This window comes from Reyranella sp., from assembly GCF_017305915.1.
Lineage (GTDB): Bacteria > Pseudomonadota > Alphaproteobacteria > Reyranellales > Reyranellaceae > Reyranella.
Genome location: NZ_JAFKJN010000007.1, coordinates 1 through 111,270, shown reverse-complemented (window position 1 = coordinate 111,270; position 111,270 = coordinate 1). Strand labels below are relative to the sequence as shown.

109 protein-coding genes, 1 tRNA gene, 1 other RNA gene, 1 pseudogene and 2 riboswitches (1 of these 114 only partly in view) are annotated in these 111,270 nt (G+C 67.4%); of the genes and pseudogenes, 56 read left to right on the top strand and 56 right to left on the bottom strand.

Annotated elements, in window-relative coordinates; translation table 11 throughout:
- Positions 1-276, top strand: partial view of an alpha/beta fold hydrolase gene (locus J0J01_RS04050; protein ID WP_296378920.1) — the end only. The gene continues 597 nt to the left of window position 1, outside the view; 276 of the gene's 873 nt are visible here — the last part of the coding sequence; the start codon falls outside the window, past its left edge; its stop codon occupies positions 274-276.
- On the opposite strand, the gene J0J01_RS04045 is transcribed toward J0J01_RS04050, so the two are convergent.
- The 4 genes from J0J01_RS04045 to J0J01_RS04030 all read right to left on the bottom strand — a co-directional run bounded on the left by J0J01_RS04045 (position 263) and on the right by J0J01_RS04030 (position 3,912).
- A complete protein-coding gene (locus J0J01_RS04045) occupies positions 263-1,231 on the bottom strand; it encodes a tripartite tricarboxylate transporter substrate binding protein (protein ID WP_296378919.1) in 969 nt (322 codons plus the stop codon). The genes J0J01_RS04050 and J0J01_RS04045 overlap by 14 nt on opposite strands.
- Complete coding sequence (locus tag J0J01_RS04040; protein WP_296378918.1) at positions 1,231-1,653, bottom strand: Zn-ribbon domain-containing OB-fold protein; 423 nt, start codon at positions 1,651-1,653, stop codon at positions 1,231-1,233. Before J0J01_RS04040 ends, J0J01_RS04045 begins: the two co-directional genes overlap by 1 nt.
- Entirely contained in the window at positions 1,650-2,810 is a 1,161-nt protein-coding gene (locus tag J0J01_RS04035; protein WP_296378916.1) for a thiolase family protein, read from the bottom strand. Before J0J01_RS04035 ends, J0J01_RS04040 begins: the two co-directional genes overlap by 4 nt.
- 136 nt (positions 2,811-2,946) lie before the next feature.
- A complete protein-coding gene (locus J0J01_RS04030; protein WP_296378915.1) occupies positions 2,947-3,912 on the bottom strand; it encodes a tripartite tricarboxylate transporter substrate binding protein in 966 nt (321 codons plus the stop codon).
- Between the two features lie 54 nt (positions 3,913-3,966).
- On the opposite strand from J0J01_RS04030, the gene J0J01_RS04025 reads away from it, so the two are divergent.
- From J0J01_RS04025 to J0J01_RS04015, 3 genes are all read left to right on the top strand, one after another.
- Complete coding sequence (locus J0J01_RS04025; RefSeq protein WP_296378914.1) at positions 3,967-5,205, top strand: amidohydrolase family protein; 1,239 nt, start codon at positions 3,967-3,969, stop codon at positions 5,203-5,205.
- 17 nt (positions 5,206-5,222) lie between these two features.
- Positions 5,223-6,746 (top strand): amidase family protein, encoded by a 1,524-nt coding sequence (locus tag J0J01_RS04020; RefSeq protein WP_296378913.1) that lies wholly within the window; start codon positions 5,223-5,225, stop codon positions 6,744-6,746.
- 175 nt (positions 6,747-6,921) lie between these two features.
- The gene (locus tag J0J01_RS04015; RefSeq protein ID WP_296378912.1) at positions 6,922-7,458 is read left to right on the top strand and encodes a hypothetical protein; all 537 of its coding nucleotides are present in this window, start codon (positions 6,922-6,924) and stop codon (positions 7,456-7,458) included.
- 76 nt (positions 7,459-7,534) lie between these two features.
- Here J0J01_RS04015 and J0J01_RS04010 read toward each other — a convergent pair whose 3' ends face one another.
- The 3 genes from J0J01_RS04010 to J0J01_RS04000 are packed head-to-tail and all read right to left on the bottom strand — an operon-like array spanning position 7,535 to position 10,700.
- Positions 7,535-9,163, bottom strand: a complete 1,629-nt coding sequence (locus tag J0J01_RS04010) for a tannase/feruloyl esterase family alpha/beta hydrolase (RefSeq protein ID WP_296378911.1) — start codon at positions 9,161-9,163, stop codon at positions 7,535-7,537.
- Positions 9,124-10,308, bottom strand: a complete 1,185-nt coding sequence (locus tag J0J01_RS04005) for a CoA transferase (RefSeq protein WP_296378910.1) — start codon at positions 10,306-10,308, stop codon at positions 9,124-9,126. The genes J0J01_RS04010 and J0J01_RS04005 overlap by 40 nt, the downstream gene beginning before the upstream one ends.
- Positions 10,305-10,700: a hypothetical protein gene (locus tag J0J01_RS04000; protein WP_296378909.1), complete on the bottom strand. Its 396-nt coding sequence runs from the start codon at positions 10,698-10,700 to the stop codon at positions 10,305-10,307. Before J0J01_RS04000 ends, J0J01_RS04005 begins: the two co-directional genes overlap by 4 nt.
- Before the next feature lie 20 nt (positions 10,701-10,720).
- Here J0J01_RS04000 and prmB point away from each other — a divergent pair, with 20 nt between their 5' ends.
- On the top strand, positions 10,721-11,674 hold the full coding sequence (gene prmB / locus J0J01_RS03995; protein ID WP_296378908.1) for a 50S ribosomal protein L3 N(5)-glutamine methyltransferase: 954 nt from the start codon (positions 10,721-10,723) through the stop codon (positions 11,672-11,674).
- A 67-nt stretch (positions 11,675-11,741) separates the two neighbouring features.
- Here the strand turns inward: prmB and J0J01_RS03990 are convergent, their stop codons facing one another.
- Positions 11,742-12,803 carry an ATP-dependent 6-phosphofructokinase gene (locus J0J01_RS03990; protein ID WP_296378907.1) on the bottom strand — a complete coding sequence of 354 codons (1,062 nt, stop codon included), beginning with the start codon at positions 12,801-12,803 and terminating at the stop codon, positions 11,742-11,744.
- A gap of 27 nt (positions 12,804-12,830) precedes the next feature.
- On the opposite strand from J0J01_RS03990, the gene J0J01_RS03985 reads away from it, so the two are divergent.
- The 6 genes from J0J01_RS03985 (at position 12,831) to J0J01_RS03960 (ending at position 17,327) form a co-directional block, all read left to right on the top strand.
- Positions 12,831-13,385 carry a GNAT family protein gene (locus tag J0J01_RS03985; protein ID WP_296378906.1) on the top strand — a complete coding sequence of 185 codons (555 nt, stop codon included), beginning with the start codon at positions 12,831-12,833 and terminating at the stop codon, positions 13,383-13,385.
- Positions 13,386-13,400: 15 nt separating this feature from the next.
- On the top strand, positions 13,401-14,570 hold the full coding sequence (locus J0J01_RS03980) for an amidohydrolase family protein (RefSeq protein WP_296378905.1): 1,170 nt from the start codon (positions 13,401-13,403) through the stop codon (positions 14,568-14,570).
- 80 nt (positions 14,571-14,650) lie between these two features.
- Positions 14,651-14,809, top strand: a complete 159-nt coding sequence (locus tag J0J01_RS03975) for a hypothetical protein (protein WP_296378904.1) — start codon at positions 14,651-14,653, stop codon at positions 14,807-14,809.
- Positions 14,810-14,844: 35 nt separating this feature from the next.
- The gene (locus tag J0J01_RS03970) at positions 14,845-15,816 is read left to right on the top strand and encodes a TauD/TfdA family dioxygenase (protein WP_296378903.1); all 972 of its coding nucleotides are present in this window, start codon (positions 14,845-14,847) and stop codon (positions 15,814-15,816) included.
- A gap of 4 nt (positions 15,817-15,820) precedes the next feature.
- The gene (locus J0J01_RS03965; protein WP_296378901.1) at positions 15,821-16,768 is read left to right on the top strand and encodes a hypothetical protein; all 948 of its coding nucleotides are present in this window, start codon (positions 15,821-15,823) and stop codon (positions 16,766-16,768) included.
- A 49-nt stretch (positions 16,769-16,817) separates the two neighbouring features.
- Positions 16,818-17,327 carry a DinB family protein gene (locus tag J0J01_RS03960; protein ID WP_296378899.1) on the top strand — a complete coding sequence of 170 codons (510 nt, stop codon included), beginning with the start codon at positions 16,818-16,820 and terminating at the stop codon, positions 17,325-17,327.
- Here the strand turns inward: J0J01_RS03960 and J0J01_RS03955 are convergent.
- Positions 17,297-18,787 carry an NCS1 family nucleobase:cation symporter-1 gene (locus J0J01_RS03955; RefSeq protein WP_296378897.1) on the bottom strand — a complete coding sequence of 497 codons (1,491 nt, stop codon included), beginning with the start codon at positions 18,785-18,787 and terminating at the stop codon, positions 17,297-17,299. The genes J0J01_RS03960 and J0J01_RS03955 overlap by 31 nt on opposite strands.
- Before the next feature lie 104 nt (positions 18,788-18,891).
- Here J0J01_RS03955 and J0J01_RS03950 point away from each other — a divergent pair, with 104 nt between their 5' ends.
- A complete protein-coding gene (locus J0J01_RS03950; RefSeq protein WP_296378895.1) occupies positions 18,892-19,707 on the top strand; it encodes a class I SAM-dependent methyltransferase in 816 nt (271 codons plus the stop codon).
- 302 nt (positions 19,708-20,009) lie between these two features.
- Here the strand turns inward: J0J01_RS03950 and J0J01_RS03945 are convergent, their stop codons facing one another.
- Positions 20,010-21,074 (bottom strand): helix-turn-helix domain-containing protein, encoded by a 1,065-nt coding sequence (locus J0J01_RS03945; RefSeq protein WP_296378893.1) that lies wholly within the window; start codon positions 21,072-21,074, stop codon positions 20,010-20,012.
- 233 nt (positions 21,075-21,307) lie between these two features.
- Here J0J01_RS03945 and J0J01_RS03940 point away from each other — a divergent pair, with 233 nt between their 5' ends.
- On the top strand, positions 21,308-25,540 hold the full coding sequence (locus tag J0J01_RS03940; protein WP_296378892.1) for an autotransporter domain-containing protein: 4,233 nt from the start codon (positions 21,308-21,310) through the stop codon (positions 25,538-25,540).
- Positions 25,541-25,658: 118 nt separating this feature from the next.
- On the opposite strand, the gene J0J01_RS03935 is transcribed toward J0J01_RS03940, so the two are convergent.
- The 8 genes from J0J01_RS03935 to J0J01_RS03900 form a co-directional block, all read right to left on the bottom strand.
- Positions 25,659-25,734: transfer RNA gene (locus J0J01_RS03935), tRNA-Lys, on the bottom strand.
- A 108-nt stretch (positions 25,735-25,842) separates the two neighbouring features.
- Positions 25,843-26,985 carry a rod shape-determining protein RodA gene (gene rodA / locus J0J01_RS03930; protein ID WP_296378890.1) on the bottom strand — a complete coding sequence of 381 codons (1,143 nt, stop codon included), beginning with the start codon at positions 26,983-26,985 and terminating at the stop codon, positions 25,843-25,845.
- Between the two features lie 10 nt (positions 26,986-26,995).
- Positions 26,996-28,906 (bottom strand): penicillin-binding protein 2, encoded by a 1,911-nt coding sequence (mrdA, locus tag J0J01_RS03925; protein ID WP_296378889.1) that lies wholly within the window; start codon positions 28,904-28,906, stop codon positions 26,996-26,998.
- Positions 28,903-29,475 carry a hypothetical protein gene (locus tag J0J01_RS03920; protein WP_296378888.1) on the bottom strand — a complete coding sequence of 191 codons (573 nt, stop codon included), beginning with the start codon at positions 29,473-29,475 and terminating at the stop codon, positions 28,903-28,905. Before J0J01_RS03920 ends, mrdA begins: the two co-directional genes overlap by 4 nt.
- 1 nt (position 29,476) lies before the next feature.
- Positions 29,477-30,364: a rod shape-determining protein MreC gene (mreC, locus tag J0J01_RS03915; protein WP_296378887.1), complete on the bottom strand. Its 888-nt coding sequence runs from the start codon at positions 30,362-30,364 to the stop codon at positions 29,477-29,479.
- 43 nt (positions 30,365-30,407) lie between these two features.
- Complete coding sequence (locus J0J01_RS03910) at positions 30,408-31,448, bottom strand: rod shape-determining protein (protein WP_296378886.1); 1,041 nt, start codon at positions 31,446-31,448, stop codon at positions 30,408-30,410.
- A gap of 133 nt (positions 31,449-31,581) precedes the next feature.
- Entirely contained in the window at positions 31,582-32,925 is a 1,344-nt protein-coding gene (locus J0J01_RS03905; protein ID WP_296378885.1) for an MATE family efflux transporter, read from the bottom strand.
- 96 nt (positions 32,926-33,021) lie between these two features.
- Positions 33,022-34,122: a Zn-dependent alcohol dehydrogenase gene (locus J0J01_RS03900; protein WP_296378884.1), complete on the bottom strand. Its 1,101-nt coding sequence runs from the start codon at positions 34,120-34,122 to the stop codon at positions 33,022-33,024.
- 72 nt (positions 34,123-34,194) lie between these two features.
- Between J0J01_RS03900 and J0J01_RS03895 the strand changes: the two genes are divergently transcribed.
- Complete coding sequence (locus J0J01_RS03895) at positions 34,195-34,950, top strand: SDR family oxidoreductase (protein WP_296378883.1); 756 nt, start codon at positions 34,195-34,197, stop codon at positions 34,948-34,950.
- Here the strand turns inward: J0J01_RS03895 and J0J01_RS03890 are convergent.
- The 6 genes from J0J01_RS03890 to miaA all read right to left on the bottom strand — a co-directional run bounded on the left by J0J01_RS03890 (position 34,947) and on the right by miaA (position 40,834).
- Complete coding sequence (locus tag J0J01_RS03890; RefSeq protein WP_296378882.1) at positions 34,947-35,720, bottom strand: dienelactone hydrolase family protein; 774 nt, start codon at positions 35,718-35,720, stop codon at positions 34,947-34,949. The genes J0J01_RS03895 and J0J01_RS03890 overlap by 4 nt on opposite strands.
- A gap of 153 nt (positions 35,721-35,873) precedes the next feature.
- Complete coding sequence (ilvC, locus tag J0J01_RS03885; protein WP_296378881.1) at positions 35,874-36,893, bottom strand: ketol-acid reductoisomerase; 1,020 nt, start codon at positions 36,891-36,893, stop codon at positions 35,874-35,876.
- Between the two features lie 29 nt (positions 36,894-36,922).
- Positions 36,923-37,540 (bottom strand): LysE family transporter, encoded by a 618-nt coding sequence (locus J0J01_RS03880; RefSeq protein WP_296378880.1) that lies wholly within the window; start codon positions 37,538-37,540, stop codon positions 36,923-36,925.
- Positions 37,540-38,052, bottom strand: coding sequence for an acetolactate synthase small subunit (ilvN, locus tag J0J01_RS03875; RefSeq protein ID WP_296378878.1), 513 nt, complete (start codon positions 38,050-38,052; stop codon positions 37,540-37,542). Before ilvN ends, J0J01_RS03880 begins: the two co-directional genes overlap by 1 nt.
- A complete protein-coding gene (locus tag J0J01_RS03870; RefSeq protein WP_296378877.1) occupies positions 38,049-39,818 on the bottom strand; it encodes an acetolactate synthase 3 large subunit in 1,770 nt (589 codons plus the stop codon). The genes ilvN and J0J01_RS03870 overlap by 4 nt, the downstream gene beginning before the upstream one ends.
- Positions 39,819-39,943: 125 nt before the next feature.
- Entirely contained in the window at positions 39,944-40,834 is an 891-nt protein-coding gene (gene miaA, locus J0J01_RS03865) for a tRNA (adenosine(37)-N6)-dimethylallyltransferase MiaA (protein WP_296378876.1), read from the bottom strand.
- 28 nt (positions 40,835-40,862) lie between these two features.
- On the opposite strand from miaA, the gene serB reads away from it, so the two are divergent.
- Positions 40,863-41,732: a phosphoserine phosphatase SerB gene (gene serB, locus J0J01_RS03860; RefSeq protein ID WP_296378874.1), complete on the top strand. Its 870-nt coding sequence runs from the start codon at positions 40,863-40,865 to the stop codon at positions 41,730-41,732.
- A complete protein-coding gene (locus tag J0J01_RS03855) occupies positions 41,729-42,730 on the top strand; it encodes an NADP-dependent oxidoreductase (protein ID WP_296378873.1) in 1,002 nt (333 codons plus the stop codon). The genes serB and J0J01_RS03855 overlap by 4 nt, the downstream gene beginning before the upstream one ends.
- A 13-nt stretch (positions 42,731-42,743) precedes the next feature.
- Here J0J01_RS03855 and J0J01_RS03850 read toward each other — a convergent pair whose 3' ends face one another.
- The 3 genes from J0J01_RS03850 to hflK all read right to left on the bottom strand — a co-directional run bounded on the left by J0J01_RS03850 (position 42,744) and on the right by hflK (position 46,499).
- On the bottom strand, positions 42,744-44,141 hold the full coding sequence (locus J0J01_RS03850) for a DegQ family serine endoprotease (RefSeq protein WP_296378871.1): 1,398 nt from the start codon (positions 44,139-44,141) through the stop codon (positions 42,744-42,746).
- Between the two features lie 283 nt (positions 44,142-44,424).
- Positions 44,425-45,315: a protease modulator HflC gene (hflC, locus tag J0J01_RS03845; protein WP_296378870.1), complete on the bottom strand. Its 891-nt coding sequence runs from the start codon at positions 45,313-45,315 to the stop codon at positions 44,425-44,427.
- Positions 45,312-46,499 carry an FtsH protease activity modulator HflK gene (gene hflK / locus J0J01_RS03840; RefSeq protein ID WP_296378869.1) on the bottom strand — a complete coding sequence of 396 codons (1,188 nt, stop codon included), beginning with the start codon at positions 46,497-46,499 and terminating at the stop codon, positions 45,312-45,314. The genes hflC and hflK overlap by 4 nt, the downstream gene beginning before the upstream one ends.
- 96 nt (positions 46,500-46,595) lie before the next feature.
- Here hflK and apbC point away from each other — a divergent pair, with 96 nt between their 5' ends.
- Positions 46,596-47,726: an iron-sulfur cluster carrier protein ApbC gene (gene apbC, locus J0J01_RS03835; RefSeq protein WP_296378868.1), complete on the top strand. Its 1,131-nt coding sequence runs from the start codon at positions 46,596-46,598 to the stop codon at positions 47,724-47,726.
- A 192-nt stretch (positions 47,727-47,918) separates the two neighbouring features.
- Here apbC and J0J01_RS03830 read toward each other — a convergent pair whose 3' ends face one another.
- Positions 47,919-48,446 carry an N-acetyltransferase gene (locus J0J01_RS03830; RefSeq protein WP_296378867.1) on the bottom strand — a complete coding sequence of 176 codons (528 nt, stop codon included), beginning with the start codon at positions 48,444-48,446 and terminating at the stop codon, positions 47,919-47,921.
- Between the two features lie 82 nt (positions 48,447-48,528).
- Between J0J01_RS03830 and J0J01_RS03825 the strand changes: the two genes are divergently transcribed.
- The 5 genes from J0J01_RS03825 to J0J01_RS03805 all read left to right on the top strand — a co-directional run bounded on the left by J0J01_RS03825 (position 48,529) and on the right by J0J01_RS03805 (position 51,636).
- Positions 48,529-48,900, top strand: coding sequence for a nuclear transport factor 2 family protein (locus tag J0J01_RS03825; protein ID WP_296378866.1), 372 nt, complete (start codon positions 48,529-48,531; stop codon positions 48,898-48,900).
- An 18-nt stretch (positions 48,901-48,918) separates the two neighbouring features.
- Entirely contained in the window at positions 48,919-49,293 is a 375-nt protein-coding gene (locus tag J0J01_RS03820; protein ID WP_296378864.1) for a nuclear transport factor 2 family protein, read from the top strand.
- A gap of 19 nt (positions 49,294-49,312) precedes the next feature.
- Positions 49,313-49,684 (top strand): nuclear transport factor 2 family protein, encoded by a 372-nt coding sequence (locus J0J01_RS03815; RefSeq protein WP_296378863.1) that lies wholly within the window; start codon positions 49,313-49,315, stop codon positions 49,682-49,684.
- A gap of 222 nt (positions 49,685-49,906) precedes the next feature.
- Positions 49,907-50,842, top strand: coding sequence for an IS1595 family transposase (locus tag J0J01_RS03810; protein WP_296378862.1), 936 nt, complete (start codon positions 49,907-49,909; stop codon positions 50,840-50,842).
- A gap of 122 nt (positions 50,843-50,964) precedes the next feature.
- Complete coding sequence (locus J0J01_RS03805) at positions 50,965-51,636, top strand: hypothetical protein (RefSeq protein ID WP_296378861.1); 672 nt, start codon at positions 50,965-50,967, stop codon at positions 51,634-51,636.
- A gap of 152 nt (positions 51,637-51,788) precedes the next feature.
- On the opposite strand, the gene thyX is transcribed toward J0J01_RS03805, so the two are convergent.
- Both thyX and J0J01_RS03795 read right to left on the bottom strand, forming a co-directional pair.
- Complete coding sequence (thyX, locus tag J0J01_RS03800; RefSeq protein ID WP_296378860.1) at positions 51,789-52,724, bottom strand: FAD-dependent thymidylate synthase; 936 nt, start codon at positions 52,722-52,724, stop codon at positions 51,789-51,791.
- 77 nt (positions 52,725-52,801) lie between these two features.
- Positions 52,802-54,406 carry a tyrosinase family protein gene (locus J0J01_RS03795; protein ID WP_296378859.1) on the bottom strand — a complete coding sequence of 535 codons (1,605 nt, stop codon included), beginning with the start codon at positions 54,404-54,406 and terminating at the stop codon, positions 52,802-52,804.
- A gap of 101 nt (positions 54,407-54,507) precedes the next feature.
- Here J0J01_RS03795 and ssrA point away from each other — a divergent pair.
- The 3 genes from ssrA to J0J01_RS03780 all read left to right on the top strand — a co-directional run bounded on the left by ssrA (position 54,508) and on the right by J0J01_RS03780 (position 57,210).
- Positions 54,508-54,834, top strand: a transfer-messenger RNA (tmRNA) gene (gene ssrA, locus J0J01_RS03790).
- A 93-nt stretch (positions 54,835-54,927) separates the two neighbouring features.
- On the top strand, positions 54,928-55,491 hold the full coding sequence (locus J0J01_RS03785) for a ClpXP protease specificity-enhancing factor SspB (RefSeq protein ID WP_296378857.1): 564 nt from the start codon (positions 54,928-54,930) through the stop codon (positions 55,489-55,491).
- Positions 55,492-55,593: 102 nt separating this feature from the next.
- Positions 55,594-57,210, top strand: a complete 1,617-nt coding sequence (locus tag J0J01_RS03780; RefSeq protein WP_296378856.1) for a fumarate hydratase — start codon at positions 55,594-55,596, stop codon at positions 57,208-57,210.
- Positions 57,211-57,373: 163 nt separating this feature from the next.
- Here the strand turns inward: J0J01_RS03780 and J0J01_RS03775 are convergent, their stop codons facing one another.
- Positions 57,374-57,916 carry a hypothetical protein gene (locus J0J01_RS03775; protein ID WP_296378855.1) on the bottom strand — a complete coding sequence of 181 codons (543 nt, stop codon included), beginning with the start codon at positions 57,914-57,916 and terminating at the stop codon, positions 57,374-57,376.
- Between the two features lie 141 nt (positions 57,917-58,057).
- On the opposite strand from J0J01_RS03775, the gene J0J01_RS03770 reads away from it, so the two are divergent.
- Positions 58,058-58,741, top strand: a complete 684-nt coding sequence (locus J0J01_RS03770; protein WP_296378854.1) for a VOC family protein — start codon at positions 58,058-58,060, stop codon at positions 58,739-58,741.
- Positions 58,742-58,807: 66 nt separating this feature from the next.
- On the opposite strand, the gene J0J01_RS03765 is transcribed toward J0J01_RS03770, so the two are convergent.
- Together J0J01_RS03765 and typA are read right to left on the bottom strand one after the other, a co-directional pair.
- Complete coding sequence (locus tag J0J01_RS03765) at positions 58,808-59,212, bottom strand: DUF6481 family protein (protein WP_296378853.1); 405 nt, start codon at positions 59,210-59,212, stop codon at positions 58,808-58,810.
- A 19-nt stretch (positions 59,213-59,231) separates the two neighbouring features.
- Entirely contained in the window at positions 59,232-61,073 is a 1,842-nt protein-coding gene (gene typA, locus J0J01_RS03760) for a translational GTPase TypA (protein ID WP_296378852.1), read from the bottom strand.
- Between the two features lie 116 nt (positions 61,074-61,189).
- Between typA and J0J01_RS03755 the strand changes: the two genes are divergently transcribed.
- Positions 61,190-61,420: a ribbon-helix-helix domain-containing protein gene (locus tag J0J01_RS03755; protein ID WP_296378851.1), complete on the top strand. Its 231-nt coding sequence runs from the start codon at positions 61,190-61,192 to the stop codon at positions 61,418-61,420.
- Here J0J01_RS03755 and J0J01_RS03750 read toward each other — a convergent pair.
- Positions 61,407-62,237 (bottom strand): nitroreductase family protein, encoded by an 831-nt coding sequence (locus J0J01_RS03750; RefSeq protein ID WP_296378850.1) that lies wholly within the window; start codon positions 62,235-62,237, stop codon positions 61,407-61,409. The two genes, J0J01_RS03755 and J0J01_RS03750, sit on opposite strands and share 14 nt — an antisense overlap.
- The gene (locus tag J0J01_RS03745; protein ID WP_296378849.1) at positions 62,237-65,455 is read right to left on the bottom strand and encodes an AsmA family protein; all 3,219 of its coding nucleotides are present in this window, start codon (positions 65,453-65,455) and stop codon (positions 62,237-62,239) included. The genes J0J01_RS03750 and J0J01_RS03745 overlap by 1 nt, the downstream gene beginning before the upstream one ends.
- 68 nt (positions 65,456-65,523) lie before the next feature.
- On the opposite strand from J0J01_RS03745, the gene J0J01_RS03740 reads away from it, so the two are divergent.
- On the top strand, positions 65,524-65,697 hold the full coding sequence (locus J0J01_RS03740) for a DUF4169 family protein (protein ID WP_296378848.1): 174 nt from the start codon (positions 65,524-65,526) through the stop codon (positions 65,695-65,697).
- A gap of 285 nt (positions 65,698-65,982) precedes the next feature.
- Here J0J01_RS03740 and J0J01_RS03735 read toward each other — a convergent pair whose 3' ends face one another.
- The 5 genes from J0J01_RS03735 to J0J01_RS03715 all read right to left on the bottom strand — a co-directional run bounded on the left by J0J01_RS03735 (position 65,983) and on the right by J0J01_RS03715 (position 71,907).
- Entirely contained in the window at positions 65,983-66,492 is a 510-nt protein-coding gene (locus J0J01_RS03735) for a helix-turn-helix domain-containing protein (protein WP_296378847.1), read from the bottom strand.
- A 34-nt stretch (positions 66,493-66,526) separates the two neighbouring features.
- Positions 66,527-67,645, bottom strand: coding sequence for a Na+/H+ antiporter NhaA (gene nhaA / locus J0J01_RS03730; RefSeq protein ID WP_296378846.1), 1,119 nt, complete (start codon positions 67,643-67,645; stop codon positions 66,527-66,529).
- Positions 67,646-67,741: 96 nt separating this feature from the next.
- Positions 67,742-68,506, bottom strand: a complete 765-nt coding sequence (locus J0J01_RS03725; protein WP_296378845.1) for a Bax inhibitor-1/YccA family protein — start codon at positions 68,504-68,506, stop codon at positions 67,742-67,744.
- Positions 68,507-68,638: 132 nt separating this feature from the next.
- Entirely contained in the window at positions 68,639-71,182 is a 2,544-nt protein-coding gene (locus J0J01_RS03720; RefSeq protein ID WP_296378844.1) for an FtsX-like permease family protein, read from the bottom strand.
- Positions 71,179-71,907: an ABC transporter ATP-binding protein gene (locus J0J01_RS03715; protein ID WP_296378843.1), complete on the bottom strand. Its 729-nt coding sequence runs from the start codon at positions 71,905-71,907 to the stop codon at positions 71,179-71,181. Before J0J01_RS03715 ends, J0J01_RS03720 begins: the two co-directional genes overlap by 4 nt.
- Before the next feature lie 100 nt (positions 71,908-72,007).
- Between J0J01_RS03715 and J0J01_RS03710 the strand changes: the two genes are divergently transcribed.
- Positions 72,008-72,583, top strand: coding sequence for an arylesterase (locus J0J01_RS03710; protein ID WP_296378842.1), 576 nt, complete (start codon positions 72,008-72,010; stop codon positions 72,581-72,583).
- A complete protein-coding gene (gene thpR / locus J0J01_RS03705; protein ID WP_296378841.1) occupies positions 72,549-73,082 on the top strand; it encodes an RNA 2',3'-cyclic phosphodiesterase in 534 nt (177 codons plus the stop codon). Before J0J01_RS03710 ends, thpR begins: the two co-directional genes overlap by 35 nt.
- Here the strand turns inward: thpR and J0J01_RS03700 are convergent.
- From J0J01_RS03700 to J0J01_RS03690, 3 genes are all read right to left on the bottom strand, one after another.
- The gene (locus tag J0J01_RS03700; RefSeq protein ID WP_296378840.1) at positions 73,064-73,504 is read right to left on the bottom strand and encodes an SRPBCC family protein; all 441 of its coding nucleotides are present in this window, start codon (positions 73,502-73,504) and stop codon (positions 73,064-73,066) included. The two genes, thpR and J0J01_RS03700, sit on opposite strands and share 19 nt — an antisense overlap.
- 161 nt (positions 73,505-73,665) lie before the next feature.
- Positions 73,666-74,709 carry a hypothetical protein gene (locus J0J01_RS03695; protein ID WP_296378839.1) on the bottom strand — a complete coding sequence of 348 codons (1,044 nt, stop codon included), beginning with the start codon at positions 74,707-74,709 and terminating at the stop codon, positions 73,666-73,668.
- Positions 74,706-75,677 (bottom strand): tripartite tricarboxylate transporter substrate binding protein, encoded by a 972-nt coding sequence (locus J0J01_RS03690; protein ID WP_296378838.1) that lies wholly within the window; start codon positions 75,675-75,677, stop codon positions 74,706-74,708. Before J0J01_RS03690 ends, J0J01_RS03695 begins: the two co-directional genes overlap by 4 nt.
- Before the next feature lie 52 nt (positions 75,678-75,729).
- Here J0J01_RS03690 and J0J01_RS03685 point away from each other — a divergent pair, with 52 nt between their 5' ends.
- Positions 75,730-77,880 carry a N,N-dimethylformamidase beta subunit family domain-containing protein gene (locus tag J0J01_RS03685; protein WP_296378837.1) on the top strand — a complete coding sequence of 717 codons (2,151 nt, stop codon included), beginning with the start codon at positions 75,730-75,732 and terminating at the stop codon, positions 77,878-77,880.
- Here J0J01_RS03685 and J0J01_RS03680 read toward each other — a convergent pair.
- Positions 77,858-78,349 (bottom strand): low molecular weight protein-tyrosine-phosphatase, encoded by a 492-nt coding sequence (locus tag J0J01_RS03680; RefSeq protein WP_296378836.1) that lies wholly within the window; start codon positions 78,347-78,349, stop codon positions 77,858-77,860. The genes J0J01_RS03685 and J0J01_RS03680 overlap by 23 nt on opposite strands.
- A gap of 38 nt (positions 78,350-78,387) precedes the next feature.
- Here J0J01_RS03680 and J0J01_RS03675 point away from each other — a divergent pair, with 38 nt between their 5' ends.
- The 3 genes from J0J01_RS03675 to J0J01_RS03665 are packed head-to-tail and all read left to right on the top strand — an operon-like array spanning position 78,388 to position 81,430.
- The gene (locus J0J01_RS03675) at positions 78,388-79,122 is read left to right on the top strand and encodes an NAD-dependent deacylase (RefSeq protein WP_296378835.1); all 735 of its coding nucleotides are present in this window, start codon (positions 78,388-78,390) and stop codon (positions 79,120-79,122) included.
- Between the two features lie 15 nt (positions 79,123-79,137).
- Entirely contained in the window at positions 79,138-80,931 is a 1,794-nt protein-coding gene (locus tag J0J01_RS03670) for an acyl-CoA dehydrogenase family protein (RefSeq protein WP_296378834.1), read from the top strand.
- A gap of 58 nt (positions 80,932-80,989) precedes the next feature.
- A complete protein-coding gene (locus tag J0J01_RS03665) occupies positions 80,990-81,430 on the top strand; it encodes a hypothetical protein (protein WP_296378832.1) in 441 nt (146 codons plus the stop codon).
- On the opposite strand, the gene J0J01_RS03660 is transcribed toward J0J01_RS03665, so the two are convergent.
- Both J0J01_RS03660 and J0J01_RS03655 read right to left on the bottom strand, forming a co-directional pair.
- Complete coding sequence (locus J0J01_RS03660) at positions 81,376-82,065, bottom strand: alpha/beta fold hydrolase (protein WP_296378831.1); 690 nt, start codon at positions 82,063-82,065, stop codon at positions 81,376-81,378. The genes J0J01_RS03665 and J0J01_RS03660 overlap by 55 nt on opposite strands.
- 4 nt (positions 82,066-82,069) lie before the next feature.
- Complete coding sequence (locus tag J0J01_RS03655; protein ID WP_296378830.1) at positions 82,070-82,945, bottom strand: NAD(P)-dependent oxidoreductase; 876 nt, start codon at positions 82,943-82,945, stop codon at positions 82,070-82,072.
- Between the two features lie 74 nt (positions 82,946-83,019).
- On the opposite strand from J0J01_RS03655, the gene J0J01_RS03650 reads away from it, so the two are divergent.
- Both J0J01_RS03650 and J0J01_RS03645 read left to right on the top strand, forming a co-directional pair.
- Positions 83,020-83,742 carry an SDR family oxidoreductase gene (locus J0J01_RS03650; RefSeq protein ID WP_296378829.1) on the top strand — a complete coding sequence of 241 codons (723 nt, stop codon included), beginning with the start codon at positions 83,020-83,022 and terminating at the stop codon, positions 83,740-83,742.
- 33 nt (positions 83,743-83,775) lie between these two features.
- Positions 83,776-84,336 (top strand): histidine phosphatase family protein, encoded by a 561-nt coding sequence (locus J0J01_RS03645; RefSeq protein ID WP_296378828.1) that lies wholly within the window; start codon positions 83,776-83,778, stop codon positions 84,334-84,336.
- Here the strand turns inward: J0J01_RS03645 and J0J01_RS03640 are convergent.
- From J0J01_RS03640 to J0J01_RS03620, 5 genes are read right to left on the bottom strand one after another with little or no spacing between them, the layout of a single operon-like run.
- A complete protein-coding gene (locus J0J01_RS03640) occupies positions 84,307-85,320 on the bottom strand; it encodes a GTP-binding protein (RefSeq protein ID WP_296378827.1) in 1,014 nt (337 codons plus the stop codon). The two genes, J0J01_RS03645 and J0J01_RS03640, sit on opposite strands and share 30 nt — an antisense overlap.
- Positions 85,317-86,942 (bottom strand): amidohydrolase family protein, encoded by a 1,626-nt coding sequence (locus J0J01_RS03635; protein WP_296378826.1) that lies wholly within the window; start codon positions 86,940-86,942, stop codon positions 85,317-85,319. The genes J0J01_RS03640 and J0J01_RS03635 overlap by 4 nt, the downstream gene beginning before the upstream one ends.
- The gene (locus J0J01_RS03630; protein ID WP_296378825.1) at positions 86,939-88,054 is read right to left on the bottom strand and encodes a CaiB/BaiF CoA-transferase family protein; all 1,116 of its coding nucleotides are present in this window, start codon (positions 88,052-88,054) and stop codon (positions 86,939-86,941) included. The genes J0J01_RS03635 and J0J01_RS03630 overlap by 4 nt, the downstream gene beginning before the upstream one ends.
- Positions 88,051-89,190, bottom strand: coding sequence for a CoA transferase (locus J0J01_RS03625; protein ID WP_296378824.1), 1,140 nt, complete (start codon positions 89,188-89,190; stop codon positions 88,051-88,053). Before J0J01_RS03625 ends, J0J01_RS03630 begins: the two co-directional genes overlap by 4 nt.
- Positions 89,187-90,341, bottom strand: coding sequence for an acyl-CoA dehydrogenase family protein (locus J0J01_RS03620; RefSeq protein WP_296378823.1), 1,155 nt, complete (start codon positions 90,339-90,341; stop codon positions 89,187-89,189). The genes J0J01_RS03625 and J0J01_RS03620 overlap by 4 nt, the downstream gene beginning before the upstream one ends.
- Positions 90,342-90,404: 63 nt before the next feature.
- On the opposite strand from J0J01_RS03620, the gene J0J01_RS03615 reads away from it, so the two are divergent.
- From J0J01_RS03615 to J0J01_RS03575, 9 genes are all read left to right on the top strand, one after another.
- Positions 90,405-91,373, top strand: coding sequence for a tripartite tricarboxylate transporter substrate binding protein (locus tag J0J01_RS03615; protein WP_296378822.1), 969 nt, complete (start codon positions 90,405-90,407; stop codon positions 91,371-91,373).
- 10 nt (positions 91,374-91,383) lie between these two features.
- Positions 91,384-91,893, top strand: a complete 510-nt coding sequence (locus J0J01_RS03610; RefSeq protein ID WP_296378821.1) for a mismatch-specific DNA-glycosylase — start codon at positions 91,384-91,386, stop codon at positions 91,891-91,893.
- Positions 91,890-93,284 carry a DUF1254 domain-containing protein gene (locus J0J01_RS03605; protein ID WP_296378820.1) on the top strand — a complete coding sequence of 465 codons (1,395 nt, stop codon included), beginning with the start codon at positions 91,890-91,892 and terminating at the stop codon, positions 93,282-93,284. The genes J0J01_RS03610 and J0J01_RS03605 overlap by 4 nt, the downstream gene beginning before the upstream one ends.
- A 283-nt stretch (positions 93,285-93,567) precedes the next feature.
- Positions 93,568-93,629: riboswitch (Fluoride riboswitch) on the top strand.
- Between the two features lie 290 nt (positions 93,630-93,919).
- A riboswitch (Fluoride riboswitch) is annotated at positions 93,920-93,980 on the top strand.
- A 23-nt stretch (positions 93,981-94,003) separates the two neighbouring features.
- Positions 94,004-95,218: a cation:proton antiporter gene (locus J0J01_RS03600; RefSeq protein WP_296378819.1), complete on the top strand. Its 1,215-nt coding sequence runs from the start codon at positions 94,004-94,006 to the stop codon at positions 95,216-95,218.
- Positions 95,219-95,254: 36 nt separating this feature from the next.
- Positions 95,255-95,551, top strand: coding sequence for a hypothetical protein (locus J0J01_RS03595; RefSeq protein ID WP_296378818.1), 297 nt, complete (start codon positions 95,255-95,257; stop codon positions 95,549-95,551).
- 1 nt (position 95,552) lies between these two features.
- Positions 95,553-95,969 carry a fluoride efflux transporter CrcB gene (gene crcB, locus J0J01_RS03590; protein WP_296378817.1) on the top strand — a complete coding sequence of 139 codons (417 nt, stop codon included), beginning with the start codon at positions 95,553-95,555 and terminating at the stop codon, positions 95,967-95,969.
- Positions 95,966-96,418 carry a CrcB family protein gene (locus J0J01_RS03585; protein WP_296378816.1) on the top strand — a complete coding sequence of 151 codons (453 nt, stop codon included), beginning with the start codon at positions 95,966-95,968 and terminating at the stop codon, positions 96,416-96,418. Before crcB ends, J0J01_RS03585 begins: the two co-directional genes overlap by 4 nt.
- Before the next feature lie 13 nt (positions 96,419-96,431).
- On the top strand, positions 96,432-96,785 hold the full coding sequence (locus J0J01_RS03580) for a DUF190 domain-containing protein (protein ID WP_296378815.1): 354 nt from the start codon (positions 96,432-96,434) through the stop codon (positions 96,783-96,785).
- Positions 96,782-97,114, top strand: a complete 333-nt coding sequence (locus tag J0J01_RS03575; protein ID WP_296378814.1) for a hypothetical protein — start codon at positions 96,782-96,784, stop codon at positions 97,112-97,114. Before J0J01_RS03580 ends, J0J01_RS03575 begins: the two co-directional genes overlap by 4 nt.
- A gap of 3 nt (positions 97,115-97,117) precedes the next feature.
- Here J0J01_RS03575 and J0J01_RS03570 read toward each other — a convergent pair whose 3' ends face one another.
- Positions 97,118-98,035: a MurR/RpiR family transcriptional regulator gene (locus J0J01_RS03570; RefSeq protein ID WP_296378812.1), complete on the bottom strand. Its 918-nt coding sequence runs from the start codon at positions 98,033-98,035 to the stop codon at positions 97,118-97,120.
- A gap of 94 nt (positions 98,036-98,129) precedes the next feature.
- Here J0J01_RS03570 and J0J01_RS03565 point away from each other — a divergent pair, with 94 nt between their 5' ends.
- The 3 genes and pseudogenes from J0J01_RS03565 to J0J01_RS03555 all read left to right on the top strand — a co-directional run bounded on the left by J0J01_RS03565 (position 98,130) and on the right by J0J01_RS03555 (position 100,007).
- Positions 98,130-98,876, top strand: a complete 747-nt coding sequence (locus J0J01_RS03565) for a TMEM165/GDT1 family protein (RefSeq protein WP_296379099.1) — start codon at positions 98,130-98,132, stop codon at positions 98,874-98,876.
- Entirely contained in the window at positions 98,873-99,076 is a 204-nt protein-coding gene (locus J0J01_RS03560; RefSeq protein ID WP_296378811.1) for a hypothetical protein, read from the top strand. Before J0J01_RS03565 ends, J0J01_RS03560 begins: the two co-directional genes overlap by 4 nt.
- Positions 99,077-99,144: 68 nt before the next feature.
- Positions 99,145-100,007 (top strand): annotated as a pseudogene (locus J0J01_RS03555) (IS5 family transposase).
- Positions 100,008-100,163: 156 nt separating this feature from the next.
- On the opposite strand, the gene J0J01_RS03550 reads toward J0J01_RS03555, so the two are convergent.
- Positions 100,164-100,442 carry a hypothetical protein gene (locus J0J01_RS03550; RefSeq protein ID WP_296378810.1) on the bottom strand — a complete coding sequence of 93 codons (279 nt, stop codon included), beginning with the start codon at positions 100,440-100,442 and terminating at the stop codon, positions 100,164-100,166.
- A 244-nt stretch (positions 100,443-100,686) separates the two neighbouring features.
- Positions 100,687-101,136, bottom strand: a complete 450-nt coding sequence (locus J0J01_RS03545) for a metallopeptidase family protein (RefSeq protein ID WP_296378809.1) — start codon at positions 101,134-101,136, stop codon at positions 100,687-100,689.
- Between the two features lie 123 nt (positions 101,137-101,259).
- Between J0J01_RS03545 and J0J01_RS03540 the strand changes: the two genes are divergently transcribed.
- From J0J01_RS03540 to J0J01_RS03520, 5 genes are read left to right on the top strand one after another with little or no spacing between them, the layout of a single operon-like run.
- On the top strand, positions 101,260-102,177 hold the full coding sequence (locus tag J0J01_RS03540) for an ABC transporter permease (RefSeq protein ID WP_296378808.1): 918 nt from the start codon (positions 101,260-101,262) through the stop codon (positions 102,175-102,177).
- Complete coding sequence (locus J0J01_RS03535; protein WP_296378806.1) at positions 102,174-103,010, top strand: ABC transporter permease; 837 nt, start codon at positions 102,174-102,176, stop codon at positions 103,008-103,010. Before J0J01_RS03540 ends, J0J01_RS03535 begins: the two co-directional genes overlap by 4 nt.
- Positions 103,007-103,957: an ABC transporter ATP-binding protein gene (locus tag J0J01_RS03530; protein ID WP_296378805.1), complete on the top strand. Its 951-nt coding sequence runs from the start codon at positions 103,007-103,009 to the stop codon at positions 103,955-103,957. The genes J0J01_RS03535 and J0J01_RS03530 overlap by 4 nt, the downstream gene beginning before the upstream one ends.
- A gap of 10 nt (positions 103,958-103,967) precedes the next feature.
- Complete coding sequence (locus J0J01_RS03525) at positions 103,968-104,894, top strand: ABC transporter ATP-binding protein (protein WP_296378804.1); 927 nt, start codon at positions 103,968-103,970, stop codon at positions 104,892-104,894.
- Positions 104,891-106,024 (top strand): FAD-dependent monooxygenase, encoded by a 1,134-nt coding sequence (locus J0J01_RS03520; protein WP_296378803.1) that lies wholly within the window; start codon positions 104,891-104,893, stop codon positions 106,022-106,024. The genes J0J01_RS03525 and J0J01_RS03520 overlap by 4 nt, the downstream gene beginning before the upstream one ends.
- A 143-nt stretch (positions 106,025-106,167) precedes the next feature.
- On the opposite strand, the gene J0J01_RS03515 is transcribed toward J0J01_RS03520, so the two are convergent.
- The gene (locus J0J01_RS03515; RefSeq protein ID WP_296378802.1) at positions 106,168-107,694 is read right to left on the bottom strand and encodes an ABC transporter substrate-binding protein; all 1,527 of its coding nucleotides are present in this window, start codon (positions 107,692-107,694) and stop codon (positions 106,168-106,170) included.
- A gap of 80 nt (positions 107,695-107,774) precedes the next feature.
- On the opposite strand from J0J01_RS03515, the gene J0J01_RS03510 reads away from it, so the two are divergent.
- Positions 107,775-108,065 (top strand): 4a-hydroxytetrahydrobiopterin dehydratase, encoded by a 291-nt coding sequence (locus J0J01_RS03510; RefSeq protein WP_296378801.1) that lies wholly within the window; start codon positions 107,775-107,777, stop codon positions 108,063-108,065.
- Between the two features lie 56 nt (positions 108,066-108,121).
- Positions 108,122-108,511, top strand: coding sequence for a hypothetical protein (locus J0J01_RS03505; protein WP_296378800.1), 390 nt, complete (start codon positions 108,122-108,124; stop codon positions 108,509-108,511).
- A 189-nt stretch (positions 108,512-108,700) separates the two neighbouring features.
- Here J0J01_RS03505 and J0J01_RS03500 read toward each other — a convergent pair whose 3' ends face one another.
- Complete coding sequence (locus J0J01_RS03500) at positions 108,701-109,645, bottom strand: TAXI family TRAP transporter solute-binding subunit (protein ID WP_296378799.1); 945 nt, start codon at positions 109,643-109,645, stop codon at positions 108,701-108,703.
- 87 nt (positions 109,646-109,732) lie between these two features.
- On the opposite strand from J0J01_RS03500, the gene J0J01_RS03495 reads away from it, so the two are divergent.
- On the top strand, positions 109,733-111,010 hold the full coding sequence (locus tag J0J01_RS03495; RefSeq protein ID WP_296378798.1) for an SGNH/GDSL hydrolase family protein: 1,278 nt from the start codon (positions 109,733-109,735) through the stop codon (positions 111,008-111,010).
- The last annotated feature ends 260 nt before the right edge of the window (positions 111,011-111,270 follow it).

The window sequence follows — 111,270 nt, the reverse complement described above, 5'->3', positions numbered from 1 at the left end:
GTCGACTTCCTGACCTGCAAGCAGGCGCCGGTACTGAACGCCACCTTCCTCGACGGCTACGGCGAGATGCCGCCGAGCCTGGCGGCGCGCACCGGCCATCCGACGCTGGTGATCGTCGCCGGCAAGGACGAGGTCGTGCCCGACCTGGCCCAGCGCCTGCCCTCGAGCGTCAAGCCTGCCGTGATCGACGGCGCCGACCACTTCTTCCAAGACCTCTATGGCGAGGACGCCGCCGACGTCATCGCCAAGTTCCTGGCGGCGTCTACTCTGCCTTGATGCCCTGTTCCTTGATCAGGGTCGTCCAGACCTTCTCCTCCCTGAGATAGAAGGCCTTGAGCTCGTCCTGGGTCGAGCCCTTGATCTCGACGCCCTGGACCTTGAACTTCTCGATCACCTCGGGATCGGCGGCGACCTTGGCGAGCGCAGCCTGCAGCTTGTCGACGATCGGCCTGGGCGTGCCGGCCGGCACCACCATCGCCTGCCAGAAGATCGCCTGGAAATCCGGCAGGCCCGCCGACTCCGCGACCGTCGGGATGTCGGGGAACGCGGGCGAGCGGGTCAGGCTCGAGATCGCGATCGCGCGCGTCTTCTTGGAATCGAGGAACGGCTTGGCCTCGAGCGAGGCCGAGAACATCATCTGCGCGTTGCCCGACGCCACGTCCTGGCCGGCTTGCGCGCCGCCGCGATACGGCACGATGGTGTATTTGAGCCCGGCCCGCGCCCTGAACAGCTCGGCCGCCATGTGGTTGGTGGCGCCCAGGCCCGAGCTGCCGACGTTGAATTTGCCGGGATTGGCGCGCACCTGGGCGAGCAGCTCCGTCATGTCCTTGGCCGGGAAATCGGCGTTGACCTGCAGGATGAACGGCGTGAAGGACATCAGCGACACGAGCTCGAAGCTCTTGTGCGGATCGTACTGCACGTTGCCCATCAGCGTCGGATTGATGATCAGCGACGTGCCGCCGGCGTAGATCGTGTAGCCGTCGGGGGCAGCCTTGGCGACGGAGTTGGACGCCACCGTGGTCGCCGCGCCGGCGCGGTTGTCGACCACCACGGTCTTGCCGAGGATCGCCGTGAGCTTGTCGGCATAGACGCGCGCCACGGCGTCGTTCACGCCGCCCGGCGGATAGGGCACCACCATGTTGACCGGCTTGTTGGGCCAGTCGGTCTGTGCCGACGCGGCGAAGGAGACGAGAGTCGCGGCGGCCGCCGCGAGGAAGATCGAGCGTTTCATCATGTGAAGTATGGGAGCGTTATGTCCTTGGTGATCGGCTCGAAAGCCAGGGTGACGCGTTGGCCGATCTCGAGATCGCCCTCGGCGATGCCGCGCAGCGGCGCGTTGATGCGCACGCCCGCGTCCATGTCGACCAGCGCCACGATGAAGGGCGACTGGGCCTTGAAGAAGAAATTGAACGGGTGATGGCACACCGTCCAGGTGTGGACCTTGCCGGTGAGCGGTGCGGCCTTGAACTCGCTCTCCATCGAGAAGCAGTGCGGGCAGACCGGCCGCGGATAGTGCCGCACCTTTCCGCACGAGGCGCAGTGCTGCAGCATCAGCTTGCCGTCGCGCAGGCCGTCCCAATAGGCCTGGCTCTCGCGCGTCGGCACCGGCATCGGCCGCTCCGGGAGAGGGGCAGGTTGAGGCGCGGTGCTCATGCGGCCCTCCTCAGGATGGCGAGCGAGCCGTCGCCCATGTCGCCGTAGCCGGTGACGAGGCCGACCTCCGCCTCCTTGACCTGCGCCTTGCCGGCTTCGCAGCGAAGCTGGCGCGTCAGCTCGATCACATGGTTGAGGCCGACGACATGGCCCTGGCTCAGCAGGCCGCCATGGGTGTTGATCGGCAGCTCGCCGCCGATGCCGATGCGGCCGTCCATCACGAACGGCCCGCCTTCGCCGGTCTTGCAGAAACCCAGGATCTCGAGCTGGCGCAGCACGGTGAAGGTGAAACAGTCGTAGATCTCGGCGACGTCGATGTCCTTGGGACCGACACCGGCCATCGCATAACCCCGCGCGGAAGCCTTGGTGAGGCCGAAGTCGAGCAGGTCGGGCCGCTGCGCGATCGAGGCCGGCGATTCGGGATGGCCCTCGGCCACGCCCATGATCGTCACCAGCGGTTTCTTGAGGTCGCGCGCGCGATCGGCGGCGCTGACGATGATCGCGGCACCGCCGTCGCTTTCCAGGCTGCAGTCGAACAGCCGGAACGGATCGCTGATCATGCGCGAGGCGTGATGCTCCTCGACCGTCAGCGGCTTGTTCATCACGACGTTGCCGTTGAGGATCGCGTGCTCGCGGGTCTTCACCGCGACCTCGGCGAAGTGGCGCGCCGTCGTGCCGTAGAGCTCCATGTGCCGCCGCGCACCCTGGGCGTAGAGCTGGGCCGGCGCGAACATGCCGATCGGCGCCTCGAATTCGGCGGCCAGCGCGAACTGCGGGAATTGCTGCAGGCGGGTCGAGACGCGCGCGCCGGAATAGCCGGTGCGGCCGACCGAGATCAGCACGTTCTTGCAAACGCCCGTCGCGACCGCCATCGCGGCGCTCTGGATCGCGGCGACGCAGGTCGCGCCGCCCATCGGAACGAACAGCGACAAGGTGAGATCGGGTAGGCCGAGATTGGCGATGAAGTCCTCGGCGATGCCGCCGCCAGGGAAATACGGCACGACGCCGTCGATGTCGCGCGGCGACAGGCCGGCATCCTCGATCGCCTTCAGGCTGGCTTCGAGCTGCAGCGCCAGGCCGCTCTTGGTCGTTCCTCTCGTGTAAGCCGTATCGCCGACACCGCTGATTGCGGCCTTCTCGCGAAGCGCATGCGCCATGGGTTTCCTCCGGCGCGCATCGTGCCCTGTGACACTCGCGCTGTCATCCTGAGCGAAGCGAAGGATCTCATGACGTTTCGACGAGCATCCCGCTGGCAATCGCCATGAGGTCCTTCGCTGCGCTCAGGACGACAGATCAGTCCGCGCGGATATTTCCGGCGCGAATCACCTCGCGCCAGCGATCGAGCTCGCTACGGATCAGCGCGGTATAGGCCTCCGAGCCCATCGTCCCGGGCCGCACACCGATCCTGGCGAATTTCTCCTTCACCTCGTCGCTCTTGAGCGCGGTCTGGATCTCGCTCTCCCAGCGCTTGGCGATCTCCGGCGGAAGGCCCGCGGTCGCCGAGAAGCCGAACCAGTTGGTGGTCACGACGCCTTCGAATCCCGCTTCGCGGAAAGTCGGCACGTCGGGCAGGGTCGGCGAGCGCTGGTCCTCGCTGACCGCGAGCGGCCGCATGCGGCCCGACGAGAAGTAGCCGATCGCCGTCGGCAGGCTTTCCATCAGCGCCACGATCTGGCCGCCCATCAGGTCGTTCATCGCCGGTGCCGAGCCGCGATATGGAATGTGCGTTAGGGTCACGCCGGTCTTGGCCGCCAGCAACTGGCCGGTGAGATGGTTCATGGTGCCGTTGCCGCCCGAGCCGTAGGTCACCTTGCCGGGCTCGGCGCGCGCCTGGTCGATCAGCTCCTTGGCCGATTTGATCGGCGAGGTGCCGCTCACCGCCAGCACCGTCGGGAAGGTGCCGACGAGCTGGATGTGCGTGAAATCGGCCAGCGCATCGTAGGGCACATCCCTGTAAAGCACCGGCCCGATGCCGTGCGAGGCGGCGCTCGACATCATCACGAGGTGCGTGTCGCCCTTCGCCTTGGCGAGGATGTCGGCACCCAGCAGGCCGCCGGCGCCGGGCTTGTTCTCGACCACGATCGGCTGGCCCAGCCGCGTACCGAACCATTCAGCCAGCGTGCGCGAAAGGATGTCGGCCGCGCCGGCCGGCGGAAAGTTGACGATCCAGCGGATCGGTTTGGTCGGCCACGCGGTCTGCGCGTTGGCGATCGCGGGTGCCGCGGACGCGGCGATCAGGAAATTCCGTCGAGACAGCATGATCCAGTGTGGGGCAACATGCGTGCCGTCCTCAATGGCGGAGTAGCGTTTCCGATGGATTTCGAAACAGTCCTGCGCAACGTGCGGCTGGCCGACGCCAGGCCCGATCAGCCCACGACCGACATCGGCGTGAAGGACGGCCGAATCGCGGCCATCGCGCGCGGCCTCGGCGCGGCGAAGGAAGAGGTGCAGGGCCACGGCCGGCTGGTCTGCTCGGGCTTCGTCGAGACCCATATCCATCTCGACAAATCGTGCATCCTCGGCCGCTGCGAGCACACGACCAAGCGCAACCCGCACCTCGCGATGGAGCGCGTGTCGGCGGTCAAGCACACCTTCACGGTCGAGGACGTGATCGAGCGCGCCTCAGGCACGATCGAGAAGTGCATCAGCCACGGTGCCACCCGCATGCGCACCCATGCCGAGGTCGATCCCAAGATCGGCCTGCGCGGCGTCGAAGGCGTGAAGGCCCTGATCGACAAGTATAGATGGGCGATCGATTTAGAGGTCTGCGTCATGCCGCAGGAGGGCCTGACCAACAATCCCGGCACCGACGAGCTGATGGTCGCCGCCCTCAAGAACGGTGCGACGGTCGTCGGCGCTGCGCCCAACTACGACAGCGACTGGGCGGCGCAGATCCGCCGCGTCTTCGAGATGGCGCGCGAGTTCGACGTCGACATCGACATGCATCTCGACAGCGGCGCCTCGGCCGAGGAACTGCACACGCTGCTGGTCTGTGATCTCACCGAGAAATACAAATGGGGCGGCCGCGTTGCCGTCGGCCATGTCGGCAAGCTCGCGACGATGCCGTTCAAGGACCTCGACAAGGTCGCCAGGCGCATGGCCGATGCCGGCGTCGCCGCCACCGTGCTGACGGCGACCGACCTCTATCTCGGCGGCCGCCACACCGACCACAACGTCCCGCGCAACGTGGTCGACCTGAATTACCTCACCGAGCGCGGCGTCACCTGCTCGGTCGCCTCGAACAACATCCTCAACCCGTTCACGCCGTTCGGCGACGGTCAGTTGCTGCGCCAGGTCAACATGCACGCGATCGTCACCCAGCGCGGCAACGACGACGAGGTGAAGGCGCTGTGGGACATGACCACGAGTTCCGCCGCACGCCTGATGCGCAAGGACGACTACGGCGTCGCCGTCGGCAATCCCGCCGACCTGGTGATGCTCGATGCGCCCGACTCCATCACCGCGCTGCGCACCGTCGCGCCGGTACTCGCCGCCTTCAAGCGCGGCCGTCGCACCGTGACCCGCGAGCCCGTGCGCCTGCACAAGCCCTGATCGACTGAGAGGAAAGAATGGCCAACCAAGACCTGCTGGCGCTGTCGTCGGTGGAAATGCGCCGCCGCATCGGCACCAAGGAAATCTCCCCGGTCGAATTGCTCGAAGCCTGCCTGCAGCAGATCAAGCGGATCAATCCGGCGGTCAACGCCGTGACCGCGATGTGCGTCGACCGCGCCCGCAAGGAAGCCAAGGCCGCCGAGACCGCGGTGCGCCGCGGCGAGGATCTGCCGCTGCTGCACGGCCTGCCGACCGGCATCAAGGATCTCGAGGAGACCCAGGACCTCCTCACCACCTACGGCTCGCCGCTCTATCGCGACTTCGTGCCGGCCCACGACAACGTCATGGTCGGCCGCGTGCGCGCCGCCGGCGCGGTCGTGGTCGGCAAGACCAACGTGCCGGAGTTCGGCGCCGGCTCGAACAGCCGCAACCCGGTGTGGGGCGCCACGGGCAATCCGTTCAATCCGATGCTCAACCCCGGCGGCTCGTCGGGCGGCTCGGCGGTGGCGCTCGCCACCGACATGCTGCCGGTCTGCACCGGCTCGGACACCGGCGGCTCGTTGCGCAACCCGGCGGCGTTCTGCGGCATCGTCGGCTTCCGCCCCTCGCCCGGCATGGTCGCGGTCGAGCGGCGTGCGATGGGCTGGACGCCGATCTCCGTGCTCGGCCCGATGGGCCGCAACGTCGCCGATGTCTGTCTGCTCTACGCCACGCAGATCGGCCAGCACGACAGCGATCCCCTCAGCTTCCCGCTCGAGGCCGACGCCTATGCCGAGCCGTGGCCGGTCGATCTCGGCAGCCTCAAGGTCGCCTACACCGAGGATTTCGGCGGCGCACCGGTCGAGAAGGGCATCCGCCAGACCTTCCGCGAGAAGGTCAAGGCGATGAAGCATCTGTTCCGCCGCTTCGACAAGGTCGACGTCGACTACGGCGGCGCCGACCGCTGCTTCGACGTGATCCGTGCCGTGAGCTTCCTGTCGCGCTACCGGGACGCCTACATCAACAATCGCAAGATGCTCGGGCCGAACATCATCGCCAACTACGAGCTGGGCGCGAAGCTGACCCTGGCCGACTTCGCCTGGGCGCACGGCGAGCAGACGCGAATCTTCCGCGCCTTCCAGGAGATCTACAAGGACTACGACCTGGTGATCGGCCCGACGGTCGGCTTCACACCGTTCCCGTGGAAGCAGCTCTACCTCTCGGAGATGGACGGCAAGAAGCTCGGCACCTACTATCACTGGATGGCGACCAAGTACTTCGTGACGCTGACCTCGAACCCCGCCGTCTCGCTGCCCTGCGGCCTCGACCATAAGAAGATGCCGTTCGGCCTGCAGGTGATCGGCCGCTTCCGCGGCGACGGCGAGGTGCTGGGCGCCGCGCACGCCATGGAGCAGGCGTTCAAGACCATCCCCGGCCTGGCGCGGCCGTTGCCGAACCTCAAGAAGCTCGAGAAGCCGGTGCCGGCGCTGAAGTCGATTGTCACGCATCCGCCGAAGCTGAATGCGAAACGGGCGAAGGGTCCGGCTCCCGGCGCCTTGTAGCCAAGCGCGCCCCTGTCGCCCCGACAGAACCGACGCTCCCCGGGACGCCGTGCTTCACGACGATGTGAGACGCGGCGTTCTTCTTGCCACAATTGCGCCGCCCGGCGCCCTAGTCGGTTGCGTACGTCCTGTAGTGGGAAGGACCCGTCGAAGGGGCGCCCCTCTGGAGGCGAAAATGCGCAACGTCAAAGGGCTCGTCGCCATGGCCGCCATAGCGGTAACGACCGTGGGCTGCGTCGGGTCGATGGACCAGGGCTACGGCTACAGCAACGGCTACTACGGCAACGGCTATTCGAATGGCTATTCGAACGGTTATTCGAACGGCTACTACCCGTCGAGCAGCTACTACAGTTCGCCGGGCTATTACGCGACGCCGAGAGTCAACAATTACTACTACAATCCGTCGCCGACGGTGGTGACCCAGACGCGCTACGTGCCGGTGCCGACGCCGGTGCCCGTGCGGACCCGCGACAATGACCGCTGGAACGACCATCGCTGGGGCGACAATCGCGGCAACGACCATCGCTGGGACGGCGGCCGCGACAACAACCCGCCGCCACAGCATGTCGACCGCCCGCGGCCGACGCCGCCGGCCCCGCAGGCCAACAACAACCCGCGCCCGACGCCGACCCCGAACGTCGGCAACAACAACCGGTCGAACGGCAACTGGCGCGACCGCGACGGTGACGGCAAGCCCGACCGTCGGAGCTGAGCATCGACGCGCTCCCCCTCTCCTCGCCTCTCCCCCTACCGGGGGAGAGGAATATGAGGTGATGAATAAGGGCGATTCAGTCCGGCGCCTTGCAGGCGAAGTTGGCCACGTCGTCGGGGCTGCCGTTGCCGGAGAAGCGCGCGACCTGCGGATAGGGGCAGAGCGGGCGCGTGCGCACCGGCTTGCCGTCGGTCATCTGGGTGGCGGTGATCGTCGCCGGCGTGGTGCCGTTCTCGACCCAGTTGATCAGCGCCGTCAGCCCGTCCAGCCGGTCCGGCCCGACGCCGCCCCGGCAATGGAACATGCCGGGCACCATGAACAGCCGGAAGAACTCGCCAGTCTGCGGGCCGTTCTTCGCGACCGCCTTCTCGTAGTAGTCGATGCCCATCAGCGGCGCGAGCGCGGTGTCGGCCCAGCCGAAATACATCAGGAGCTTGCCGCCGCGCGAGCGGAACGGCGACAGGTCTGTTTCGGTCGCGTTCAGGAGCGCGCGGGCGTCGACGAATCTGGCCATGTCCTTGTCGAAGTCGAACTTGGCCGGATCGATCGCGGGATCGGTCTTGGGCGATGCCCAATAGCGCACGAAGCTGTCGCCGAAGGCGTGCTGGAATGACTTGCCGCCGGGCGGCGGCGTCAGCCAGAGATCCCAGCCGCTGGTCATCTTGCCGCCGGCCGTCGTCGAGAAGCCGGTCGCTTCCGAGCCGATCGGATAGCCGAACAGGTGCGGCTTGCCGTTGACCTGCAGGCCCTCGTGGATCGTCTTCACCGCCGCGCTCTGCGCCGCCGTCAGGCAGTCGTCGCCGTCCTGGCCGGCCGCGCACTGCCTGACGTCGCGGGCGGGATTGAAATCGCACTTGCGCGGATCGTCGATCAGGCCGTCCTTCAGCCCGTCCCTGGCGTCGCAGCGCGCCAGGGTCGCGTCGGCCACCAGCTTCAGCTTGGCGAGCGACACCGGAGTCTCGCTCAGCACCAGCCCGTTCCACAGGCTCTGCGTCACCGTGTCGACGAAGTTCAGGACAGGCGCGCCGGCCAGGATGCCGTCGAAATCCTGCGGGTAGCGCTGGGCGCTGATCAGGCCCTGCCGCCCGCCGGTCGAGCAGCCGTCCCAGTAGGAATAGGACGCGGCGCGGTCGTAGTAGGCCGCGGTGAGGCGCTTGCCCTCGACGGCGGTGAGATGCACCGCGCGGAAGGCGTAGTCGACGCGCTTCTGGTAGTTGAGGGCGAAGCTCGCCAGCGGCTCGCCCTGGGCGTCGTGGCCGGTGTTGGTTTGCACCACGGCGAAGCCCTGCTTCAGCGCATTGGCCCGATACATCGGCCGCGGCCCGAACTCGGGGCTCTCGCCGGCGAAGCCGCCGTTGCCGTGCATGTAGAAGCGGCGATTCCAGTTGGCCGGCAGGTTGAGCTCGAAGCGGATCTCCGGGGCGATCAGGCCGGTGACGCGGCAGTGCTCGGGAACGCCGTCGGCGGCCGGCACGGTGCGTGCCGAGAGGATGGTGGTGTCGGCTGTGGCCAGGCCCGAGACCGCGGCGCAGCTCATCGCCGGCTTCATCGGCGCCACGCCGTAGCGGACGGCGGACTTGTCCGCGTCCGCCACGCCGTAGCGGACGGCGGACTTGTCCGCGTCGATGAAGCTGTAGCCGTTCTGCGCCGCCGCCGCGGCCGGGATCAGCGCGAGCGCTGCAAGGACTCCTGTCGTTCTGGCCATGGTTTCGCTCCCCTCGATTTGCGTTTCTTGAGCTCGCCGTCGTGCTGGCCGAGGGTCGGCGCCGCGCGGCGCACGCCCCCCGGTGTCGCCGACAGCTTGAGCGGCACGCCCAGCGTCTTCTGCCTGCCGGCCTTGGCGTGATCGACCTCGGCGACCATGCCGCGCGCCAGGATCTGCTCGTTGGCGAAGACCTCGTCGTGATGCAGCACCGGGCCGGCCGGGATGCCCGCGGCCTCGAAGGCAGCCAGCCACTCGTCGTTGCTTTTCTTGGCCAGCTCGGCCTGCAGGAGCGCAACGATCTCCGTGTTGTTCTTCACCCGCAGCGCGTTGGTCTTGAACCGCGGATCGTCGACCAGCTCGGGCTTGCCGATCATCTCGCAGACCTTGCGGAAGAAGTTCTGCTGCGCTGCGCCGATCGTGAACCAGCCGTCCTTGCTCTGGAACACCTGGTAGGGCGAGGAGCCGCGATGCCCCTGCCCCAGCTTCTCCGGCCGCACGCCGGTCGCGAAGTAGTTCGCGGCCTCATAGACGCCGAGCGACACCGTGGCCTCGAGCAGCGAGGTCTCGACCCACTGCCCCTCGCCCGTCTTGTGCCGCGCCTGCAGCGCCGACAGCACGCCGATGGTGAGATAGAGGCCGGCGCCGACGTCCGAGATGGCGAGCGGAATGCGGTAGGGCGGCCCGTCCTTCGGGCCGGTGACCGACATCAGCCCCGACATCGCCTGGATCACCAGATCGAAGCCGCCGCGCTTGGCATACGGCCCCGTCTGGCCGAAGCCCGAGATCGAGCCCAGGATCAGCCGCGGATTGCGCTTGTGCAGCGCGCTCCAGCCGATGCCGAGCTTGTCGAGCACGCCGGGGCGGAAGTTCTCCAGCACGACGTCGGCGCCGTCGACCAGGTCCCAGAAGATCTCGAGGTCGTCGGCCGCCTTGAGGTCGAGCACGATGCCGCGCTTGTTGCGGTTCCACAGCATGAAGGGCGCACCCTCGCCCTCGACGAAGGGCGGCGCGCCGCGGATCGAATCGCCCGCCGGGCTTTCGATCTTGATCACGTCGGCGCCCATGTCGGCGAGCTGCATGCCGCAGAACGGCCCCGACAGATGCGTCGTCAGGTCGAGGACCACCAGATCTTCGAGCGCCATCATGATGCTTGCTCTCCCAGGAGCTTCCTGAGCTCCGCCATGGTGTTGAGCCACTTCGTGACGCCCATCTCGTTGGACACGATCCGGCCGTTGTCGACGATCAGGAAGCGCGGCGTGCCCGACTTGCGCGGCACCTGCGCCAGCACCGGCCGCAACGCTTCGGGCCAGTGCCGCTCCTGATAGGCCTCCGCCAGATGCGGCGGCTCGACCTCGGTCCAGACCACCTGCCGGTACTCGGGCGAGGCCAGCCACTTGTCCCTGTAGGTGGCGCTCCAGCGCCGGCAGGGCGGACAATCCTGGCCGCCGACATAGACCACCTGCAGAGGATTTGCCGCACGCGCCGTGCCGGCCGCCGAAGCGGCGAGGCTCGCGAAAAGGAAGGCGCGGCGATTCATGTCGGCTAATCTAGGCCCGCATGCCGGCCGCTTCCAAACCCTCTCTCGTCACGCTCGGTGATTTCTTCCGGTTCGCGGTGCGACGCTTCAAGGCGGCGCGGCTCGCCTACGGCCACGGCACGACCAACGCCGTCGACGAGGCTGCCTTCATGATGCTGGAGGCGCTCAGGCTGCCGATCCACACCATCGATCCCTGGCTCGATCTCGAGCCGACCGAAGCGGAGCGCGCGCGGCTGCTGACCTTGATCGATGCGCGCGTCTCGCTGCGCCTGCCCGCGCCGTATCTGCTGGGTGCCGCCTACATGCGCGGCGTGCGCTTCCACATCGACCGGCGCGCGCTGATCCCGCGCTCCTTCATCGGCGACCTGCTCGCGGACGGCGCGCTGCCGATCGATCCGCACAAGGTGAAGCGCGTGCTCGATCTCTGCACCGGCTCGGGCTGCCTCGCGATCCTGGCGGCGCTCGCCTTCCCACGCGCGAAGATCGACGCCGTCGACCTGTCGGCCGGCGCGCTGGCGCTGGCACGGCGCAACGTGGCCAGCCATCGGCTGGGCGACCGCATCGCGCTCCATCGCGGCGACCTGTTCGAGCCGGTCGCCAAGCAGCGCTACGACCTGATCATCACCAACCCGCCCTATGTCGATGCCGGCGGCATGGCGAAGCTGCCGCCCGAGTACCGTCATGAGCCGCGCCTGGCCTTGGCGGCGGGCGACGACGGCCTCGACATCGTGCACCGCATCCTCGCCGAGAGGCCGCGCCACCTGCGCCCGGGCGGCGGCCTCCTCTGCGAGCTCGGCCGCGGCCGCAAGCCGCTCGAGCGCGCCTATCCCGACGCGGATTTTCTCTGGCTCGATACCGAGCAAAGTTCGGGCGAAGTTTTCTGGCTGTGGCAAAACTACCTGCAGTCGGGTGTCCGGAGCGTCCGCGACCGTCCGGCCCGGGGGGTGGGGCCGGATTCCCGGATTCGCGGCTAAAACCCTTATTTTATCGATATCGGAGGCGTCCGGATGTCCGGCTGGCTTGCGGCCGGACATCCGGACGCTACCCCTTGTCGCCGAGGCAGATGCCGAGCGCCCGGGCGGTGCGGATCAGCGCACCGTCCGGATCGACGGTGCGCGAGCGGCCGACCACCTTCTCCAGCGGCACGTCGATCACCGAGCGGTTCCACCAGCCGACCATGCGGTCGCCCTTGCCGGCCGCCAGCAGGTCGACCGCGCGCACGCCGAACGCCGCGGCCAGCAGCCGGTCCTCGGCGGTCGGCTGGGCGCCGCGCTGGACGTGGCCCAGCACGGTGGCGCGCGCCTCCGCCCCGGTCATCTCCATCAGCCGGTGGGCCAGCCATTCGCCGATGCTGGCATCGCCGCTCCGCTCGCCCTGGTGGCTGTCGAGCGCCGCCTCGGCGACCACGACCAGCGCCGAGCTGCGGCCGGTGCGGCGCAGGGCGTCGATGCGCCTCACCACATGGTCGAGATGCCAGTCGACCTCGGGGATCAGCACGATGTCGGCGCCGCCCGCGATGCCGGCGGCGATGGCGATGTGGCCGGCGTCGCGGCCCATCACCTCCAGCACCATGACGCGCTCGTGGCTGGCGCCGGTCGGCTGCAGGCGGTCGAGCGCCTCGGTGGCGATGGCGACCGCGGTCGAGTAGCCGACCGCGCGCTCGGTCTGGTGGACGTCGTTGTCGATCGTCTTGGGGATGCCGATGAACGGCAGGTTGGTGCCGCTGAGCAGCCGGCGCAGGATCTCGAGGCTGCCGTCGCCGCCGACGCCGATCAGCCCGTCGAGATGCAGCTCGCGCAGGCCCTCGACCATCTCCGGCGAGCGGTCCTTGAGGCTGCCGTCGGGCATCGGGAAGGCGAACGGGTTGCCGCGGTTGGTGGTGCCGAGGAAGGTGCCGCCCTGGCGCGCCAGCACCGCATCGAGCCGCGACGGGTCGAGCGGCTCGGCGGCGACCGGCCGGTGCAGCAGGCCGTGCGTGCCGTGGCTGATGCCGACCGTCTTCCAGCCGTAACCGTGATGCGCGCGCAGCGCGACCGCCCTGATGGTGGCGTTGAGGCCGGCGCAGTCGCCGCCGCTGGTGAGGATGCCGATGCACTTGGTCATGGGGCGCCTCCGTCGTTAGTGTAACGCATGGCCGGCATCCGCAAGACAGCCCCGACGATCGAAACCGAACGGCTCAGGCTGCGCGCCTTCCGGGCGAGCGACCTCAAGGCGCTGCATGCGCTCTACACCGACGGCGACAACCTGCGCTACTGGGGCGTCGACCGCACCGGATCGCTCGACGAGACGCGGCGCATGATGCGCTGGCACGTCGCCTATCATCCCTGGCAGTACGTGCTGTGGGCGGTCGAGGACAAGAAGAGCAAGCGGCTGATCGGCATGATCAACTACCACCGCCGCGACCGGCGCGAGCGCCGGGTCGATGTCGGCTGGATGATCGAGCCCAGCCGGCAGGGCAAGGGCTACATGACCGAGGCCGGGCGGGCGCTGGTGCGCTACCTGATCGACACGCTCGCCGTCCATAAAGTCGAGGCGCTGATCCGGCCGGAGAACAAGCCCTCGGCAGCGCTCGCCAAGCGGCTCGGCTTTCGCCTGGAGGGCGGGCCGATCCGCGATCGCTGGTGGGTCGGCAAGCAATGGCATAGCGTCATGCTCTACGGCCTGATCGCCGGAGAAGAAAAATAAGGGGGAGCGCCGACCATGCGACCCGTATTCGATCCAGCGAACGTCCATCGCCTGAAACACCGCGGCGCCGTCGATGCCGACGGCCATGTGCTGGAAGACGCGAGCCTCTGGGACCACTACATCGAGGCCAAGTACCGCGACCGCGCGCTGCGCCTGAAGCGCGACGAGAACGGGCTGGAATATCTCGAGATCGGCGGCCGGCCGAGCAAGCGCACGCGGCGCGGCTATCCGGCGACGCTGGGGCGCATGGGCCAGAAGGATCTCGAGGCCTTCACCCCGCACCCCGACAAGACCTACGCCGCCAACATGCCCTACGGCGCCTGCGACGCGGCGGAGCGGCTGAAGCTGCTCGACGCCGAAGGGCTCGACGCGGCGGTGCTCTATCCGACGCTCGGCATCCTGTGGGAAGCCGAGCTCGACGACATCGAGCTGAGCCAGGCCTATTGCCGCGCCTACAACCGCTGGATCGCCGACTTCTGCCGCAACACCGGCGGCCGGCTGATCCCGATCGCGCATCTGTCGCTCGGCGATCCCGAAGCCGCCGCCATCGAGCTCGAGCGCGCGGTGAAGGACGGCTGCCGCGGCGCCTTCGTGGTGCCCTTCACCTGGACGCACAAGGCGCACGGCGACCCCCTCCACGATCCGGTCTATGCCAAGGCAGTCGAGCTCGACGTGCCGATCGCCATCCATCCGGCCTTCGAGCCGTTCGACCTGCGCTCGCCGCGGTTCGAGAACGGCCATCGGCTCACGCTGCTCGCCTCGGTGACCGCGGGCGAAGGGGTCCGCCAGGCCTTCACCACCTTCTACGACTTCGCCACCTTCGACCGCTTCCCGACGCTTAAGCTGGTGCTGCTGGAATGCGGCGCCGGCTGGATCGGCTACTGGCTCGACCGGCTCGACGGTGTCGCCACCGCGACCTATCTCGGCGGCCGCGCGCCGCTCGAGCTCAAGCCCAGCGACTACTTCCGCCGCCAGGTCTGGATCTCGGGAGATCCCGACGAGCGCACCCTGCCCGCCATGATGGCGACCTACGGCGCCGACCGCTTCTTCTGGGCCTCCGACTACCCGCATCCCGACCACACCGGCGACTACCTCCAGGCCCTCGAGGAGATGGCGGACGCGGTCCCTGCGCCGGCGCGTCGGGGATTGCTAGGGGACAACGTCAGAAAAGCGTTCAGATTCTGATGCCAGCCGCACGAGTTCAACACCAACCGCAGCGCCAGCGTGGCGCTGAACGTCCTGCCCGTCGCACCTTTCCCTTCCAGATGGCCGGCGCGCAGCCCAACGCCGATTCGCTGGTGGTCGGCGCCGGGCTCGAGCTGGAGCACGGCCGCCTGGTGCGCCTCTACGGCCAGTTCGACGGCGACGTCGCCGACAACGCCCGCGGCGTCTCCGGCACCGGCGGCGTCCGCCTGGTCTGGTAGCGGAATCGGCGTCCTTCCGTGGTAAGGAGGGCGCCATGACCCAGACTTCCGCGCGCGCCGTTCCGCAGGCGTGGACGCGCGATACCATCGCCGCCGCCGACTGGACCGTAACCCTGACCGATGCCGCGACCCGCGAGCTGCTCGCCGTGCGCGACGAGATCCGCCGCGCGCCGGTGCCGACCTTCCTGCTCGACCCGAAGGACTTCGCCCTCGAGGCCTGCCGCGCCGTGATGACCGAAGTACGGCGCGTCACCCAGAGCGGGCCGATGTTCGCCGTGCTCGACCGCCTGCCGATGGCGGAGATTGCCGGCGACGAGGCGATACAGCTCTACTGGCTGCTGTCGAGCCTGTTGGCGCGACCGGTGGCGCAGAAGATCACCGGCCAGATGTTCTACGACGTCATGGACACCGGCGTGACGCTCAAGCCGGGCTCGGGCATCCGGCCGACCGTGACCAACGTCGACCTGCGCTTCCACAACGACAATTCCTACAACGAGACGCCGCCGGACTATGTCTGCCTGCTCTGCCTGCACCCCGCGAAGGAAGGCGGCATCAGCCAGGTGATGAGCGTCGCCACCGTGCACGAGGCGCTGCAACACCGGCATCCCGAGCTGATGGCGCGGCTCTACCGGCCGTTCTGGTACGACCGCCATGCCGAGCATCACCCCGGCGAGCCCACCACCTTCGGCGCGCCGATGTTCGAGCGCGGCGCCGACGGCACGATCAAGGCGCGGCTGGCGCTGAGCGAGATCCATGCCGGCTACGAGCTGCGCGGCGAGCGCATGGACAACGAGACGGCGGCGGCACTCGCCGCCGTGCAGTCGGTGTTCGATCGGCCCGAGCTGCATGTCGAGCTCGGCTTCGCGCCGGGCCAGATCCAGTTCGTCAACAACCGCGCCACCGGCCACGCCCGCACCGAGTTCACCGACTTCCCGGAGCCCGAGCGCAAGCGCCACCTCGTGCGGCTGTGGCTGCGCGACGCTGGCAAGCGCGGCTACTGCGGCTAAGGCGATGCAGGCCTTGCTCTCCCGGCCGGTGCTGCGCCTGGCAGGCCTCGTGGTCGGATTGTCGCTGGTCGTCGCCTGGGCCTCGCTGGCGCTGCGCATCGGCACGCGCGCCGACACCATCCAGAACATGTCGAACATCCTGCACGGCCGGCCGCTGGTCTTCGGCGACGCCCATTCGACCGTGCACCCGTTCTACAACCGCATCCTCTTCCCGGCGCTGCTGCTCGGTGCCTGGCAGGGCATCGGGCTGTTCTCCGAAGGGCAGTGGTACATCCTGCTGCGGATCGCGAGCTGCCTGTTCGGCCTCGGTGTCTTCGCCTGGGTCTGCCGGCAGCCGTTGCAGGCGTCGCTGACGCGGACGCAGTTCGCCACCTCCCTGATGGCGCTGGCGACGATCACCGCCTTCGTCTTCCCGTGGGAGGATCCGACCGACGTCATCGACCTCGGCGCGCAGGCGCTCGCGGTCGCCGCGGCGCTCGGCGGCCGCTTCGGCCTCGCCCTGGCGATCGCGCTGCTGTTCGCGATCAACCGCGAATCGGCCGCCTATGCCGGCATCGCCTGGTTCGTGCTGGCGCCGCCGCGCCCGCTGCCGCGGCGCGGGCTGGAGACCGTCGTCATCTGTGTCGCGAGCTACGCCCTGGCGCTCGGCGTGCGCGCCGTGATCAGCAACACCGGCGCCCAGAACTGGTGGGCGCTGCCGCACAATATCGAGACGCTGTGGCTGTCGATCCGCACCTTCGGCATCGTCGGCTGGCTGGGCGTGCTGGTCGGGGCAACGCTGTTCCTGTCGGCCTGCGTCGACTTCAGCACGCCGCTGGCGATCCGGTTCGTGGCGTTGGCGCTGCTGCTCGCCGTGCCCGGGCTGCTGTTCGGCTGGTTCGAGGACGTGCGCGTCTTCCTGCCGTGCTTCGTCATGGCGTGCTTCGCCGTCGCCGCCGGCAAAGAGGCTTGACCGGTTCAATCAATCTTGCCGCCGCGCGCCGCCGTCGCAGAATGGCGGCATGAAAGCCCACTACGCGGCCTTCGCCCGCTACAACAGCTGGGCCAACCGCCGGCTCTACGACGCCGCAGCCGAGCTCAGCGACAGCGAGTACCGCGCCGACCGCGGCGCCTTCTTCAAGTCGATGCACGGCACGCTCAACCACCTGCTGACCGCCGACCAGGTGTGGATGCACCGCTTCACCGGCCAGGGCCCCTCGCCCGAGCGGCTGGACATGATCCATCACGACGGGCTCGCCGAGCTGCGCCGCGCCCGCGAGGCCGAGGACAAGCGCATCGTCGACTACATCGACGGCCTCAGCGACGCCCAGCTCGCCGGCACGATCCGCTATCGCCGCGTCTCGACCCCGGAGGCGTTCGAGCAGGCGCTGGCGCCGGCGCTCGCGCATTTCTTCAATCACCAGGCCCATCACCGCGGCCAGGCCCATTCGATCCTGTGCAGCTTCGGCAAGCGCGGGCTGGTGCTCGACCTGCTCTACTATCAGCGCGAGGCGGAAGCCGGCAGGGCCTGACCGAGGCGGGCGCGCTCGGCCCGCATCATCGCGACATAGACCGTCATGGCGATGGCGAGGCCGACGAGCAGGGCATAGTCGTAGATGTCGGCGAACAGGCCGACTTCGGGAAAGGCCCTGGGAAACGCCGCGTGCAGGAAGCCCGGGATGTTGGGCAGCACGCCCAGCGTCAGCGCCATCACGGCGGCGGGATTCCAGCCGCCGCGATAGGCATAAGGGCCGCTGAGATCGAACAACGCCGCCACGTCGAGCTGGCGGCGGCGCACCAGCCAGTAGTCGGCCAGCATGATGCCCAGCACCGGCCCGAGCAGGGCGCCGTAGCCGATCAGCCAGGTGAAGATGTAGCCCTCCGACGATTCGATCAGCCGCCACGGCATCATGACGACGCCCAGCACGGCGGTGATATAGCCGCCGCGCGCGAAGTTGACGTGCCGGGGGAAGATCGCGGCGAAGTCGTAGGCCGGGCCGACGACGTTGGCCGCGAGGTTCACGCACAGCGTGTCGATGGTGATGATGGCGAGCCCGATCGCCACGGCGAAACCTTCCATCCGGCTGGCGAGATCGACCGGATCCCAGATCGCCCTGCCGTAGATCACCACCGTCGCCGAGGTGACGACGATGCCGACCAGCGAGAACAGCGCCATCGGCACCGGCAGGCCGATCGCCTGGCCGAGCAGCTGGTCCTTCTGGCTGCGCGCGAAGCGGGTGAAGTCGGGGATGTTGAGGGCGAGCGTCGCCCAGACGCCGATCATCGCGGTGAGCGACGGCGCGAACACCGACCAGAACCGGCCTTCCTGCTTGCCGCCCGGCGCGAAATGCGACGGCGCGTTGATGAAGTCGCCGAAGCCGCCGGCCTTGTCGTAGGCCCAGATCAGCAGCGCCAGCACGATCAGGATCTTGATCGGCGCGGTGAAGGTCTCGACCCAGCGCACCGATTCCGGGCCCTTCCTGATGAAATAGAGGTGCAGCGCCCAGAAGATGAGGAAGGAGCAGAGCTGGGCGACGTTGAGCCCGATGAACGGGATCCTGGGCCCGGTGAGCGCGCCGCCGAGCAGGATGTTGCCGATGACATGGATCGCATTGCCGCCGATCCAGCACTGGATGCCGAACCAGCCGCAGGCGACGATGGCGCGCAACAGCGCCGGCAGCTTGTTGCCGCGGACCCCGAACGAGGAGCGCACCAGCACCGCGAAGGGGATGCCGTACTTCGCCCCGGCATGGCCGACCAGCATGATCGGCACGACGACGATCAGGTTGCCGAGGAAGACGGTGGCGATGGCTTCGGTCGCCGACATGCCCTGCTCGAGCAGGCTGGACGCGGCGATGTAGCTCGGGATGCAGACGACCATGCCGATCCACAGCGTGACGTAGTGCAGCCACGTCCAGGTCCGGGCCTGGGGCTCGGTCGGCGCCAGGTCCTCGTTCCAGATGTCGGACGTCTTGTCGACCTGAATGGTCACAGCATGCCCCCGGAAAAGCCTCGCATTGTGTGCCCAACCTCACATAACGGACCGGCGCGATCGACTAGGAGTGCCTCCTGAGGGAACTCCTCAAAGAGGCTGCGATGAATCCGAACCAGGCGCTTTGGGAAAAGGGCGATTTCACCCGCATTGCCGCGGCGATGCGCGAGAGCGGCGAGGGTCTCGTCCGCTCGCTCGGCGTCGCCAAGGGGATGAAGGTCCTCGATCTCGGCTGCGGCGACGGCACGACGGCGCTGCCGGCCGCGCAGTGCGGCGCCGAGGTGCTGGGCGTCGACATCGCCCGCAACCTGGTCGACGCCGGCAACCGGCGGGCCGCGGAGAAAGGCCTCGGCAACCTCCGCTTCCAGCACGGCGACGGCACCAACCTCGCCGGCCTGCGCGACCGGGCCTACGACCTCGTGGTCTCGATCTTCGGCGTCATGTTCGCGCCCAAGCCGTTCGACGTCGCCCGGGAGATGGTGCGCGTGACGCGGCCCGGCGGCCGCATCGTCATGGGCAACTGGATCCCCAACGATCCGACCCTGGTGGCGCAGATCCTGAAGATCGCCGCCGCCTACACCCCGCCGCCGCCGGAAGGCTTCGTCAGCCCGATGACCTGGGGCGTCGAGGCCAACGTCGTCGAGCGCTTCGCCAGCGCCGGCGTTCCGTCGGACAAGGTGTCGTGCGTGAAGGATACCTACACATTCAACTACGCCGGCACGCCAACCGCCTTCGTCGACGCCTTCCGCAAATACTACGGCCCGACCATGAGCGCCTTCGAGGCGGCGGAGAAGAACGGCCGCGCCGGCGACCTCAAGACGGAGCTCGACACGCTGTTCGAGAGCAAGAACACCAGCGGGAGCGCGGGCCGGACCTCGATCCCCGCGACCTTCCTGCGGGTGACGGTCAACGTCGTCTGAAGCGGAGCCCGCACAGGTCGACGCATTCCAGCGGCACCGTCCCACCCGTCCCAAGGGCGTATGGGACGGCTTCGATGCCGATGACACCGGCATCGAAGGCCTCCGAGTCCCAAATTTTTTTTGACGGAAACCGGCGCTGCAACCCCGCAGAACCTCGGACTCGCGCCGAAGGTTCGGCAAAAAGTTTTTGCGGCCCAGAGCGGGCGTCATCATGCGCACCACACTGCACCAGCCTGCGCCAGACTCCTATTATGGGCAATGGACGCGCGAATTTGCGAACAAAACGCCTCCCTGATGGCGGTTCATCGGCTGCGCAGGCGCCGGACCCACTCTTCATAGCCGCCATCGCCGTCGGCCATCGGGGCGGTCGCGTCAGGTTGAACAAGCCCGGCGAGCGCGCCATGGGCATGCGCCCTCGCATCGCTCGGGCTCATGCCAAACGCGCGCCGGAAAACGCGGCTGAAATGCGCCTCGCTGCTGAAGCCCCAGTCGAAAGCGATATCGTAGATTCGCCGATGGATGCGCGCCGGGTTCGACAATTCGGCGTAGGCGCGGGCAAGCCGCTGTTCCTGGATGTAGATCGCGACGCCACCCAGCCGCTCGAACAGGCGGTATAGCTGCGTGCGCGAAATGCCAAAAGCGCGGCAGAGCGCCTCGGGATGAAGTTCGGGCGAGTCGAGCGAGTCGGCGATATGGCGCTGGATGCGCGCGAGCGTCATCGCCTCGATCGGCGTTTGCGCGCGCGCGAGCGTCTCGGCAGTGGTGTGGAAGCAGGCGGCGATCATTTCCGTCGTGGCGTGCGCAATGAGGGGCGCGGCGGCGGTCGTGATGGCATCAGCTCTGGCGATTAGCGAGCGCATGTAGTCGGTGAGCAATCCACCCGCGCCGCTGTCGCCGCGCAGCACCAGGCCGTGCAGGTCCCCGGCTGTCGGCAGCGCCTGGCGCAACGTGTCGCGCGGCACCACGATGGCGATCGTGCCCGAGGCCTTGGTCTTGGTGGCATTCGGTCGACTGAGATCGAGGATCTGCACGTCGCCCGCGCGCAGCAGGCGCTCGCGATCTTCGGCCGTGCCGACAAGGCCGCCGACGGCATAGAGCTGAACCAGATAGTGATCCAGGCCATCCCTCGCGGCCCGGGCCTTCTCGCGCACGAAACGCTGACCGTCGAAGTCGACCTGGCTGACGACCAGGCCGCCGAGATGCCAGGCGCGGACCGAGGCGTCGAAGCCGCTCTCGCTCCGATGCTCATGCAGCGGCTCGACATCGAAGATCACCGAGATGCTGGCGCGCCAGGCGTCGAATTGGTCGCGCGGCCGCAGGTGCTCCGTCGTGAACAGGCTGAAAGGAAGCTTGGCCGCCTCGCCCATGTCCGGTCCTGCCGTTCCCCTGAAAACTCCGCCGCCGGCGCCTCGATGGTCGGATCGCACGGTCAAGGTCAGTGGGACGCACAGTCAAGGTTTTGGGGACGCACAGTCAAGTACGGGAGTTGAAAGATTGATAGGAAGTTCTGGCGAAGCGCTACTGCTCACCCAGCAATCCACCAGCGTCGATTGTCCGTGTTGCGTCAAGTTTCGACAACAAGCAGGTTTGAAGGACGATCTTGCGCGCTATTGCCCAGCACGGAATTCATTGCGCTGTAATACCGCCAGGGCTGCAACTGCCCGGCGCGCGCTCGTCATCTGGGAAAAAAGTTGCAGCTTTGATGCGCTGTATCGCGCTCGCCGCAGTCGTCGGCTGGTCGTCGGTTGCCCTTGCGCAGGTCCCGCCACCCGAATCCCTCGCGCGGTACCAGGATCAGGGTCCGGCGCCGGCCGCCGGCCCGGCCGCTCTTCTCCAGAGCGGCGATGCCTTGCCGAACGGAACAACGTCGGGGGCGGTTCAAGCCATCCTGCCGGATCCCCGCGACGCCAACAGGCTCTATATCGGCACCCCCAACGGCGGCATATGGTCGACGACAAATGGCGGCCAGACCTGGACGCCGCTCAGCGACAGGCAAAGCTCTCTGTCGATTGCCAGCTTGTCGTTTGATCCCACCGACCGCACCTACCGGACGATCATCGCCGGCGTCGGCCTCACCTCGAACGGCAATCTCGGCCAGACCCTCGACGACCGTGGCGGCCTGCGCACTGGCCTCCTGTACAGCCAGAATGGCGGCACGACCTGGAGCGAGTTTGGAGGTTCGTTGGTGGACAAGAGTGTCGTTGGCGCGACGGCGCGGGGAGACGTATTCCTGGTCGCCACTGCCGAACCGCACGACCCCGCTGCCGTGGCAGGCTATGGCCTCTATCGCAGCGATACTCGTGGCACGGCTTTCCAACTTTGGAGTGGCAGCCATGGACTGCCGGCCGGCGCGGTCTCATCGTTGGCCGGCGATGTCACCGATCCGTCGCTGTTCTACGCCGCCGTAAATTCCTCCGACCCCACCCTTCGGCGCATCTACAGAAGCGTCAACACGGCAGGACAGGATTGGTCTCCGCTGAACGGCCTGACAGTCGGAATCAATCAGATTGCGCGCTTGGCGACCGGCCCCAACGGCTCTGTTGCGGTGGCTCTGTACGACCTCCGGGCCAAAAGCGATGACGTGCCCAACGGACGAACACTCGTCGGCCTCTATCTGTCGCGCGACAGGGGCGATACCTGGACAGCCCTCCGTGTCCCGGCCGTCAATGCCGGCAGCAACCAGGCGCCGATCAACCTTGCTGTCGCCATCGACAGGACCAATCCCAACATCGTCTACGTCGCTGGCGACGGCGTGCCCGACTCCACTCCCGGCCCCTTCAGGGCGCCCGTCTACCGCGTCGTGCTGCGGTCCGATGGCACGTCTTTCCCGGAAGCCCTGACCGATGGCGCGAGCGGTTCATTCGTCCATGCCGATGCCCGCGCGATAGCCTTCGACGCGAACGGGCGGTTGTTGCTGGCCCAAGACGGCGGAGTCTATGCTCGCACGGATCCCCAAGGCAGTTCCGGCGATTGGACCGGGCTGAACAGCAGTTCACTGTCGATTCGCGAGCCGTACGCGGTGGCCTACGATGCCGTCAGCAAGCGCCTGGTGGTAGCGGCCCAGGATACCGGCACCGCCTACCAGAACGCCCCGGCAAGCCGATCGTTCGACGTTCTCGAAGGTGCCGACGGCACCAACGCGACCGTGAAGGATACCGACCGGAACGGAGGGCTTCTGACGCAAGGCACGATCTATCTGAGCTATCAGAACTTGAGTAGTTTGAGGCGCATCGTCGTCGACTCCCAAGGCCGCCAGCAAACCAACAGATTGATCTTCGCCGGCCGCCCTTCTTTCGATCCAGATCATCCAGAAGAGGATCACCGGCTTCTCAACTTCCAGGACGACGATTTTCGGGCGGCCGACAGCAACAATCTGCCATTCGGCAGCCGGATCATGTTCAACCGCAATCCGGGGAACCGGCAGGTCGTTCTCGGCACGAACCATGTCTACTTTACGACTGACGACCTGCTCCAGAACGCGCCGGTCGTGAATGGCGTGCGACAGGCGTTGACCGATCTCGGCGGTGTGAACGGCTCGGTCACTGCCCTGGACTACGGCACGGCAAACAATCCCGACGCCGTGCTGGCGGGTTCTAACGGCAACGATCAATTCAGGCTCTATCTCAGTACGGACAACAATGTCGGCCTGCAACGACTCCGCCAATATAGGGGTGCCGAGCCGAGCTCCGTTGTTTTCGACAGACGTTCTTCACAGCGCTTTTTCGTTGCCGATACGACCGATCTCTGGTCGACGACCAATAGCGGCGGGCAATTCACGTCGCTGACACAGAGACTGACAGACCTCAACATCCAAAGGCCGACCGCTGTCGAATTCATTTCCAGCAATGGCGTGAACAGTCTGCTCGCCGGCGGTTTGGTCAGCGACCGCAACGCCCCGAGCCCAATCGCCGCCGTCGACAGCGACGGCAACGGCAATCTGCTTGACGCAACCTGGCGCGCCTTCGGCCGCGGCCTACCCAACACCATCGTTGGCCAGCTCGCGTACAACCCGACCGCTGACACGTTGGCAGTCGGCCTGTACGGACGCGGCGTGTGGCTGCTCTACGACGTGACCAGTTACTTTTCGACGGCGACGGCCCTTGTCTTCGGCCTGGCCAACAATGACTCGACACCCGATGCCTCGCTTCTGAGCGGCGCGCGGAACCTGCTCAAGGCCGGCACGGGAACGCTGACGATTGGCGGCGATACCAGCTACACCGGCAGCACGACCGTGAGGGGCGGCACCCTGGTCGCGAACGCCTCGCTCGCCTCGTCCGCCGGCGGATTGACGATCGAGGGGGCAGGAACCGTCCGAGGGACCGGCACGCTTCCCAGGACGACGGTCGATGGCACGCTCTGGCCGGGCAATTCCATCGGCACGATCACGGTCAACGGCAATCTCTTCTTCAATGTGGGCAGCCGCTACCAGGTCGAGGTGTCGCCGTCGCTCGGCTCGCGCACCAACGTCATCAATGGCGGCGTCGCCACACTGGGGGGCAATCTGAGCGTGATCGCCTATCCCGGCGGCTACGCGCCCAGCCGGACCTTCGTCGTCCTGAACGCGCCCGGCGGCATCGTCGGCGCCTTCGAGGGCGCAACTTCCAACTACGCCTTCCTGCAGCCAGCGCTCTCCCGCGACACCAATAACATCTTCCTCACCCTCACCCCCGGCGGCTTCGCCCGCGGCGGCCAGACACCCAATCAAACGGCGGTTGGCACGGCGCTCGACCGAAGCGTGGCCAGCGCCAGCGGCGACTGGGCCAACGTGGTGAGCGCGCTCGCGCTCATGACCTCGGGTCAGGCGCCGGCGGTGTTCGAGCAGCTGAGCGGCCAGAACTATTCCGGCTTCTCGACCAGCGCGGTGCAGACGGCCCAGCTCTTCATGACCAACTTCGCCCAGCAGGCAGGGGGCGGCCAGACCGCGGGCGGTGGGCGCATCGCGCTTGCCGAGGCGTGCGACGTCGCCTGCGATGCGACCGCGCCGCCACGCTGGGGCGCCTGGGGCGGCGCGCTGGGCGGCGTCGGCACGGTGGCGGGCGATGCCAGCGGTCACGGTGTCTCGTTCAATATCGGTGGTTTTGCCGCCGGCCTCGACCGCCGCTTCGATCCGAGCTTCCTTGCCGGCGTCACGGTCGGCTATGCGAGCTCGACGCAATACACGCAGGGCATGGACGGCCGGGGTGTCGCCAACACGATGCAGGCGGGTCTCTACGGCACCTACGACCCTGGCTCTCTCTACGTCAGTGGCCTGGCGGGCTATGCGCATAGCGACAACCAGATGATCCGGCCGATTGCCGTTCCCGGCCTGGGGCCGCGCACCGCCATTGGCCAGACCTACGTCGACCAGTTCTTCGGCCAGCTCGAAGGCGGCTACAGGATCGGCCTGGGCGGTCCCGCCGACGCCTTCGTCACGCCTTTCGCGCGGCTGCAGGGCTCGACGGCCACGCAGGCGGGCTTCACCGAGACCGGCGCGAACTCGCTCAACCTCAGCGTCGCGCCTCAAACTACCAACTCACTGCGTAGCGTGTTCGGCGGCCGGCTCGGCGCAGGTTTCGACATGGGCTGGCGCGAGAAGCTTGCGCTGACCTTGCAGCTCGGCTGGAGCCATGAATACGCCGACACGTCGCGGCCGGTGAACGCGTCCTTCGCCGGCGCGCCGGCGTCGCCCTTCACCGTAGCGGGTGCCACCGCGCCGCGCGATGGCGCCGTCGTGGGCCTCGCCGCCAACACCGCTATTGCCGAGGCAACCAGCGTCTATCTGCGATACGACGGCGAAGTGGCCGGCGGCAATACCAGCCACATCTTGTCCGGCGGCGTCCGGATCACCTGGTAAGGCGCTTCGTTCCACGGTGGTTCCAACCACTTTGCAAGCACGGCGCTGCGTAAACAGGAGACATTGGGAAGAGCATAGAAAAAGCCCCGTAAAACGGGGCCTTCCTGCTCTCCGGCGATGGTGGGCGCACCAGGGCTCGAACCTGGGACCCGCTGATTAAGAGTCAGCTGCTCTACCAACTGAGCTATGCGCCCCCGTGACCGGGGTTTGCCGGAAGAGGCGCGGGTTTAGCAAGGCATTTCCGGCTTGTCGATAGGCCAGAATCGGGAAATTCCGGGACGAATTCGCACGCCGGGCCGGCGTCAGCGCGCCAGCGGCAACTGGGCGTCCCGGTAGACGTTGACCCCGATCAGCAGGCCGCACGCAAACATCACTGAGACCATGGCGGTGCCGCCGTTGCTGACCAGCGGCAGCGGCACGCCGACCACCGGCAGCAGCCCCATCACCATCGAGGTGTTGATGAAGACGTAGAGGAACATCATCGAGGTGACGCCGAGCGCCACCAGGCGTCCGAAATGGTGCTGGCTGCGCAGCGCGATCGAGAAGCCCCACAGCAGCACCAGGGTGAACAGCGCCAGCAGCACCAGGGCGCCGACCATGCCCCATTCCTCGACGAAGGTGGTGAAGATGAAGTCGGTCTGCTTCTCGGGCAGGAAGTTCAGCGCCGACTGCGTGCCCTTGAGGAAGCCCTTGCCGAACAGCCCGCCCGAGCCGATGGCGATCTTGGACTGGGTGATGTGGTAGCCGGCGCCCAACGGGTCGCGGTCGGGATCGAGGAAGGTCAGCACGCGCTTCCTCTGGTACTCGTGCATGAACGACCAGGCGAAGGGCAGGCAACCGATCGCCGCCACCACCGCGCCGAGGAACATCCAGAGCCGCACGCCGGCCACGAACAGCAGCGCCGCGCCGCCCAGCAGCACCATCATGGCGGTGCCGAGGTCGGGCTGCACCATGACCAGCCCGACCGGCGCCAGGATGATGACCAGGGGCGGCAGGGTGTAGACGAAGCGCTCGGCCTGCTCGCGGGTCAGCCCGTGATAGTAGCGCGCCAGCACCAGGATCACCGCCACCTTGGCGATCTCCGACGGCTGGATCTGGATCGGCCCCAGCACCAGCCAGCGCTGCGCGCCCATGCCGATCTTGCCGATCACGTCGACGGCGACTAGCAGCAGCATGGAAGCGCCGTAGATCGGCCAGGCCAGCCACCGCCACACCTTGGGATGGATCAGCGCCACGATCAGGCACAGGCCCAGCGCCATGCCGTAGCGCATGGCGTGCCGGCCGGCCCACGGCTCGAGGCGGCCGCCCGCCGCCGAATAGAGCGCCAGCACGCCGACCGCGGCGATCGCCGACAGCACCAGCACCAGGCCCCAGTTGATTCGCCAGATCTTCTCGCCGAAGCCGACCGGCGCCGGCGTCGACAGGCTGAGCGAACCCAAGCTCATGACCGGGGGCTCATAGCGACGCCATCTTCTTGAAGCGGTCGGTGTGGCGCGACGGGTCGCGCTTCATCGTCTCGAGCAGCATGTCGCGCCCGATCGGGCCGGCGGTGGCGCCGCCCGCCTGGCCGTGCTCGACGATCACCGCGCAGGCATAGCGCGGAGTGTCGACCGGCCCGAAGCAGACGAACAGCGCGTGATGGCGCAGATGCCAGGGCAGCGAGGCCTGGGTGATGCCCATCGCGCGCTCGCGCTCGGTGATGCGCTTGACCTGGGCGGTGCCGGTCTTGCCGGCGAAGCGGTACTGCGGCTCGACCAGCTTGCCGTGGGCGTCGATCCGGAGCTGGGCGGCGGTGCCGCCGGCATTGACCACGTCGTTCATGCCCTGGCGCACCAGGTTGATGAACTGCGGGCTGAAGCGCAGCGACGGCGCGGCCGGCGTCTCGCGGGTCGGCGGCGGCGACAGCTCATCGCGCGGCGCCGCCTTGGCGAGCAGCAGGTTGGGCTGCACCGCATAGCCGCCGTTGGCGATGCGGGACGTCATGATGGCGAGCTGCAGCGGCGTCGCCGTCATGTAGCCCTGGCCGATGCCGAGGTTGAAGGTGTCGCCCTGCTGCCAGGGGATGTTGTACTTCTCCTGCTTCCAGCCGCGGGTCGGCAGGTTGCCGCCGGATTCGCCCGGCAGGCCGAGCTCGCTCGAATGGCCGAATCCCAGCTTGGCGGCGGTCTCGGCGATCTTGTCGACGCCCGCGCGGCGCGCCGCCTCGTAGAAGAAGCAGTCGCACGAGTTCGAGATGGCGCCCTGCACGTTCAGGCCGCCATGGCCGCCGGCGAGCCAGCAGTGGAACTTGATGTCGCCCAGCATCAGGAAGCCGGGGCACGGCAGCACGGTCCACGGCTCGATCGCCTTGGATTCCAGCGCCGCCAGCGCCGTCACCATCTTGTAGGTCGAGCCCGGCGGATAGACGCCGGCGATCGACTTGTTGTGGAGCGGCCGTTCAGGCGCCTCCAGCAGATCGCGCCATTCGCCCTGGGTGATGCCGCGGGCGAACATGTTGGGATCGAAGCCCGGCGTCGACATCATGACGATGACGTCGCCGGTGACCACGTCCATCACCACCACCGAGCCCGACTGGTGCTCGGCCAGCCGATCGGCGGCGAAGCGCTGCAGCTCGAGGTCGATGGTCAGCAGCGCATTGTCGCCGGCCTGGCCTTCGTTGCGATCGAGCTCGCGGACCACGCGGCCCACCGCATTGACCTCGACCTGGACCGCGCCGGCGCGGCCGCGCAGGTCGTCCTCGAGCGCGCGCTCCATGCCCTTCTTGCCGAAGCGCATGGTCGGCAGCGACAACAGCGGATCGTCGCGGCCGTTGAGGTCCTCGTCGGAGACGCGGCCGGTATAGCCGATGATGTGACTCATCAGCTGGCCCTCCGGATAGTCGCGGGTCTGGCCGAGATCGATGAACATGCCGGGCAGGTCGGGCGCGTTGAACTCCAGCCGCGCCACCTCCTCCCAGCCGAGATTCTCGCGCACCACCACCGGCTGGGCGTTGCGGCTGCGGCGCAGCTCGCGCAGCAGGCGCTGCTTCTCGGCCTCGCCCAGGTTCAGGATCTGGTCGAGCCGGTCGAGCAGCAGCTCCGCGCCGCGGCCGCGGTCGGACGTGGCGACGGCGCGGAAGTTGTTGCGGTTGACCGCCAGCGGCTGGCCGATGCGGTCGAAGATCAGGCCGCGCGGCGGCGGCAGCAGGCGGAGATTGACGCGGTTCTCCTCGGCCAGCGTGGCGAAGCGCTGGGTCTCCAGCACCTGCAGCTGGTAGAGCCGGCCGACCAGCGCCGACATCAGCGCCACCTGGGCGCCGCCCAGCAGCAGGGCGCGGCGCGTGAACAGGCTCGAGCGCTCGTTGTCGCCCTTGCGGTAGCGCATCATGACGTGGTCTCGCCGGGCGTCGCCGTGCCGCGCGAGGCCTCGGGAACGTTCAGCGGATCGCGCGGCCGCACCCGCGCCAGCAACGGCCCGATCAGCGGATAGGCGACGATCACCACGATGTACTGCGCAAAGGCCGGCGTGACGTCGAGGTCGGTCCAGGTCCAGATCGCGGTGAAGATCCACACCAGGAACACGTAGCCCAGGATCAGCAGGCAGAAGCCCATCCACTGGAACAGGAACGGCACGCCGACGAGATAGCGCCGGTTGGAGACGACGGCGGCGCGGATCAACACGAAGCCCAGCGCGCTCACCCCGACCGGCGCACCCGGCCCGCCGAGCAGCAGGTCGAGCAGCACGCCCATCGCCAGCAGCAACGGCCCCGGCAGGCGCTCGGGCGTCGCCAGGCTGAACTGGAACACCGCCAGCGCCGGCAACAGCGGCAGCACGTCGGCGATGTAGGGCACGCGCAACGGCGCAAAGGTCAGCAGCACGAAGAACAGCAGCACGGTGCCCGGCACCATCAGCCGGCCCCAGCGGTCGAGCGTGCCGAGGACACCGTCGGCGCGCATGTCAGCGGCCCTTCGGAGTGGCGCCGGATGTCGCGGCAGGCGTGCCGCCGCCGACCAGGCCGGTGACGCCGTAATCGACGACGCGCACGAACTCGAGCCGCGAGAAATCGGCGAACGGCCGCACCTTCACGCTGCCGCTTTCGGTCTGCACCACCTCGCCGACCGGAATGCCGACCGGGAAGCTGCCGCCATGGCCCGAGGTGACGATGCGGTCGCCGCGCTGCACGCCCTGCAGCGTCTGCGCCAGCGTGAGCCGCATCAGTTGCGAGTTGTCGCCGGCGAGGATGGCGCGCTCGCGCGTGCGCTCGACCTGGACCGGCAGGCGCGAGTTGACGTCGGTGACGAACAGCACGCGCGCGCTGTGGTCGCCGACCTCGGCGATGCGGCCGGCCAGGCCCTCGCCGGTCACCACCGCCTGGCCCGGCGTGACGCCGGCTTGCCGGCCGACATTGATCAGCGCGCCGCGCACATAGGCGCTGACGCTGTCGCCGACGATGCGCGCGGTGATGAACGACGCCTCGGGCCCTTCGCGGAACTGCGCCAGCTCGCGCAGCCGCGTGTTCTCGTTCTCGAGCCGGCGCGCTGCGGTCTGCCACGCCAGCAGCCGCGCATTCTCCTCGCGCAGGCGCGCATTCTCCTCGCGCAGCGTGGCGAATTCCTTGAGGTCGGCGATGGTGCGGTTGGCGACCGATACGGGACGCGCGATAGCCTCGAGCGCAGGGCTCGCGAGATCGAGCGCCAGCACGCGGGCATTCTCGACCAGCACCGTGTCGGCCTTGCCGATCAGCATGGCGGCGAAAGCGAGGAGCACCAGGATCGTCAGGGCGAATCGCTGCAGGGCCAGACGGACCTGGCCGGCAACCACCTCGAAATCGTCCCGGATCGCCATATCCGGCCCATTCTAGCCCAAAGCGGGCAGCGGAAAGCGGGGATTAGTACATCGAGGACAGAACGCCGCGTAGGCGGTCGATGTTCTCCACGGCATGGCCGGTGCCCAGCGCCACGCAGAGCAGCGGGTCCTCGGCGACCGAGACCGGCAGGCCGGTGGCCTGGCGCAGGACGGTGTCCATGTTGCTCAGCATGGCGCCGCCGCCGGTCAGCACGATGCCCTTGTCGACGATGTCGGCGGCGAGCTCGGGCGCGGTGTTCTCCAGCGCCACCTTGACCGCCTCGACGATGGCCGACACCGGCTCCTGCAGGCTCTCGGCGATCTGGCGCTCGGTGATGACCAGCTCCTTCGGCACGCCGTTCATCAGGTCGCGGCCCTTGATCTCCATGGTCCGGCCCTCGCCGTCGTCGGGCGGGCAGGCCGAGGCGATGGTCTTCTTGATGCGCTCGGCCGAGCTCTCGCCGACCAGCAGGTTATGGTTGCGGCGGATGTAGCCGATGATGGCTTCGTCCATCTTGTCGCCGCCGACGCGGACCGAGCGCGGATAGACGATGCCGCCCAGGGACAGGATCGCCACCTCGGTCGTGCCGCCGCCGATATCGACCACCATCGAGCCGGTCGGCTCGGTCACCGGCAGGCCGGCGCCGATCGCCGCCGCCATCGGCTCCTCGATCAGCCACACCTTGCGGGCGCCGGCGCTCTCGGCCGACTCCTGGATGGCGCGGCGCTCGACCGCCGTCGAGCCCGACGGCACGCAGACGACGATCTGCGGATGGGCGAACGAGCGGCGGTTATGAACCTTGGAGATGAAGTGCTTGATCATCGCCTCGGCGACCTCGAAGTCGGCGATGACGCCGTCGCGCAGTGGGCGGATCGCCTGGATGTTGCCCGGCGTGCGGCCCAGCATCATCTTCGCCTCCTCGCCGACGGCGAGGACCTGGCGCTTGCCGCTCTGGTTGGTCAGCGCGACCACCGACGGCTCGTTGAGCACGATGCCGCGGCCCTTCACGTAGACCAGCGTGTTGGCGGTCCCGAGATCGATTCCCATGTCCGCCGAAAAAAGCCCGATCAAACGCGAGAGCATTGAGCTAAGTCTCTGTTATTATGTGAGGAATTTGCCGGCCGCACGCCCTGCCCGGGTGCCAAGGAGGAAGTGCGGCCGGTTTAGACCGGCATGCCCTGTGTCGCAAGGCGATTCAGGCGCATAGACAGGGCAATTAACGTGACCGGGCGCGCCACGGCGCGACGAGCAGCGTGCCGGCGATCAGGCCGCCATAAACCACCAGGCTGACGGCGATCGCGACGAACACGCCGCCGAGGCCGAGCCCCAGTTTCTCGGCCGCAAACCAGCCACCGCCCGCCGCGACTGCCAGCCGGGCAAAGCTCGCCGCCACCGGCACGATCATGCGGCCGGCGCCCTGGCTCGCGAAGTTCAAGGTCAGGCCCAGGCCGAACAGGCAATAGAACGGCGCGACATGAACGATACAAGAAACGCTCGCGGCGATGACATCGGGGTCCGACGCGAACAGCCGTGACCAGGTCTCGGGCATCAGCGCGATGGTCCCGCCGATCAAGCCCATGGCCGCCGCGGCGACCAGCCCGCCCGTCCAGGCCACCCGCACCGCGCGCGGCCAGTCGCCGGCGCCGGCGGCGATGCCGACCAGGGTGGTGGCGCCGGTGCCGACGCCGAAGGCGAGCGGCGCCATCATGAATTCCAGCCGCATGCCGATCGAGTAGCCGGCCAGCGCCGCCGTGCCGTAGCGCGCGACCAGGCCAGTGACCAGCATCGCGGTCAGCGTCGCGGCGATCGTCGTCACCGAGCCCATGGCGCCGACCCGCAGGATCTCGACGAACAGCCGCGGCTGCAGCCGCACGCCCTTGAAGGTCGGCACGAAGCCCAGGCGGCCGCGCGCGATCGCCCGCGCGTACAGCACGACGCCCACGACGCTGGTGATCATCGGCGCGATCGCGCCGCCCAACAGGCCGAGGCCCGGCCAGCCGCCGATGCCGAGCGTCAGCACGCCGAGCAGCGGGATGTAGGCCAGCGACAGGGCGACGCCGATGCGGCCGGGCGTGGCCGCGTTGCCGCCGCCGCGCAGCAACGCCGACAGGAAGGCGACGATCCATTGCAGGATCGCGCCGCTGAACCAGACATAGGAGAACAGCAGCGCCTGATGCAGCGCCTCGCCCGTGCCGCCCAGCCAGCGCAGCACCGTCGGCAGCGCGGTCCAGGCGAAGACGGTGAAGACCAGCGCGCAGCCCGCGCCCAGCAGCAGCGCGTGTAGCACCAGCGCCCGCGCATCCTCGTGGCGGCCGGCACCCAGCGCGCGGGCGAGCGCCGAGGCGACGCCGCCGCCCATGCCGCCGTTCGCCATGTTCATCATCAGGGTGATGAACGGGATCACCAGCGCGATGCCGGCCAGCGCATCGATGCCGACCTGTGCCACGAACCAGGCCTCGGAAATGGCGACGAAGATCGCGACGACCATGACCGCGGTCGTGGGGCCGGCGAGCCGGAACAGGCTCCGCCCGATGGGCGCGATCAGAAGAGGATGGGACAAGACGAGCTCCGGCAGCGAGAACGCACACAACCTTCCGTCGCATGACGGAAGGCACGTTGATGGTGGTTATCGCTGGCTCATCGCGGCAAACGTCCCTTAGTCGAAGACGACGACCCCGCGTGCGACCTCGCCGGCCATCATGCGCTCGAAGCCCTCGTTGATGTCCTCAAGCTTGTAGGTGCGGCTGATCAGGCCGTCAATGTTGAGCCTGCGGTTCATGTAGTGGTCGACCAGCACGGGAAAATCCACGTTGGGCCGCACCGAGCCGTAGAAGGTGCCGCTCACCGTCTTCTCGGTGAACACCATCATGAACGGCGAGTACTGCGCCTTGATCTTCGCGGCCGAGATGCCGACCGCGACGGCGTGGCCGCCCGGCGCCAGGGCGTCGAAAGCCAGGGCCTGCGTGCTCTCGACCGAGACCGCGTCGAAGGAGTAGTCGACGCCCAGCCCGCTGGTCAGCTCCTTCACCTTCTTGGCCGGATCGTTGTCGGTCGCGGTGTTGATGGTGTGCGTGGCGCCGAAGGTCTTCGCCATCTCGAGCTTGTTGTCGCGGATGTCGGCGGCGATGATCGTGCGCGCGCCCGACAGCATCGCGCCCTGGACAGCGTTCAGCCCGACGCCGCCGCAGCCGATCACCAGCACCGTCGAGCCGGCCTCGATCTTGGCGTGGCGCGTCACCGCGCCGACACCGGTCGCGACGCAGCAGCCGACCAGCGCCGCCTGCGGCCACGGCATGTCCTTGCGGATCGGCACCACCATCTCCTCCGGCACCACGACCTCCTCGGCGAAGGTGCCGATGCGCGCCATCTGGTTGATGCCCTGCCCCTTGTGCTTCAGCCGCAGCGTGCCGTCATAGAGCGTGCCCGGCGGCACCGTGGCGCGGCCGATGCACAGAACGGTGCGGCCGGTGGTGCAGTAGCGGCAGCGGCCGCAATGCGGGCGGAAGGAGAAGATCACGTGGTCGCCCGGCTTCACCGTGGTGACGCCCGGCCCGACCTCGGCGATCTCGCCTGCCGCCTCGTGGCCCGGCACGATCGGCATCGGCGAGGGCCAGTCGCCGTTCATGACGTGCCAGTCGCTCTGGCAGACGCCCGAGGCCTTCATCTTGACCCGCACCTCGCCCGCCTTGGGCGGGTCGAGCTCGCACTCCAGCACCTGCAAGGGCTCGTTGGGCTTGAACAGCACGGCGGCCTTCATGGCGTTTCCTCCCGCTTGAGGCGGCAATTCTGGCACACTTCGGGGACCAGCCGCCAAGGGGGCACGGGAAGGATGACCGGCGTATTACTGATCACCGGCGGCGCCAGCGGCATCGGCGCCGAGACGGCGCGGCGTGCCGCCAAGCGGGGCTACAAGGTGGCGATCAACTACCGCAGCCGCGGCGCCCAGGCGATGGGCGTGGCGGCCGACATCGCCGCCCAGGACGGCGAGGCGATCGCGCTCCCCGGCGACATGGGCAACGAGGCCGACATCGTGCGCCTGTTCGCCGAGACCGAGCGCGCGTTCGGGCCGATCACGCATCTGGTCAACAGCGCCGGCATCGGCGCCGGCATGCGGGTCGACGAGTACGACGCGGCAAGGTTGACCCGGCTATTCGCCGTCAATGTGATCGGGCTGATGGTGTGCTGCCGCGAGGCGGCCAAGCGCATGTCGACCCGGCACGGCGGCAAGGGCGGCGCGATCGTCAACGTCTCGTCGATGGCAGCGACCATTGGCGGACGGCTCGGCGCGTCGGCCTATGCCGGCACCAAGGGTGCGGTCGACGCCTTCACCAAGGGCTTCGCCCGCGAGGTCGCGGCCGAGGGCATCCGGGTGAACTCGATCCGGCCCGGCATGGTGCTGAGCGAGATGACCGAGAACCGGCTCAAGGACGAGGCCTTCAGGAGCCGCATCGAGGCCTCGATCCCGATGCACCGGGTCGGCCAGCCGCCGGAGATCGCCGATGCGATCCTGTGGCTGCTGTCGGACGAGGCGTCGTTCATCACCGGCGCGATGCTCGATGCGGCCGGTGGGGGCTACATAATTTAGTCGCGGCGCTTGGATGGCAGGCCGCGGTCCGCGAGGTAGGCGTCCATGTCAGCGCTCCACAATTGCGGCGCCAAGGCGATCTGATGGCCATTCAGCATTTGCGGCGGCTTGTAGTCGTGCCACACGCCCTTGCCACCCGCCGCCAGAAAAGCGTCGAAATTGGCCTTCGTATCCTCCAACGGATAGAAGACATCCCCATCACCGTAGAGCCAAAGTGACGGCTGTCTCCAGGTGACGCCGCGATTCAGGAGGGTCCGGTTGATCGCGGCGGCTTGCAGGCAAGTCCTGGAGCCCTTCCAGCCACCGACGAAATTGACGACGGCGCGCACCTCGGGATGCTTTCCGCTCCAGGCGACACTCAGGACGCCTCCGCGCGACTGACCGCCGACAGCGATGCGGCTGCGATCGACGAACGGCTGGGAAATCAGCGCCGATGTCACGGCGTCGATCTCGCCCAGTGCCCGATCGGCACCTTCGACAGCGTTCGCGACGGAGCAGGCGTCGCCTTCCTCGTCCGCGCCCTCCGAGCCGCCGCGGCCACGGCGGGACGGCGCGATCACCACCCATCCCCGCTCGACGAACCATTGCGCGATGGCTCTGGGATCATAGGAGTGCGCGAAGCCGCCTGAACCATGATGAAAGATCAGGGTTGGGAACGGTCCGTCGCCCACAGGCTTGTAGGTGACGGTGCTGAGTTTGACGGCCGTGCCGTTAATCGCGACCGACACGGAGCCTTGCTCTTGCGCTGCTGCAGGGATGGCGAGCAGCACACCGACGAGAAGAAGCGGGGAAGGTCTGTGCAGAAACAGCCTCCTGTCAGCTTTTCGTCGAGTATTGGCGCCCCGCAGGGTGACGGGCAAGGCATCCGTGTGACCAAAAGAAAGGAGGCGCCGGATCGCGGCGCCTCCGTTCTTCTGTCTGGCTTAGTTCCTCGTCTTATCGACCAGCGCCTTCTCCTTGATCCACGGCATCATGCCGCGGAGCTTGGCGCCGATCTCCTCGATCGGGTGCTCCGACATCTTCTTGCGCATGGCCTTGAACGAGGCCTGGTTGACCTTGTTCTCGAGCATCCAGTCGCGGGCGAAGCGGCCCGACTGGATGTCGGCCAGCACGCGCTTCATCTCGGCCTTGGTCTCGTCGGTGACGATGCGCGGGCCCGAGCGGTACTCGCCGTACTCGGCGGTGTTGGAGATCGAGTAGTTCATGTTGGCGATGCCGCCCTCGTAGATCAGGTCGACGATCAGCTTCACTTCGTGCAGGCATTCGAAGTACGCCATCTCCGGCGCGTAGCCCGCCTCGACCAGCGTCTCGTAGCCGGCCTTGATCAGCTCGACCAGGCCGCCGCACAGCACGACCTGCTCGCCGAACAGGTCGGTCTCGCACTCTTCCTTGAAGGTCGTCTCGATGGTGCCGGCGCGGCCGCCGCCGATCGCCGACGAGTAGCTGAGGCCGATCTCCAGCGCATTGCCCGACGAGTTCTGCGCCACCGCCACCAGGCAGGGCACGCCGCCGCCGCGCAGGTACTCGGAGCGAACGGTGTGGCCGGGGCCCTTCGGGGCGATCATGAACACGTCGATGTCCGACCGCGGGCTGATCAGGTTGAAGTGCACGTTGAGGCCGTGCGCGAAGGCCAGCGCCGAGCCCGGGCGCATGTTGGGGGCGAGGTCGGCGTTGTAGATGTCGCTCTGCAGCTCGTCCGGGGTCAGCACCATGACGATGTCGGCCCACTTGGCGCCGTCGGCCGGGCTCATCACCGTGAAGCCCGCGCCCTCGGCCTTCTTGATCGTGGCCGAGCCGGGCTTGAGCGCGATGCGCACGTCCTTCACGCCCGAATCGCGCAGATTCATCGCATGGGCATGGCCCTGGCTGCCGTACCCGACGACAAGGACCTTCTTGCCCTTGACCAGGTTCACGTCGGCATCCCGATCGTAATAGACACGCATTTTCCTGCTCCCTCTCGAATGGCGCCGCTTTAGCGGGCGGACAGGGCGAGGCGCAAGCCAAGAAGCGCCAGCGCGCCGCCCATGAACCGCTCGATCCAGAATTTTGCCCGGCGGTAGAAGGTTCGCGCCGTGTTCCCTGAGAAGGTCAGGGCGAGCAGCGCGAACCAGGTGAACTCGTCGAAGGCCACGAGGGCCAGGACCGTGGCCTGCATCCAGGCCGGCATGTCGTGCGGCAGCACCGACAGGAAGATGCTGCCGAAGAAGACCATGATCTTGGGATTGCTGAGCTGCAGCAGCAGGGCCCGGGTGAAGACCTGCCCGTCGCTGGCGCCGGCCAGGACCTCGATCTCCGGCAGCGGATCGCGCGCATGGCGCCAGATCATCACCGCGAGATAGATCAGGAACAGCCCGCCGGCGACCTGGAACCCGATGTAGAGCCAGGCGAACTGCGCGAACAGCGCCTGCAGCCCGAACAGCGCGGCCGATGCCCAGGCGACCGCGCCCAGCATCATGGCGAAGGCCGAGATCAGCCCGCTGCGCCGCGACGCGGCGGCGGTCTGCACCACCAGGACGGTGGAGGGTCCGGGACTTGCGACGGCCAGGAGATGGACGACCGCCAGCCCCAGCAGGGCGACGAGAGCGTCCATTAAAGCGCCTCGCCGCCGCGGGTCATGGCGACGATGCCGGTGCGGCCGACATCGACCAGGCCGAGCGCCGCCATCAGGCTGATGAAGGTGTCGACCTTGTCGGAATTGCCGGTGACCTCGAACACGAAGGAATCGGTCTTGGCGTCGATCACCTTGGCGCGGAACACGTCGGCCAGCCGCAGCGCCTCGACACGCTTCTCGCCGGTGCTCTTGACCTTGATCAGGGCGAGCTCGCGCTCGATGTGCGGGCCTTCCATGGTGAGGTCGTGCACCTTGTGCACCGGCACCAGGCGGTCGAGCTGCGCCTTGATCTGCTCGATCACCATCGGCGTGCCGGCGGTGACGATGGTGATGCGCGACAGGTTCTCGGCCGCGTCGGTCTCGGCGACCGTCAGGCTCTCGATGTTGTAGCCGCGGCCGGAGAACAGGCCGACCACGCGGGCGAGGATGCCCGGCTCGTTGTCGACCAGCACGGAGATGGTATGGCTCGACGCCAGCTCGCGATTGCTCACACCAGCACCATGCCTTCTTCGGACACCGGCTTGGCGGCGCGGTCGTCGGGACCGAGCAGCATGTCGTAGTGCGCCGCCCCCGACGGGATCATCGGGAAGCAGTTCTCCGCCTTGTCGACCGCGACGTCGACGACGACCGGCTTCCTGATCTCGATCATCTCCTTGATCGTGTCGTCGAGCTTGGCGGGCTCATGGCAGCGCAGGCCGACCGCGCCGAACGCCTCGGCGAGGCGCACGAAGTCGGGCAACGATTCCATGTAGCTCTCGGAATAGCGGCCGCCATGCAGCAGCTCCTGCCACTGTCGCACCATGCCCATGTACTGGTTGTTGAGGATGAAGATCTTCACCGGCAGCCGGTACTGCGCCACCGTCGAGAGCTCCTGGATGTTCATCATGATCGAGGCTTCGCCGGCGACGTCGATCACCAGCGCGTCGGGGTGCGCGATCTGCACGCCCATCGCCGCCGGGAAGCCGTAGCCCATGGTGCCGAGGCCGCCCGAGGTCATCCAGTGGTTGGGCTTCTCGAACTTCAGGAACTGCGCCGCCCACATCTGGTGCTGCCCCACCTCGGTGGTGATGTAGTGCTCGCGGTCCTTGATGTGGTGATAGAGCCGCTCGAGCGCATATTGCGGCTTGATGATCTCGGCGCCCTGCTTGTAGGCGAGGCACTTGCGCTGCCGCCACCCATCGATCTGCGCCCACCAGGCCTTCTGGGCCTTGAGGTCGAGCTTGGGCTGCTTCTTCTGCCAGATGTCGATCAGGCCCTTCAGGGCGCGGCGGGCGTCGCCGACGATCGGCAGGTCGACGCGGACGTTCTTGTTGATCGAGCTGGGATCGATGTCGATGTGGATCTTGGTCGACTTCGGCGAGAACTCCGCGAGCTTGCCGGTGATGCGGTCGTCGAAGCGCGCGCCGATGTTGATCAGCACGTCGCAGTGATACATGGCGAGGTTCGCCTCGTACGTCCCGTGCATGCCGAGCATGCCGAGGAACTGCGAATCGGACGCCGGGTACGAGCCCAAGCCCATCAGCGTGTTGGTGATCGGGAAGCCGGTCATGCGGACGAGCTGCGTCAGCAGCTGGCTCGCCTTCGGCCCGGAATTCACCACGCCGCCGCCGACGTAGAAGACCGGCCGCTTGGCCTTGGCCATCAGCTCGACCGCCTGGTGCAGCAGGGCCCGGTCGGGCTTGGTGATCGGCTTGTAGCTCTTGTGCTCGACCGGCTTGGTGGGCGCCACGTAGTCGTGCTTGTTCATCAGCACGTCCTTCGGCAGATCGATCACCACCGGGCCGGGACGGCCCGAGCGCGCCACGTAGAAGGCCTCGTGGACGGTGCGCGCCAGCACGGCGACCGATTTCACCAGGTAATTGTGCTTGGTGCAGGGCCGGGTGATGCCGGTGGTGTCGGCCTCCTGGAAGGCGTCGTTGCCGATCAGGTGAGTCGGCACCTGGCCGGTCAGGCAGACGATGGGCACCGAATCCATCAGCGCGTCGGTGAGGCCGGTCACGGCGTTGGTGGCGCCGGGGCCCGAGGTCACCAGCACCACGCCGACCTTGCCGGTCGAGCGGGCGTAGCCCTCGGCGGCGTGCACGGCGGCCTGCTCGTGGCGGACCAGAATGTGGCGAAGCTGGTTCTGCTTGAAGATCGAATCGTAGATCGGAAGGACGGCGCCGCCGGGATAGCCGAAGACGACCTCGACTTCCTCGTCGATCAGGGCTTTCACCAGCAGATCGGCGCCAGTCGTGGCGGACTCCTCGGGCTTCATGACGACGACACTCCTTCTGACTACCGTCCGGTCGGGCTGACACAGACGTCGCTAGACAAATGCGCCGCAAACGGGCGGTTTGCGGCGGCGCGGACCATAGGGACCAAGGCACTAAAAGTAAAGTTTCAGGTCTCTATTTTGTCCAAAAATTTCTCAGACGCAGGATTAGCTACCACATCTGGCGTGAGCTGATGGCGAAACCACGTCATCTGGCGTTTGGCGTATTGCCGGATGTGGTCGATCGCGATCTGCCGCGCCTTGTCCAAGGTAAGCTCGCCGCGGAAGAAGCGAAAGAGCTCCGGCGCGCCATGCGCTTTCAGGCCCGGCCATTTCGGATCGGGATGACGGTCGAACACGGCGCGCACCTCCTCGAGCACGCCGTGCTGCAGCATGACGTCGAACCGCGTCTCGATGCGGGCCCTGAGCCAGCCGCGGTCGGGGGCCAGAAGGATCGTCCTGAACCGGTAGGGTGCGGGGGCGCCCTGTTCCTTTTGCCAGTCGCTGAGCGGCCGGCCGGTCGCCTGCACCACCTCCCAGGCCCGCACGTGCCGCTGCCGGTCGCCCGGTTTGAGGCGCCTGACGATTTCGGGATCGCGCCCGGCGAGGCGATCGCGGAAGGCTTCGGCGCCCAACGCCTGCCAATCGGCATTCGCCTGGTCGCGCAGCTCGGCCGGAACTGCGGGAATTGCCGAAATTCCCTGGATCAGCGTTCGAAGATAGAGGCCCGAACCGCCGCACAGGATCGGCGCCGGACTTTCGGCAATTTCGGCTAATGCCAGATCCCGCCAGCGCGCCGCCGACAGGGTCTCGCTCAGGGGCAGCACGCCATAAAGCGCATGCGGAACGCGCGCGCGCTCCTCGGGCGTCGGCTGCGCGGTCAGGATCGGGAAGGCGTCGTAGGTCTGCATGGCGTCGGCATTGATCACCGTGCCGCCGTGCCGCCCGGCCAAGGCGAGCGCTGCCGCCGACTTGCCCGAGGCGGTCGGTCCGGTGACGACGAGGACTTGCTTGGCCATACGCGCGGCAGTTTGCTAGAGCCGGAGCGTGAAGAACACCCTCGTCCTGATCGCGCCGTCGCTCGACGACAAAACCGTGCAGCGCGCCTCGGAGATCCTGTGGAGCAACCGCGGCGAGGTCGGCACGCCCGACTGGCTGGCGCCCGGCATGGCGTGCGAGATCCCGTTCGACGGCAAGACGACGACGGTGTCGCTGCCCGGCGTCGATGCGGTCGTGCTGCCGACCGCCAACCGGCGCAAGCGGCTGCTGGTGGCCGACATGGAATCGACCATGATCGAGAACGAGATGCTCGACGAGCTCGCCGACTTCCTCGGCCTGCGCGAGCGGATCGCCGCCATCACCGCGCGCGCCATGAACGGCGAGCTCGACTTCGCCGCGGCGCTGAACGAGCGCGTCGGCCTGTTGAAAGGCCTGCCGGTCGGCAAGCTCGACGAAGCCGCCAAGCGCATCCGCTACATGCCCGGCGGCGCCACGCTGGTCGCCACCATGAAGAAGCACGGCGCCACCTGCGCGCTGGTCTCGGGCGGCTTCACCTACTTCACCGCCCTGGTGAAGACGGCGCTGGGCTTCGATTCCGACGCGGCCAACGTCCTCAAACACGACGGCCAGACGCTGGCCGGCGCGGTCGAGCTGCCGATCCTCGGCAAGGAAGCCAAGCTCGTCACCCTCGATCGCCTGTGCGTCGAGCGCGGCCTCCAGGTCGGCGAGGCGCTGACGGTCGGCGACGGCGCCAACGACCTGCCGATGCTCGAGGCCGCCGGCCTCGGTGTCGCCTTCCACGCCAAGCCCGCGGTCGCCGCGGAAGTGTCCGCGCGCATCGACCATGGCGATCTCACCGCCCTGCTCTATCTCCAGGGTTACCGCAAATCCGATTTCGTCGAGAGGCCCGACCCATGACCGATGCCATCCAGATCGTGCTCGCCAAGCGTCCCGAAGGCGACGTCACCGCCGACTGCTTCCGCGAGGAAACCGTCGCGCTGCCGGCGCTGACCGACGGCCAGCTTCTCATCCGCTCGCGCTTCCTGTCGCTCGATCCCTACATGCGGCCGCGCATGACCGAGATGCGTTCCTACACGCCGCCCTTCGCGCTCGGCCAGCCGTTGACCGGCGGCTCGGTCGGCGAGGTCGTCGATTCACGCAATCCGAAGTTCGTCAAAGGCGACCTGGTGATCGGCATGCTCAACTGGGCGAGCCACACCGTCCATGACGGCAAGGGCCTGCGCAAGGTCGATGCCGGCGTGCCCTTGTCGGCCTATCTCGGCGTGCTGGGCATGCCCTCCTTCACCGCCTGGTACGGCATGAAGCACATCTGCAAACCCAAGGCGGGCGAGACGGTGTTCGTGTCGGCGGCAACCGGCGCCGTCGGCCAGGTGGCGGGCCAGCTCGCCAGGCTCGCCGGCGCCAAGGTCGTCGGCTGCGCCGGCGACGAGGACAAGTGCGTGTGGGCGGTGCGCGAAGCGGGCTACGACGCCTGCTTCAACCATCGCACCGAGCGCGACTACGGCGCGGTGCTCGACAAGCTCTGCCCGCAGGGCATCGACGCCGACTTCGAGAATGTCGGCGGCCGGCTGTTCCATGCGGTATTCGAGCGGATGACCAATTTCGGCCGTATCGCCTTCTGCGGCGCCATCTCGGAGTACCAGGACACCACGCCGCTGGCCGGCCCGGAGAAGATGTTCGGCATCGTGCAGAAGCGGCTCACCATCCAGGGCTTCATCGTCAGCGACCATGTCGCGTTGATGGGCGACTTCATCAACGACGTTGCGCCGCTACTGCCCTCCGGCAAGCTCAAGAGCCGAGAGACCGTGGTCGACGGCCTCGCAAAAGCCCCGCAGGCCTTCATGGGCCTGCTCAAGGGCGAGAACTTCGGAAAGCTGGTCGTGAAGATCAGCTAGCTCTTTTCGAGAGCTACTTCGACAGCCGCAAAGCTGCGAAGCGCGGATCGCCCTGGCGCTCGACGAACAGCAGGACCGAGCGCTTCTTCTGCGCCTGCAGCTTGGCCACGATCTCGGTGACTTCCTGCGGCGTGGTCACCGGCTTCTGGTCGACCTCGAGGATGACGTCACCGGCCTGCAACTGCTTCTCCGCCGCCGGGCTGTTGGGCGCCACCTTGGTGACCACCACGCCCTTGACGTTGTCGCTGAGCCCATACTTCTCGCGCAGCTGGTCGCTCACCTTGCCGAGCGTGAGGCCGAGCTGCTCGATCGTCGAGCTGATGGCCTGGTCGGGCTCAGCCGGTTTCTTGCCAGGCCCTTGGGCCGAAGCGTTCTGCTTCTCGGGCTCTTCCTGCTCGCCGATGCGCAGCTTGAGCGGGGTCTCCTTGCCGCCGCGCCAGACCACGACGTCGACCGTGGCGCCGACCCGGGCGTTGGCGACGATGCGCGGGAAGCGGCGCAGGTCCGGTACCTCCTGGCCCGCGAAGGAAAGGATGATGTCGTTGCGCTTGATGCCGGCCTTGGCGGCCGGACCGTCGGCGGTGACATTGGCCACCAGCACGCCGCGGGCGCGGTCGAGACCGAAGGAATCGGCGATGTCGTCGGTGACGCTCTGGTAGCTGACGCCGATCCAGCCGCGGCGGACCTTGCCGAACTCCCGCAACTGATCGGCGACCTGCTTGACCAGGTTGGACGGGATCGAGAAGGCGAGACCGGCATTGGTGCCCGACGGCGAGTAGATCGCCGTGTTGACGCCCACGACCTCGCCCTCGGTGTTGAACAGCGGCCCGCCCGAGTTGCCCTTGTTGATGGCGGCGTCGGTCTGCAGGTAGTCGTCGAGCGAGTCCGACAAAGCGCGGCCGCGGGCCGAGATGATGCCGGCGGTCACCGAATGGCCGAGACCGAACGGGTTGCCGATCGCCACCACCCAGTCGCCGACCCGGATCTTGTCGCTGTCGCCGAACTTGGCGGCCGGCAGCGGCTTCTTGTTCGGCGGGTCGACCTTGAGGACTGCCACGTCGACCCGGCTGTCGGAGCCGATCAGCTTGGCCTTGAGCTGGGTGTCGTCGCGCAGGATGACGGTGATGTCCTCCGCGCCCTGGATCACGTGGTTGTTGGTGACGATGTAGCCGTCGCCGTCGATGATGAAGCCCGAGCCGAGCGAGGTGCCGCGGCGCTGCGCCTGGTCACCGCCCTTCTTGTCGAAGAACTCCTTGAACAGCTCCTCGAACGGCGAGCCCGGCGGCAGCTGCGGCATGTCGCGCAGCCTGGGCCCCTGCTGCGGCACGTTCTGGGTGGTGGTGATGTTCACCACCGTCGGCAGCAGCTTGTCGACGAGATCGGCGAAGCTTTCCGGCGCGTCCCGGGCCACTGCCGGCTGCGCCACAATCGTACCGAACGCGACCACCGCCGCGACTGCCGCGGCCCGCAAAAACCCTGAAAACCCCGAGAGAATCACGACTGACCTCCAACGGCGCTCAAGGCGTTCAAAATGAGGTCCGGCCGGCGCCGCGTGTTCGAGTTCCTGTCTACATGGCGGCGGAATGTGGCGCAAATAAAGAGGCCGTTATGTTGCCGGATATTTCAGTGTTTTCCGCACATTCGATCAAATTGCTGGGGCGCCGTGGCAGGTCTGCCACAGCGCCCCCAATGGCCTATTTCTTGCCCACCTGGGCGGCCGGCCCGGACGGGTCGTTGAAGTAGCGGAAGAAGTCCGAATCGGGGCTCAGGATCATGGTCCCGCCGGACCCGAAGGCCTGCTTGTAGGCCTCCATGCGCCGCCAGAAGGCATAGAAATCCTTATCCTTGTCGAAGGCGTCGGCGTAGATCTTGGTCGACTCGGCATCGGCGTCGGCCATGGTGATCTGGGCCTTCAGCCCGGCATCGGCCTTGATCACCGCGACCTCGCGGTCGGCGGTGGCGGTGATGCGCTGCTTCTCCTCGTCGCCCTCGGCGCGGAGTTGGCCGGCCTCGCGCTCGCGGTCGGTCTTCATGCGATTGTAGACCGACTGGGAGTTGGCCTGCGGCAGGTCGGCCCGCTTGATGCGGACGTCGACCACCTCGACGCCGAGGTCCTTGGTCTTGCCGTTCACCCGCCGCGTGATGTCGTCCATCAGGCTGGCGCGCTGTTCGGTCAGCACCGCGTGCAGCGGCACCGAGGAGAGCACGCCGCGGATCTCCGAGTTGATCAGCGAATCGAGCAGGCCGCGTAGCGCCGGCTCGCCGCCCGGCACCGTCTCGGCAAACAGCCGGGCGTTCACGATCTTGAAGCGGGCATAGGCGTCGACCACCAGCCGCTTCTGGTCGCCGGCGATGATCTCGAACTCCTCCGCCTCGTAGTCGAGCAGGCGGCTGTCGATGCGCTGGATGTCCTGGATCAGCGGAATCTTGGCGTAGAGGCCGGGCTCGGTCTTGGGCTGGCCGACGATGGCGCCGAACTGGCGGACCAGCACCTGCTTGGTCGGATCGACGCTGTACAGCATCTGGGTCAGCAGAAAGACGGCGATGGCCGCAAGCACCAGCAGGCCGATGGAACGGTTGCTCATCGCGTGCCTCCCGGCGCCGGCTGGACGGTGGTCGTTCGGGGTGGCAGCGGCGTCGCCGACTGGCCGGACTTGAGCTCGGGCAGCGGCAGGTAGGGCACCACGCCCGGCCCGCCGGTCTTGTCGACCATCACCTTGTTCACGTTGCGCAGCACTTCCTCGATGGTCTCGAGATAGAGGCGCTCGGAGGTGATGTCCTTGGCCTTGGCGTACTGCTCGTAGACGCGGGTGAAGCGCTGGGCGTCGCCCTTGGCCCGCGCCACGGTGGTCGCCTTGTAGCCCTCGCCCTTCTGGATGATCGATTCGGCCTCGCCCTTGGCCCGCGGCAGCACCTGGTTGCGGTAGGTATTGGCCTCGTTGATCGACTTCTCCTTGTCGGCGCGCGCCGCCTGCACGTCGCGGAAGGCGCCGATCACCTCCTGCGGCGGGTCGACCCGCAGCAGCTGGACCTGGGCGATGCGCGCTCCCAGCCCGTACTCGTCGAGAATGCGCTGCAGCAGGTCCTTGGTGTCCTGCTCGATCCGGGTCCGGCCCTCGGTCTGGGCGTATTGCAGGTTGGACTTGCCGATGACTTCGCGCATGGCGGCCTCGGCGCCGGCCCGCACGTTCTCCTCGACATTGCGCACGGCGAAGGCGAACTCGTACACGCCCTTGACCTGCCACAGCACGGCGAACTCGATGTCGACGATGTTCTCGTCGCCGGTCAGCATCAGGTTCTCGGTTGAGGTCGGACGCGAGCCGCGCCCGTAGGTGCTGCGGTCGGCGGCGTTGCGCGAGCCGATCACGGTGCGGCGCTGGTCGCCGACATTGACGACGACCACGTTGCCGATCGGTGCCGGCAGGTTGTAGTGCAGGCCGGGCTCGACCGGCTTGCCGTAGGGCTTGCCGAACACCAGCTGGATCGCCTGCTGGTTGGGCTGGACGCGGAAGAAGCCGGTCAGCAGCCAGATCACCACCGCCGCCAGGGCGATCAGGATGAGGCCCTTGAAGGAGCCCAGGCCGCCCGGCATCAGGTTGCGCAGCCGCTCCTGACCCTTGCGGATGACGTCTTCCATGTCGGGAGGCCGCCGCGAGCCGAACGGGCCGTTGCCCCGACCGCCGCCGCCACCGCCGCCCCATGGGCCGCCGCCGCCGCTGCCGCCACCGCCGCCGCCCCACGGGCCGCCGCTGTTGTTATTCCAAGCCATCCGCACCTCGAGGCCGCCTTTTGGGGGGACCTTTGATTTCATGCCGCTCTGCATATATGTGACGGCAGCCATACCTTCAATCAAGCGGCGAGCGACATGGCGGACATCACGGAATCGGCCGTGCGCGGGGTTCTCGAAACGGTGATCGACCCGGCGACGGGCAAGAACATCGTCGCGCTGGGCATGGTCAGCGGCATCGCCACCCGCGGCGGACATGTTGCAGTGACCCTGGAGGTCGATCCGGCGCGCGGTGCGGCGCTCGAACCCCTGCGCCAGGCCTGCGAACAGGCGGTCCGCGCCCTGGCGGGCGTGCTGTCGGCAACCGCCGTCATGACCGCCGAGCGCCCCGCCGCCCCATCTCCTCCCACGCGGCCGGCGCCGCCGCCGCGCACCGGCCACGGACCGGCCGCCGCCGCCCGCATCGACGTGCCGGGCGTGAAGCACATCATCGCCGTCGCCTCGGGCAAGGGCGGGGTCGGCAAGTCGACGACCGCGGTCAACCTGGCGCTCGGCCTCACCGCCAACGGCGTCGCCACCGGCCTGCTCGACGCCGACATCTACGGTCCTTCGATGCCACGCATGCTGGCGGTCAAGGAGAAGCCCGAATCGGCCGACGGCAAGATGCTGAAGCCGATCGAGCGCTACGGCCTGCGCACCATGTCGATCGGCTACATCGTCGCCGAGGACACGCCGATGATCTGGCGCGGCCCCATGGTGTCGAGCGCGCTCGAGCAGATGCTGCGCGACGTGCAGTGGGGCGATCTCGACGTGCTGGTGGTCGACATGCCGCCCGGCACCGGCGATGCCCAGCTCACGCTGGCGCAGCGCGTGGCGCTCTCGGGCGCGGTGATCGTCTCGACGCCGCAGGACATCGCGCTGATCGACGCGCGCAAGGGGCTCAGCATGTTCCGCAAGGTGGCCGTGCCGGTCCTCGGCATCGTCGAGAACATGAGCTACTTCCTCTGCCCCAAGTGCGGCGAGCGGTCGGAGATCTTCGGCCATGGCGGCGCGCACGAGGAGGCCGACAAGCTCGGCGTGCCGTTCCTCGGCGAGATACCGCTGCATCTCGACATCCGCATGACGTCGGACAGCGGCCATCCGATCGTGGTCTCCAAGCCCGACAGCCCGCACGCGCAGGTCTACAAGAACATCGCCGGCCGGGTGTGGAAGCAGCTCACGGCCAACCAGCGCGGCCCCCGGCCGGCGCCGAAGATCGTGATGCGCTGACGCACGGCGGTTTTCGACCGTTTTCGCGGTTTTTGCCGAGTTGCCCGTTTTCCGTCCCGGATGAGAGAGATGACGCCCGATCATCCCGCAGTATGGGCACGATCGCGGCGCCGCACCTATTATGGGCAATGGCCGACGATCGAGGCCGCGATTTCCGCACTCCGAATCGCGTTCCATTGCCCATAATGCGACTTAGGAAGAGCGAATTTTCCCCAGCTTGCGGCGCGCGCTCTTCTTCGCCAGCGCCTTGCCCACCATGCCGTGCACGCCGATCATCGAGCCGGCGACCAGCTCGAGCGCCAGGAAGCGGCGCTCCTCGACCCAGCCGGGCAGCTGCAGGTGCAGCGCCAGGTCGCGGCGAAAACCGAACTGGTTGTAGTACTCGGGATCGCCGACCAGGATGATGCGGCTGTGGCCCTGCAGGCGCGACTGCGCCATCGCATGCCACATCAGCGCCTTGCCGTAGCCCAGCCCGCGCAATTCGGGCGCGATCGCCAGCGGGCCCAGCATCACCGCCGGCCACTTGTTGTTGATCAGCACCGGCCAGTTGCGGATCGAGGCGACCAGCCGGTTCTTCTGGTCGAGGCAGACGAAGCAGAGGTCATCGAGGGGCGGCACGTCCTCGCGCAGGCGATAGACCGTCCTGGTCAGGCGGTCGGGCCCGAACGCCGCCGCCGTCATCTCCTCGATCGCCTCCGAATCGCGCGGCCGCTCGCGCAAGAGGCGAAGGAGTCCTGGGTTTTTCTGCATAAGTGAGTTATGACAGCAGGTGGGGAATCGCTCAACGCATTAGCATAACGGGATGATCATCGAGGAAATCCGGGCCGCCATTGCGGCCAAGTCCAGCGCCCTGGTGCGCCGCTCGACGGCCGATTTGGCCGCCCTGATCCATCCTGATTTTCTCTACGTCACCTCCGGCGGCAAAAACCTCACCAAGGCCGACTACATCGATGTCGCCGTCAAGGGCCGGTTCGTCTACCACGATCAGCAGGTGCGCGAGCTGGATGTCCGGCTGTTCGGCACCATCGCCGTGGCCAGCATGCTCATGGACGACCGGTATGCGATCGAGGGCCGGGAGGTCACCGAGACCTTTTACGGTCTCTCTGTCTTCACCTATACGGACGGACGGTGGCTCTGGGTCGCGGGCCAGACGATGCTGCCGAGGTCACCCTAGGCAAGCTAACCTGGGCGAATGATCATCGAAGAGATCCGCGCCGTACTGGTGGCCAAGGCGAGCGCCCTTGTCCGCCGGTCGGCGGCCGACATGGCCGCGCTGATGCATCCCGACTTCGTCCACGTCACCGCCGGCGGTCGTACGCTGACCAAGGCCGACTACATCGACGTGTTCATCAACTCCGACAGGGTAGTCTACCACAGCCAGGAAGTGCGCGAGCTGGATGTCCGGCTGTTCGACACCGTCGCCGTGGCGAACATGGTCGTGGACGACCGCTGCTCGATCGACGGCCGGGAGATCGCCGAGACCTTTCTGGCACTCTCCGTCTACACTTGGAAGGACGGCCGCTGGCTTTGGGTCGCCGGCCAGACGGCGCTGCCGAGGTTGCCCTAAAGCGGCCTCAGGAGGGGGCATGATCGTCGAAGAAATCCGGGCCCTCCTGGCCGCCAAGTCCGATGCCCTGGTGCGCCGGTCGGCGGCCGACATAACCGCCCTGCTCCATCCCAATTTTCTTCTCGTCACCGCCGGCGGCAAGACCATCGGCAAGGCTGACTACATCGATGTCGGCATCACGGGCACGCTGGTCTACCACGGCCAGAAAATACGCGAGCTCGAGGTCCGGGTGTTCGACGATGCCGCCGTGGCGAGCATGCTCGTGGACGACTGGTTCACGATCGATGGCCGGGAAATCATCCAAACCTATCGGAATCTCTCCGTCTTCACGCGGCTGGACGGGCGCTGGGTGTGGGCGGCCAACCAGGCGATGCTGCCGACAGCCTCCTAAAGCGGGATCGGTTTCGTGGAATCGGCCGAAGCAAACCCTCCCCATTCATATGGGGAGGTGTCAGCGTCTTACGCTGACGGAGGGGTCATAAGCCCCACCAAGACTGAAGCCTATGACCCCTCCGTCGCGGATTACCGCGCCACCTCCCCATATGAATGGCGATTATATACTTGACGGTGTAGACGGCAAGGGCTAGAAATCGCCTCACAACCGAGGCTTGCCGTGTCTGCCGATCTCGCTGCTCCCCAATTCACCGATGAGAATGCCGCTCGCGAGGCACTTGAGGCGATCCGCTGGCCCGGTGGTCCGGTCTGCCCGTTCTGCGGTGTTGTGGGAAACATCACGCGGCTGCAGGGCAAGTCAGCGCGCCCCGGCCAGCTTCAGTGCAACGACTGCCGCCGCTCCTTCACGGTGACGGTCGGCACGGTTTTCGAGCGCTCGCACATCCCGCTTCACAAGTGGCTGCTCGCCTCGCATCTGATGGCGTCGAGCAAGAAGGGGATCAGTGCCCACCAGCTGCACCGCATGCTCGGCGTCACCTACAAGACGGCGTGGTTCATGGCGCACCGCATCCGTGAAGCCATGACGCCACCGAGCGGCGGCTCGCCGCTCGGTGGGAGCGGCAAGCACATCGAAGCTGACGAAACCTACATCGGCAAGAAGCACGGCAAGGTGGCGCGACGCGGCACGGGCCACAAGCGCGTGGTCGTGTCGCTGGTCGAGCGCGGCGGTGGGGTCCGCAGCTTCCACGTCGACACTGCCGACATTCCGACCGTGAAGAAGATCATCGACCAGCACGCGGACAGGGCCTCCACGCTGAACACTGACGAAGCGGCGATGTATTCGGGCGTCGGGCGCGAGTTCGCAAAGCACCAGATGGTGCACCACGGCCGCGAGGAGTTTGTGCGCGGTGATGCCCATACGAACACGCTGGAAGGCTACTTCTCGATCTTCAAGCGCGGCATGAAGGGTGTCTATCAGCACTGCGACGAGCGCCACCTGCAGCGCTATCTCAACGAATTCGATTTCCGCTACAGCAACCGCGCGGCGCTCGGCACCAGCGACAAGGAGCGCGCGACCAAGGCCCTGAAGGGCATCGAAGGCAAGCGCCTCACCTATCGGCGGATTAACCGCGAACAGGCCGCTTCGCTGGGGTAGCTGGCGACTTCGCCGGCTTCTTGCGGCCCTTCTTGACGACAGGTGAATGAGGCTGCGGCGGCGTCGCCAGCATACGCCGCACGACCGCCTCTGTGGCAGGATCGAGCTTAGGGGATTTTGGCATGAGCAATCCGTGGGACGTTATGGAGCGAGCGCCACAAGGCGACGCTGACGTGACTGGCATATATGAAGCCGTAGGCAGAGCACTTTCAATGTGGGAGATACTTGAAGAGGCAGTTGCAGCCTTATATGGCACGATTATTGGCACGCATTCACAGGCAGCAATGGCCGCCTATGGCACGGTAGCGTCGGGGCCAGGTCGCATGGGGATGATCGTTGCGGCTGCGGAAGCTGAACATACCTTTATCGACAAGCAGTCCTTGTCTGAGGTCAAAAGTCTTCTTCGCGAGATTGGCGAGCTTGCTGCTCGCCGCAATGACATCGCTCATGGCACTGCTGCCATGTTTTCAGGGTCCCTCGCTCAGGGGAATTACCTCGTGCCGCCCCGGTACAATACGAGGCGTCAGCAATCACCTCGACGAGTCTTCGATCTCTCCCGTTCCGACGAGTTTGTGTTCGGCCGCTTCAAGTATGCCTACACAGCCGCGCAGATCGATCGCTACGCAGACCATTTCTGGAACTACGTCGAGAAGGTCTACGATCTGCACGACAAGCTTACTGGCCTTCGCCTTGGGAAGGAGGCGAAACGGAACGAAGCCGTGAAGGCACGCGAGCGAGCGCAGCTTGAAGCATACGTTGAGCAACAACTTCAGCAACGCCGTCAGGACCAGTGAAGAAGATCGAATCGGCCAGCACTTCCGCCGCCGCTTCAGTCATGTCAGGCGTGGGTTCTGCCGGTAATGCACACATCTAACCCTCCATCGAGGGCTAGTGTGCTACACCGTCAGGTATATAATTGTCATATGAATGGGGAGGATTGGATTGCTTAGTCCAGGCCCAGCGCCGCCATCAGCTCGCGCCATTCGCGCGGATTGAGGCCGCTCGACCTCTGGTCGACCTTCTCGCCGGCGATCATGCGCTTGACCGCCGCGAGCCCGGTCTTCGACAGATGCGCGCCGCCCATGCGGTACTCCATGAAGGCGTCGTGGCAGATCGGGGTCCAGCGCTTCAGCGTGTCGATCATCACATCGGCATAGACGCGGATCTCGTGCTGCGCATGGGCGTCGGCGCGCAGCGACAGGAAGTGCATGAGATTGTGAAGGTTCGTCTTCCAGTACCACTGGGTATAAAAGGCGAGCGACAGGTTCATGCGCGCCAGCTCGCGCGCCAGGCCGGAGCGCTCGGGATCGAGCGGCTCGCCCGCCTCGCCCTCGTTCAGCATCTCCATGTAGTGCTCGTAGACCAGCTCGGCGTCCTTCTTGAGCAGCGAGAAGACGCGCTCGGCCTCCTTGCCGGTGATCACCTGGTCGCGGCCCTGGCGGTTGGCCTTGCTCTGCGCCGCGAGATGCTCGGGCCTGGGCAGGTAGAACTCGTTGTCGAGGATCGAGTAGCGCGCGGAATACTCGTTCACGTTGGCCGTGCGATGGCGGATCCACTGCCGCGCCACGAAGATCGGCAGCTTCACGTGGTACTTGATTTCGCACATCTCGAACGGCGTCGTGTGCCGGTGCCGCATCAGGTAGTTGATCAGCCCGCGGTCCTCGCTGACCTTCTTGGTGCCGCGGCCGTAGGAGACGCGCGCGGCCTGCACCACCGCCGCATCGTCGCCCATGTAGTCGATCACCCGCACGAAGCCGTGATCGAGCACCGGCATCGCCTGGAACAGGATCTGCTCCAGCGCCGGCGCGATCGGCCGCAAGGTCTTCTGGGCGTCGCCGCGCGCCTGGTCGATCTCGGCCTGCTGGTCGGTGGAGAGGGGCATGTCAGTCTTCCGGTCTTGTTTGCCCCACTCTAGCTTTTCAGGCCGACCCTCTGCCAGACGGGATAACCCGCCGCCGTCTATTCGACCTTGAAGGTGAAGAGCGGCCGCGGAACCGCAGACGCGGTGGCCGGCGCCGCCGCATGCCCCTGGCCGAGCACGCCGTCGCGGGTACGGATCTCGACGTCGAATTGCGTCCGGTCGGCCTGGGCCGCCAAGGCGCCGCGCAGGGCGATACTGGCCCGCGCCTCGAGGTGCGTCTGGCAATTGGCGCATCCCTCGACATGCCAGCGGCTCAGCACCCCTTCCGTGCCGACATGCTGTTTCTTGCCGTCGACGTGCGCGAAGACCGAGATCAGGAACGAGCCGCGGATGCGTGCCCGATTGAGACCGCGGACGGTCACCATCCGGGTCGGCCTCTGGACCGTCTCGCTGGACGCTGCGGCGGCCCCCCTTGTTCCCTTGGCCGAGGGCTTGGCCGGTTCGAGCGAACCCGGGCCATAGGTGTAGCCGAGCTGCTTCTCGATATTGATGCAGTCGAGCGAGGTGTAGGGCCGCTCCTTGCGGCTGACCTTCTTCTTGAAGGGATCGAGCGGCGAGTCGAGGGTCAGCCAGGAATTCGGCACCGTGCCCGGCGTCGCCCCCTGGCTGTCGACCGAGTTCGTTCCCGGATAGTGGGCGATGATCTCCAGCCGGTCGGTGGCCTTGTGCTTCTTCTGCCACAGCCAGAACAGGCGATCGATGTAGCAGTGGTGGAAGAAGAAGATCGGATCGAGGCCCGCGGTGTCGTTCTCCCCCATGTCGCCGTTGGCGCCTTCGATCGGCGAGAGGTCGTCGGTGCCGATGTCGTAGCCGCCGACAGCGAGATGGATGGCGTTGTGCGGGCTCTCGATCGGCACGACGGCCACGCCGGTGTCGTCCTTCCATTGCGCCGACGACGTGGTGTTCGAGAACACGGTGTAGTTCGGCGCGTCGAGGCAATCGCGATACTTCTGCGCCGTGTTGGTCGGGATCGTCTCGCCGTTCACCACGATCGACGAGCCGAGCCAGTTGACGATGTTCTGGTTCAAGAGCTTCACGTTCTCGTCGTAGTCAGGGTACTGCGCGTTGTGCTCATCGGTCGCCGCCTTGTCGCCCGGCGCGACCAGGCCGGACAGCGGGTAGCGCACGGTCTCGTAGCCCTTGGGCTTGCTGTAGTCGGCGGTGGGGTCCGGGGTGAGATGATCGACGACGTTCTGGTTCAGCACGAAGGACCGCAGCGGATTGGCGATGGTCTCGCCGTCGAGCACGAAGTCCTTCTGCGTCAACGCCCAGGGGATGCCGTCCTGCAGCGACTCCTCGCTGGTCTCGTCCCAGTAGGGCAAGGTCACGCCGGCACAGCCGGGAACGCTGCGCAGCGCATCCTCGAGCCGCATCACGTACATGCGGTGCCAGGTCGGGAAGAGGACGTTGCCGTGGTTGCAGTAGCCGCCCCAGTAGGAAGCGTTGCCCCAGCCGGCGCCACGGAAGGGTTCGCCGTGATAGCCGCCGATCATGAAGAACGAGTTCGGGTCGTCCGGCGGCAGCTCCTTGATGGCCTTCCAGGCCCGCATGAGAGTCTCGAGCGGCTTCTTCTTGCCGTTCTCGTAGTCGTCCTGCAGCGCCGTGAGCGACCGCCGGACCCTGAGTGGAACTTTCTTGGCCATGCGCTGTCTCCCCCGAGCACCACACCGCACCCACGTCGTGCAGGAACTGTCTTCCAGTTGCCGGTAGATGGTAAAGGCGATTCGCGTGACTTGTGCACGGACGTCTTCAAAAAGCCCGCTGGACCGCCTATATTGGAACTGTCGGGCAACCGACTATGGCGATAAACGCCGCGTGACATAAGCGTTTCGGACCCGGGGGCGGTACCCGGCGCCTCCACCATTCTCTCCCTCTCTCATCCGAGCGGGACCGATGGGGGCGAAATAGGATCGACGAGCGTGGTAAAGGCGCGGCTTTTGCTCGGTATGGTTCCGCCGTGACGGGCCACACACAAGTGCTAACGATAACACCGTTACACTCGCTGCTGCCGCCTAAACAGCGGACGTAAGCGCGGTTCGGGGGGGCACCGGGCAACAGAAGCCCCCTCACTTTCCTTCCTTTCCTTTCGGTGCATTCACGGCTATTGCCGCGTTGACTCTCCCCCATGGCGGGTCGATGCTTTTTGCCAAGGTTCCGCCCGTTCATGAACGACCGCTTCCACTACGACGCTCTTGTCGACGATGCGCTGCGCGGCGTCGTGCGACGCGTATTGCGCCAGGTCGCGGACAAGGGCCTGCCTGGCTCGCACCATTTCTACATCTCGTTCCGCAGCACCGATCCCGGCGTGAAGCTGCCGGACTATCTGCGCGCCAAGTACCCGGACGAGATGACCATCGTCCTGCAGCACCAGTACTGGGACCTGATCCTCACCGACGAGTTCTTCGAGGTGACGGTGAGCTTCAACAAGCAGCAGGAGCGCATAAAGGTGCCGTTCGCCGCGCTGTCGGCGTTCGTCGACCCGTCGGTGCGCTTCGGCCTGCAGTTCGACCGCAAGGACAAGGCGGCGCTGCCCGCCGAGAAGCCCGCGGCGCCGGCCGCCGCGACGCCGCTGCCGGCCCCGGAGAAGCGCCCGTCGCTCGGCGCCCCCGCCAACCCGGGGGCCGGCGAAGCCAAGGCCGACGCCGACACCAAGCCGGCGGAGACGCCGGAGAAGACCGACGATCCCGCCTCCAAGATCGTCAAGCTCGATAGCTTCCGAAAGAAGTAGCGCCTGTCATCCCGAGCGGTGCCGTCCTTTCCGCCTCGGGCAATAACGCTGGACGTGCCGCGTAATTTGCGGTTTTAGGGCGCTTCCCCGCCAGGAGAAGCCATGCCCGAGTTCCAGTTCCAGGAGATGTTCCCGTCGGCCGCGGACACCACGCCTTACCGCAAGCTCTCCTCCGATTTCGTCGGCACAGCCAAGTTCAACGGCAAGGACGTGCTCACCGTCGACCCCGAGGCGATCACGATGCTGACCGCCGCGGCGTTCCACGACATCTCGCACCTGCTGCGGCCGGGCCATCTCCAGCAGCTGCGCAACATCCTGGACGACGGCGAGGCTTCGTCGAACGACAAGTACGTGGCGCTCGAGCTGCTCAAGAACGCCAACATCGCGGCCGGCGGCGTGCTGCCGATGTGCCAGGACACCGGCACCGCCATCGTCATGGGCAAGAAGGGCCAGCAGGTCTGGACTGGCGGCGGCGACGAGGCGGCGATCGCCAAGGGCGTGTTCAAGACCTACACCGAGACCAACCTGCGCTACTCGCAGGTCTCGCCGATCTCGATGTTCAAGGAAGTGCAGACCGGCACCAACCTGCCAGCGCAGGTCGACATCTATGCGACCGACGGCGACGCCTACAAGTTCCTGTTCATCGCCAAGGGCGGCGGCTCGGCCAACAAGAGCTATCTCTACCAGCAGACGCCGGCGGTGCTGAACGAGGCCTCGCTGCTCAAGTTCCTCGACACCCAGATCCGCACGCTGGGCACCGCGGCCTGCCCGCCCTACCACCTCGCGATCGTGATCGGCGGCACCTCGGCGGAGATGAACCTCAAGACGGTGAAGCTCGCCTCGACCCGCTATCTCGACGACCTGCCGAGCGAAGGCAACGACAAGGGCGTCGCCATCCGCGACCGCGAGATGGAGCAGAAGGTCCTCGAGCTCACCCGCCAGATGGGCATTGGCGCCCAGTTCGGCGGCAAGTACTTCTGCCACGACGTGCGCGTGATCCGCATCGCCCGCCACGGCGCCTCGGTGCCGATCGGGATGGGCGTCTCCTGCTCGGCCGACCGCCAGGCGATGGGCAAGATCACCCGGGACGGCATCTTCCTCGAGGCGCTCGAGACCAACCCGGCGCACTTCCTGCCCGAGGTCGAGCCGCAGCAGCTCTCGGGCGAGGTGGTCACGGTCAATCTCGACAAGGGCATGGCGCACACGCTCTCGGTCCTCACCAGGTACCCGGTGAAGACCCGCGTGAACCTGACCGGCACGCTGATCGTGGCGCGCGACTCGGCCCACGCGAAGCTCAAAGAGCGGCTCGACGCCGGCCAGGGACTGCCCGACTACTTCAAGCAGTTCCCGGTCTATTACGCAGGCCCCGCCAAGACGCCGGAGGGCATGGCGTCCGGCTCGTTCGGGCCGACGACGGCGGGCCGAATGGACAGCTATGTCGACCTGTTCCAGGCCAACGGCGGCTCGATGGTCATGCTGGCCAAGGGCAACCGCTCCAGGCAGGTCGTCGACGCCTGCAAGAAGCACAAGGGCTTCTATCTCGGCTCGATCGGCGGTCCAGCCGCGATCCTGGCCAAGAACTGCATCAAGAAGGTCGAGGTGCTGGAGTATCCCGAACTCGGCATGGAAGCGATCTGGCGCATCCAGGTCGAGAACTTCCCGGCCTTCATCGTCACCGACGACAAGGGCAACGACTTCTTCAGCGAGCTGAAGATCTGAAAAGGGAAGGCCGGGAGGTTGCCCTCCCGGCCCGTTGCTGTCCTACAGCCGCTTCGCCCAATTCCCAGAAGAGCGAACCGGCCGCTTCCCGAACCTTGTCCCGAGCGAAGCGAGGGATCTTCTATTGGGTCAGAAAGATTCCTCGCTGCGCTCGGAATGACAATTACCCGCGGCAGCCCTCTTCCTTGGCGCACCAGCGGTCGATCCAGACGTTGCCCTTCTCGGCGTTGATCACCTGCAGCCACTCGCCGCGGCAGCCCAGCACGCGGAACTGAAAATCCTCGCCCTTGATCTGGCCGATCGGCGCGCCGAGCAGGCCGGGCTTGGTGAACATGGTGACGTCGCCGTCGAGCTTGGAGCTGACCGCCAGCGCATCGGCCGGCACCCAGCCGACCTTCGGCTTGCCGTCGACCGCGGTGTAGTCGGCGCCGCCCAGCGCGATCCGCGCCCAGCCGGCCTGGCTGCCGATCAGGGTGACATTGGAGGTCGAGACCTCGCGGCTCATGTCGCGGGTGGCGATCGAGCCGATCACGACGCCTTCCGGCGTCGGCGTGGCGCGCACCTCGAGCGGCTGGCCCGGCTGCAGCAGGGCATAGGCCTGCGTCGCCTTGCACGAGCCCGCGAGACCGGTGCTGGCGTCGACCGACTGTTCGAGAACGGCAAAGCCGGCAAGCACGGAAACCGTGCCAATGATCGCACGAATCATGGCGAACCCCTTCCCAAGTTGTGTGCCGGCCCAGGTCCCCACCCGCCAGCGCCTCTTACCCGAGGGTCATGTAGCAACACAGCTGTGTCGGAGTCGTGTCGTGCTTTGTATGTTTTGTAACTACAGTTACACGTTATCCACATGAAGCTGGCCAAGCCCCACCTCGATGTCGGCCTGTTCTCCAACCGGCGCGACGAGCAGCTGGCCTTCTGGCAGCAGGCGGTCGGCCTGCCCTACGACCACATGGGCAAGGTCGGCGGCGGGGTGCAGCAGCACCGCCATCACATGAACGGCTCGATCCTGAAGATGAACCACGCCCGCGATCCCCTGCCGGCGGTCGCGCCCTCGGGCATCGTCGGGCTGCAGATCGCGCGCGAGGGGCTGGCGGCGCCGCAGGCGCTGGCCGATCCCGACGGCAACAGGGTGACGCTGGTCCCGAAGGGTCATGACGGGGTCGAGGGCATCGCGATCCTGCTGCGTGTCAACGATCCCAGGGCGCACGACCGGTTCTGGACCGAGGCGATGCAGTACGAGCGGGTCGGCGAGGGCCGCTATCGCTGCGGCGATTCCCTGGTCGTGATCGCCGAGCAGGGCAAGGTCGAGCCGCGCGGCACGCAGTGGCGCGGCCCGGGTTACCGTTACACGACGGTGCAGGTGTTCGACTGTATCCGTGAAGTCGCGGGCATCGTCGCCCGCGGCGGCACGCCGAGCGGCGACGTGCGCGTGCTGGGCGAGACGGTGCGCTACGCCTTCGTCTGCGATCCCGACGGCAACCACATCGAGGTCAGCCAGCGCGCCAGCCTGACCGGCCCGCTGTCATCCTGAGCGAAGCGGAGGATCTTTTACGACCAGAGATCCCTCGCAAATGCTCGGGATGACGGCCGAGGGCCGTCACTTCCCGCCGGTGCGGGCTTCGAGGGCGGCCTTGAGGTCCTTGAGACCGAGCTGGACCGGCTTCGGCGCCGTACGGATGGCGCGGCGGGCGCGCTCCTCGGCATCCTTGCGGGCCTGTTCGGCGGCGAGGCGGGCCTCCTCGGCCTTGCGGGCGGCTTCCGCCGCTTTGGCGGCCGCGATGGCGGCGCGCTCGGCGCGGACGCGCTCACGCTCCTCCTGCACGGCACGGCGGCGCTCCGCTTCCTTCTCTTCGCGGAGGCGGGCGGCTTCGAGCCGCGCCTCCTGGCGGGCGGCGAACTCGGGGTCGTTCGTCGGATTCTTCTGCTTGGCCTTATCGAGAAGCGCCTGCTTGGCCTTGGCCTGGGCTTCCAACCGGTCGGTGAAGGTATCCTTGTTCTTCAACGCTTATCCTCTGTTGCTACTACTCGGCCGCCTGGGCGGCCTGCTTCCTGGCGCGCTTGCGGTCCTCGGGTTCGAGGAAGCGCTTGCGCAGCCTAATCGACTTTGGTGTCACTTCGACGAGCTCGTCGTCTTCGATGTAGGCGATCGCCTGCTCCAAAGTCATTTTCCGCGGCGGAGTCAGCCGCACCGCCTCGTCCTTGCCGGCGGCACGGATGTTGGTGAGCTGCTTTCCCTTCAGCACGTTGACGTCGAGGTCGTTGCCTCGGGAGTGCTCGCCGATCAGCATGCCCTGGTACACCGCCACACCGGGATCGATGAACATCGGGCCGCGGTCCTCGAGGTTCCACATCGCGTAGGCGACCGAGACGCCCTCGGCGTTGGAGATCAGGGCGCCGTTGCGGCGGCCCTGGATCGGCCCGCGAAAGGGTCCGTATTCGTGGAAGATCCGGTTCATGACGCCGGTGCCTCGGGTATCGGTGAGAAACTCACCGTGGTAGCCGATCAGGCCGCGCGACGGGGCGTAGAACACCAGGCGGGTCTTGCCGGCGCCGGACGGGCGCATGTCCTGCAGCTCGCCCTTGCGCAGCGAGATCTGCTCGACCACGGTGCCGGTGTAGGCGTCGTCGACGTCGATCACGACCTCCTCGATCGGCTCCAGCCGCTGGCCGGTCTGCGGGTCGGTCTGGAACAGAACCCTCGGGCGGCCGACGGCCAGCTCGAAGCCCTCGCGGCGCATGGTCTCGATCAGCACGCCGAGCTGAAGCTCGCCGCGACCGGCGACCTCGTAGGAATCGGCGTTCTCGGTGTCGCGCACGCGGATCGCGACGTTGCCCTCGGCCTCGCGCATCAGGCGGGCGCGGATCATGCGGGTGGTGACCTTGTCGCCTTCGCGGCCGGCGAGCGGGCTGTCGTTGACCATGAAGTTCATGGCGAGCGTCGGCGGATCGACCGGCTGGGCCGGCAGCGCCGTCTCAATCGTGAGGTCGCCCAGGGTGTCGGCGACGGTCGCGGTCTTGAAGCCGGCGATGGCGACGATGTCGCCCGCCTCGGCCTGCTCGATCGGCTGGCGCTCGAGGCCGCGGAAGGCCAGCAGCTTGGTGACCCGGGTCTCCTCGATCTTCTCGCCCTTGCTGTCGCCATGGCCGCTGATGGCCCGGAGCATCGTGTTGGGCTTGATGGAGCCCGACTGGATGCGGCCGGTCAGGATGCGGCCGAGGAACGGATCGGCTTCCAGCGTCGTCACCAGCATGCGGAACTGCGGGTCGCTGTCGACCTTGGGCGCCGGCACGTGGCGCAGGATCAGGTCGAACAGCGGCTCCATGTCCTTGTGCTCGGCCTCGAGCTGTTTCGCGGCCCAGCCCTGGCGGGCCGAGGCGAACAGGGTCGGGAAGTCGAGCTGCTCGTCACTGGCGTCGAGCGCCGAGAACAGGTCGAACACCTCGTCATGCACCTGGTGCGGACGGGCGTCGGAGCGGTCGACCTTGTTGATCAGCACGATCGGCTTGAGACCGAGACGCAAGGCCTTGCCGAGCACGAACTTGGTCTGCGGCAGCGGGCCTTCGGCCGCGTCGACCAGCAGGACCACGCCGTCGACCATCGACAGGATGCGCTCGACCTCGCCGCCGAAGTCGGCGTGGCCCGGCGTGTCGACGATGTTGACGCGGGTGCCCTTCCAGACGACCGAGGTCGCCTTGGCCAGGATGGTGATGCCTCGTTCGCGTTCGAGGTCGTTGGAATCCATCGCGCGCTCGGCGACCTGCTGGTTGTCTCGGAAGGTGCCGCTCTGCTTGAGCAGGCAGTCCACGAGCGTCGTCTTGCCATGGTCGACGTGCGCGATGATCGCGACGTTGCGGATGTCCATTCGGGGGATCGGTTTCCGGGGGAAAAGGGGGCTGTGTTTGCGCGGGTATATACGCAGGCGCTGTGACACCGGCAAGGCAGGTTGAGCAGGCTTCTTGCCGCTGTCACAATCCTCGCATGCGTAAACGCTCGATCACCATCCATGGTCATCAGACGAGCATTTCGCTGGAGGACGAGTTCTGGCAGGAGCTCGCGGCCATCGCCAAGGCCCGCACCCTGTCGCTCAATGCCCTGGTGACCGAAGTCGACAAGGCGCGCGGCAGCCCGAAAGGCGGTCGTGGCAACCTCTCGAGCACGCTGCGCGTCTATGTCCTGAAACAGGCCAAGCGGAAGATCAGTCGAGCTTGAAGCCCTTGCGGCGCACGAAAGCGCCGAAATCGGCCCGTTCGGGCACCGAATATTGCCGGGCCTTGTCCTCCGACCAACCGTATTCGGGGCTCGCGCCGAACCGGTCGGTGTAGCGCTGAGTGCGATAGGGCTGCACCGCCTCGCGGCGTTTGTCGTAGGCTGCAATCTTCTCCTCGAGCCCCGTCTCGTCGTAGCGGTCGCGGTGAATCGAGACGTCGAGCCCCAGCCGCGGGCTCATCACCCCCGGGAAGGACGGCCAGCCGGCACCCAGCGCCGCGACGGGGAAAACATGGTCCGGCAGCGACAGGATGTCCGACACCTGCTGGGCGTGGTTGCGGATGGCGCTGATCGGGCAGGTCCCCAGCCCGACCCGGTCGGCGGCGGCGATGAAAGTCGCCAGCACGATGCCGGCATCGACCGCAGCATTGAAGAAGGGGTCGAGATAGTCGTTCACGAACGGCCTCTTGCGCCAGTCGAACAGCAGGCGATGGCGGCGGTTGTTGCCGCAGAACACCAGGAATACCGGCGCGGCCTTCACCCAGGGATTGTCGGGCAGGAGAGCCTCGAGCTTCTCGCGCTGTCCCTTGTCCGAAACGATCACGATGTCGCCCTGCTGCAGGTCCGACTTGCTGGGCGCCGACAACGCGACGGCGCACAGCGTGTCGAGCAGCGCCGGGTCGACCGGCTGGTCGGTGTAGCGGCGGATCACGCGGCGGTTGGCCATTTCGGCCAGCACGTCGACATTCCTGGGCGCGTCATCGAGATCGGGCGCGGTTCCGAATCTCGCCCTGAGCGCGTCTTTCAATTTTTCGAGCATCAGCGTCCGAAGATGTTGGGGATGGGAATGTTGGGGATCGGCGAGCGCTGGCCGCCGCCGCCACCACCGAGCCCCGGAATCCCGGGAATGATGCTGGGCACCTGGTTGGTGAGCGTGTTGACCACGCCCGGCGGATCCTTGGCGCTGCCGCGGCTCACGCCGTAGCTCGGGCTGGAGAGCGGCCCGCGCACCGTGGCGACGAGATAGGGCGCCGAGGGGTCCTCGGCGATCATCAGGTTGACCGTGGTGTCGGTGGTCGAGGCGACCAGGCTGGTGCGCGTGTGGATGTTCGCCGTGGCGCGGTCGCCCGCGATCGCCAGCCCCTTGTCGGTCAGCAGGCCCCCGGCGATGTCGAGATGGCCCGAGATCGGGTTGTTGCGGTTGACGAACCGGTTCAGCACGACCGAGGCGGCGGTCAGCAGGTTGGTGGCGATGCCGCGCTGGCCGACCACGCCCAGCACGTTGCCCAGGGTGTTGTCGATCACGCCGCCGACCGCGCCCGCCGCGCCCGAGCCCAGCGCGATCAGCGCCTTGTCGGCGCCGACGAAGACATGGCCGCCCAGTTGCGCGCCGCCGACCATCGAGCCGCGGATCTGCTCGCGCGTGCTGCCGGCACCCGTCAGCGCGATGCCGGTCGCGTCGAGCCGGCCGTCGACGGTCACCTTCACCTGGCCGCCGAACACGTTGGTGCCCGAGGTGGCGCGCAGCATCTCGCCGAGATTGATGCCGGTGGCGCTGCCCTTGAAGTCGATGGCGACCGCGGGCTTGCGGCCGTCGATGGTGCCCGAGAGATCGACCGCGCCGCCATACAGCCCGCCCTTCAGGTGCTGCAGGGTGAGCAGGCCGTCCTTCAGGGTCACCGCGATGTCGGCGTTGCCGAGCCTGAGCGGCGAGCTGATCAGCGTGCCGGCGGCAAGCTTGAACGAAGCGTCGAAGGCGCGCAGCGGCCCGGTGTCGATCGTCTGCGTCGCCATCTGCCCGGGTGCCGCCGCCGCCGGGCGGCCGCGTGGCGCCGCCGGGGCCGGCGCGCTGCCGAGCTTGTCGAGGTCGAGCGTGGTGGTGTGCAGGTCGGCCGAGACGTACGGCCGGTCGGCGACCTTGGCCTCGACCGTGCCCTCGATGGTCTGGCCCTTGGCCGTGACCTTGCCCTTGTAGCCGATCGTCGAGGCCTGCCCCTTGGCCGCGCCCGGCATGGTGAGCGTGCCGTCGATGCGCGCGCTCTCGCCCGAGGCCGCGAGGTCGAGCTCGCGGAAGGTCAGCGCCTCGACCGTGCCGGACACGCCGCCGCGCGCCGTCACCGGACCGATGCCGTCCGGCGCGGTGGCGCCGGCGATCTTGAGCACGCGCGCCATCTCGGGCGCCTCGAAGTTGAAGGCCGTGTCGAAGCGCGGCAGCGGCTGGTCGTAGTCGGTGACGGTGCCGCGGATCGCCAGCCGCGCACCGCCCAGGTTCGAGACCTTGACGTCGCGGAAGTCGATGGTGCGGCCCTTCATCGCGAGGTCGACCTCGATGCCGCCGATCGTCTCCTTGTTGTAGATCGCCTTGGCGAGCTTGAGTTTCAGCCCGACCGACGGCCCGGCCGCCGCGCGGGCGCTGCTGGACGGCGCCGGCGTTGCAGCAGGCGCTGCCGGCTTCTTCTGGCCGTCGGCCGGCTTGACCATGAAGGAGTCGAGATCGACCGTGTCGATGTCGAGCTGGGTGACGATCGACAGCGGCACCGAGAAGGTGACGGTCACGCTGCCCCGGCCCCTGATGTCGTCGAGCTCGAAGGCTGCGTCGCGCACCTGCACCGCGCCGCCGCTCGAGCCCAGCCGGCCCTTGAGGCTGAGCTTCTGCAGCTTGCTCGCCGGCACCTGCGACACGTCGACCGCCAGCCACTGCAGCGTCTCGCGCAGCTTGGGGCCGACCAGGCTGAAATCGCCGTTCACCGCCCCGCCCGCCAGCGTCGAGCGCGCCTGCAGCACCATGTCGCCCGGCAGCGTCGCATCGAGCTTAGGCACCGCGACGGCACCGCCCTTGGCGTCGAGCTCGAGGGCGACGTTGCGCACCGGCTGCTTGTTGTAGATCACCTCCGGCGCCTCGAGCGACAGCTTGGCGGTCAGCGTGTCGAGCACGCTGGCGCCGCTGCCGGTCGCGGGGGCCGCAGGCGGCGCAGGCTTGCCGGGCGCCGACGGCGCGGGCGGCGCCGACAGGCCGGCGAGCACCCGATCGAGATCGATCTTGGGCAACGTGAGCTTGCCGTCGATCGCCGGCGCCGGCTTCAGCGTCACGCTGAGCGAGCCCGAGCCGCCATCGCCGGCCAGCGCGATCTTGAAGTCGCGCGCCGCGATCTGGCTCTGCGACAGCTCGACGGCGCCGTCGAAGCTGAACTTGCTGGCGAGCAAGGGCGGCAAAGGCGGCACCGGCTGGCCGGCGAGGCTCACCAGGGTGGCGATGAAGCCGGTCAGCGACTCGGCCGACACGCTCGCCGTGCCCGAAAACTTGGCGTTGGGCCCGAGCTCGCTGATCTTGCCCTTGAGGCTGAGCTTGCCGTTCGCCTCGAGCGCCAGCGCGGTCGGCATGCCGTCGCTGCCCTTGGCGCCGACGCTGAGATCGATCTTGAGCGGGGCGTTGTTGACCGTGGCGCTGCCGGCCAGCGCGTAAGGTCCGTCGATCGAGCCGACCGAGGCGGTGATGTCGGCCTTCTCGGCGACGACCGAGAGGCCCGCCTTGGAATCGCTGAAGATCAGCGTGCCGTTCTCGATCGTCAGCCGGCCGAGCGACAGGGGCCGCGGCGAGCTCGGCTTGGGCGCGGCGGGCTTGGCCTCGGCGACCGACGGCGTGAACTCCCAGTTCGGCTTGCCCTCGGCATTGATCTCGAGGACGATCTTGGGCTCGACCAGCGTGACCTCGTCGACCTCGATATTGCCGACCAGCAGCGCGAACAGCGCGGGCTTCACCGTGATCGACTTGACCTCGACCATGTTGGGGTTCTTCGAGCCCGGCGCGTTGAAGAACTTCACGCCCGCGACGGTTGCAGTCGGTACCGGCAGGAGCGACAGCGACAGCGGTCCGTCGATCACCAGCTCGCGGCCCGTGGCCTTCTTCACCTCGGCCAGGATCTGCGGCTTGTACTTGTTGACGTCGATCAGCGCCGGCGCGACCAGCAGCGCCACGATCAGCACGCCCAGCACGGCGCCCGCGCCGATCAGGAGCTTCCGGCGCATGGAAGTGGTCATCGGGTTCTCCCTCGATCGCGTCGATGAAAGACTAGCGCATCGCCGCCGCGGGCGGCATACAGAATCCTGTGTCTGAAATCGTCAACCTCCGGAAAGTCCGCAAGGACAAGGCGCGCGCCGAGCGGGACCGCGAGGCCGAGGCCAATCGCCTGCGCTTCGGCCGCACCAAGGCACAGAAGAAGGCCGACCGGCAGGCCAAGGAACGCGAAAGCCGCGCCGTCGACGACAAGAAGCTCGAGTAGCCCGGATCGCAGATCGACGCGCATCCCCGTCCCGACCGTCCCACGGCGGCGGGGGACGGGTTCGATGCCGATGGCATCGCCACCAAAGGCTTCCCAGCGCCAAAATTTTCTCGCGAATTTTCCCCCGTGCCGTCGCGGCGCGCGGATGAGCGGCGGGTTGGAGACAAGGCGAACATCGTCATGGGCGTCACACTGCACCATCGCGCGTTCCATTGCCCGTGATGAGCCTCGCCCGCACGGGGTTATCCACACGCTTGCGCGGCTTCGCCAGCGGCTCGCTGTCCGTCAGCGGGTCGCTGACCTATTGAGCGTCAGCCGGTCGAAGAAATCTCGCGTGGCCTGCACCGCGCCGGGGCCGGCGACCGCGCGCACGTTGGTGAGCTCGAGCCGGCGGCCGCTCAGGGCGTCGATCAGCACGGGATCGAGCGGCTTGCCGTCGGCGCGGTCGACCAGGTCCATCGGCTTGCCGTTCTTGGACGCCACGCCGAAGCGGTCGCCCCATTGCTTCAGCCCGACGATCACCGTGAACAGCGCCGCGCCCTTGTCGGTCAGGCGATATTCGTGGCGCAACGGCCGCTGGCGGTAGGCGGTCTTGCGGAAGATGCCGGCCTCGACCAGCTTCTTCAGCCGTGCCGTCAGCACGTTGCGCGCGATGCCGAGATTCTCCTGGAAGTCATCGAAGCGCCGCACGCCATAGAAGGCATCGCGCACGATCAGGAGCGTCCACGGCTCGCCGACGACGTCGAGCGCCGAAGCGATCGAACAATTCATCTGTTCGTACGAAGTACGCCGCATGGCCAAAGTATAGGCCGGAGTCGGTCCGGCGCAATCAGCCGGAACGGCGTCCCGAGACGCGCAACAATGCATACCCCACTGCCGCCGAAAGCACGGACCCGGCGAGCACGCCGAGCTGCACCAGGGGCATCTTGCCGCTGTCGAAGGCGAGCGTGCCGATGAACAGGCTCATGGTGAAGCCGATGCCGCCGCACACGGCGACGCCGTAGAGCTGCCGCCAGCTCGCACCCGACGGCATCCGGGCAAGGCCGAGCGCGATCGGCAAGGCCGCGCCGGCGAAGATGCCGAGCTGCTTGCCGAGGAACAGGCCGGCGACGATGCCGAGCACGATCGGATCGCGCACCATGGCGGCGTTCACGCCGTCGAGATTGAGACCGGCGTTGGCGAAGGCGAACACCGGCACGATGAAGAACAGCACCCACGGCCGCAAGACGTGCTCCAGCCGCTCGAACGGCCCGCCCAGCGGCAGGCAGAAGGCCAGCACGACGCCCGACAGCGTCGCATGCACGCCCGATTCCAGCACGCACAGCCAGAGCAGCACGCCGACGGCGAGGTAGGGCAGCATGCGCTTCACGCCGAGCCGGTTGAGCGCGATCAGCGCCGCGATGCAGAGGCCGGCGCCCACCAGGGCGAGGGTCGACAGCTTGGCGGTGTAGAAGACGGCGATGATGACGATGGCGCCGAGGTCGTCGACGATCGCCAAGGTCAGCAGGAAGAGCCGCAGCCCGGCCGGCACGCGCTTGGGCCCCAGCGCCGCCACGATCGCGACGGCGAAGGCGATGTCGGTCGCCGAGGCGATCGCCCAGCCGTGCAGCGCCTCGCGGTTGCCCCAGTTGAAGGCGGTGTAGATCGCCGCCGGCACAATCATGCCGCCCAGCGCGCCGGCGATCGGCAGCGCCACCCGCGAAGGCCGCGACAGCTCGCCGACCACGACCTCGCGCTTGATCTCCATGCCGACCAGCAGGAAGAACACGACCATCAGGCCGTCGTCGATCCAGTGGATCAGCGAGTCGTGCGCAATCTCGATCCGCAGGATCCGCACGACCGTCTCGCCGAGCGGCGAATTGGCCAGCACCAGCGCCAGCACGGTCGCCGCCAGCAGCGGCACCGCACTGCCCGCGTCGCTCTGCAGGAAGGCCGCCCAGCGCTTCATGGTCCCTCGATACAGCAAAACGCCCGGGCCTTTCGACCCGGGCGTCTGAGATCGACGCGATTCGTCGGTCGACTGGGTCGCGGCTCTGGCCGCGACCTAGTCGCGATTCTGGCCCATGAAGCTCATCAGGAACTGGAACAGGTTCACGAAGTCGAGATAGAGGCTCAGCGCGCCGAAGATGGCGACCTTCTCGAGCGAACCCTGATCCCAGGCTTCGCTGTACTGCTGCTTGATCGTCTGGGTGTCGTAGGCGATCAGGCCGGAGAAGATCAGCACGCCGGCGACCGAGATGATGAAGGTCATCGTGCCCGACGGCCAGATCATGTTCACGAGACCGGCCAGGATGATGCCGATCAGGCCCATGAACAGGAACTTGCCGAAGGCCGACAGGTCCCTCTTGGTGGTGTAGCCGTACAGGCTGAGACCGCCGAACGCCGCCGCCGTCACGAAGAAGGTGCGGGCGACCGACGCCTCGGTGTAGCGGAACAGGATGACCGACAGGCTGACGCCCATCAGTGCTGTCACCGCCCAGTACACGGCCTGGACGGCTGCCACGCTCATTCGCTGGGCGCGGAAGCCGACCAGCAACAGCAGGCCGAGAGGCGCGAACACCGCGACCCAGCCCAGCAGGTTCATGCCCACCGGAATGAGATTTCCGCCACGGGTCATACCCATCGTGAAGAACAGGTTGCGGACCGGCTCGAAGTTGTAGATCACGAAGGCCACGATGCCCGACAGGGCCAGGCCAGACGCCATGTAGTTGTAGACGCGGATCATGTGCTGGCGCAGACCGACATCGTACGATGCCTGGTCGGCGATCACGCCGCCGCGGCCGAAAGAACCAAAGTTCTGGTTTGCCATGTGTGTTTTCCCTAGCCTCCGAGGGACCCTATTGGCTGAGCCCCTTCGGCGAATAATGTGGGCATGCATCGCGTCTGAATCAAGGAAGATCGGAAAGGGGGATAACCCGCGGTCCGGGCTGGGAAATCCGGTTTATTCGTTCCGTAACAAAGCCAGCGGCCGTTGCCGCAGCGCCGCCAGGGTGCCGGCCAACCCGAACGCCAGGGTGAGCGCCATGGCGCCGACGGCCACCGCCACAGCCACCGTGGGCAGGAAGGTCCAGCTGAGGTTCATCAGGTTCCGCACCACCAGATAGGCCGCCACCGTGCCGACCCCCAGGGCGGCCAGCGCCGTGGCGAGGCCCAGCGCCGCGAATTCCCAGGCGAAGGTGCCGGCAATGCGGGCCCGGGTGGCGCCCAGCACCTTCATCACCACCGCCTCGTGGATGCGCCGCCGCTGGGTCGCCAGCATCGCCCCCGCCAGCACCAGGATGCCGGCCAGGATGGAGAGCAGGCCGATCAGCCGGACCGCCAGGCCGATATTGCCCAGCACCTCCGATGCGGTCTGGATGGCGTCGCGGATGCGCACCACGGTGACGTTGGGGAAGCGGTCGGTGACGTCCTTGAAGATCTTCTCCTCGGCCGCGGGTGTCGCCTTGACCGTGGCGAGATAGGTGTGCGGCGCCTTGTCGAGGATGCCGGGCGAGAAGACGAACACGAAGTTGATGGCCAGCGTCTGCCATTCGATGCGCCGCAGCGAGGCGATCTTCGCCTCGATCTCGCGGCCCAGCACGTTGACGGTGATGGTGTCGCCGACCCCGATGCCGAAGGCGTTCGCGAGCTCGGCGTCGAACGACACGAGCTGCGGCCCGCGATAGTCGGCGGTCCACCACTGGCCGGCGACGATGCGGGCGCCCTCCGGCGCCTCGGCGGAATAGGTGACGCCGCGATCGCCGTCGACCGCCCAGCGGGCGTTGGGCGGGACCTTCTGGGCGTTGACCGGCTCGCCCCCGATCTTGCTGATGCGGCCGCGCAACGACGGCACCTTCTCGAGCTTGCCGGTGCCGGGAACGGATTCGACGGTCTTCTGGAAGTCGGCGATCTGCGAGCTCTGGATGTCGACGAAGAAGAAGGCCGGCGCGTCCTTCGGGATGCGCTCGGTGATCTGCGCCCGCAGATTGCCCTCGATCAGCGCGGTGGCGACCAGAACCGTCAACCCCAGCCCGAGCGACAGCATGACGATCGGCGTCGGCGAGCCCGGCCGGTGCAGGTTGGCGAGCGCCAGCCGCAACGCCGCGAACTTGGGCTTGCCGATGCGCGCGGCGGCCCACATCAGGCCGCGCGCCAGCAATGGGAAGGCCACGAAGGCACCGATCGCGCCTAACACGAACCATCCCGCCGTGCGCCGCTCGGGCGCGACGAAGATCGTGAACCCTGCCAGCACGACCGCGGTGCCGGCGATCAGCGCGAGCTCGCGCAACGCGACCCGGCGGCCGCCAACCGCGGCGCCGCGCATCAGGGTGGCGGCCGAGATCGCGCGGGCGCGGATCAGCGGCAGCAGCGCGAACAGCAGCGACACCAGCAGGCCGAAGGTGCCGGCCGTCAGCAGCGGCCGCGCATAGATATCGATGCGCGCGTGCAAGGGCAGCAGCTCTTCGAGAACCGATTGCGCGGCAAACGGCAGCGCCGCGCCGATCACCACGCCGGTAACGATGCCCAGCAGGGCGAGCGCGCCGAGCTGGAGGAAGTAGGTCACGAACACCAGCCGCTCGGGCGCGCCCAGGCACTTCAAGGTGGCGATAGTGCGCAGGCGGCCGGCGAGGAAGCTCGAGATCGCGTTGCCAACGCCGACGCCGCCGACCAGCAATGCCGACAGTCCGACCAGGCTCAGGAACTGGGTCAGCCGGTTCAGCCAGAACTGCAGGCCGCCGCCGGCATCGTCCAGCCTCCGCACCCGCCAGCCGGCGTCGGGGAACTGCGCCTTGATGCTGTCGATTGCCTCGACGTCGGAGACGCCCGGCGGCAAGTGCAGGCGGTATTCCCAGGTGAGCAGGCTGCCCTGCTGCGCCAGCCCCGATTGTGCGATCGCCGCCAGCGGGATCATCAGGCGTGGGCCCAGGCTTGCGAAGGCGTTGACGCCGCGGTCGGGCTCGCGAGCGATGATCGCGCGCAGCTGGACCACGGCATCGCCGATCTTGAGGCGGTCGCCCACCGCCATGTTCATGCGCTGCAGCGCCGAGTCCTCGACCGCCGCGCCCCACACGCCGTCGCGTTTGGCGAGCACGGCGGCGAGAGTGCCGCCGCCTTGCAGCTCGACCGTGCCATAGAGCGGATAGGTGGGCTCGACGGCCTTGAGCTGGACCAGCGCGGGATGACCATCTTCCTTCACCGGGCGCGCCATCGAGCGGCTGTCGATCCAGCGCGTCATCTGGCCTTCCTTGGCCAGCCAGGCAAGCTGCTGGGGCGTCGCCTCGCGATAGAGCAGCGAGATCGCGACGTCGCCGCCCAGCAGCTCGCGCGCATCGGCGCGCAGGCCCTCCTGCACCGCGCGGCTGAAGGACAGGATGGCGGCGATCGCGCCGACACCCAACGCCAGGCAAGCGAGGAACAGCCGGAAGCCGCCGAGGCCGCTGCGCATCTCGCGCCGCGCCAGGGTGAAGGCCAGGCGCAGCGTCTTGCCGGTCCGGCGAGAATTCATTGCGCGGCCAGCGCCTGCGGCATGCGCTCGTCGCCGACCACCAGCCCGTCGGCGATGCGCAGGATGCGATCGCAGCGCTCGGCCAATGCCATGTCGTGGGTGATCAGGATCAGCGTCGCGCCCTCGGCGCGCGCCAGCTCGAACAGCAGGTCCATCACCTGCTTGCCGGTGGCGCCGTCGAGATTGCCGGTCGGCTCGTCGGCCAGCAGCAGCTTGGGCCGGCCGACGAACGCGCGCGCCACCGCGACGCGCTGCTGCTCGCCGCCCGAGAGCTGCGCCGGATAGTGCGTCAGGCGATGGCCGAGACCGACCCGCTCGAGCGCAGCCTGTGCCGCTTCGAAGGCATCGCCGCGGTCGGCGAATTCCAGCGGCAGCGCCACGTTCTCCAGCGCGGTCATCGTTGGAATAAGGTGAAAGCCCTGGAAGACGATGCCGAGATGGTCGCGGCGCAGGCGGGCGCGGGCATCGTCGTCGAGCGGCCCGAGGTCGCGGCCGACCACCTCGACCCGGCCCGACGTGGCGCGTTCGAGGCCGCCCGCCACCATCATCAGGCTCGATTTGCCGGCGCCCGAAGGGCCGACCACGGCGGTGATCTCGCCGGCGGCGATGTCGAGCGAGATGCCGCGCAGGATATTGACCATGCCGGCATCGCTTGCCATGTCGAGATGGACATCCGCGAAGCGGACGATGGGGTCTCTTGCAGGGTGCGGGACGGTCACGGCCATGAATCTTGCCTTTGCATATGGTCGTTTTGCGGCGGTGGTCAATTCACTGCTGCTTGTCCTTTTGCTCGCGGCGCATCCCGCCCATGCACAAAGCGGACCCGTGAAAATTGCCGTGCTCGGCGACAGCCTCGCGGCGGGCTATGGCATCAAGCCCGATCAGGCCTTCCCGGCCCGGCTGGAAGCCGCACTGAAGGCACAGGGTCGCAATGTGACCGTCTTCAACCAGGGCGTCTCGGGCGACACCAGCGCGGGCGGGCTCGACCGGCTCGACTGGCTGCTGGCCGACAAGCCCGACATCGTGCTGCTCGAGCTGGGCGCCAACGACGCGCTGCGCGGCATCGATCCCAAGGTTACCGAGAAGAACCTCGCGGCGATCGTCGAGAAGCTGAAGGCGGCCAACGTCACGGTGTGGCTGGCCGGGATGATGGCGCCGCGCAATCTCGGCTCCGACTACGTCGACCAGTTCGACGGCCTGTACAAGCGTATCGCCGACACGTATCAGGTGCCGCTCTATTCCTTCATCCTGGATGGCGTGGCGCAGGATCCGGCGCTCAACCAGGGCGACGGTATCCATCCCAACCCCAGGGGCGCGCAGATCGTCGCCGACAGGCTGCTGCCCTTCGTGATCAAGAACCTCGACGATGCCGCGGCTGTTCATCGCCCTTCCCGTCCCTGAGGAAATCGCGGACGAGCTCGTCACCCTGCAGGCCGGCGTCCCCGACGCGCGCTGGGTGCCGGCGGAGAATTTCCACGTCACGCTCTGCTTCGCGGGCGAGGTGCAGGGCGGCCCGATGCGCGACCTCGAGGAGGAGCTGTCGGATATCGCCGGCCCGCCCTTCCCGGTCGCCGTCGCGGGCGTCGAGCAGTTCTCCAGCGGCAAGCAGCCCAGGGCGCTGGTCGCGCTGGTGGCCAAGAACGACCGGCTCGACTGGCTGCAGCAAAAGGTGTCGACGGTGGCGCGCAATTGCGGGATCGAGCTCGAGCGCCGCAAGTTCCGCCCGCACGTCACGCTCGCCCGCTTCTCGCAGGGCGCCGAGACCGGCCATCACATCGCCCAGTTCATGGCCAGCCACTCGACCTTCCAGGCCGGCCCCTGGGTGGCCGACCACTTCGCGCTCTATTCCAGCCGCAACGGCCTCTATCGCGAGGAAGCGGCCTACGACCTCGCGTTCTGAGCCATGAAACGGCGCAGCGCCGCCAGCCACACCGCGAAACCCTTCCGCTCGAACCGATCGAGCCAGCGCGCCTGCTCGTCCGGTGCGCAGTCGAACGTCGCGCGCCAGTCGACGAAGGCCTGGCCGGTCTCCGCGACCGGCGTCACGCGGATCGTCGCGACGTAGTTCGGCACCGGCGCGGGCTCGAGGAATGAGTAGGTGTAGGAGCGTGCGCGATCGGAGTGCGCCAGCAGCTTCTGGCGGATCGCGCGGCCGGGCATCGACACGTGGCGTACGGCACCGACCTCGGCATCCGCCTTGCCCTCCTCGATCACCGTCTCGGCATCGACGCCGGCCCAGGCGTAATGGCCGAACGGCCGGATCACCGACCACACCGCGTCGGCCGGGTGATCGAGCACGACGCTGTAGAATGCTTCCGCCATGATTCGCTCCCTTCGAATGAGAAGCGAACGTGGCGATCGTGGCGGTGACGGGCTATCCGCCAGCCGCGGCGAATTCTCTGTCATCCCGAGCGCAGCGAGGGATCCTTCGCGATTCCCATAGATCCCTCGCTGCACTCGGGATGACAGCTTGCCCGGTCCTTTTAGGCGAACGTCAGCAGTCTTCGCGGGTTGCGCACCAGGATGGCGTCGATCTCGTCGGCGCTGTAGCCGCGCTTCTTCATCATCGGCACGACGTTGCGGAAGATATGGCCGTAGCCGTGGCCGCCGAAGCTCGCGAGCCGCGTGCGGTAGCAGATGTCGTGGCTGATCACGACGCGGTCGAGATGGCCGGCTTCGATCAGCGCGCGGATCAGCTTGAGCCGCGTCGCGTCGTTCGGCATGTCGATGTCGGAGAGGCCGTAGTAGCTCGATTCCTGGCCGAACAGGTCGAACTCGATGGTGACGCCCGACTCAGCGAGCTTCAGCAGGCGCGGCTCGTCGAAGATCGTGCGGTCGATGTGGCTGATCACGATCCGCTCGGTTGGATGGCCGGCCGCCTTGATGAAGTCGGCGACCTCCTGCGGCTGATCGGGATCGCGGCCGGGATGGACGTTGATCGCGGCACCGGTCTCGGAAGCGGCGATCAGGGCGGCCTGCATCACCCGCTTCTCGAGGTCGGTCCAGGGCGCCTGGCAGCCGATCTCGCCGATCATGCCGGCGCGCACGTCGGTGCCCCAGGCGCCGTGCAGGATCTGGCCGATCATCTCGTTGGCGAAGTCGTCGACCTGGCGGCCGTGGTTGCGCGGGTCCTGGTAGTCGTTGACGTAGTAGCCGCAACCCATGACGAGATGCACGCCGGTGCCCTGGGCGATGCGCTTGAGGCCCTCGGGATCGGGCGAGAGGCCGCCGCAGGTCAGCTCGACGATGGCGTCGCCACCGTCGTGCTTCATCATCTCGACCTCGCGGGTGGCGATGTCCTCGAGATCGAGCAGGTACTTGCGGCCGGCGCGCTTCAGGCCGCGGCCGTAGTTGATCTGCCAGGTGTTCTCGAGCGTGATTTCCGGCCCGAGGTCGTTCTCGGTGCGGGTCGCCGGCGGGCGGATGTCGCACAGCACATGCTCGTGCATCAGCGTGCGGCCGAGCTCAGCGGGATCGATCGTCCCGAGCACGGTCTGGATCTTTCCAGTGAGCTCCTGGCGGGTCATTGCGGCTGGAGCCCGGCGGCCTCGACCACCTTCTTCCACTTCACCGTTTCCTTCTTGATGTGCTCGGTGAGCTCGACGTCGGTGCCGATCAGGTCCGACGCGCCGGCGTCGCGGATCTTCTTGATGGTCGCCTCGAGCTTGCCGCCCTTGACCAGCTCGGCCGAGAGCTTGGCGACGATCCCCCTGGGCGTGCCGGCGGGCGCCGCCACGTACCACCAAGGTGCTGCATCGAAGCCGTCGAAGCCCTGCTCGGCGATGGTCGGCACATCGGGCAGCGCGAACCAGCGCTTGCTCGAGCTGACGCCCAGCGCCTTCAGCGCGCCGGTATTGATGTGCGGCAGGTAGGGCGGCAGGTTGTCCATGGTGCTGGGGATGTTGCCGGCGAGCAGGTCCTGCAGCACCAGCGAGCTGCCGCGATAGACGATGTGCTCGACCTTGAAGCCGGCGAGCGACTGGAAATACTCCATCGCCAGGTGGCCGGTGCCGCCGATCGCCGGCGAGCCGAAGCTCACCTTCCCCGGCCCCTGCTTCTTGCAATATTCCACGTATTCCTTGGCGGTATTGACCGGCACGCCCTTGTGCACGGCGAGCACGTTGGCGACCTCGCCGAACAGCGCCACCGGGGCGAACGCCGTCGCGGTGTCGTACGGCATCTTCTTGTAGAGGAACTGGTTGGTCACCGCGGTGCCGACCGTGCCGAGCAGCAGCGTGTAGCCGTCGGGGGCGGCCTTGGCGACCGCATCGGCGCCGATATTGCCGCCGGCGCCGCTCTTGTTCTCGACCACGACATTGGCGCCCCAGGCGTTCTGCAGGTGCTCGGCGGCGATGCGGCCCAGCAGGTCGGTCGTACCGCCGGGCGCAAATGGCACCACCATGCGGATCGCCTTGCTCGGGTAACTATCCGCGCGCGCCACGAACGGGGCGGCAACCAGGCCGGCGAGCGCGGTCCGGCGCATCATCTTCGACATGACATTCCTCCTGAAGTGCGGCGACTATATCGTCCGCAAGAGGGGAGACAACGTGACTGCACAGCTTATCGGCTATGCCGACCGCATCTCGGTACGCGCCGGCGAGACCGTCGCCTTCAAGGTTTCGAGCCGCGGGCCGGGCCCGTTCAGCGCCAGCCTGGTGCGCATCATTTGCGGCGATCCCAATCCCGCCGGACCCGGCCCGATCTTCGAGGACCATACCGACAGCTTCGCCGGCACCTTCCCGTCCAGGGTGCAGCACGCCCGGCCCGGCTCCTACGCCATCGTCGACGCAGCGCGCGAGGGCGGCTTCCCGGCCGCGCTGTCGGCCGAGGCGCAGATCTGGCCGACCCTGCCGGCCGACGGGCCGCAGACCGTGCTGTCGCGGCGCGATCCGGAGAGCGGCAAGGGCTTTGCCCTGGTGATGACGCCCGAGGGCATGGCGCTGGAGGTCGGCGATGTCCGCGCCGTGGTCGGCAAGCCGCTGCGTGCCCACACCTGGTATCGTGTGTGGGCGAGCGCCGATTCGGCGACCGGCATGCTGCGGGTCGGCCAGCAGCCGCTGAAGCGCGCCTTCGCCGTCGACGACGAGGGCGAGGCGAGCCTCAGCGCGCCGGTGATGCTCGACACGGCGCAACCGATCCTGATCGGCGCCGAGCAGGCGAAGGACCGCCCGGCCCAGCGCTGCTTCAACGGCAAGATCGAGGCGCCGCGCATCGCGGGCGTCGCGGCGTGGGATTTCTCCCGCCGCATGGACTCGTTGGAGATCGAGGACACCGGCCCCAACGGCCTGCACGGAAGGCTGGTCAACCTGCCGACGCGGGCGATGAAGGGCGCCGCCTGGACCGGCGCCGAGCGCGACTGGAAGCAGGCGCCGCATCATTACGCCGCCATCCACTTCCACGACGACGACCTGCACGACTGTGCCTGGGAGGACAGCTTCAAGTTCACGGTGCCGGACGGGTTGAAGAGCGGCGTCTACGGCATGGCGCTGGCCTGCGACACGCATCGCGACATCATCCCGTTCTTCGTGCGGCCGGCGAAGGGCGAGCCGACGGCGAAGGTCGTCTATCTCGCCTCGACCTTCACCTATCAGGTCTACACCAACTTCGCGCGCGGGCTGTTCAACGACGCCTTCCGGCTGCGGGTGGCACAGTGGAAGGCCTCGCCCAACAATCCCGACGACCACAAGGACTACGGGCTCTCGACCTACAACATCCACCGCGACGGCTCGGGCGTGGCCTACTCCTCGCGGCTACGGCCCCTGCTCACCTGGCGGCCGAATTTCCTCGCCCTGTTCGACACCCGCGGCTCGGGCCTGCGGCACATCCCGGCCGATTCGCATCTCACCGCGTGGCTCGACAAGATGGGCGTCGACTTCGACGTCATCACCGACCACGACCTGCACGCCGAGGGCGTCGAGCTGCTCAGGCCCTACAAGGTCGTGCTGACCGGCGCGCATCCGGAGTACCACACCGCCAACACGCTCGACGCGCTACAAGGCTACATCGATGACGGCGGCCGGCTGATGTATCTCGGCGGCAACGGCTTCTACTGGCGCGTCGCGCTCAACGACAAGGTGCCGGGCGCGATCGAGGTGCGGCGCACCGAGGGCGGCATCCGCACCTGGGCGGCCGAGCCCGGCGAGTACTACCACGCCTTCGACGGCGCCTATGGCGGGCTGTGGCGGCGCAGCGACCGGCCGCCCCAGCAACTCTGCGGCATCGGCTTCACCAGCCAGGGCACCTTCTGGGGCGACGCCTATCGCCGCGGACCCGCGTCGCGCGACAACACCCACGCCTGGGTCTTCGAGGGCGTGAAGTCGGACGACGTGTTCGGCGACTACGGCCTGTCGGGCGGCGGCGCCGCAGGCTTCGAGCTCGACCGCCTGGACAAGCGGCAGGGCAGCCCGCTCAACGCCGTGGTGCTCGCCTCCTCGGGCGGCCACGACCGAAAGAACTTCGTCGTCGTCCACGAGGAGCGGCTGGGCTTCGACACCACCATCACCGGCGAGACGCTCGACCAGCTGATCCGCGCCGACATGACCTACATCGAGAAGCCCAAGGGCGGCGCGGTGTTCTCGGTCGGCTCGATCACCTATTGCGGATCGCTGCCGGCCAAGGGCTTCGACAACGACGTCTCGCGGCTGACCTTCAACGTGCTCAACCGCTTCGGCGAGCTCAACCGGACCTGGCCGCTTTGAACTCCGACTGGAAGCCTTCGATCAGGCCCTTGCAGGCGGCTTCGATGAGGTCCATCGCCTTGTCGTAGCCGGCCGCCGGGCCGCCGTAGGGATCGGGCACCTCGTCGAGGCCGAGCTGCGGCGCGAACCTCATCAGCAGGGTCGGGATGTCCTGGCGGTCGCGCGGCACCATCCAGCGCAGCGCCGCCAGATGGGTGCGGTCCATGGCGACCGGCAGGTCGAACCGCTTCAAGAGGTCGATGGTCAGGAGCTTGGCGCGGTGGTCGGTGATGTCGTAGCCGCGCAGCTTGGCCGTCTCGATCGCCAGCATCGACGCCGGGTTGCCGGCATGGCCGTCGAAGGTGCCGGCCGAGTCGATATTGAACTCGTGCTCCATGCCTGCCTTGCGCGCCATGGCGCGAAAAACGCCGGCAGCGGTTGGCGAGCGGCAGATGTTGCCGGTGCAGACGAACAGGACTCCGATGGCCATGGCTGCGCACCCTATAGCACAGCGCTAGAGTGACGCCCATGCATCAGGACTTCATGCCGCCGGGCATCGTCGCTCTGACCGGCGCCGGCATCTCCAAGGAAAGCGGCATCGACACCTTCCGGGACAAGGATGGGTTGTGGACCCGCGTCACCCTGGAGGAGGTCGCCACGATCGAGGCCTGGCACAACGACAAGAAGAAGGTGCTCGACTTCTACAACGACACCCGCAAGAGCTTCCGCGCCGCCCACATCGTGCCCAACGCCGCGCACAAGGCGCTGGCCAGGCTCGAGCAGAAGTATGGCGGCGAGGTCACTGTCGTGACGCAGAACATCGATCCCCTGCACGAGCAGGCGGGCTCCAAGCGGGTGATCCACATGCACGGCCGCGACGGCGAGAGCCGCTGCATGAACTGCGGCACGGTCACCGTCTCCGACATCGACCTGACGCCGCAGTCGGTCTGTCCGCACTGCAAGGCGGTCGGGCAGCTCAGGCCCAACATCGTCTGGTTCGGCGAGATGCCGATGCACGTGGACGAGATCGACGACGTCCTGGAGCGCTGCGGCCTGTTCCTGGCGATCGGCACCTCGGGCGAGGTCTATCCGGCGGCGGGCTACGTCCTGCAGGTTCGCCGCAGCCGGCCGAGGGTTCATACCGTCGAGCTCAACCTCGAACCGAGCGTCAACCGGACGCTGTTCCACGAGCACATCTACGGCCCCGCCACCCTCACCGTGCCGGCGTTCGTCGACCGGGTGCTGGCCTACGGCTGGAAATGACGTAAGGAGAAGGCCATGCCCGATATGACCCTGAAGGCGCACGGCGCCCATCACATCGCCCCCGACATCCACGGCCAGAACTTCTGGGCGATCGACCGGCAGTTTCAGGACCTGCTGTCGCTCTACATGGAGCCGGCGCTGCTGAGGCACATGACGCCGCACTTCGATCGGCTGGGCGCGCTGGCCGGCGGTCGGCTCGACGCGCTGGCGCAGGTCGCCGACAAGCATCCGCCCGTGCTCAACCCGCGCGACCGCTTCGGCCGCGACGAGGACTGGATCGACTACCACCCCGCCTATCGCGAGATGGAGAGGATCGCCTTCGAGGAGTTCGGCATGCACGCCATGAGCCACCGCCCCGGTGTGCTCGGCATGGCCGAGGCAGCGCATCCGCTGGTCAAGTACGGCATCACCTACCTCTTCGTGCAGGCCGAGTTCGGCCTGATGTGCCCGGTCTCGGTCTCCGACACTTCTAACTACATCATCAAGCGCTTCGGCTCCGACGCGCTGAAGAAGCTGCTGCTCGACCGGCTGCTGAGCCAGGACCCGGCCACGATGCTCAAGGGCACGCAGTTCATGACCGAGAAGGCGGGCGGCTCGGATGTCGGCGCGATCGAGACCGAGGCCGAGCCGGTCGGTGTCGGCGCCGACGGCGTCGAGCGCTGGCGGCTCCATGGCCAGAAATGGTTCTGCAGCCACGCCGATGCCGATGTCGCGGTGCTGCTGGCGCGCCCGCGCGGAGCCGCGCCGGGCACGGCAGGCCTCGGCATGTTCGCGATGCCGCGGCGGCTCGAGGACGGCAGCCGCAACAGCTATCGGATCGTGCGGCTGAAGGACAAGCTCGGCACTCGGTCGATGGCCTCGGGCGAGATCATCCTCGACGGCGCGACGGCCTATCTCGTGGGCGACGTGACGCGCGGCTTCAAGCAGATGATGGACCAGGTGAACCTGTCGCGGCTCAGCCACGGCGTGCGCGCCGCCTCGATGATGCGCCGCTGCCTCAACGAGGCGCTGGCCGCGGCGCGCGGCCGCCGCGCGTTCGGCAAGGCGATCGCCGAGTACCCGCTGCTGCGCCGGCAGCTCATGAAGATCATGCTGCCGACCGAGCAGGCCTTGTCGATGTACGCCTTCTCGGCCGATGCCATGGGCCGCGCCAACAAAGGCGACAAGGACGCCGAGAACCTGCTGCGCATCCTGACGCCGGTCTACAAGTTCCGCGCCTGCCGCGACAACATCCCGGTCGCCAGCCAGGCGCTCGAGGTGCGCGGCGGCATCGGCTACATCGAGGAATGGGTGACCGCGCGGCTGGTCCGCGACGCCCAGATCGGCACGCTGTGGGAAGGCACCTCCAACATCAACGCGCTCGATGTGGTGCAACGCGCCGTCGGCAAGGCGGGCGGCCACAAGACCCTGACCGCCGCGCTCAAGGCCAGGTACGAGCCGAGCGGCAGCTTGCCCGGCCAGTACAAGGGCCTGCTCGGCGCGACGCTCGATCGCGTCGAGCGCTTCGCCGAGGCGGTGGCATCCGACCGCAAGCACGAGAAGCGCGCGCGCCTCGCCGCCGGCGCGCTCTATCACGCCGCGAGCGCGGCGCTGATGGCCTGGGAAGGCGCGACGCTCGGCGCCCTTCCAGTGAGTGATGGGGGCGGCGACGCCCGCCGCCTGCTGCTGTCGCGGCTGGTGATCGAGCATCGCCTGGCGCCGCAGGACCCGCTGTCGCTCGCCGAATCGCCGTGGGAGCAGGAGGCGATGGACCTGCTGCTGAGCGATGCCCCCGTGCCACTGGCGAAGGCCGTGGCGCTGCTGTCCTGAGCGGAGGCCGGGCGTCCACGGGAGTCCACGAGAGTCCACTCCGCAGAGGACCGGTTGGATGCCGATGGAATCGGGGTTTTCGCGCGAGAGTCCACGAATCCACCGCCCCTCGCCCCCGTTAAAAAAACACCTTTTCAGGGGGCCGGGACGGCTGAAAGGCCGAGGCCAGCGGCAGTTCAGGCGCAAGAGCGACAGCAGGCGCAACACGATCATCATCATGCGCGCGACTCTGCATCACGGCGCGCCGAACACCTATTATGGGCAATGGCCGCGCGCGTCTTCTAAGGAATATCGGTCAAACAAGCGTTCCATTGCCCGTATTGAGGCCGCCGCAAGCGCCGGAATCGTCGCGTTGAGCATCGCGAGCGCGATTTCGCAGGAAAATCGCGCCCCGACCCATCGGAAGTTTATGGTTCGACCGAAAGAAAAATCTGCAACAGCGCTCTACCCTTCGACGATCAGCTTCGTGAGCGCGTCGGGCTCGCTCAGCATCGGATAGTGGCCGGTGTCGAGCTCGTGCCAGTGGCCCTTGAGCGTCTCGCAGGCGCGGCGCTGGTGGGCGACCGGCGGGTTGCTGCTCTTGCGGCACCAGATCACCGAGGCGTTCCAGGCCTGGCTCCAGAAACCGTCGAGCTTCACCGGCGCGGTCAGCGGCGCGATCGGATGGGGCGTGCAGCGCTCGATCGCCCACTTGCGCGTCGCCGGCTCGAGATCGGCGAACAGGCGCGTCTCGAAATCGTGCCGCGACGGTCCGGTGGTCAGCTCGGTGTTGACCGCGGTCGGCCGCTTGACGATCTGCGGCACCGCCTCGCCGTCGACCAGCGCCAGCGCGTCGGCGAACACCACCCGCGCTACCCGCTCGCGCGCCGTCTCGGCCGCGCGCGCCATCACCATGCCGCCGGTGCTGGTGCCGACCAGCACGACGTCGCGCAGGTCGTTGTAGAACAGCGCTTTCGCGACCTCCTCGGCATGCGTCTCGGTGGTGATGCCCTTGCGCACCTCCGGCGCGCGCTCGGCGCAGCCGTCGAGGCTCGGCGCGAAGACGAGATGGCCCTGCGCCCGAAGCCGCTCGGCCACCGGGTTCCATATCCAGCCGCCCTGATAGGCGCCGTGCAGCAGTACGAACGTGGTCATCGTTTCAGCTCCCCTTCACCGTCACGCCGGCCAGCGTCTCGAAGACCTTCACGATCGCCGAGCCGTCCTGCTTGTTGAGCCCCTGCACGCGGGCCATCTGGTAGACCTGCTGCGTCACATTCGCGAGCAGCAGCGGCACGCCGAGGCGCTTGGCGAAGGCCGTCTCCAGCTCCTGGTCCTTGTAGGAGATATCGACCGTGCCGCCCGGCACGTAGTCGCCGGCGAGGATGCGCGGTACCCGGAGCTCCCACGCGGCACTGGCGCCGGTCGAGACCTTGACCACGTCGTAGATCGTCTTGGGATCGAGGCCCGCCTTGACGCCCAGCACCAGCGCCTCGGCCACCGCGACGGTGTTGACCTGCACCAGCATGTTGTTGACCAGCTTCATGGCGAGCCCGCTGCCGAGCGGCCCGACATGGAAGGTCTGGCTGCCCATGACGTCGAACAGGTCCTTGCACCGGGCGACGATCGCGGCATCGCCGCCGACGATCACCGACAGCTCGCCCGACTGGGCGCGGCCGGTGCCGCCGCTCACCGGCGCGTCGATCATGGCGATGTCCTTGGCCGCCAGCTCCTCGGCCAGCGCGCGCGCCGCGAACGGATCGATGGTCGACATGCAGACCACGATGTGGCCGGCCTTCGCACCCTCGGCGATACCGCGGATCACCGACTGCGCCTGCTCGGTCGTCTCGACGATCACGATGGTGCGCTCGACCTTGGACGCGACCTCCTTCGCCGAATGGGCCACCTCGGCGTTCAGCCCCGCCGTCTTCGCGGCGTCGATGTCATGCACGACCAGCGGCGTTCCCGCGCCGATGAGATTTCGCGCCATCGGGCCGCCCATGGCGCCCAAGCCGATGAAACCGACCTTGCCGGCCATTCTTTCCTCCCGTGGGTTATGGTGTGGACTGTAGCGGAGGAAGAACGATGGGCTTGCAGGGAAAAATCGCATTGGTGACCGGCGCCAGCCGCGGCCTCGGCGAGGGCATCGCGCGGGCGCTGGCCCGCGACGGCGCCAAGGTCATGCTGCTGGCCCGCGATGGCGACCTCGCCCAGGTGGTGGCGCGGGAGATCGCCGATGCGGGCGATACGGCCGAGGCGCTGGCCTGCGATGTCTCCGACTACCCCGCGATCGAACGCGCCGTGGCCGATACCCGCCAGCGGCTGGGCGGCCTCGACATCCTGGTCAACAATGCCGGCGTCATCGAGCCGATCGCCGAGCTGGCGGCGTCCGAGCCCGCGGTCTGGGCGCGCAACATCCAGATCAACCTGGTCGGCGCCTACAACGTCGTGCGTGCCGTGATCGGCGGGATGCTGACGGGCGGCGGCTCGATCATCAACGTCTCGTCGGGCGCCGCCTACCGGCCGCTCGAAGGCTGGAGCAGCTACTGCGCGGCCAAGGCCGGCCTCGCCATGATGACCCGCTCGGTCGCGCTCGAGGCTCCCGGCGTCCGCATCTTCGGCTTTTCGCCCGGCACCATCGACACCGACATGCAGGTCAAGATCCGCGCCTCGGGGCTCAACCAGGTCAGCCAGATCCCGCGCGCCAACCTGTCGCCGGTCGAGCACGCGGTGCGCGGTTTGCTCTATCTCTGCAACGACGCCAGCGACGACCTGATCGGCCAGGACGTATCGATGCGCGACGAGGCATTCCGCAAGCGCATCGGCCTGGGTTGAGCTACAATCGGCGTCTTCTACCGGAGACTCGTCATGGCCGCGCTGACCCTGCTCATCATCCGCCACGCCGAGAAGCCCGGCGAGAACTGGCCCGGTCCCGGGTCGCAGTTCGACGCCACGCCGGACAAGGAATCGCTCGTGATTCGCGGCTGGGAGCGTGCCGGTGCCTGGACGGCGCTGTTCGGCGCGGGCCTCGGCGGCACCGATTATCCGACGCCAGGGGCGGTCTACGCCGCGAACCCGCAAGGAACGGGCGACGATGTCAGCCAGCGGCCGGCGGAGACCGTCTCGGCGCTGTCGCCGCGGCTCGGCCTGCAGACCAACCTGACCTATGCCAAGGGTCAGGAGAAGGCGCTGGTCACCGAGCTGCTGGGCCTCTCCGGCGTGGTGCTGGTGGCGTGGGAGCACAAGGCGATCGTCGAGGACCTCGTGCCGCTGCTGCCGATCGCCAGCGGCACGCCGCCCACCCATTGGAACGGCTCGCGCTACGATGTCGTGCTGCGCTTCGACCGCGCCGACGGCGCGACCGGCTTCGCCTTCCGCGAGCTCTTCCCGATGCTCCTGTCAGGCGACTCCGACAAACCGCTGCACTGAACCGAGACTCGCGGGTGCCGTGTAGGACGAAAAGTCGAACAGCCCGACCGGCGCGACGGCCTCCAATTCGCCCGCCCGAAGATCGCGCGCGATGATCACCAGGAAGAGCGGCGGCGACGCGTGCGGCTCGCCGAACGGCCGCGGCGCGGAGAAGATCGTGCCGACGCTCTGCACCAGCACCGGCCGCTCGCTCTCCTTGACGCGCACCAGCCCCTTCAGGCGCAACAACCTGTCGCCCAGCGCGCCGGCAAGATTGTCGAGCCAGGCCGCAACGTCGTCGTAGGCCATGACATCGACCGGACGCGCGAGGCGCACGCCGATGTGGGGATGAGCCTGGGCTGCGACCGGAGGCGGCGCAGGCATGGGCACGCCTCCCGCGAGCGGCGCGAAGGCCGCCGTCACAGCACGATCACGATCGGCCGTCGCCACGATCTCGGCCAGCGGATTGATGGAGGCGATCTCTTCCCGGGCGCGCGCCACGGCCTCGGCGGAAACGACGTCGGTCTTGGTGACGACGATGCGATGCGCGGCGGCCCATTGCGCCGACGCCTCCTCGAACTCGGCCAGCGCGGTGCCGCGCGTGGCATCGAAGGTCACGAGCACCGAGACGCGCAGGCGATGGGCGGCGAGACTGCCAAGCTGGCGCAAGACCGGACCGGGCTTCGAGAGCCCGCTGGTCTCCAGCACGATGCGGCGTAGCGGACCCGTGGCGCCCGGCCGCTCCACGCTGAGCAGTCGGTCGATCGTGTAGGCGAGGTCGCTGCCGGCCGTACAGCAGATGCAGCCGTTCGACAGCATGGCGATCGGCGTGTCGCGATCCTCGCGCAGGATCACGCCGTCGAGGCCGATCTCGCCGGCCTCGTTGACGATCACCGCGGTGTCCGCCGCTTCGGGACCGGTCAGGAAATCGCGCAGCAGGGTCGTCTTGCCCGACCCCAGGAAGCCCGTGAGGACGACGAAGTCCGTCCCGGCAGGCCCAGTCACTCCGCTGCCTTCTGCTGCTGCGCCGCGTAGCGGGCCGGCACGTCCTCCTCGAAGCTCGCCTTCACCAGGTCGCGCACGTCGGCCAGCAGCTCGGCGGTGTCGTAGATCACGCCGTCCTTGATCGTGTACTTGAGCCCGCGATGCCACTCGACCGCGTTGGTCGCGTCGTTGAAGCGCATCGCGCCGGTGCCGTAGAGCAGCTTGAAGTCGGTCAGCGGATTGTGGTCGTGCACCAGCACGTCGGCGAGCTTGCCGACCTCGAGCGTGCCCAGCTCGTCCTCGACGCCGCACAGCGCGGCGCCCTGCGAGGTTGCCGAGCGGATGACCTCGAGCGGATGGAAGCCCGCCTCCTGCAAGAGCTCGAGCTCGCGGACATAGCCGAAGCCGAAGATAGAGTAGATGAAGCCGGAATCGCTGCCGGTGCAGACGCGGCCGCCGCGGTTCTTGTACTCGTTGATGAAGGCCATCCAGAGCCGGTAGTTCTCCTTCCACTCGACCTCGTTGGTGGTCGACCAGCGGTACCAGTAGGAACCGTGCCCGCCGCGCTGCGGCGTGAAGTAGTTCCACATCGACTTCCAGGTGTAGTCCTTGTGCCAGTCGGCCTGGCGCGCCCGCATCAGGTCGCGGTTGGCGTCGTAGATGGTGAAGGTCGGCACGAAGGTGAAGCCGATCTCGAGGAACCTCTCCAGCACCTCGTTCCACTTGGCCGAGCCGGGCTCCGCGCCCTGGCGGAACATCTGGCCGGAGACCGAGAAGCGGAAATATTCGTCGTTGTAGTCGTAGTCGAGCGGGAAGTGCTGGACGACGCGATCGCCGAACAGCGCCTCGGGCAGGCCGTAATAGTGCTCGGCGCTGGTGAGGCCCCAGCGCGCGGTGGTGAGCGCGTTCATGCGCGTCACCGCCATCTGGGCGTGATGGCAGCCCGAGCGCAAGCCGAGCCGGACGCACTCGTCGAGCGCCGCCTGCATGATGGCGGGCGGCGCGCCGAAGAACTTCACGCCGTCGGCACCGCGGTCCTTGAGCTTGCGCAGCCAGGCGCGGCCCTCGTCCGGCGTGTGGATCGTCTTCAGCATGTCGTTGACGGCCGGAAAGTAGGCGTAGGCCAGCAGGCGCGGCGCGGCGATGGTGTTCTCGGCCGAGCGCTTCTTCTGGTCGAGCATCCAGCCCAACCCGTTCATCGAGCCCATCTCGCGCACCGTGGTGACGCCGTGCGCCAGCCAGAGCTTGTAGACGTAGTCGACCGGCGGCACCCAGCCGTTGGCCGAATGATAGGCGACGCCGGCATGGGCGTGGCAGTCGATGAAGCCCGGCGTCACCCACTTGCCGCGGCAGTCGATCTCGTGATCGCCGGTCGGCACGCGATTGGCCGCGGTGGAGAGGTTGCCGGTCGCCTTCTTCATCAGGGTGATGCGGTTGTTCTCGATCACGATGTCGGTCGGCCCGATCGGCGGCGCGCCGGTGCCGTCGATCACCGTGGCGCCGCGCAGCACCAGCCGCTTGAACGGGCCGATGCCGCGGTCGCGCGTCGTCGCCGCCGTGACGACCGACTGGCCCGCCTTGGCGCGGTACCCCGCCAGCTCGTCGCCCGGCAGGATGGCATTGGCAGTAGGCGTGTCGGTCATGGCTTGGTTCCTCGCAGGATTTCGGTCGTATGCTCGCCCAGCAGCGGCTCGCGATAAAGGGGCTGCGACGGCTCGTCCCTGAAGCGCACAGCGGGCGCAAAATGCTTGCGGCCGTCCTCGGCGACGACGATGGCCTTACGCTTCAGCAGGTTCGGGTCCTCGATCGCCTCGGGCAGCGTGTTGACCGGGCCGTAGCAGATGTCGAGCGTCGCCAGCCAGTCCATCCAGTGGGCCAGCGGCCTGGCCTTGAAGGTCGCGGCGAGGAACGCGTGAACCGGCTTCTGGTGCGCGCCCGGCCATTCGCAGAGGTCGATGAGCTCGGGCTTGCCGAGCGCGCCGAGCAGGTTGCGGATGAACTTCATCTCCTGCCCGGCGAGCACGAGCTGGCGGCCATCCGACGTGTCGTAGGTGCGATAGAAGGCGGCGCCGCCGGTGGTGCGCTGGTTCTTGACGTCGGGCTGCTCGCCCACGGTGAAGGCCTCGCCGACCACATTGGCGCACGACGCCATCAGCGCCTCGTGCATCGAGACGTCGATATAGTCGCCCTTGCCGGTGGTCGTGCGGCGCAGCAGCGCCATCAGCACGCCCGACAGGCCGTGCAGGCCGCTCACCAGGTCGGCGATCGGGATGCCCGGCACCGCGGGCCGCTTGTCGTCGCCCAGGGTGAGGCTGAGCACGCCGGTCATCGCCTCCAGCGCGAGATCGTGCGCGGCGCGGCCGGGATAGGCGCCGTCCTGGCCGAAGGCCGAGATCGAGCAATAGACGACGCCGGGGTTCGCTTGCTTGACCGCCTCGTAGGAGATGCCGAAGCGCGACGCGACGCCCGGCCGGAAGGATTCGACAATCACGTCGGCCTCCGTGCACAGCCGGAGCAGATCGGCGCGGCCCTGCTCGCTCTTGAGGTCGAGCACGACGCTCTTCTTGCCGCGCGCCATGTTGCGGAAGAACACCGAGGTGCGCTCGTCGGGCGGCCGGATGTGACGGCCGGGATCGCCCTCGCCCGGCGGCTCGACCTTGATGACGGTGGCGCCGTGGTCGGCCAGCGCCAGGGTGAGATAGGGCCCCGGCAGGAACCAGGAGAGGTCGACGACCTTGATGCCTTCGAGCTTCATGCTTCGTCCACGAGAGAATTATCGGCACCGAGCGGCGCGCACGCAGATTGAGAAGGCCGCTCGCCATCGATGCGGATGGGGTTGGCGATCACACGCAGGCTGCCCTTCGCCGGATGCGGCACGGCGGCGACCATGCCGGTCGAGCGCGCGAAGTCGCTATCGAGCGCCTGGTCGAGGCGATAGACCGGCGCCGCCGGCAGCAGGCCGTTGAACTTCTCCAGCCACGCCGCCGTCGTGCGCGTGCGGAAGGTCGGGTCGAGCGCCTCGGTGAGTTGCGCACGGTTGGCAGCCCGCGTGTTGGGATCGCGGAAGCGCGGGTCGCTCAGCAGCTCGCTGCGATCCATCGCCTGAACCAGCGACAGCCAGAACTTCTGGGTCATGCACATGATGAAGATCCAGCCGTCGGCGGTCGGGAAGGTCTGGACCGGCGCCAGCGACAGGTGGGCGCTGCGCGGCACCCGCGGCGAGACATCGCCCTCGTTGAGGTACCACAGCCCCGGATAGGTGAGCTGGTGCATGGCGACGTCGTACAGGCAGGTGTCGACGTCGCAGCCCTGCCCCGTCGTCTTGGCGCGCAACAGGCAGGCCAGCAGGCCGACCGTGCCGGTGAGGCCGCTCATGCTGTCGATCAGCGACACGCCGACGCGCGTCGGTGGCCCCTCGGGATCGCCGGTCAGCTCCATCAGCCCGGCTTCGGACTGCATCAGGAAGTCGTAGCCCGGCCAGTCCGCCCGCTCGTTGGCGCGGCCATAGGCCGAGATGTGCAGGCAGACGATCGAGGGATTGAGATGCCTGAGGCTCGCATAGTCGATGGCGAGCTTGCCCGGCTGCGTGCCGCGCATGTTGTTGACCACGCAATCGGCGGTCTTCACCAGCGCCTCGAACCTGGCGCGGCCGTCCTTGGACTTGAGATCGAGCGTCACACTCTTCTTGCCGAGATTCCAGGCCTGGAAATATTCGCTGTCGTCCTTGCCCAGCCGATACGGCCCGACCTGGCGCGACGGATCGCCGTCGGGCGCCTCGACCTTGATCACCTCGGCGCCCAGCTCGGCCATGAACATGGTGCCGTAGGGTCCTGCCCCGAATTGCTCCAGGGTGAGGACGCGAATGCCGGCGAGCGGTTTTGTATTGCTCACGCCGCGCTCCGGCGCGCCCACTGGCGGGCGATGATCAGGCGCTGCATCTCGTTGGTGCCCTCGCCGATGCAGGTCAGCGGCGCGTCGCGATAGAGCCGCTCGATGTCGTATTCCTTGGAATAGCCGTAGGCGCCGTGGATGCGCATCGATTCGGTGCTGTTCTCCAGCGCCGCCTCCGAGGCGAAGTACTTGGCCATGCCGGCCTCCATGTCGCAGCGGTCGCCGCGGTCGAAGGCCTGCGCCGCGTCGAGCGTCAGCAAACGGGCGGCGCGCGCCCGCGTCGCCATCTCGCCGATCTTGAGCGCAATCGCCTGGTGCTCGATGATCGGCTTGCCGAAGGTCTGGCGCAGTTGCGCGTAGTCGGTTGCGAGCCTGAGCGCGCCCTCGGCGATGCCGACGCCGCGCGCCGCGACGTTGATGCGGCCGAGCTCCAGCCCGCCCGCCACCTGGGTGAAGCCGCGGCCCTCGACCTCGCCGATCAGGTGGTCGGCCGGGATGCGGTAATCCTGGAAGATGAGCTCGCCCGAATCGATCGACTTGTAACCGAGCTTCTCGAGCTTGCGGCCGACCGTGAAGCCCGGCCCCTTGGGCGCGATGAACAGGCTCATGCCGGAATAGCGCGGGCTCGCTTCGGGATTGGTCTTGACCAGCAGCGCGAAGCACGAGCCCTCGATGCCGTTGGAGATCCAGGTCTTGGTGCCGTTGATCACGTAGTCGCCCTTGTCGCGCCGGGCCGTCATGCGGATCGCCTGCAGGTCGGTGCCGGCGTTGGGCTCGGTCAGCGCCAGCCCGCCGCGGATCTCGCCCGACGCAAATTTCGGCAGCCAGTGGCGGCGCTGCGGCTCGGTGCCGAACTTCTCGACCGCCAGCGCCAGCATCAGGTGCGAGTTGAAGATGCCGGTGATCGCCATCCACACCGCGGAAATCTTCATCACGATCTGGGCGTAGGTCGTGGCCGGCAGGCCGAGCCCGCCATAGTCCGGGCTGACCGTGGCGCCGAACAGGCCGAGCTCCTTCATCTGCTCGACGATCTCGGCCGGCCATTTGTCGGCATGGTCGAATTCCTTCACACGCGGCCTCACCTCGCGCTCGACCCAGCGATCGATGGTCGCGAACAGCTGCGCTTCGTCCGCCGGATCGATCTTCGTCATGTCATCCTCCCACTCGTGCGCAGACAAGGTGAAAACCTGCCCGCTTTGAGTCAATGTGCGACCATGTTGCGTAGATCCCTCCTCACCGCCTCGCTTTCCCTCCCGTTCGCACAGCGCGTGCTCGCCCAATCCGACTGGCCGACGCGCAATGTGCGCATCGTCTGCCCGTTCACGCCGGGCGGCTCGCAGGACCTGATCGCGCGGCGGCTCGGCGCCAAGCTCACCGACCAGCTCGGCCAATCCTTCATCGTCGACAACCGCTCGGGCGCCGGCGGCTCGATCGCCGCCGACAACGTCGCCAAGTCCAACCCGGACGGCTATTCGGTGCTGCTGGGCAACATCGGCAGCCACGCCCTGGTGCCGCACATCTACGCCAAGCCGCCCTACAACGCCGTCACCGATCTCGAGACCGCCTGCTGGATCGGCACCCAGCCCAACCTGCTGGCCTGCCATCCCTCCTTCCCGCACGACACGCCGCAGAAGCTGATCGCCGCCGCCAAGGCCGAGCCCGGCAAATATTCCTACGGCTCGTCCGGCGTCGGCACCTCGCCGTCGCTGACCATGGAGCTGGTCAAGCAGAAGACCGGCGCCGACCTCACCTTCATCTCCTATCGCGGCGCCTCGGCCGCCGCCGCCGACGTGCTGAGCGGCCAGATCCCGATGGTGATCGCCAACATCGATTCGCTGATGGGCCAGGTGAATGCCGGCAAGCTGAAGCCGATCGCCAGCACCGGCGCCCAGCGCTCGGGCGCGGCACCCGACACGCCGACCTTCGCCGAATCGGGCTTCCCCGACCTGGTCGTCACCTCGTGGTCGCTGTGGGCGGTGCCCGCCAGGACTCCCGCCGCGATCAAGGAGAAGCTGCGGCTCGGCACCGAGAGGGCGCTGACGGAAGCCGACGTGATCGAGAGCATGAAGGTCGGCGGCTTCGAGCCCGGCACCCTGTCGGTCGCCGAGGCCGATGCCTTCATCAAGACCGAGTACCAGCGCTGGGGCGAGGTCATCCGTGCCGCGGGCATCAAGCCGCAATAGCAAGCACCTGGTGCCCGACCTGCTGGCGCCCGGTCTCGACCTGGTGTTCTGCGGGACGGCGCCGAGCCCCGCCTCCTTCAAGGCGCGCGCCTACTACGCCAATCCGGGCAACGCCTTCTGGGCGACCCTGCACGCGGTCGGCCTGACGCCCGAGCGCCTGGCGCCGCAGCGCTATCCCGAGTTGCTGGCCTGGCGCATCGGCCTCACCGACCTCAACAAGACCGAGTACGGCTCCGACCACGAGCTCAGCGCCCAGGCGATGGATGCCAGGTCGCTGCACGCCAAGCTGCGGAGGTTCCGGCCGGCCGCGATCGCCTTCACCAGCAAGAACGCCGCCTCGCTCTGCCTCGGCGTGAAGGCGCCGGCCTACGGCCGGCAGGCCGAGCCGCTCGAAGGCGCGACCGTGTTCGTGCTCGCCTCGCCGTCGGGCCGGGCGCGCTCGTTCTGGACGATCGAGCCGTGGCGCGCCGCGGCGGCGTTCGTGATGGAGCGACGCCTCGCCCGCGAGCGCGCGGCATGAGGGCGACGCGCCGCCTCGTGCTCGGCGCGGCGCTGGTTCCGATGGCCGGGCGGGCGCAGGAGAGGCAGACGATGCTCGAGGATGTGGCGCGCCACGCGGCGATCTATCTCTTCCCCATCCACGAGATGTACCGCACGCGCTGGAACGCGACGGTCAACGAGAAGAATCCGGTGCGCCAGAAGCTCAACCGCTTCCTGCACGTGCCGGCGCCGGCGGGCCCGCGCTCGCGCGCCGTCACCACGCCCGACGTCGACACGCTCTATTCCACCGCCTGGCTCGACCTGTCGCTCGAGCCGGTGTTCCTCACCGTGCCGGACATGGGCGGGCGCTACTACAGCTTTGCCCTCATGAGCCTGTTCACCGACAACTTCGCCTATGTCTGCCGCCGCCTCGACGGCAACCGGCCGAAGCCGCGCATGATCGTCGGGCCGGCCTGGAAGGGCGAGGCCGACAGCGATGTCGTGCTGGTGCGGGCGCCGACCAACGGCGTGTGGCTGCTCGGCCGCATCCTGGTCGACGGGCCGCCCGACCTGGAGACGGTGTGGACGCTGCAGTCGCGCACCCTGCTCGAGAGCCCCGACATGCGCAACGAGCGGCGCATCCTCGAGACCCAGGAGCTGATGCGCCAGCGCAGCACCGCGCCGCCCGAGCCGGTCGCCGACTGGGAGCCGATCAATCCCGCCGACCCGTTCGACCTGTTCGAGGTCGGCATGCGCGCGCTGGGCGAGAGCCCGTTGGCCGAGCGCGACAAGGCGGCGCTGGAGGAATTCGCACCCCTGCGCCTGCGGCCCGGCCGCAAGTTCGACGGGCGCGGCTTCGGCGAGGCCGAGCGCGCGGCCATCCAGCGCGGCATCGCCCGGGCGCGCGAGGAGATGCGCGCCGGCGGGAGGGGCAGGACGATCGACGGCTGGAGCTACCCCGAACGCCATCTCGGCAATTTCGGCGACGACTATCTCTACCGGGCGCAGATCGCACTCGGCGCCCTGGCGGCGCTCGAGCCGGCCGAGGCGACCTACCTAATGTGCAACAGCGATGCCGACGGCCGGCCGCTCGACGGCAACAGTCGCTACCGGCTGCGCTTCGAGCCGGGCCAAGCGCCGCCGGCCAAGGCCTTCTGGTCGCTGACGATGTACGAGGTGACGGCTGAGGGCCGCGCCTTCCTGGTAGACAACCCGCTCAGCCGCTACGCCATCGGCGACCGTACCCGCGGGCTGGTCTATGGCGCCGACGGCTCGCTGGAGATTGTCCTGCAACACGACCGGCCCGAGAGCGAGGCCAACTGGCTGCCGGCGCCGGCCGGCCCGATGCGGCTGGTGCTGCGCGCCTACGAGCCCAGCGAATCGCTGCTCGACGCGACGTGGCGGATGCCGGCGGTCCGGCGCGTGAGCTAGAGGAGCCGCAGCCCTCGCGGTCGGCATATGCCACACGCCATTGAGGTGCCGTCCGGGGGACCGAATCCCACCGGAGATACATTGCCCGCGGGAAGCGCGCGGCATCCGGGCTTGGCCGATGGAGGGCGCGATCATCGAATCAGAAGCAAGACGTAACTGCTCAGCGCCAAGGTGACGGTAATTCAAGAACTCCGCCACTGGCCAGAAGCGGGCCGCCACCGGCACAGTCGGGTTCAACGCGCCAAGAGTTTGACCGTGGGTTTGAACTTGGATACGACTCGTAACGATGGATGGGGATGGGGTTCCCCCGATAACCGCCGCAAGGCTGATGACTCCTACTGGGCGCGCGAGCGCCGGTAGCAATTCGCCTCCGGTCTCGCCCGCCTCCAACTGAGGGGTGGTGCCATGGCGAGACTTCCTCCATCTGTTTCGATCGCGCTCTGGTTTGTGGGTTCGTCGACGGTAGTCGCCGTACTCGCACTGTTCTTCGACATCTCTAGCGCAGTCGTGATGGCGGCGGTGGTGGTTGGCGCAGGGGCCGCCATTTTCGAGTGGAACGCCCGAAAACGAAGTTGAACCGTGAATTTTCGATTGGCGTGCGGTTGCCGCGCCAAGCGTTAGATACTACCTTGCCGAGACCAGATGGGGATGGGGTCCCCGACAACCGCCTTAGAGGCTGATGACTCCTACCGAACGCGATAGCGCGGTAGGAGGTTGTTGTGACTCAGGTATGGGCACAGACGGCGATGTGGCTGGGATTGGCGCTGATCGCCACCCTGCTATCGATTTGGTTCAAAGTCGCGACGGCTCTCTCTGAAATAGTCGTCGGCACCATTGCCCAGCTCATTATCGGAGCGGTCGCTGGCGCGTTCCTGCTTGCCGCAGACGATACGGCCATCAAGTTTCTCTCGGGCGCTGGGGCCATCGTGCTCACTTTCCTGGCCGGCGCCGAGCTCGACCCGCAGGTGTTCCGGCGCAAGCGGAAGGAAGCCAGCGCCGTGGGCCTCGCGGGCTTCCTGTTCCCATTCCTGGGCTGCGCGGCTGCCGCCCACTGGCTGCTCGGGTGGGACTCGCGACCGAGCTGGCTTGCGGGCGTGGCCATGTCGACCACATCGGTCGCCGTCGTCTACGCGGTCATGCTGGAATTCGGACTAAATCGCACGGACTACGGCAAGACACTTCTGGCCGCCTGCTTCATCAACGATCTTGTCACCGTATTGGCGTTGGGCTTCATCTTCGCGCCGTTCAGTGAGCGCACGGCGATATTTGCGGGCGGTGCGGTCGTGGTGTTTGCCATCCTGCCCTGGCTGACCCCGCGCTTCTTCCGCCTCTACGGCAATCGTCCCTCAGAGCTCGAGACCAAATTTCTGCTGCTCTGTCTCTTTGGGCTCGGCGCCTTGGCAAGCTGGGCAGATAGTGAGGCGGTATTACCGGCCTACATTGTCGGCATGGTGCTTGCCGGCACCGTCGGCAAAGACCACGTGCTCATCCGCCGGTTACGCACGCTGACGTTCGGGTTCCTCACGCCGTTCTACTTCATCCGCGCGGGCTCGTTCGTTTCCGTGCCGGCGCTTATCGCTGCGCCGGTCGCCTTCGTCGTGATGTTGGGCGCCAAGATGCTGACGAAATTCGTCGGCGTGTACCCGGTGACGCGCGCCCACCGCTCACCGCGTCGCGAGGCTCTGTACACCACGTTTCTCATGTCCACCGGACTCACGTTCGGCACGATCTCGGCGCTTTTCGGGCTATCGCACGGCCTCATCGATCAGAGTCAATATTCGATCCTGGTGGCGGCGGTGATCGCGAGTGCGGTCGTGCCGACGCTGATCGCCAACGCCTTCTATCTCCCGCACCATTTGCTGCCTGAGACGGCAGAGGGGGAAGCGGAGCCATTGCCGGTTGCCGCTCGCACACCACGGGACCGCCGTAGCTAGGGCCGGATTGCACTATTAGCGGAGGAGGCACCAGCAATGAACGCCGAGCCAGAGCACTTCCGATTCATCCGCCTACACAAGGCGTGGGCCGACCGTTTCGCCCTCCTGTGGATGTTCTCCATCGTCCTCCTGTTCGGCGGGGTGTATGCCTTTCTCGAAGAAGTTCATGCCGACGCCGCCGCCCGTTCGGAGTTGCTGGTCTTCCTCGCGGTCCTGGTACTGAGCGCGCTGACTTGGCAAGCGGTCGGCCTGGGCATCGCTCGGATTCACATGGTCATAGCGGGCATCGATCTCGAGAAGCTTGCCAAGGAAGCACGCCGGACCCGCAAGTGACATGCAGTACCTGACGGACCTGCTCTACGGCGCGGCATTGGTCGCGCTCGGCGCGACATTCGGAACACCCGCGCGCTTCTATATCTCGGGTGTGGTCGCGCGGCGCTTCGGCGAGACAATTCCCTGGGGGACCTTCGTCGTCAATGTCAGCGGGTGTTTCGTCATGGGCGTCGTGGCCGCGTTTGCGAGCAGTCACGGTCTCTCCGGCGGATCGGAATATTGGCTCCTCGCCGCGACCGGCTTTCTGGGCAGCTATACGACGGTCTCGTCGTTCGCGCTGCAGACGCGCGCGCTCGTGCGAGATGGCGAGCTAAAGTATGCCGCGGGATACGTGGTGCTCTCCCTTGCCATCTGTCTGGTGGCCGTCGGCGCGGGATTCGCAGCAGGGTGGACGGCGTTTGCCGGAGAGGCGCGATGAGTGCGGAGGGGGAACCCACCACGGAGAGCGCGGGGCACCCGCGGCGCTGGCGGGCTCTGTGGGGCACCGCCAGCCTGTACGCCGCCGTCGTCGCCGGGGGTATCGTTGGCAGCCTGGCTCGCTGGGTCGTCGCGCTGGTGATCCCTGCCCACGCTGGCGGACTGCCGTGGCCGACCTTCTTTGCGAATGTAACGGGATGCTTTGTGATTGGCTTCTATGCGGCACTCACCGGACCTGATGGGCGGCTTTTCGCCGGTGCGCGGACCCGCCAATTCGTCATGACGGGAATTTGTGGCGGCTACACGACATTCTCGGGGTTTGCGCTTGAGACCGTGCGATTCATTTTGAGCAACGACGTGCGCTCCGCGCTCTATCTCGTACTATCGCTCGCCAGCTGGCTCTCCGCGGTGTGGCTTGGAGATGCCTTGGCGGAGTGGATCAACAACTGAGGGGAGGACAGGTATGCAAATCCCGAAGCAAGCGCAGTTGTTGCGCATCTTCCTTGGCGAAGCAGACAGGCATGACGGCAAGCCACTCTACGAGGCGATCGTTCTGAAAGCGCGTGAGATGCACGTTGCCGGTGCCACCGTGTTGCGCGGCGGGTTGGGCTACGGCCATTCGAGCCGCATCCACACCGCGAAGATCCTTCGCCTCTCCGACGACCTGCCGCTCGTGATCGAGATCGTCGACAGTCCAGACAGGATCGAGGCGTTCCTGCCGGTCCTCGACGGCATGATGGATGCCGGCGGCGGCAGCGGTCTCGTGACCCTCGAAAACGTCCAGGTGCTTCAGTACGGCCGTCAGCCGGCGGCATGAGAACCTTCACCGACGCAGCCTTCGCCAACGTGTTTGCCTTGGCGCTGGACGCGACCAATGCGGGGCGGCGGCTCAATCGGTGGCAGGTAGGCGGTGTCGAGTGGTGTCGCGAGCGCCTCAGCCACGGCGGGCCGATCTACACATTCCACTGCGAGGTTCATATGGTGACGCGGGCTGCCGTACCGGCGTGGCGGCTCTTGTATGTGACGGAAACCTGGTGGGACGAGGCCGGGGAGACGGCCATTCGCGATGCTCGCTGGGGGCGGCTCTTGCAGGGTCAGCGGTCCGACGTCTTCGCCTGGTTCCGGGCGCGCGCCGACAGAAGGTGATTGCTACCGACGGCGCTTTGGCCGGCGTGTCGTGTTTCTTCCCTCCTGAGAGATCGGCAAGGTCATATCCTGTCCGGCGATCTTGCTCCGGAGCGTGTTCAGCAACTCGAGGCTCGACACCGTCTCGGCGGGGCGCCGGGCGGCAAGCCCCACCAGCAAGGACTCAATGAGCGCCATCGTCGCAGTGTGCAGGCTGAGGCTATCGGCGCGGCCGCGGGCGACGGGGAGGATGAGGTCCACCCTGCCCCGAAGGGCTGCGCCGAGCGTGTCGGTGACGAGGATCTTCGAGATGCCGAGCCGGTCCGCGCGCTCAAGGACGGCATCGAGCTCGGCGTACACCCGACTGTAGGCAAGCAACACGACTGCGTCGCCCCTGGCCACCTGCTGGAGATCGTCCGCGAGGAGCAACCCCGTGTGATGGAGCGTGCCGCTCGCGAGGCCAAATCGCTTTAGTTGGATGGCAAAATAGTCCGCGAGCGCACTGGACGGCCCGATGCCGAAGATGAAGACGCGGCGCGCTGCGAGAAGGCAATCGATGGCAGCCTTGAATAGTGCGGGGCCGATGTCGCGCCGGAGACTGGCGATCGAGTGGGTATGCGTGTCGAGCGTTCTCTCGAACGCCGATTGAGGATCGCCACCGACTTCCGCCAGGGTGCGCACCAACCGCGACGCCGGGGAGAGACTCTGGCGCAACTCGGCCGCCAGGCGGCGGCGCAGTTCGTCGAGGCCAGCGTAGCCTATCGCCTTCGTCGTCCGCACGATGGTCGCGTCGCTCGTCCCTGCAGAAGCCGCCAACTCGGCGGCCGACGCGACGAGGACCTGCTCGCGGTTCTCCTGAAAGAAGCGCGCCACGCGCTGTTCGGCCGGACTCAAGGCCGCCAGGCTCGCGGTGACCCGCTCATCGAATGTCGGCACTGCCATCCGAGAAACCTCTCTTGATTCAATTCGTCGTATATACTACCAACATGGTCAATTCAGTAGCAAGCACGACATATCGAAGGATATCACTATGGATATGGCGCCATTGAGTACCGCCGCGCCGGCAATTGCCGCGGCCTTCTTTGCATCGTTGGTCGAGGTCGTCGAGGCGTTCACCATCGTGCTCGCCGTCGCCGCCGTCCGGGGTGCGCGCCCCGCCATTTTGGGCACGGGAGCGGGACTGTTGCTTCTCGCGGTGCTCGTCGCTGCATTGGGGCCGCTGCTCGATCAGGTACCGCTGCATGTGCTGCAGCTCGTCGTCGGGGTACTGCTCTTGCTGTTTGGCATGCGATGGTTGCGGAAGGCGATCCTGCGCGCTGCGGGACTGATCGCGCTGCATGACGAAGAGAAGATATTCTCGGCAGAAACGGCCGTCCTGGAAGACGAAGCGCGTCGCCGCCGGGCGAGTGCGGATTGGGTGGCGGGTCTCGCCGCGTTCAAGGCGGTCGTCTTGGAAGGCGTCGAGGTCGTCTTCATCGTTATCGCGGTCGGCGCGGGACGTGGCCTGCTCGTCCCGGCAAGCGTCGGCGCGCTCCTGGCGTGCCTGCTGGTCCTCGTCGTCGGCGTCGTGGTCCATCGCCCGCTTTCGCGCGTGCCGGAAAACACGCTCAAGTTCGGCGTCGGCGTGATGCTGTCCGCCTTCGGGGTCTTTTGGGTGGGTGAGGGCCTTGGAGTTGCGTGGCCCGGAAGCGATGCGGCGATACTGGTCTTCGCCGGCGCCTTCCTGATCATTGCCGTGCTCCTGGTCGTGCGTCAACGAAAAGCAGTGGAGCGAAGCGCATGAATCTCTTTCGGGACATAGTACACGAACTCTTTGGGCTCTTCGTCGACGACGGCAACCTGGCCCTCGCGATCGTCGCCATTGTTGTCTTGGCCGGCATGTTCGCCGGTGTCGATGCACCGACGCCAGTAACCGGCGGCATTCTCTTCTTCGGCTGTCTGCTCGTGCTTGCCTGGAGCGTGCTCGGCGTCAAAAAAAACTAGGGATTCTCCGAACAAGTCGTCGTGCGCGCCGCGGTTTTGCTAGATTGGTGATCTGGCGGAGTTGGCGGATGAAGCAGCTGAGTTTTTCGGACGCGGAGTACGGCGGCAAGCGCAAGCGCACGCGGCGCGAGGTATTTCTGGCGGAGATGCATCGGGCGGTGCCGTGGTCCCAACTGGAGGGGCTGATCGCGCCCCACTACCCGAAGGCCGGTGGCGGGCGTCGGCCGTATCCCCTGGCGACGATGCTGCGGATCCACTGTCTTCAGCAGTGGTACGGGCTGAGCGACCCGGCGATGGAGGAGGAACTCTACGAGATCGCCTCGATGCGGCAGTTCGCGGGGTTGTCGCTGGCCCGTGGCATGGTGCCGGACGAGACGACGATCCTGAACTTCCGCCATCTGCTCAGGCGGCGGGCCTGTTGCTGCGGCAGGGCACGATCGTCGATGCGACGATCATCGCGGCCCCGAGTTCGACCAAGAACAGCACGGGCCAGCGCGACCCGGAGATGCACCTCGATGCCGAGAGCAGCCTGGTGCACAGCGTGATCGGCACAGCGGCCAACGTCGCCGATGTGACGCAGGCGCATGAGCTGCTGCATGGCCGCGAGACGGTGGCGTTCGGCGATGCCGGCTACGTCGGCGTCGAGCAACGGCCCGAGCGCGAACGGCGGGTCGAGTGGCAGGTGGCGATGAGGCCGGGCAAGCGCCGGGCGCTGGGCGATACGGCCGCGGGTCGGCTGCGTGAACGGATCGAACGGCTGAAGGCGCAGGTGCGCGCCCGGGGCGAGCACGCCTTCCGGGTAATCAAGCGCCAGTTCGGCTACGTCAAAGTCCGCTACCGTGGCCTGACCAAGAACACCGCCCAGCTGCACACGCTGTTTGCGCTGGCGAATATCTGGATGGTGCGCCGGCAGCTGCTCGCTACAGGATAGCTGCGCCCGAAGAGTGGCGAGACAGCGAGAACGCCGGCACCTCACCGCAAATACCGAGCCTTCTGCGCCCATTCGTGACGGCTTCCGACGGAAAAGAGCCGACTACGAGACCAAGGACCGGCGACACCGTTATTGCGTGACTTGGTCAGACCTTCCCTAGAGCCGGATGATTTTGAGTTCGACTGAGAGCTGCTCGCTGTTCTGAGGTTTGGCTCGCCCGAAATTTCTTTTTCGGGCCGGTGTAAATTTCCCGCGGGCCGATCCTCGATTTCCGGGCAAAACGCGCCCGCACCCCTCCACGGCCGCAAATTTCGGGCTCGCTCCGAGTTCATTATGGGCAATGGAACGGTCGATTTGCCTGTGTTGCCTCAGGATGCGCGCGTTCCATTGCCCATAATAGGTGTTCGACGCGCCGTGATGCAGGGTGGCGCGCATGATGATGCGCCACGTTACGACCAGTCTCGAAGCGGCCGCCCGTTGCCTACGCGCGGCCGCGGCGGGACTTTGGATAGAGTGTTTTTTCAGGGGCCCCCGGGGGTCGGTGGATTCGTGGACTCCGGGCCGAAAACGCCGATGCCATCGGCATCGAACCGGTCCACACGAATGTGGACTCTTGCGGACTCTCGTGGACTCCCGGCCGGCAGGTCGGCGCGACGAACGGAGTTTAACTCATCGCGCGCTAGGCGCCGGCGCGGCGGGATTCTTCCTCGGCGCGGGCTTCGATCGCTTCCATGTCGTCGTCGCTCAGGCCGAAGTGATGGCCGATCTCGTGGATCAGCACGTGGCGCACGATGTGCGGCAAATCCTCGTCCGATTCGCACCAGTAGTCGAGGATCGGACGACGATAGAGGAAGATGCGGTCGATGTCGTTGGCAATGTGGCCGGCGCCGCGCTCCATCATCGACACGCCCTGATAGAGGCCGAGCAGGTCGAACGGAGTCTCGAGCTCCATCGCCTTCTCGACCTCGTCCGACGGGAAGTCGTCGACCTGGATGCGCACGTTGCCGACGTGCCTGCGGAACTCCTCCGGAATCGTCGCAAGCGCCTCGGCGGCGATCGCCTCGAGGTCCTCGAGACTCGGCGCCTTGACGAAGCAGGGCGTGGAGCGCGGGTTGGTGAAGACCGGCATGACTCTCCCATATATCAGCGCGCCGCCCTCGCCAAGCTCCGCTGCGGCGGTTTGTGCACCGTCTTTCGGCCACGATCTTGCATGGTCGCGTTCCGGAACGAACCGCTCTAAGCTCGACTCGGAATGCTGCGCTTCCTCATTCGGCGCCTGGTGGTCGCCCTGCTCGTCGCCGCGACGGTCATGACGCTCGCCTTCGTCATGACTCGCCTGTCGGGCGATCTCGCCATCTCGATCGCCGGCCCCAACGCGACGCAGGACGACATCGCGGCCGTGCGCAAGGCCTACGGCCTCGACCGTCCGGTGCTCACCCAGTTCTTCGATTGGGTCGGCCGCGCCAGCATGGGCGACCTCGGCGACAGCTTCTTCTTCAAGCGGCGGGTGTCCGAGCTGATCGGCGAGCGCATGCCGGTGACGCTGGCGCTCGGCCTCACCGGCCTGGTGATCGCGCTGCTGGTCTCGCTGCCGCTCGGCATCCTGGCGGCAGTCAGGGAGAACACGCCGCTCGACCGCTTCGTGCAGGTCGTGGCCCTGCTCGGCCAGGCGATGCCGTCCTTCTGGCTCGGCCTGCTGCTGATGATCGTGTTCGGCCTGCAGCTCGGCTGGCTGCCGATCTCGGGCACCGACTCGTGGCAGAGCTTCATCATGCCGGGCGTGGTGCTGGCCTTCTCCGCCATCCCCGCCCTCACCCGGCTGACCCGCGCCGGCATGATCCAGGCGATGGCCAGCGACTATATCCGCACCGCCCGTGCCAAGGGCCTGTCGCGGGCCTCGATCCTGCTGAAGCACGCGCTGCGCAACGCGGCGATCCCGGTGGTGGCGATCGCCGCGGTCCAGCTCGGCTTCATGCTGGGCGGCTCGATCGTGATCGAGCAGGTCTTCGCGCTGCACGGCGTCGGCTTCCTCGCCTGGGAGAGCATCGCCAAGAACGACTTCCCGGTGGTCCAGGCGGTCGTGCTGGTGCTGGCGGTGATCTATGTCGGCCTGACCATGCTGGCCGACATGCTGAACGCCGTCCTCGATCCGCGGCTGCGCGGCGCATGAAGCGCGGCTGGCGGAACATCGGCACCTGGGTCGGTGCCGTCATCGTGGGCATCGCCGCCTTCTGCGCGCTGTTCGCGCCCCTGCTGGTGCCGCACGACCCGTTCGCCCAGGATCTCGGCAAGCGCCTGCTGGTGCCGTTCTGGATGGAAGGCACCGATCCCAGCCATCTCCTCGGCACCGACCAGCTCGGCCGCGACTATCTCTCGCGGCTGATCTACGGCTGCCGCATCTCGATGATGATCGGCGTCACCGTGACCATCGTCTCCGGAATCATCGGCATCACCATCGGGGTGCTGGGCGGCTTCATGGGCGGCCGGGTCGACGACGTGGTCCTGTTTGCGGTGACCACACGGCTGTCGCTGCCGGTCGTGCTGGTGGCGCTGGCGGTGGTCGGCCTGCTCGGCAGCTCGATGACCATCCTGATGTTCACCCTGGGCCTGCTGCTGTGGGAGCGCTTCGCCGTGGTCGCGCGCTCGACCACCATGCAGGTTCGCAATCTCGACTTCGTCGCCGCCGCGTGGTGCGCCGGCTGCTCGCGCTTCCGCATCCTGGCCGGCGAGGTGCTGCCCAACATCGCGAGCCATCTCGTGGTCGTGGCGACCCTGGAGATCGCGCTCGCCATCCTGCTCGAGGCCGCTCTCTCCTTCCTCGGCCTCGGCGTGCCGCCGCCGCTGCCGTCGTGGGGCCTGATGATCGCCGAGGCCAAGGATTACATGTTCTTCAGCCCGTGGGTGATCGTGATCCCGGGCATCGCCCTGTTCGTGCTGGTGCTCGGCATCAATCTGCTGGGCGACGGGCTGCGCGACCTGTTCGGCGCGAGGTCCGACGCATGAGCCTGCTCGAGGTCGACAAGCTCGAGGTCAGCTTCGGCCGGACCGCCGCGGTGCGCGGCGCGTCGTTCACCGTCGAGCCCGGTGAGACCCATTGCCTGGTGGGCGAATCGGGCTGCGGCAAGTCGGTGACGGCTTTGTCGGTCATGAACCTGCTGGTGCGCAGCGCCGACCGCCGCGCCCAACGGCTCGCCTTCCAGGGCGAGGACCTGCTCGAGCTCTCCGACAAGGGCATGGCGCGGCTGCGCGGCAACGCCATGGCGATGATCTTCCAGGAGCCGATGACCAGCCTCAACCCGGCCTACACGGTCGGCTCGCAGATGACCGAGGTGCTGCGCCGCCACAAGGGCACCGGCCAGCGCGCCGCCACCGATCGCGCCGCCGACCTGCTGGCGCGGGTCGGCATCACCGCGCCGGGCATGCGGCTCGGCCAGTTCCCGCACCAGCTCTCGGGCGGCCTGCGCCAGCGCGTGATGATCGCCATGGCGCTGATGTGCGATCCGCAGCTCCTGATCGCCGACGAGCCGACCACGGCGCTCGACGTCACCGTGCAGGCGCAGATCCTGCGGCTGCTCGCCGGCCTGCAGCGCGACCTCGGCCTCGGCCTGCTGCTGATCACCCACGATCTCGGCATCGTCGCGCGGGTCGCGACGCGGGTATCGGTGATGTATGCCGGCGAGGTCGTCGAGAGCGCACCGACCGCCGAGCTGTTCGCCAACCCCAGGCATCCCTACACCCAGGGCCTGCTGCGCTGCGTGCCGGTGCCCGGCAAGATCCAGCGCGACCAGCCGCTCGGCGCGATCCGCGGGACGGTGCCGCGCGTCGGCCCGGGCTTCGAGGGCTGCGCCTTCCGCGAGCGCTGCGACTTCGCCGACGAGACCTGTAGCCACGCGATCCCGCGGCACCAGGCCGGCGTGACCCACGACTTCCTCTGCCGGCTGCCCGCATGACTGCCCCCACATGACTGCTATCGAGGTCCGCAACGCCCGCAAGACCTTCAAGGCCGGCAAGCGCACGGTTGTGGCGGTCGACGATGTGAGCTTCAGCGTGCGCGAAGGCGGCGTGCTGGGCATCGTGGGCGAATCGGGCTGCGGCAAGTCCACCCTGGCGCGCCTGATCCTGGGCCTGCTGCCCGCCGACTCCGGCGAGATCGCGATCGACGGCCGTCGGCTGGTCGATCTCGATCGCAAGGCGCGGGCACGGCTGATCCAACCGGTGTTCCAGGATCCGTTCGCCTCGCTCAATCCCTTGGCGCGGGTGCGCGACATCGTCGCCATGCCGCTCCGGGCGCAGGCCAGCTTCTCCAAATCGGAGGTCGCGAAGACCGTCGAGGAGATGCTGACGCGCGTCGGCCTCAGCCGCGAGATGGGCGGCCGCCTGCCGGCCGAGCTGTCGGGCGGCCAGCGCCAGCGCGTCGCCATCGCGCGCGCGCTGGTGCTGCGGCCGCGCATCGTGGTGTGCGACGAGCCGACCTCGGCGCTCGACGTCTCGGTGCAGGCGCAGATCCTGAACCTGTTGTCCGAGCTGCGGCGCGATCTCGGCCTCACCTATCTCTTCATCAGCCACAATCTCGCGGTGGTCGAGCACGTCGCGAGCGAGGTCGCGGTGATGTATCTCGGCCGCCTGGTCGAGCGCGAGCCGACCGAGATGCTGTTCGCCCGGCCCGAGCACCCCTACACCAAGGCGCTGCTCGCCTCGGTGCTGACGCCCGAGCCCGGGCTCGGCGTGCCCGATGTCGGGCTGGGCGACACCCTGCCCGACCCGGCCAACATCCCGCCGGGCTGCCGCTTCCACCCGCGCTGCCCGATCGCCGAGCCGCGCTGCGCAACCACCACGCCAGCGGTGAAGCCGCGGCCCGAGGGCGGTGTGGAGTGCCTGCTGGCATGACGGACAAACTCGATATCGCGATCGTCGGCGCCGGCATGGGCGGGCTCGCCGCCGCGGCGGCGCTGCGCAAGGTCGGCCATTCCGTGACGCTCTACGAGCAGGCGCGGCAGTTCACCCGGCTCGGCGCCGGCATCCAGATCGGCTGCAACGCCATGCACGTCCTGCGCGGGCTGGGACTCGAGGGCCGGCTGCGCGCCGACACCTTCTATCCACGCTCGTGGAACAACCGCGACTGGGAGAGCGGCGAGGTGCTGTTCGACATCCTGTTCGGCGCCGACGCCGAGCAGACCTATGGCGCACCGTATCTCCTCGCGCACCGCGGCGACCTGCATGCGGCTCTGGCCAGCGCGGTGCCGCCGGAGATCGTGAAGCTCGACCATCGCCTGACCGGCATCGATCAGACTGGGGGCGGCGGCGTGCGCCTCACCTTCGACAACGGCCATGTCGCCGAGGCCGACGCCGCGATCGGCGCCGACGGCGTGCATTCGGCGGTGAAGACGGCGCTGTTCGGCGAGGACGAGCCCAACTTCACCGGCCGCATCGCCTATCGCACGGTGTTCCCGGTCGAGCGCCTGAAGGGCGTCGACGTGCTGAACTGCACCAAGTGGTGGGGCGAGGACCGCCACGTCGTGATCTATCCGGTCAAGCCCGACCGTTCGGAGATCTATTTCGTCACCAGCCAGCCCGAGCCCGGCTTCAACCTCGAATCCTGGTCGGCGACCGGCGACGTCAAGGTGCTGCGCGAGGCCTTCGAGGCGTTCCATCCCGAGGCGCGCGCCGTGATCGAGGCCGCGCCCGACGTGCACAAGCGGCCGCTGGTCGACCGCGATCCGCTGGCGCGCTGGATCGACGGAAGGGTGGCGCTGCTGGGCGACGCCAGCCATCCGATGACGCCCTACATGGCGCAGGGCGCGGCGATGGCGATCGAGGACGGCGCGATCCTGGCGCGCTGCCTGGAAGGCCTCGATCGCGACGGCGTCGAGGCCGGGCTGCGCCGCTACGAGGCGACGCGCAAGGAGCGCACCGCCCGGATGCAGTTCACCTCGCGCCAGAACGTCTGGGGCAAGGGCGTCACCGACGTCGACTGGGTCTACGGCTACAACGCCTGGGAAGCGCCGCTCGCCTCATAACTTCCTCCCCTTCGCGGATTCCGCGAAGGGGAGGTGCCCGCGTCATACGCGGGCGGAGGGGTCGAGGGCACCGCGACTGACGCTCATGACCCCTCCGCCCCGCTGTGAGCGGGGCACCTCCCCAGCTTCGCCAGGGAGGAAAGCTATTTCCACTTCGCCATGTAGAAGCGCGGCAGCTCGTCGGCGAAGGTCTTCATGTCCAGCGCCTTGGCGAAGGCGTAGGTGTTCACGTAGGTGTTGATCGGCAGCCAGTAGGCCTTCTCGGTCGCGATCTTGACCGCCGCCGAATAGGCCTTGGCGCGCACCGCCTTGTCGGAGGTGTTGCCGCCCTCGGCGATCAGCTTCTCGAGCTCGGGATCCTTGGAATAGTTGTTGAGCGCGCCGGCGCCGAACATCACCGGCAGGATCGCCGACACGTCGTTGACCGAGTAGCTGCCCCAGCTCCCCATGTAGAGCGGCGCCTCGCCCTTCTCCGCTTTCTGGATCGCCGGCGCCACCTGGAGCTGGTTGATCCTGGCGCGGATGCCGACCGCCTGAAGGTAGTTCTGCACCGCCGCCGGCCACGAGGTCGGCTGCACGTAGGTCAGCATCTCGATGTCGAAGCCATTGGGATAGCCCGCCTCGGCCAGCAGCTCCTTGGCCTTCTTGGGATCGTAGTCGTACTTCACCGCCGCGTTGGCGTCGCAGCCGAACTGGCTGGGGAAGCACGGCGCCGGCGGCACGCGGCTGCCGCCGCCGACCAGCTTGTCGGCGAATTCCTGGCGGTTGACCGCGTGCCAGATCGCCTGGCGCACCTTGAGCTTGGACAGCGGATTGTCGGCGCCCGAGCGGCCGGCAGCGTCGATCGACAGGTAGCCGACGCGCATCGATTCCTGCCGCACCGCCTGCAGGTAGGGCACCTTGTTGATGCTATCGCGCTGGTCGGGATTGATGTTCCAGATCCAGTCGGTCTTCTGGGCCAGCAGCTCCGTTACCTCGGTCGCGAGGTCGGGCACGAAGCGGACATGCAGGTTCTTGATGGTCGCGGTCTTCGGGGAACCCTTCCAGTAGTCGGCGAACTTCTCGTAGACGACTTCCTTGCCCTGGTCGTTCTTGACGATCTTGTAGGGGCCAGCGCCGACCGGCGCCTTGGCGAAGCCCTCGGGCCCGACCTTCTCGCGATAGGCCTTGGGATGGATCGGGCAGACCATCGTCAGGTATTCGAGCGCCGCCGGCGTCGGCTTTTTCATCTTGATCGAGACCGCGTAGTCGCCGGTCTTCTCGACCTTGTCGATCCAGGCGTAGTTCGACGGCGTCGCGACCTTGCTCTCGGGATTGGCCGCCATGTTGAGGGTGTAGGCCACGTCCTCGGCGGTGAGCGGGCTGCCGTCGTGGAACTTCACGCCCTCGCGGATCTTGAGGTCGAGCGAGTTGTCCTCGGCGAAGCGCCATTCGGTCGCCAGCAGCGGCTTGCTCTCGAAGGTCTCGGGATCGCGATGGACCAGCATGTCCCAGGCGTGATGGGCGAGGATCAAACCGGTGCGCTGGGAGTTGAAATACATGTCGACGTTGGGCACCGCGTCGACGAACTGGATGCGCAGCGTGTCGGCGGCTTTCTGGGCGCGCGCCGAGGCGGGCAGCGCCGCGGCAGCGGCGGTGGAGAGAAGCGCGGAACGGCGGGTGATTTTCACGAAAGCCTCCTGTTACGGGGGAAGCCTAGGCTCCCGCGGCGCAATCAGGCAAGCTTGGTGCCATAACCATGGAGGACCGCATGACGGCCAAGCTTTCCGGCAAGGCACGCAGCGATGCGCTGGCGACGCTCGAGGGATGGAGCGAGGTCTCGGGCCGCGACGCCATCCAGAAGAGTTTCAAGTTCGCCGACTTCACCCAGGCGTGGGGCTTCATGACGCGGGTCGCGCTGGCGGCCGAGAAGGCCGACCACCATCCCGAATGGTCGAACGTCTACAACAAGATCGAGATCGTGCTGTCGACCCACGATGCCGGCGGCTTGAGCGACAAGGACGTGGCGCTGGCCCGTTTCATCGACGGCCTGGTCCCGTAACCCACAGGGAACATTGTCACGGGCCCTCCGTTGTATCGGTCACGACGGAGGCCGACATGGACATCCCGACCGGCACACTCGACAAGTTTCATCTGGGCGTCAGCGCCGACGGCCAGACCTGCATGATGGTGTTTGTCGACGAGGACCAACGCACCATCCGTTGTGTCGCCGACTTCTCCGAGTTCAACGCCTTCATCGCCAACCTCAATCGCGCCGCCGCGGAAATGTCGCGCCGCCGCCACGACGAGGGTAACGACCAGGGTACGGTCTGCGGCACGATGAATGTCGCCTTCGCCGAGTTCCAGCTCAGCCCGACCGACGAATACATCGAAGGCGCGCTGGTCGGCGATGCGGGCCAGATCGTCGGCATCCGCATGGCGCCCGAGGTCGCCTGCCAGCTCACCAAGGCGATGCTGATGACTGCACCCGCTGCCAGCCGCTGCTAGATCGAGGAAACACCCAAGACAAAGAGAAACGCCTCCGGAAACCGGAGGCGTTCTTTTGCTGGGCGCGCGCCGCTCCAGCGGCGCGTCTTCTCATGCTCTTTTGGACCGCGAGCTTCCAGCTCGCTCACGAGCGCGCAGGCTGCGCGCGGTCCGGAAGATCATGACGCGCCATTGGAGTGGCGCCCCCAGCTACCGGCTGAGACCCGCCTGCTTGTAGTAGGCCAGCACCCCGGGAAGCAGCATCGATGGGGCCGCCGCCACGAGCGTGTTCTTCGCCGTCGTCTCAGCGAGCTGCGCCGAGGGGGTCGCCTCCGCCTGATGCAACGCTTTCGCGAGCCGCATCGCCACCGCGTCGTCGAAGCCGGGCCGCGCCATCACGAAGCTCCACGAGCCGACCGACGGGATCGCCGCCGCCTGGCCGGGATAGCCGCCCGCCGGCTGGCTGATCGGCTTCAGGAATGCGTGCTTGGCGAGCACGCGCTGGATCTCCTCGGCACTCGGCGCGACGAAGCGGCCGCCCTTTTCCATCACCGTCTTGAAACCCGGCCAGCCGGCGCCGCCGCCCCACAGCGCCGCGACGCGGCCGTCGAGCACCATCGCCGGCCCGTCGCCGGCGCGCTCGAGATAGACCGGCTGGAAGTCCTTGGTCGCGTCGAGCCCCAGCCCGTCCATCACATAGCGGCCGAGGATCACCAGGCCCGAGCCCGACGCGCCCCAGGCGATCGCCTTGCCCTTGAGATCGGCGATCGATCTGTACGGGCTGTCGGCACGGACGACGAACAGCCCGGCCGTCGGGTACATCGCCGTCAGCACCTTGAGGTCGGCCGGCGGCCGCCCGATGCCGCTCAGCGACTCGTGCACGACCTCGCCCTGCACCAGCGCGATGTCGAGGGTGCCCGCCTCGAGCCGCGGCACGTTCTCGGTGCTGCCTTTGGTGTTGATCGCCTCGATCTCCAGCGCCGGATCCTGCGCCTTGATCGCGGCGATGAACGCCTCGCCATAGACCGGGAAGCCGCCGCCGGGCGTGGCGGTGCCGAGACGGACCTTCACCGGCTGCCCCGCCGGCTGACTTCTGGCCGGCGCTGCCGCAAGGGCCGTCGCGGCGAGTACAACCGTACGTCGTATGAGCGCCATGGCACTTCAGCCCCTCCCGGATTGCAGATCGGCGCACGGTATGCGCGCGTGCTAGGCTCAGTATGCGTAACTGTAAGGGAGAAGGCCATGCCCGACCGTCCTGAACTGATGGCCATCGGCGATTCGATCTACAACGGCACGCGATCGCTGACCACCAATGCCGAGCTGGCCCGTCTGTCCGTTCCCGCCCAGGTAGCGCGCGCCTTCGGCTGGGACTTCAAGGTGCCGGCCTATCCGTTCGACGTGCTGTTCAACCTCGAAGCGCTGTTCCGCGCCCACGCCTTCGACATCGACACCCTGAAGATGGCGGTGATCGCCAATGCCCAGCGCTGGCTCGAGATGGACTCGTGGGCCGACACCGACGGCTTCGACAACCTGGCGATCGCCCAGACCACGATCGGCGACCAGTCGCGCCTCACCTATCTCAACCACGTCGCGCAGATCGCGCCGCTGATCGACCGGGTGCGTAGCGGCTCGAGCATCGACTTCGGCGCGGTCGTGGCGCTCTATCTCGCGATCAACACCGCCTTCGTGCTCAATCCCAGCCACAAGCCCGACGGCAAATGGGCCGACAAGACGCCGCTCGAGATCGTCGCCGAGCGGCGGCCCAGGCGGCTGCTGGTCAATGTCGGCGCCAACGACGGGCTGTGGACGGTCTGCCTGGAGGCGATCAAGACCGACTTCGATCCGGCGCGGATCGCCGGCGACATGCACGATCTCGGCGTGCGCCTCGCCGAGATGAAGGCGGCGGGGCAGGTCGACCGGATCTATTTCAACCTGATGCCCAAGGCGAGCTGCATCGCCAACCTGATGCCGCGGCGCGACCCCGACCGGCCGCCCGGCGGCAGCGGCTACTATCCCGAATATCTCGGCCGGCTCGGCCAGCTCGGCGGCCTGACGTCGGGCGACATGCAGGCGATCGACCAGGAGCTGGTGGCGCTGAACCACCGCATCCGCGACGACTTCGCGGAGCTGTTTCCCGACGGCGGCATCGCTTTCATCGACAGCTACGCGCTGCTGGCGGAGCGCGACGACAAGCACTTCCGCGACAGCAAGCCGATCTGGATCCACAACTGGCGGATCAACAACGTGCCCTTGCAGGGCTTCAGCCACAAAGGCGGCCTGTTCGGCCTCGACAACCTGCATCCCACGACGGTGGGCTACGCCGCCTTCGCCCAGGCGGTGTGCGCGCAGATCGTGGCGGTCGAGGGGCTGAAGCCGGTGAAGCCGATCGACTTCACCGCGGCGTTCGATGCCGATTCGCTGCTCGCCGACGTGCCGCCGCTGCTCGACGTCGAGAACCTGCTGATCGACCTCGTCGTGGCGTTCGTCCGGCTGGCCTCGTCGTCGGCGCCGACAGCCTAGAGCATATTCCGTTCGGCTGGAATCAGCCGAACGGAATATGCCTGCTGCAACAACAACCCCCGTGCGCGCATTTCCGGGCAGATGGAACCGCGAGCGGTTCCATCTGCCCGGAATCGCTCTAGCAGACTGCTGAAGAACTCCTCACTGCGGAGTTTTTGGCCTTGGCGGGGCCCGATCACTGGAAAGTCTGGCGGCGTCAGGTGATCTGTCGATCCGTGGGAGCCGGGTCAGGCGGCCGTGAGCTTGGGGATTCGAACCAG

Coding starts and splice junctions, on each gene's coding strand:
- J0J01_RS04030 (WP_296378915.1), bottom strand. CDS start 3,912: ATGCTGTCTCGACGGAATTTCCTGATCGCCGCGTCCGCGGCACCCGCG.
- J0J01_RS04010 (WP_296378911.1), bottom strand. CDS start 9,163: ATGGCCAGAACGACAGGAGTCCTTGCAGCGCTCGCGCTGATCCCGGCC.
- J0J01_RS03880 (WP_296378880.1), bottom strand. CDS start 37,540: ATGGACGCTCTCGTCGCCCTGCTGGGGCTGGCGGTCGTCCATCTCCTG.
- miaA (WP_296378876.1), bottom strand. CDS start 40,834: ATGGCCAAGCAAGTCCTCGTCGTCACCGGACCGACCGCCTCGGGCAAG.
- J0J01_RS03660 (WP_296378831.1), bottom strand. CDS start 82,065: ATGACCACGTTCGTACTGCTGCACGGCGCCTATCAGGGCGGCTGGATA.
- J0J01_RS03775 (WP_296378855.1), bottom strand. CDS start 57,916: ATGATTCGTGCGATCATTGGCACGGTTTCCGTGCTTGCCGGCTTTGCC.
- J0J01_RS03910 (WP_296378886.1), bottom strand. CDS start 31,448: ATGCTCTCGCGTTTGATCGGGCTTTTTTCGGCGGACATGGGAATCGAT.
- J0J01_RS03870 (WP_296378877.1), bottom strand. CDS start 39,818: ATGAAGCCCGAGGAGTCCGCCACGACTGGCGCCGATCTGCTGGTGAAA.
- J0J01_RS04025 (WP_296378914.1), top strand. CDS start 3,967: ATGGATTTCGAAACAGTCCTGCGCAACGTGCGGCTGGCCGACGCCAGG.
- J0J01_RS04000 (WP_296378909.1), bottom strand. CDS start 10,700: ATGAATCGCCGCGCCTTCCTTTTCGCGAGCCTCGCCGCTTCGGCGGCC.
- J0J01_RS03895 (WP_296378883.1), top strand. CDS start 34,195: ATGACCGGCGTATTACTGATCACCGGCGGCGCCAGCGGCATCGGCGCC.
- J0J01_RS03495 (WP_296378798.1), top strand. CDS start 109,733: ATGCCCGACCGTCCTGAACTGATGGCCATCGGCGATTCGATCTACAAC.
- J0J01_RS03815 (WP_296378863.1), top strand. CDS start 49,313: ATGATCGTCGAAGAAATCCGGGCCCTCCTGGCCGCCAAGTCCGATGCC.
- J0J01_RS03560 (WP_296378811.1), top strand. CDS start 98,873: ATGAATCTCTTTCGGGACATAGTACACGAACTCTTTGGGCTCTTCGTC.
- J0J01_RS03655 (WP_296378830.1), bottom strand. CDS start 82,945: ATGGCCGGCAAGGTCGGTTTCATCGGCTTGGGCGCCATGGGCGGCCCG.
- J0J01_RS03670 (WP_296378834.1), top strand. CDS start 79,138: ATGCCCGATATGACCCTGAAGGCGCACGGCGCCCATCACATCGCCCCC.
- J0J01_RS03770 (WP_296378854.1), top strand. CDS start 58,058: ATGAAGCTGGCCAAGCCCCACCTCGATGTCGGCCTGTTCTCCAACCGG.
- J0J01_RS03720 (WP_296378844.1), bottom strand. CDS start 71,182: ATGAATTCTCGCCGGACCGGCAAGACGCTGCGCCTGGCCTTCACCCTG.
- J0J01_RS03580 (WP_296378815.1), top strand. CDS start 96,432: ATGCAAATCCCGAAGCAAGCGCAGTTGTTGCGCATCTTCCTTGGCGAA.
- J0J01_RS03735 (WP_296378847.1), bottom strand. CDS start 66,492: ATGCGGCGTACTTCGTACGAACAGATGAATTGTTCGATCGCTTCGGCG.
- J0J01_RS03520 (WP_296378803.1), top strand. CDS start 104,891: ATGACGGACAAACTCGATATCGCGATCGTCGGCGCCGGCATGGGCGGG.
- J0J01_RS03550 (WP_296378810.1), bottom strand. CDS start 100,442: ATGCGCGCCACCCTGCATCACGGCGCGTCGAACACCTATTATGGGCAA.
- thpR (WP_296378841.1), top strand. CDS start 72,549: ATGCCGCGGCTGTTCATCGCCCTTCCCGTCCCTGAGGAAATCGCGGAC.
- J0J01_RS03745 (WP_296378849.1), bottom strand. CDS start 65,455: ATGACCACTTCCATGCGCCGGAAGCTCCTGATCGGCGCGGGCGCCGTG.
- J0J01_RS03615 (WP_296378822.1), top strand. CDS start 90,405: ATGTTGCGTAGATCCCTCCTCACCGCCTCGCTTTCCCTCCCGTTCGCA.
- J0J01_RS03715 (WP_296378843.1), bottom strand. CDS start 71,907: ATGGCCGTGACCGTCCCGCACCCTGCAAGAGACCCCATCGTCCGCTTC.
- J0J01_RS03595 (WP_296378818.1), top strand. CDS start 95,255: ATGAACGCCGAGCCAGAGCACTTCCGATTCATCCGCCTACACAAGGCG.
- J0J01_RS03630 (WP_296378825.1), bottom strand. CDS start 88,054: ATGAAGCTCGAAGGCATCAAGGTCGTCGACCTCTCCTGGTTCCTGCCG.
- J0J01_RS03780 (WP_296378856.1), top strand. CDS start 55,594: ATGCCCGAGTTCCAGTTCCAGGAGATGTTCCCGTCGGCCGCGGACACC.
- J0J01_RS03990 (WP_296378907.1), bottom strand. CDS start 12,803: ATGACCAAGTGCATCGGCATCCTCACCAGCGGCGGCGACTGCGCCGGC.
- mrdA (WP_296378889.1), bottom strand. CDS start 28,906: ATGATGCGCTACCGCAAGGGCGACAACGAGCGCTCGAGCCTGTTCACG.
- J0J01_RS03900 (WP_296378884.1), bottom strand. CDS start 34,122: ATGAAGGCCGCCGTGCTGTTCAAGCCCAACGAGCCCTTGCAGGTGCTG.
- J0J01_RS03530 (WP_296378805.1), top strand. CDS start 103,007: ATGAGCCTGCTCGAGGTCGACAAGCTCGAGGTCAGCTTCGGCCGGACC.
- thyX (WP_296378860.1), bottom strand. CDS start 52,724: ATGCCCCTCTCCACCGACCAGCAGGCCGAGATCGACCAGGCGCGCGGC.
- J0J01_RS03505 (WP_296378800.1), top strand. CDS start 108,122: ATGGACATCCCGACCGGCACACTCGACAAGTTTCATCTGGGCGTCAGC.
- J0J01_RS03565 (WP_296379099.1), top strand. CDS start 98,130: ATGGCGCCATTGAGTACCGCCGCGCCGGCAATTGCCGCGGCCTTCTTT.
- J0J01_RS03805 (WP_296378861.1), top strand. CDS start 50,965: ATGAGCAATCCGTGGGACGTTATGGAGCGAGCGCCACAAGGCGACGCT.
- J0J01_RS03620 (WP_296378823.1), bottom strand. CDS start 90,341: ATGACGAAGATCGATCCGGCGGACGAAGCGCAGCTGTTCGCGACCATC.
- J0J01_RS03960 (WP_296378899.1), top strand. CDS start 16,818: ATGAAAGCCCACTACGCGGCCTTCGCCCGCTACAACAGCTGGGCCAAC.
- ilvC (WP_296378881.1), bottom strand. CDS start 36,893: ATGCGTGTCTATTACGATCGGGATGCCGACGTGAACCTGGTCAAGGGC.
- J0J01_RS03965 (WP_296378901.1), top strand. CDS start 15,821: ATGCAGGCCTTGCTCTCCCGGCCGGTGCTGCGCCTGGCAGGCCTCGTG.
- crcB (WP_296378817.1), top strand. CDS start 95,553: ATGCAGTACCTGACGGACCTGCTCTACGGCGCGGCATTGGTCGCGCTC.
- J0J01_RS03525 (WP_296378804.1), top strand. CDS start 103,968: ATGACTGCTATCGAGGTCCGCAACGCCCGCAAGACCTTCAAGGCCGGC.
- J0J01_RS03540 (WP_296378808.1), top strand. CDS start 101,260: ATGCTGCGCTTCCTCATTCGGCGCCTGGTGGTCGCCCTGCTCGTCGCC.
- J0J01_RS04005 (WP_296378910.1), bottom strand. CDS start 10,308: ATGATGGCGCTCGAAGATCTGGTGGTCCTCGACCTGACGACGCATCTG.
- J0J01_RS04020 (WP_296378913.1), top strand. CDS start 5,223: ATGGCCAACCAAGACCTGCTGGCGCTGTCGTCGGTGGAAATGCGCCGC.
- J0J01_RS03750 (WP_296378850.1), bottom strand. CDS start 62,237: ATGCTCGAAAAATTGAAAGACGCGCTCAGGGCGAGATTCGGAACCGCG.
- J0J01_RS03700 (WP_296378840.1), bottom strand. CDS start 73,504: ATGGCGGAAGCATTCTACAGCGTCGTGCTCGATCACCCGGCCGACGCG.
- J0J01_RS04015 (WP_296378912.1), top strand. CDS start 6,922: ATGCGCAACGTCAAAGGGCTCGTCGCCATGGCCGCCATAGCGGTAACG.
- J0J01_RS03645 (WP_296378828.1), top strand. CDS start 83,776: ATGGCCGCGCTGACCCTGCTCATCATCCGCCACGCCGAGAAGCCCGGC.
- J0J01_RS03535 (WP_296378806.1), top strand. CDS start 102,174: ATGAAGCGCGGCTGGCGGAACATCGGCACCTGGGTCGGTGCCGTCATC.
- J0J01_RS03695 (WP_296378839.1), bottom strand. CDS start 74,709: ATGACCCGCCAGGAGCTCACTGGAAAGATCCAGACCGTGCTCGGGACG.
- J0J01_RS04040 (WP_296378918.1), bottom strand. CDS start 1,653: ATGAGCACCGCGCCTCAACCTGCCCCTCTCCCGGAGCGGCCGATGCCG.
- apbC (WP_296378868.1), top strand. CDS start 46,596: ATGGCGGACATCACGGAATCGGCCGTGCGCGGGGTTCTCGAAACGGTG.
- nhaA (WP_296378846.1), bottom strand. CDS start 67,645: ATGAAGCGCTGGGCGGCCTTCCTGCAGAGCGACGCGGGCAGTGCGGTG.
- J0J01_RS03820 (WP_296378864.1), top strand. CDS start 48,919: ATGATCATCGAAGAGATCCGCGCCGTACTGGTGGCCAAGGCGAGCGCC.
- prmB (WP_296378908.1), top strand. CDS start 10,721: ATGCCGGCCGCTTCCAAACCCTCTCTCGTCACGCTCGGTGATTTCTTC.
- J0J01_RS03855 (WP_296378873.1), top strand. CDS start 41,729: ATGACCGATGCCATCCAGATCGTGCTCGCCAAGCGTCCCGAAGGCGAC.
- J0J01_RS03665 (WP_296378832.1), top strand. CDS start 80,990: ATGCCGATGGAATCGGGGTTTTCGCGCGAGAGTCCACGAATCCACCGC.
- J0J01_RS04035 (WP_296378916.1), bottom strand. CDS start 2,810: ATGGCGCATGCGCTTCGCGAGAAGGCCGCAATCAGCGGTGTCGGCGAT.
- J0J01_RS03970 (WP_296378903.1), top strand. CDS start 14,845: ATGACCCAGACTTCCGCGCGCGCCGTTCCGCAGGCGTGGACGCGCGAT.
- J0J01_RS03605 (WP_296378820.1), top strand. CDS start 91,890: ATGAGGGCGACGCGCCGCCTCGTGCTCGGCGCGGCGCTGGTTCCGATG.
- J0J01_RS03690 (WP_296378838.1), bottom strand. CDS start 75,677: ATGTCGAAGATGATGCGCCGGACCGCGCTCGCCGGCCTGGTTGCCGCC.
- J0J01_RS03680 (WP_296378836.1), bottom strand. CDS start 78,349: ATGGCCATCGGAGTCCTGTTCGTCTGCACCGGCAACATCTGCCGCTCG.
- J0J01_RS04045 (WP_296378919.1), bottom strand. CDS start 1,231: ATGAAACGCTCGATCTTCCTCGCGGCGGCCGCCGCGACTCTCGTCTCC.
- J0J01_RS03785 (WP_296378857.1), top strand. CDS start 54,928: ATGAACGACCGCTTCCACTACGACGCTCTTGTCGACGATGCGCTGCGC.
- typA (WP_296378852.1), bottom strand. CDS start 61,073: ATGGACATCCGCAACGTCGCGATCATCGCGCACGTCGACCATGGCAAG.
- hflK (WP_296378869.1), bottom strand. CDS start 46,499: ATGGCTTGGAATAACAACAGCGGCGGCCCGTGGGGCGGCGGCGGTGGC.
- J0J01_RS03755 (WP_296378851.1), top strand. CDS start 61,190: ATGCGTAAACGCTCGATCACCATCCATGGTCATCAGACGAGCATTTCG.
- J0J01_RS03920 (WP_296378888.1), bottom strand. CDS start 29,475: ATGCGCGCCGACGGTGTCCTCGGCACGCTCGACCGCTGGGGCCGGCTG.
- J0J01_RS03510 (WP_296378801.1), top strand. CDS start 107,775: ATGACGGCCAAGCTTTCCGGCAAGGCACGCAGCGATGCGCTGGCGACG.
- J0J01_RS03980 (WP_296378905.1), top strand. CDS start 13,401: ATGCGACCCGTATTCGATCCAGCGAACGTCCATCGCCTGAAACACCGC.
- rodA (WP_296378890.1), bottom strand. CDS start 26,985: ATGAGCTTGGGTTCGCTCAGCCTGTCGACGCCGGCGCCGGTCGGCTTC.
- mreC (WP_296378887.1), bottom strand. CDS start 30,364: ATGGCGATCCGGGACGATTTCGAGGTGGTTGCCGGCCAGGTCCGTCTG.
- J0J01_RS03570 (WP_296378812.1), bottom strand. CDS start 98,035: ATGGCAGTGCCGACATTCGATGAGCGGGTCACCGCGAGCCTGGCGGCC.
- J0J01_RS03500 (WP_296378799.1), bottom strand. CDS start 109,645: ATGGCGCTCATACGACGTACGGTTGTACTCGCCGCGACGGCCCTTGCG.
- J0J01_RS03825 (WP_296378866.1), top strand. CDS start 48,529: ATGATCATCGAGGAAATCCGGGCCGCCATTGCGGCCAAGTCCAGCGCC.
- J0J01_RS03675 (WP_296378835.1), top strand. CDS start 78,388: ATGCATCAGGACTTCATGCCGCCGGGCATCGTCGCTCTGACCGGCGCC.
- J0J01_RS03545 (WP_296378809.1), bottom strand. CDS start 101,136: ATGCCGGTCTTCACCAACCCGCGCTCCACGCCCTGCTTCGTCAAGGCG.
- J0J01_RS03575 (WP_296378814.1), top strand. CDS start 96,782: ATGAGAACCTTCACCGACGCAGCCTTCGCCAACGTGTTTGCCTTGGCG.
- J0J01_RS03975 (WP_296378904.1), top strand. CDS start 14,651: ATGGCCGGCGCGCAGCCCAACGCCGATTCGCTGGTGGTCGGCGCCGGG.
- J0J01_RS03585 (WP_296378816.1), top strand. CDS start 95,966: ATGAGTGCGGAGGGGGAACCCACCACGGAGAGCGCGGGGCACCCGCGG.
- J0J01_RS03945 (WP_296378893.1), bottom strand. CDS start 21,074: ATGGGCGAGGCGGCCAAGCTTCCTTTCAGCCTGTTCACGACGGAGCAC.
- J0J01_RS03950 (WP_296378895.1), top strand. CDS start 18,892: ATGAATCCGAACCAGGCGCTTTGGGAAAAGGGCGATTTCACCCGCATT.
- J0J01_RS03635 (WP_296378826.1), bottom strand. CDS start 86,942: ATGACCGACACGCCTACTGCCAATGCCATCCTGCCGGGCGACGAGCTG.
- J0J01_RS03795 (WP_296378859.1), bottom strand. CDS start 54,406: ATGGCCAAGAAAGTTCCACTCAGGGTCCGGCGGTCGCTCACGGCGCTG.
- hflC (WP_296378870.1), bottom strand. CDS start 45,315: ATGAGCAACCGTTCCATCGGCCTGCTGGTGCTTGCGGCCATCGCCGTC.
- J0J01_RS03985 (WP_296378906.1), top strand. CDS start 12,831: ATGGCCGGCATCCGCAAGACAGCCCCGACGATCGAAACCGAACGGCTC.
- J0J01_RS03725 (WP_296378845.1), bottom strand. CDS start 68,506: ATGGCAAACCAGAACTTTGGTTCTTTCGGCCGCGGCGGCGTGATCGCC.